Here is a 115,343-nt window from a genome sequence, read left to right as displayed (position 1 = left end):
TATAGGTCAGAGTCGCTCTGTTTCCTCATACAAACTAGTTACATTAAATACTATTGAAGAAAAGATACTCTCCTTACAGAATAGGAAAAAGAGCCTTGTAAAGAAAGTCATCAATTCTGATGATGAAGTCGTCTCCAAGTTAACTTGGGAAGAAGTATTGGAATTGTTACAAATATGATTTTATGAGCCCACATCGTAGCCTATTTAAAATTAAGAGCCTTTCTAACCGCTTATATAATAAGGCTCTAGGGCGATTTGATAAGGTTTTCAACTTCTTTTCTGGAAGTATTGGTATTGACTTAGGTACGGCAAACACCTTGGTATATGTTCGAGGTCGTGGTATCGTTCTTAGTGAGCCTTCAGTTGTGGCTGTTGATGCTCAAACTCATACAGTTCTTGCTGTTGGCCATAAGGCTAAAGCCATGTTAGGGAAGACTCCTAGAAAAATTATGGCTGTTCGTCCTATGAAAGATGGAGTGATTGCTGATTTCGAAATAGCTGAAGGAATGTTAAAAGCTTTAATAAAACGAGTAACCCCTTCTCGTAGTGTTTTTCGTCCTAGAATTTTGATTGCTGTACCCTCAGGAATCACTGGTGTTGAAAAACGAGCTGTTGAAGATTCTGCTTTGCATGCCGGTGCTCAGGAAGTGATTTTAATAGAAGAACCTATGGCTGCTGCTATCGGAGTAGATCTTCCTGTTCATGAACCTGCAGCAAGCATGATCATTGATATTGGTGGAGGAACTACAGAAATTGCTATTATCTCTTTGGGGGGAATTGTTGAGTCACGTTCGTTACGCATAGCAGGGGACGAGTTTGATGAGTGCATTATCAATTATATGCGTCGGACTTACAATCTTATGATTGGGCCAAGGACTGCTGAAGAAATTAAGATCACTATTGGTTCTGCATACTCTTTGGGTGATCAAGAGTTAGAAATGGAAGTCCGTGGTCGAGATCAGGTAGCTGGTTTACCTATTACTAAGCGAATAAACTCTGTTGAGATTCGAGAATGCCTTGCTGAACCAATTCAACAGATTATAGAATGTGTGCGGCTAACACTAGAAAAATGTCCTCCGGAACTTTCCGCAGATTTAGTTGAGCGAGGAATGATTTTAGCTGGAGGAGGAGCTCTAATCAAAGGGTTAGATAAAGCTCTTAGTAAAAACACCGGACTCTCTGTTATAACGGCTCCCCATCCTTTATTAGCCGTGTGTTTGGGAACTGGTAAAGCTTTAGAACATTTGGATCAATTTAAGAAACGCAAGGGAAATATGGTGTGATTTATGGTTTGGAGTACTGGCATGGAACATGAAGGATTGAAGGCTTGGGTCACAGAGATTGCTGCACTAACCTCTCCTAAAAATATTCGTGTGTGCGATGGTTCTAATGCTGAGTATGTAGAACTTTGCTCTATGATGAAAGACTCTGGAGTGATGATTCCTCTCAATTCTAAATCACATCCGAATTGTTTTTTGGTTCGCTCTTCTCCTGAAGATGTTGCTCGTGTTGAACAATTTACTTTTATTTGTACTCCAACTCAGGAAGAAGCGGGACCGACCAACAATTGGAGAGACCCTAAAGAGATGCGAGAGGAGATGCAAAAGCTTTTCCATGGTTGTATGAAGGGAAGGACTCTTTATGTAGTCCCTTTCTGCATGGGACCTCTAAACTCTTCTTTTTCTATTGTGGGTATAGAAATAACAGATTCCCCTTATGTTGTTTGTTCTATGAAGATCATGACTCGTATGGGGAAAGATGTTTTGAAATTTCTAGGGACTTCTGGAAAATTCTTGAAATGTTTGCATAGCGTTGGAAAGCCTCTAGCTCTTGGAGAGAAAGATGTTTCATGGCCATGTAATCCAAAATCTATGCGCATAGTTCATTTCCAAGATGATAGCAGTGTGATGTCTTTTGGTAGTGGGTATGGTGGAAATGCGTTACTTGGGAAAAAATGTGTAGCTTTGCGTTTGGCCTCCTTTATGGCAAGAAAACAAGGGTGGCTTGCTGAGCATATGTTGATTATTGGAGTAACCAATCCTCAAGGGATCAAAAAGTATTTTTCAGCTTCTTTTCCCAGTGCTTGTGGAAAAACAAATTTAGCAATGTTAATGCCTAAACTTCCTGGTTGGAAAGTTGAATGTTTAGGAGATGATATTGCTTGGATTCGTCCTGGAGAAGATGGAAGATTGTATGCCGTAAATCCTGAGTTTGGTTTTTTCGGGGTTGCTCCTGGAACTTCTGCGCGTACGAATCCCAATGCTTTAGAGGCGTGTAAAAAGAATTCAATATTTACTAATGTAGCTTTAACTAATGATGATGATGTTTGGTGGGAAGGTCTTTCAGAAACTCCTCCTTCGTCTTTAACTGATTGGCATGGAAATCCATGGAAGCCAGGAGGAGCTCCTGCTGCGCATCCAAATTCACGATTTACAGCTCCTTTAACTCAATGCCCTTCTTTAGACCCTAAATGGAATCATCCTCAAGGAGTTCCTTTAGATGCAGTCATTTTTGGAGGACGTCGTTCAGATACAATTCCTCTGGTTTACGAGGCTTTAAGTTGGCAACATGGTGTAACTATAGGAGCAGGAATGTCTTCAACGACAACTGCAGCTATGGTTGGAGAACAAGGAAAATTACGTCACGATCCTTTTGCTATGTTGCCGTTTTGTGGTTATAATATGGCAAATTACTTCCAACATTGGTTGTCTTTTGGGAAAAAAACGAATCTTAAACTTCCTAAAATTTTTGGAGTTAACTGGTTTCGCAAAGATTCTGATGGGAATTTTCTATGGCCAGGATTTAGCGAAAATTTAAGAGTTTTAGATTGGATTTTTCGTCGGACAAATGAGGAAGAGAATATCGCTCAGAAAACACCTATTGGATATTTACCATCTTCAAAAGCATTGAATGTTGATGGATTGAACCTTAATTCACAAGTTCTTCAGGAGTTGTTAACTGTGGATCAAAAAGGTTGGATTGCTGAAGTTCAAAACATTCGTAATTATTTTAAGATTTTTGGTTCGAGTTGCCCGCAAGAAATTCTTGATGAGCTTTCTCGTATAGAATCAGAATTAAAATAAATCAAAGTTGTTAGTTCTTTTTATCTTAGTTTAAGAAGATCATTATTTTTGTTTTTTGATAAAAATTTATTATTTAAAATTAGAAAATAATGATTTTTTTAAATAAATATAATGGCAATACAACCATATTATATCCACTTTACTCGTAATATTACTTCTGCTTTAGCTGGTGGTCAAATAGATACAACAGATTTAGTGGGAGCTGCTTTTCTGTTTCAAGAATTAGATGAAAAAATTTTCTCTCTTAAACGAACTCTAGGTTGGATAGAAGAGATAGAACCTAAACATCTTGCTCAGATTGATAGAAGAAATCCTGTTTATGATATTTCTGAAGCTTCTTTTCCTAAAGGCTCTCCAGAAAGCAAGATAGAAATATTAAAACCTAGTTATACAGATACAGAGCTTCAAGATATTGTTAATGATCCAAATTTAGCTACTGCGAAAGTTTTTATCGACGGTTTAGACCAATCTTTCTCCAATTGGTTGATGTTATCTGAAGCTGGAGGAGTATCAGATCCCAAAGAAGCTGAAATAGCTGTTGTTATAAAGTATAAAACCGAACTTAACTCATTAAAATCTGCTTTCAATGTAACTCCAACAGATGCTCAATATACACAGTTGTATGCAATTGCGGACAACTTTGTAAAAGAGATGGAAGCTTTGAAAGCTTCAGATGCTCCTTCCAAGAGTAAAATCGCTGTTTTTTGGCAAGATATGATGGTGGTGTACTCAGCTATGACTGCAGTTTCTTATCCAGTATCAGAATATCTTAATACACAAATATCAGAGCTATATTTGAATATTTCTACAGCAAAGAATATTCAAGAGCTTTTGAGACAGTTTGCTAGTATTTTAAAAGATTTTCTACTTCCACGATGGGATGATGGGAGTCTGACTAGTGAACGAATTAATGGAGCAGAATATAACGCTCGTCAATCAGGGATGATTCAGAGCTATTTGACTTTAGGTGGTGTACTTCGTATGCTTACAGCAAACCTGCCTCAAGGTCTTGAGGCTAGCTATTCTCCAGAGCTGAGCGATCAAATTTTTGGATTCTTTTCAGATTTAAATGGCATCCCGATTCGTCATGGTGGTGCAGTCTTTCCTGCACTACGATTAGATGCATTCATTGGTTTGCAATATATTTATCAAGCTTGTGCGACTCTTTATGGAGAATCCGCTTCGAACCCTACAGAAGCCGAATATAAAGCTGCTTTACGAAAAGAAAAAGAGTACTGGAGTATTCGAGGGAATGCTGGCTTTAATGTAACGAATGATACTTTTTTTGATGACTATACTAATAATCTCTTTTACGCGACTACAACGGATGGAGGAGCCTCTATTTTTGAAAGTTTTCGTCTTAATTTTTTCAATCCACGTTTTTTCCATTTTATTATGAATCTTCTTCCAGAAACACCTTTGATTATGTCGCGAGCTGCTTACCAACATGTTTTGAATTCCGCTAATGCAGCTATTTCAAGAATAGATGGGTTAATTACAAATTGGACTACAGAAATTACTACGAAACAAACGCAGAAAGCTACTATAGATTCTTCTCAATTAAAGTATTTTACATCAATGAATACTAATAAAGGAACCTTTGTCACAACGTCTCCTCTTCAAAGCACATATACATCGATAATGTTGGATAAGTTTCTTCCCGCTCAACAGCATATTTTGAGCTCTTTAGGTGCTCAAATGACCTTCTCAAATAAAACAGCGAAATATTTGAACCAGCTTATCCATTTTATTCCAAGTTTTCATAATGCGGAAACGTACTATTCTTTATCTTTATATTTGAATCAAATGAATTTACAAGAGATAAAAGATGCTGAGGGTAAAGCCATTGCTGTTTTAAATGATGAGAAGATTCGTTGTAGAACAGACATAAAGCGTTGTCAATTGGTACAGGCTGAAATTGATAAAATCATTACTTCTGTAAAATCTGATACTGATCTGACATCTTCGCAAATTAGAGAAGTAGTTGAGATGCTGACTACTTATAAATCACAATTTAATGATCTCATTCGTAACGTGTCACAAGTTCTTGTTTACTTAATGGGAATGACGATCACTACAGTCCCTGAACCTGAATCTACAGATAAAGCTTTTGACGTAATAGTTTATAATCAACCAGAACAAAGTTGGAAAAGACAGTTAGCTACTTTTGAAAGCTTTGTGATTGAAGGAGGTCAGAATGCGGTTATTCCTGGAGGGGAAAAGCAAATCTTACAGGCTTTAGAGTCAAGTCAACAAGATTATACGACTTTTAACCAGAATCAACAGTTAGCATTACAATTGGAAATGGCAGCTATGCAACAGGAATGGACTGTAGTAAGCACCGCTATGGCTCTGTTAAATCAAATGTTTGCAAAATTAGCACGAAGAATTAGATCTTAAATAGATAGGTAGGAAGAGAATTATATGATGAATTCTAAAGTACAACGATCAAAGTTTTGTTGCCACGCAGTTGTAGAGCAGTCTTCTAGCAAAGTTTTTCAAGAACCCTCAAAACAGCTCGTTATGGATTATATAGACGCGAGTCAGTTAACACACTACCTTCAAGTATTTAAAGAAATATTACAAGAAGCTCGCAATCTAGGTTTAGATCATGATTTCATGTCTTCTATGAATCGAAATTTTTTAGATTCAGGAGTAGAACTAGCAATTGTTCAAACTTTGATAAATGAACAAAGTAGTAAAGAAATTCGTAAACAGAATGATAAGGTTTTTCATAAAAATTTGCAAAAACATGCTTTACAAGCTTTAACAACAGCCTCAGAATTATCTCCTCAAGCAGACTCTATTGTAAATAAAATGCCTTTTCAATCTGCTTTTGCTTATATTCTTTTAGATAAATACATTCCCTCACAAGAATCAGCGTTGTATGCTTTAGGCCGAGAGCTTAATCTTGCAGGATATGCGCAAAATACTTTTAGCCCTCTTCTTGAAGTGATTAAGAATTTTAATTCTGCGCCTATCAACTATAATTTAGGATCTTATATTTCTCAAACAGATGGGACTTCGAACTTCAAGTATGGTTATGAATTGGTTATGTCCAGATACGAAGAAGAGAGAGCTCAGTTACGAAATGATATTAAGAGTGTAGAAAGCGCTAAGGATCTTTTAACTAAGATCATCAAAGGAGTGAAAACAAATTCAAGTTTAACAGATGCCCAGCAAACTCAACTTGTTAACATTACTAATTCTTACGTAACTTCTTTGAATACCATAGAAAATCAGTTAAAGAGTTTGATGTCTAACTTAAATTCACTAATTTTCTCTCGTGGTGCAGACGAGTATTCACCATCTTTTAGAGTTATGGGAGCAGATTTTTCTATCTCAGATTTGCAGGAAACTGAAAGAATTGTTGTTGATGGAGTTATCAATATATCTACAGCAGAAACTTCTGGAGGATTACTAAATTTCTTTAATACAGTGCTTGCTGATGTTCAGAACTACGGAGATTTAGCGCAAACCCAACAGCTTATGCTTGATCTTCAAATGAAAGCTATGCAGCAACAATGGAGCTTAATTTCTTCATCTTTAAGACTTATGGATGGAATTTATAGAACTCTTATTTCTGGATTTAAAGCTTAGAATTGTAGTCCTGAAGTGATATTAATAGCTCGTTGATATCCCCAACGGCTTTCAACGCTATAATAAAAATTATCAGAAATGCAACATGTTGCTCCACAATAGAAATTAATCCTATCAAAGTTTGTGATTTCACGAACTTTGAATTTGAAGTTCGTAAATTGTTTTTCAAGATTTGCGAAACTATCTATAGGAGCTTTACGGATAGAGTTTCCGATAGAGACCCCAATATAGGGAAGAATATAGTCATTGAGATATGTAGTAACACCAATATGTGCAGACCACTCTTTATAGCTAAGTTTTCCACTAGTTGAGTCGAAATAAATTTCTGGATTGGCTTTGTTATAAACAACAATATAGTTGATAGGACAAGTCGCATGACGATAAGTAGCTCCAGCCCCAACAAAAGAAACGCCATCTTTCCATAAGACTTTATCGAGAGTAAGATCCCAGGCAATACCGTAGTTTGATTGTACTTCAACTATACCATCTGTGACTTCTGATTCTGCATTGAGTGGAGAAGAGGTGTAATCACGATAAGCATTGATAGGAATACGATAATATTGTTTTATGCCCCCAACTCTTACTCCAAAACTCACATCAAGAAGGGGAACTGTTGCTGGAGAGTTTTCTTGCAGAGAGATACAAGCAAAAGCATAGTTTGCATTTGTTATAGAATCCATCACATCGAAATCATAATTTTTCGTTGTAGCTGTAATCGTTGGATTTGTCCCTACTCCGCTTGTTGTAACAGAGGTTATTACGGGAACATCCGTAATATGAGCACTTTCTGAATAGATGAAATCTCCACAAAAACCGATTTTTAAACTTCCTGCTAAAGCTGCAAATATATCGTAGCTATTGCTAATTTGGAAAGCTCGCCATCCTGTTTGTTCAGGATTAATACCTGGAAGTACAGGAGAAGCTGGATTTCCTGCAGCCATAGCAAAAAGAGAAGAGGAAAAAATTGTCCCTAGAAGCGTGAAGACGTAAAAAATCGCTAAACGGAGATGTTTTAGCAGCTTATTGTTCATGTAGTCGGAGGCCTTATTTGCTTTGGGTGATACAGCTTTATTTAACAGATGATAAAAAATTGTACAAATGAAAACTCTTTAAGACTACCTTCTGAGAGGTGAGCATCTTGATATTAGAGATACTCTTCTTTAGTATTTCTTTGTAACAGCATGGCAATGCCCGTTTGAATATCAAGATTCTCATAGAGAACGCGATATATTCCAGTAGTTATAGGCATTTCAATTTGATAGCGTTGGGCTATTTGGTGAGCAGAAAGTGCTGTATAGGCTCCCTCAACAACCATACCAATTTTTGTTTTAGCTTGTTCTAAAGTTAAACCTTCAGCAATGAGTTTCCCAAATTGTAAATTTCTACTAAATTCTGAAAAACATGTGACACACAAATCTCCGAGACCCGATAATCCATTTAAAGTTTCTGGGCGACAATCCATAATCATCGCAAGCTTACGCATTTCATGTAGACCACGAGTAACGAGACCAGCTTTAGCATTGTTTCCAAAATGGAATCCTTCTGAGATACCACATGCTATTGCTATAATATTTTTTAAAGCTCCACCAAGAGCTACACCCTTAATGTCTGTATTAGGATAAACACGAAATATTGGTGTTGCGAATGTATTTTGTATTTGCTTAAGAGTTTCTGAGTTATAGGCGCTAATGACTACAGAACAGGGACAATTTTTTAGGACTTCTTTTGCTATAGATGGTCCACTAAGGTAACCTAAGAATTGTTTGGCAGAATTTCCAAGAACCTCAAGTATGATCTCGCTTAAAAGGAGACCTGTATTTTGTTCGATTCCTTTTGATGTAATGACAAAAGGAACAGACAATTTCGTAATTTGTTTGAGTTGTTCTGCGATAGGACGAATTCCCGAAGAAGAAACTCCTTCAACAATCATAGAAGCTCCATCTAAAGTTTCCTCTAGGTTTGTAGAGAAAGAAAGATTAGGAGAAATAGGGATTTCAGGGACGCGTGGATGTCGTTGATTCTGTTTGAGCTCTGCAATTAATTCAGAATTTCTAGACCATCCTGTGACACGATAACCCTTATTTGCAAGTAAAGATGCTAGGCAAAATCCCCAGATTCCCATACCTAGGTAGGCAACTTTTTGTGTCATGATGCCTCAAAAAATGGTTCCTCAAAAAAGGCTTTATTTTCCCAGTGTAAAGAAGTGGAAGTTAAAGGATAATAAAAATCTGCTTCTAGTTCAAAAGTTGTATTTGGAGAGAGCTTTTTTCCTGTAACTTTGTGGAATAGTTGGCGCTCTCGAGCAGAAAGAGCCTGTCTTACAGTTGCAGGGCTGTAGTTCCCTTCAAGGTTTTTAAGAGGGGCAAAACATTCTTGTCGAGGATAAACAAGAGTTTGACATTGCTCACTATAACAAAACAAATCAAAGATGAATTCTTCAAATTTCCAAGCATTTTTTTCTGTAGAAGAAGAAACTCCAAGTTGTTTTGCATACTTATGAGTTTTGTACAAGGGTAAGCGTTTGTAAGCAGCTCTTTGAATAAAGTCCATGGACAGACAGTAAAGACCGATATTGGCAAGGCAGTACTTAAGTTTTCCATTAGGATTTGTTGAGAAACGATCGTGTTTGGGAATTTCAGAATATTCTATGACACAAGTTTTTCCTGAATCGGACGCTTCTACAAGAATGCCAACATCTTCAATAGCGGTTTGTCTTAAAGCTGCTTTTATGGTGACCTCATTACTTTCCATAGCATGAAAACCACAAAGTTCGACATCGAAAGGTAGAGCTAGAGGATTATCTATAGGAATTACGCTTACCATTTCTATACCCATTTTCTTCCATTTTTCCCAAATGCCTGAGGAATAAAGGAGGGTTGCTAAACAGCCATTTCCATTAGGGCCTAAAGCAAGAGAATCAACATCTTCAAGGAATAAATTTCCAGATAGACTGAGTAGAGGCCAGAGAGGTTGACAAAAAAAATCGACTTGATTTGGATCTAAAGAAAAATAATTATTGGATTCAAAATAAGAGCGTGTTTGCCTGTTATTGAGAGGCGAAGTCATGAGAGCTAAAGGAAGAGGCTGTCTTGCAAGTTTACTCGCTGCATAAACTTTTTCAGCGACGAGTTGAAACAGAGGCTTTTTTTTAATAGGAGAAACAGGAAAAAGTCCTTTGGGACCGTCACACTTTAACCTTGATCCTTGACCTCCAGCAAGAACTACACAAGCCACTTTTTTTTCTCTTAAAAGAGAAGTCCCTTTGAGAGATCTGTCGGGATCTTCCCCAGAAGATGCAAAAGAAGTTATAGGACGAAAATCTTTAAGGATAGGAGTTGGAGATGAAAGAAGAGCTTGTTGTTGGTGAAAGAGTTGTATATCAAGAGAGAAAAGTTGAGAATAGAGACGTTGTTGTTGTTTAGACGTTAGTGTCGACCAAAATTCTAAGAGATGCTCTTGCTCTATAGCTCGAAGTCTCTCTGCTAACGAAGGCATATTTATAGCAGATGGAGAATATACAGAATCGATCATTATGAATTGCCTTGAGTTCCTATCTCTTGATTTTAGAATACTTATTATTTTTGATCTTTTCGATGATTTTTCTACGATTTATTAAATCTGAGAGTTGAGCAGAATCCTTTAATAAGAATTGTAGAGACTCACTGTGTTGTTTATAAAGAGAAGTTTGTAATGTTTTCAAGAGTTCCAAGAGATAGTCGTAATCCACAACACTAGATCTAGAGAAGAAAAAATCTTGACGTTTTTCTGCAAGAAGAGAAATACGCTCTGTTGTTATTTTCAGATCTTGAGATAAAGATTCTACCTTTTTTTTTTGTTCATGAACCCTATGCAAAGTACGGTATATTCGTTCTTTGAAAATTAAGGATAGGTTTTCAAGTTTTCGTGTCATTCCTGTACTAAAGTTTCTAGCTCTTTTAATGTATCTTCAAAATTATGATAGTTTGATAAGGGTTGGGTTAGAAATGCTTGGATATTAGGAAGAAGTTTTATTGCATCATCAAGATTTCTGTCTTGTCCTGGAGAATAGGCCCCAAGTTGGATAATATCTAAAGCTTCATTGTATATCTTGAGTAAAGATCGGAGTTTTTCTGCAGCAGCATAATGGTGAGGAAGTGAAAGAGATTGTGCAGATCGTGATAAGCTCGATAAAATATCTATAGGAGGGGAGGCTAAAGCTTTTCCTTGATTTGAGAGGAAGAAATGCCCATCTAGAAGAGATTTTAAATAATCTGTAAAGATATCGGGGTGTTTAGGATAGTGTAATATAGCATAAAGCGAGGTGATAGAGCCAATATCATTATTTCCGGAGCGTTCTGTAAATTCAGCAACATGATGAAATACTGAAGCAGCATAGTGGTGGTTTGCTAAGGTTTCTCCTCGTGCTAGAGCTACTTCTTGAAGTGCAGCTATCCAACGTGATAGAGAATCCATAATAAATAGAACATCATGACCTTGCTCTCGAAAAAATTCTGCAATAGTCATGGCTGCTCGTCCCGCGATAACTTTTGTTGGGGCAGTTTCGTGTGCTGAGGCGACAATAATAACAGCTTTGTGATTTCTTAGAGCTTCCTTATGTCGTTCTATATATTCGCGAACCTCTCTACCGCGTTCTCCAATTAAAGCAATAATGTTCACTGTGGATTGTGAACCCCGAGCTATAGCTGAAAGTAAAGAAGATTTCCCACTTCCTGGTTCTGAAAAAACTCCTATACGCTGACCTTTTCCAAGAGTTAAAAAAGCATCAATGACTTTAATTCCTGTAGGGAAAATATTGCAGACAGGTTTTCGGGTCATTGGAGATGGGGGAGGAGAAATTAGAGGTTTTCTATGAGTTTTTGGTAGTTCTGATTGATTGTCTATAGGATTTCCAAAAGCATCTAAAACGCGTCCAAGAAGATGATCTGAGAGATGAAGAGAAGGGGGACGACGAAGAGGAAGAACTTCTGTTCCTACAGAAACTCCATACATAGGAGATAGTGACATTAATAATGTCGTTTGATTATGGAATCCTATAACTTCTGCAAGTAGATTTGGAGATTTTGTAGAAGATATTTGACACAGCTCTCCTAGGCATGCTGAAAGACCTTGAGCTTCTAAGAGATTCCCAGATATTCGAGACAATAATCCACAGGAACGATAGGGTTGCCAATGGTGAATTTGTGATTTTTCCTTATCCAGGTAAGTCATGTCATTAAAACAGAAAGCAAATGATCGAGTTCTTCTCCGATATCTTGACGTAAGATTCCTTCGGGAATTTCTATTTTGTAACAAGCTCTTTTACATGTCGTATCAGGAAGAAACTCTGCATGTTTAATAAGAGGAATTTCATGAGTAGACATCCATGTATGAAGGTTTTGAAGATCTTCTGGATGAAGGAAGATTTTTAAAGAAGATAATGATCTTAAAGAAGAAAGACGTTTTACTGCAGCAGAAAGTAAGAGAGAGAGCTCTTGAGGATTTTCTAATTTCTTAGAGAGAAATTTTTCACAGGTAAGTAGGGCTAATTCTAAGAGATCAGGTTTTAATTTTTGAGTGACTTTCTCGACTTCTGCAAGCATATGTATAGAAAGTTTTCTAAAGAGTTGTACTAAGGAAAGTAATTCTTGAGAAGCCTTATTATCATTAAGAGGAACTTCCAAATCTGGTTGAAAAGGATCTGAGGCAGTAATGTTGTTAGAACAAGAACCAGGGGTTTGTGGTGTAGTCACAGGGTATACCTAATTCTAGAGTTTATATTTCAGTACCTGATGATGTATGTCTTCAGGCAGTTTGTTTAAGAGTTCCTCCGCTTTTTTGGGATCCAAGTATGAAAGGATCAAAGCAATTTTTTGTGGAGGTTCTTTTTGAATAATCTCTATCAGTTTTGTTATATTTATGCCTCGTTTTATTTTTCTTGGTTTTGATTCTATGCGTTCATAGGCGTGCCAGGCGAGGTAAAGACTTGCAAGGGCTACAATGCCTAGGCTAGAAAGTAAGATCATTCCTGTGATGAAGTATTTAGATATATCTCTTGAATTTTTTGTTTTATGAGCAAAAGGAATCTGTTTTGTCATTACAGTATAGTTATTGCTGTAATATTGATGGAGATAGTGTGATGCATGGCCCCAAACTCTTGCTGCATTTTCTTTGGAAAGGCAAGACAAATAAGTTTCATTTACATCTAACTGTAAAATGGGTTTGTCTTTGGTTGGAATACAGGAAAGAGCAAAATGTTCCTTGGGGAAAAGTTTGGAAAGATAGTTTTCTAAAGAAGAAAATAATAGAAAGTTAATGTTTATGGATTCTGGAGTATAGAAATTACCAAAGTTATCAGAAAGTGTTATGTTTTTTTTATCCAAACCAGGAAGACTACTACATAAATAGTCGGTAATAGAAAACAGTAATGTAGGAGTCAGAGGTTGATCCTTTTGTAGAGTAAGAATTACAGATAATCGTAAAGGAGTCTCAATCTCTGTTTCCGATGGTAAAGCAAAAGCAACTTTTGCAGATGCTATAGGATGAAATGTGATTAAATCTTTTTCTAGCTGTTCTTTTTTTGCTAGAGCTTCGCAAAATTTGAAGTTTCCTGCTTGTGAAATTTTTAACCAACTTCCAGAAGATTTTTCTATTTTAGGAGTAGATATTGCAGGAGTTTGAGAGGTTTTCCCAAAAAATAGAATACAACTGAGAACTCCTATACAAAGTAGAAGTCCTAAGGGGGGAATCCCTAGAGCAGAAACTTTTTTTCGTAATAGTTGGAAAAGCACAATTGTCCTAATAAAGAGTATAAAAATATCACTATAAAGCCATTTTATTACTCTCTATCAAAAAATGAGAATTATTGACAATTATTCTACAACGAAAGTCAATCAGAATCATGGAGATGTTGAGAGAAAGATAGTGACTCCTCTTGAACTTTGATTTGTAGCTCAGCATAGACATAGGCACGTAAGAGTTGGCCTATAGAATTTAATGTAGTTCCTATAGATGAAGGACATCCTGAACAATTTCCAGCGTAAGCAATGGTTACAACGTTCTCTTCTAGGGTTTCTATCGTAACAGCTCCACCATCTAATGCTACGTAAGGACTAATTTTTTCATCAGTTGTTGTTCTTAAAATCTGTAGTTTTTTTTCTATATCCAGGGCTTCCCAAGCCTCCTTCCCATAAGGAGTGGCATCTTCCATTCCTGGGAAAGCAGGAGTTTCTCCTAGAAAAGAAGGACCATCTTCTAGAGGAATCTCAAGACATTGCTCTATAGCAATATCCAAGGCATCTATAATGAAGTGATATAGGGGTAAACTATCTTCTGGAAGAGCTGGTTTTTCAGGATGCGAACGAAGTTCTCCATCAATATCATCGATACTAATTTTATAAGCTTGTGCGTAGCTTTTCCCTATAACAAGATTGCAAGTGACTTCTGCTAGGGGAATAAGGTAGGGATTCCCAAAATATTGAAATTTTGCATCAAGAACTTTTCCATTTCCTTTATCAATCAGCCAGTAAAAAATAACGCAGTTTCCCATAAGTCTATGACCTTGCTTACCAATTGCAAGATGGGCGTCTTTTGCCTCAGCATCTTCTTCTGAAAATTTACCAGAACAATATGGTTTTAATAATTTTTTCATCACTTTTGTAGAAAATGTCGCCCAGGAAGCTATAGGTTGAAAAGGAATAGTCATATTGAGTGTGCTATTAAAGGATTTAAAAATTGAATTCCGTCGTGTATGGCTTTGGTGAGAATGTCAAACTGTTCTCCTTTGTTTCTCTCTGTTAAAGAAAAATGAAGAGCTCCGTGACAAAGGAAAGGAGTTACACCACAGTTTTGTAGGACTTGAGACAAGGGTTGAAAGCGTTCATAACCTAGTCCAGGATAAATTCCCTGTTGATGTAAAAAGAAAGTTAGGCTTTCTGCAGGGATATCGGGAAGTGCTACAACGAGAATATTTGGTAAGAGATTCTTTATTTGAGAAAATAGAATTTGGATAGAAGGACACGTTTTTTGTAAGTTTGTTATGAGCTTGTTTCGTAGATTGATTGTGTTCAAAGAAAATAAAGGAAGAGCTGATGCTCGTTCTTTACACGCTGTTTGCATTGCTGCTACAGATGCAAGATTCAAAACTCCAGATGGAGAAGAGGGAAACCATGGAGAGAAAATATTCTCTAAGGATTTCTGGAGAAACATACCTCCTATATGACCTATGCCTCCTAATGCCATTGAAGAAAATGTGATAATATCAGATTCAAAGATTTCTGAAGGGAGGGAAGCTCTCCCTAGTATATCAGAAATATCAACATGAAGAAGAACCTTGCGTTCCTTACAGATTTTAAGAATTTTTTCGAGAGGTTGAATCACTCCTGTCAATCCATGTGCTGCTGACATAGAAAATAAAAGAGTTCGTGGTGTGAGGGCTTCTACAAGTTGTTCTTCAGAGATTCGTCCTTCTGATGTTGTTGTTACCCAATCATAAGTTGCTCCCAAACCATGACGTCGACATAAAGCATCAATAAAAATTTGTTGATCGTGGGAAGGAAGGATCAAATGATTTCTTCCTTGAAAGAAATTTTGATTTTCTAATAGTGCAGCAACAATAATCTTAACAATGTGTGGGTAATGAGGAACAAAGTGAAAAATTTCAGGAAGTTTTGCCCCTATAGATTTTCGAATGGATTCTTCAGCCTCTTTTAAGAATTTTACAGCAGAAGTTGGCACTAAAGAAAAAGGGTCCGCGTAAATAGAATAATTTTCTATGACCTCATGAGATGGAGGAATTGCTAATTGATTGTTTAACCAAACGGTTCGAGGAGTTTTTCGAATTTGAGGTTTTTCCATAAATATACTATAGGCTTTCCAGTTGGAATCTCTAAAGATAATACTTCTTCCTCACTTAACTTTTCTATATCCATAATCAAAGATCGTAGAGAATTTCCATGTGCAGAGATAAAAACATTTTTAGAATTTTTTAATTGAGAAAGAATAGTCTCTTGAAAATATGGTAGGACTCGTTGTTTTGTATCGTATAAGCTCTCTCCATGTGGGGGAGCGACTCTGTAACTGCGTCTCCAAAGTTTCACTTGTTTTTCTCCGAATTCCGCAGCAGTTTCTTCTTTATTTTTCCCTTGAAGTTCGCCATACATTCTTTCATTAAGTGCAGAAGAAGAGTATAAGGGTACCATTATTGCTTCTTCAGATTTATTATAAATGGTTCCTAAGCGACGTTGTTCTGAATTTTCATGAATAATATAAGGAACTTTTTTTGATTTATGTTGCGACATGGCAAGTAATGCTGTCATCAAACTACGAACTAGTGAAGATGTGTAGATGCAATCTATTGGAAGATCTTGAATAGCCTTTCCTGCAGCAAATGCTTCTTCTATTCCTTGTTGGCTTAGAGGGATATCTACCCAGCCCGTAAACAGATTTTTTGCATTCCAGACAGATTGACCGTGACGTAGTAAAATCAATAGAGTCATATGATCCTATATATAAGATTCAAGTTCAGAGGCCAAGCATAGGAAGAAAAAAACTTTTGTCTAGCAGAAATTTTTGTAAAAAAGTTTTTTCAAGCAAAGAACTCTAGACCTCTATTTCTCCTCTCAGGCACAATAGTTGCTTTCCATAGAGATTTTTATGACAAAGATTCGCCTTAATAAATTTTTAGCCGCTGCTGGAATTGCTTCTCGAAGAAAATGTGACGAAATCATTTTTTCCGGAGAAGTAACAGTGAATGGGCGTATTGCTCAAGGTCCTTTTGTGCTTGTCGATGATCAATATGATAGAGTTCAGGTGAGAGGCCAAAATGTAAATAGCACTAAAAAAGTCTATTTTATGGTTCATAAGCCTCTGGGATTTTTATGCTCTTCAGAAAGAAAGTTCCCAGGGACGAAGCTTGTTATTGATATGTTCTCACATCTTCCTTACCGTGTGTTTACTGTCGGTCGTTTGGACAAAGAAACTTCTGGTTTGATCCTCGTTACTAATGATGGAGATTTCGCAAATAAAATAATTCACCCATCTTTCGGAATTACTAAGGAGTATTTATTAAAAGTAAATCGCGATGTGATAGAAAAAGATCTCGACGCTCTTATGCAAGGGACTGTAATTGATGGGAAACATATTCGCCCTGTTGTTGTATCTAAAATTCGTAGAGGAACAATAAAAATTGTTGTAAACGAGGGTAAAAAACATGAAATACGTCTTTTTGCAGAAGCCGCAGGCCTTCATATTTTAGAGCTTAAGCGAATTCGTATCGGTAGTTTGGTTTTAGGCGGTTTGCCTTATGGAGAATATCGCGAACTTACTGATGCAGAAATACTCACCTACCTTACTCTTTAATTGTTTTTTATAATAAACCTACATATAGATCGCCTATGGGATACATGATTTGTGTTGTTATTGGGGGAATCTTATGTGGAGCTCTTTTAGGAGCCTATCTCCAGTTATACTATGCCGTATTCAATGTTTCTTTAGCATGGGAAACCCTTGTGAAACATGCTATTGCTAAACGTCAGGCTTTAATTTCTTTAGCTCAACTCTTAAAGAAAAAGCATTCCTTATTGGAGCAGGAAGTAGCATTTCTTTCAGAACATCAAAACATGTCGTGGCGAGTATTCCTTCGTAATGGCTATACTATTCTTTTTGCTTTTCGAGAAATGGAAGAATCTTTACCTCAAGCTATGTCGGAGTTATTTGAATTTTTAGAGTCTTGTGAGGATCAAGACGAGGCTCTTTTATTGATCGAAGATTTCTGGGCTAGCGATAATTTATTCGCATTTGAAACGGCAGCCTATGAACAGGCTGTGGATAAATATTTAAAACAACGTCAACAAGCTTCTTTATGGTTCGCCCAAAGTCTTTTTAGATTTCTAGATATTCCAGAAATTCGTTTTGGTCGCTAAAACTTTAGCGATATCCTTTTCCAAAATTCTTATAAAATGTGTGGTAAGACATTCTAAAGAATGCTCTAAGACAACCGGATAACCGAGTAATATTTGTAAAGAAGTCGCAGGTTGTCCGACGTTTTGTAAATCTTCTTTTAGAGTGTTTGCATTGATCCCTATACCTAAAGCAATCCCAAGCATCCCTTGTGAAGGGAGTGTTTCACAAAGTACGCCACACAGTTTTTCTCCTTGTACAAGAACATCGTTAGGCCATTTTATTGTTGCATGTGGAATCTGGAGTTCTTGTGTTAACATAAGAACTGCTTTTGTCCCTAATCGGAATAATTGAGAGAGGTCTATGTCCATTTCTGTAATAAAGAAACAGTATGTTACTATGATATCTCTATTAGAACTTTTCCAATCTCTACCAAATTTCCCTTTTCCCGCTGTTTGGTTTTGCGTAGTTACTACTGTTAATGCTTTGGGATCCCAGAGATGCATTAATTTTTTTGCTTCTGCATTGGTAGAAGGAGTTTTTGCTACTTCGTAATAAATAATTTTCATATTCTAAAAGTAAATATTTTTCGAAAAATGATATTATGAAAAACTATAAATATTTTAACTACATCAATTTATGGATTTTTATCATCATCATTTTATTAATGACATTAAGTTTAATAGTCATTTCTTCAATGGACTCCTTAACAATATGGGAAGCTCCTTCTAAAAGCTTATTCACAACAAAAAGTCTAACTCAGATTAAGCATTTTGTTTTGGGATGGATAGTCTTTTTTATCTGTATGTATTTAGATTATCACAAACTCAGACAATGGGCTTGGCTGCTTTATCTTGTAATGATCATGAGTCTGATAGGACTGTTTTTTGTTCCTGCAGTACAGAATGTTCATAGATGGTATCGAATCCCTTTAATTCATTTGAGTGTGCAACCTTCAGAATATGGAAAATTGATTGTTGTAATTATGTTAAGTTATACTTTAGATGCTAGAAAAGCCACGATAGCATCAAAAACTACAGCATTACTTGCCTGTCTTATTGTTGCGATTCCTTTTTTTTTAATTTTTAAAGAACCTGATTTAGGGACAGCTTTAGTTTTATGTCCTGTAGCATTAACTATCTTATACTTAGGGAATGTCTACCCTCCTCTCGTACGTTTTTTTTCTATTTTAGCGGGGATTAGTATTATTTGCTCGTTGCTGATTTTTTCTGGGATCGTTTCTCATGAAAAAATACGGCCTTATGCTCTTAAAATCTTCAAAGAATATCAATATGAGCGTCTGAGCCCTTCAAATCACCACCAAAGGGCATCGCTAATTTCTATAGGCCTTGGTGGATTGAAGGGACGCGGTTGGAAATCTGGAGAATTCGCTGGGAGAGGATGGCTTCCTTATAGCTATACCGATTCTGTTTTTCCTGCTTTAGGGGAAGAATTTGGCTTTATTGGGTTGATTATTGTGCTTTTACTTTTCTATTTTCTAATTTGTTTTGGTTGTCGAACTGTTGCTGTTGCTATTGATGATTTTGGAAAGTTATTAGCAGGAGGTATCACTGTATATCTTTCTATGCATGTGTTGATCAACATTAGCATGATGTGTGGGTTACTTCCTATTACAGGAGTCCCTTTGGTTTTAATTTCTTATGGGGGATCATCAGTAATTTCAACAATGGCTTCTTTAGGGATATTACAAAGTATTTATAGCCGCCGCTTTGAAAGATATTAGTACCATTATTTTAGTAATCTTAATGCATTCACACCAACGATTATAGTACTTCCTTCATGGAGAATCACTGCTAACCAAAGAGGAATAACTCCAAGTGATGCAGGCCAGGATACTAGTAAAATAACAGCAAGAGCTAACCCAAGATTTTGTGAGACGATTTTCCTTGTTTGTTTGGCTTTTTGTAAAATCCATGGTAAAGAAGTTAGAGCATCATGTAAGAGAACTACATCAGCAGCTTCTATAGCCGTAGCACTCCCTGCTTCTCCCATAGCAATGCCTACGGTTGCTTGAGCTAATGCTGGAGCATCATTGATTCCGTCTCCAACCATAAGAATATGACGCTTTTTAGCTAATTCCCGAACTTTTTCAAGTTTATCGTCAGGAGAAAGATCTGCAAAAACTTCTGAAACGCCAACAAGTTGAGCTATGTTTTCTGCACTAATTTTATGATCTCCAGTTAGCATACTTACGGGATATCCTAGAATTTTTAGTTCTTGAATAATTTCAGCCGCATAAGGGCGAGGTTCATCTTTAAAATAAAATAATGCACAAGAAGATCCTAAATAAGCCAGAGAGCATATTTCTCCCCGTAATTTTGCATCGTAGATACGTTGTTGTAACTCTTCAATATAAGTTGCAGAAATAAATTTTAAAGCTGTTTCTGTTTTCCCAACAAATGCTTCTTGATCTTTAAAAAATCCACGAACTCCTTCTCCAGGAATCGTAAGATAACGGTCTGCAACTTGAGAAGTGAATCCTTGAGTTATTAAATATTCTACGATTGCTAGAGCTATGGGATGAGAGGAAGATTGTTCTAAAGCTAAAATAGAAGGAAAGAATGTAGGGGTTTTTAAACCAAAAAAATCACAGCCTATACAAGTAAGCTTCCCTGTTGTCAGTGTCCCAGTTTTATCCATAACTATGGAGTTACATGAAGCTAAACGATCTAGAACCACTCCCCCTTTAAGAAGAATTCCATGTTTTGCGCAAGCATTTATAGAGCTTAAGTATGCTATTGGAATCGCAATAATTAAAGCACAAGGAGACGCTGCTATAAGAAACGCTAAAGCTCGGTAAAAAGCACTATTAGGTCCTAGAAAAGGAATCGAGGTAAATAACGGAATTAAAATAGCTATGGCACTCGCAATCCCAAAAATTGTAATCGCGTAAATAGAAGAATATTTATCTAAACGTTGTTGTAAATCTGGTTTAGAATTTTGGGCTTGGATGACAAGGTTAATAATATGAGTGATAGTAGAATCTGCCCCTGTACGTAAAACTTTAAGATCAAAACTCCCTTCCATATTATATGCTCCAGCAGGAACTATAGAATCTTTTTGACAAGATTTAGGAACTTTTTCTCCCGTTAAATGCATCAAGTTTATAGATGATGAACCATGGATAATTTTCCCATCTAATGGAACAATTTCTCCACTTTTTATACGAATGGTATCACCGACTTGAATTTTATTGACGGGCATTTGTTGGAGATTTCCATCACTTAAAACAACCCAACCCATTGTTGGTGCTAATTGTTTTAAAGAAGATATCGAACTTTTGGCTTTCCCCGAAACCATCTGACCTAATGCTTCAGAAATAGCAAACAGAACGAGAAGCAAAGCTCCCTCTAAAGTCCCTCCAATGAAAATGGAGCCGAAGGCTGCAGAGGTCATTAAAATATCAATATTAATGGTCTTATTACTAATATTTTCTAAAGATTTAATTAATGCTGGGGTCCCAGCAAAAAAGAAAGTCAAAATTGTAAAGAGATGGGAAACATTGTTAGCGCTAAACCAATAACAAAATAGTGCTATAAGGTAGGTTGCTAAGGATAAATATGACGATTTAAGAGTAAGATTGTGGCTAAGTTTTCGGTGTTTTTCGGAAAGCATCGGACTTGTATCTTCTGACATTCCAGACTCAAAGAAGTTGGTTAGAATCTTTGCTGAAAATGGCGTAGAAAATATTCGGGAAAACACAAGCTACCCTATTTATAAAAATTTTATTAAAGAACAGACGATACTTACTGCTGTTAGGAAGATTCCTGCACTCCAAACAGTCTCTATAATAGCACTGTTCTCTAAAATCTTTGCCTTAACTATCGAAAGAATAATTATCATTACAACAGAAAAAAATCCTGCTAAGGAATAACTAGCACATAACACAAATGGAATAAAAATAAGAAGCCCTGCAAGGCCTCCTAGCATCCGCATCCATCCTTGTTTCAAAGGATGGGGGAAATCTTCTTTACGAATGTGAAGTTCTTCACGAATCATAGTATCTAGTAATAAGGTTGAGTCAGAACTAATGTAATCTACCATTTCATCAAGAAGAGAGCCTTTAAACCCTTGATCTGCAAATAAAACCCGTAACTCTTCTTTTTCTTGATCTAAGTTTTGCTCAATTTCTTTTTTTTCTTGAAACATAGAACGATGAGAGAGCTCCATGTATGACCAAGCACGTTTTGCTTTTGCTGCTCCCTGATAAAAAACCCAACCCAACCCTAGAGAAATTAGCAGCTTGGCTTGAAAGCTATGAGCTAGAGATGTAAGAAAAAAAAGAGTGCGAATGAAGTAGAGGAATACTCCTGTAGCTAGGGCATCACTAGCTAAGTGATAGTAAAATCCCTTAGAAGTAGTATGAGGCTCTCCTTTGCACACTGCATGTTTATCTCTGATTACACGGACGTGTTCTTCTGGAGTTTGTGAACGAAAATGGTCATAAGAATTTGTATTCATAAGGAAACATCCTAGAAACTCTGTGTATTTTCTTTATATTGCCCAGATATTTGCATATTTGCAACTTCTCATCCTTAATGAGAGGGATTGAGTTGTTCTTGTCCTCCTAAATAAGGTCGTAGGACTTTAGGAATCTCTATAGATCCGTCTTTCTGTTGGTTATTTTCTAAAATAGCAACAAGCAAGCGAGGTGTTGCCAACCCAGAGCCGTTAAGGGTATGGACAAAATGAAGCTTCCCTTGAGCATTTTTATATCGGGTTCTGGATCTCCGTGACTGAAAATCTGTACATTGTGAAATGGATGAAACTTCATAAAAAGCTTGTTGACCCGGGAGCCAGACTTCGGCATCGATGGTTTTAGAAGCCGTGAAAGACATATCACCTGTAGAAAGAAGTGAAAGACGGTAAGGGAGCTCTAGTTCTGTCAAAATTTCTTCAACAATGCCAAGCATTTTTTTGTATGCGATTTCTTCTTGCTCTGGAGTAGTAAAGGCGAACATCTCTACTTTATGGAATTGGTGAACACGAACAAGGCCTCGTTCATGAGAGCCAGCAGCTCCAGCTTCTCTACGAAAACAAGGAGTACAGGCTGCATAGTATAAAGGAAGTTTTTGTTCATCTAAGATATCTTGAGTATGGAAGCCATTGAGAACAACTTCTGCAGTTGGGATCAAATACAGGTGTTGATCTCCATCTTCTACGCGATAATATTGACCATCAAATTTAGGAATTTGTCCAGATCCAAATAAGATTTCTTTTTTTACTAACAAAGGAGGTAACCAAAGATGAAAGCCATGCGATTGTTGTTTGTGTAACATATAAGAGAGCAGAGCCCATTCTAATAATACTCCAAAATTTTTATAAGCAGGCCACCCAGATCCTGTAGTTTTTGCAGAAGCTTTGAAATCTAAGATGTCTAATTTTTTATTGAGCTCTAAATGATGTTGAGGTTGAAAATCAAATTTCCTTGGTGTTCCAACATTCTTTATAACTTTGTTTCCTGTTTTGTCTGGAGAAATAGGGACATCGTCAGCGGGATAATTCGGGAGTTGCGCAAGAGAATCTTGAAGATGCGAATTTTTTTCTTGAAGGAGTTCTTCTAGAGCCTCCATTTCCTGAGTTATCAAGGAAACCTGTTTGATCAAATCTTGAGTGTCTAAATTTTGTGTTTTAAGTTTTCGAATTTCCTCTGATAAGGAGCGCCTTTGGGCTTGAAGAGCTTCCGATTGGGTTTTTAATTCGCGAACGCTTTTATCTAAGTCCAGGATGGGTTTTAAGGAGATATTAGAATCTTTTCTACGAAGTCGTTGCTCACAATTTTCGGGCTCCTTGCGTATAATTTTTATATCCAACATGCTTATCTCTGCGTTATCTGAATTTATGGAGAAGTATATGGAAGATTTTTCCGAGCAACAACAGTTTTTTATGCGTCGTGCTATAGAAATTGGTGAAAAAGGAAGAATTTCGGCTCCTCCAAATCCTTGGGTAGGTTGTGTTTTGGTTAAAGATAGGAAGATTATCGGAGAGGGCTATCATGTCTGCCCAGGATCTCCTCATGCAGAAGACATGGCCATTCGAGAAGCAATCACTAACGTCGAAGGTTCCCAAGTTTATGTTACTTTAGAACCTTGTTCTCATTATGGTACTAGGCCTCCTTGTGTTAACTTATTAATTAAACACAAGATTTCTGAAGTTTTCATTGCATTAGTAGATCCCGATTCTCGAGTTTCTGGAAAAGGGGTTGAAGCGCTAAAACGATCTGGGATACGTGTGCATATCGGTTTAGAAGAAAAAGCTGCAAAAGAATCTTTGAGACCCTACTTGCATCAACGTTCTTTACGATCTCCTTGGATTTTACTAAAAAGTGCTGCAAGCATAGATGGGCAGATCGCTGACAGTAATAACCAGTCTCAATGGATTACTTGTCAAAAAGCTCGCCAGGATGTAGGACTGTTGAGGGCTTCTTCACAAGCCGTGATTGTTGGATCTAGGACAGTGATAATCGATAACCCCCAGTTAACTGCACGATTTCCTTCTGGAGAAATGTATTCTCGTCAACCTTTACGAGTTGTTCTTGATAGCTCTGGGAGAATCCCTAAAAATTCCCAGATATTTCATCTGAAGGGAGATGTTCTTTATGTCACCACACAACGTTGTCCTTTGTCACAGATAAGAGATTTAGAAGCCTTAGGGGTTGAAGTCCTCATTGTAGATTCTTCTCATTTAGGAGTTAATTTGCATCAATTAATCCAACATCTTGCTAGTAAAAATATTCTTCAAGTTCTTGTTGAAGGCGGAGCAACTGTACATACAGAATTTTTAAGAGAGCGATTAGCACACGCTTTAGTTGTGTATTTTGGCCCTAAAATTCTTGGAAATCAAAAAAAACCTATCTTTGGGGATATTGGATGTTTACTCAGTTCTGCTCAGACGTTGGTTCCTATCAGCTCTGAAATTATTGGGGACTCTTTAAAAGTTTTTTGGGAAATAGCCCCTCTGAATTCTTAGGGATAAGAGATTGATGGGAAAGAGTTTTTGGAGTAGCATTCCTTAGAGAAATTAATTTATTAGAGAAGGATTCTCGTGATAGAGGAACAAAAAAATAAGCTTGAATTAGGTTTTGTTTCCATAGAGCAGGCTTTGAGAGATCTTCAAGAAGGGAAATTTGTCATTGTTGTTGACGAAGCTACAAGAGAGGATGAAGGAGACTTAATTCTTGCTGGAGAAAAAATTACTGTTGAAAAAATGACTTTTCTTCTTCAACACACGACCGGAGTCGTTTGTGCTGCTATGGAGCCTGAACGAGCAAAACGACTTAATCTTCCTCCAATGGTGAAAGAAAACCGTTGTCGGTTTCGTACGCCTTTTACAATTTCTGTAGATGCCGCTCATGGAATCACAACAGGTGTTTCTGCTGCAGATAGGACTAAAGTTGTTCAACTACTTACAGATCCAAATAGTAAGCCTGAAGATTTTGTAAGCCCAGGGCATTTTTTCCCTTTAATAAGTTCTCCCGGAGGCGTTCTAAAGCGCGCAGCACATACTGAATCTACGGTAGATCTTATGCGTTTAGCTGGTATGGAACTTTGTGGAGTTCTAGCCGAGTTGGTAAATGAAGATTATTCTATGATGCGACTCCCTCAAATTATGGATTTTGCGAAAAAATATAATATTTCTGTTATTTCTGTTGCTGATCTTGTTGCATATAGAATGCTTTCAGAAAGACTTATTAAAAGAATTTCTTCAGCACGTCTTCCTACGGTATACGGAGATTTTATAGTTCACGTATATGAATCTTTGTTAGATGGTATACAACATTTAGCTTTAGTAAGAGGCGAGGTTGCTGGAGAAGAAAATATATTAGTAAGAGTGCATTCCGAGTGCATAACAGGAGATATTCTTCATTCAACACGCTGTGATTGTGGTGAACAGCTCAATGCTGCTATGGAATATATTGCAGAGCAAGAACAAGGTGTTATAGTTTACTTGCGAGGACAAGAAGGACGAGGAATCGGCTTAGGTCATAAAGTTCAAGCATATGCTTTACAAGATAGTGGTTACGATACTGTAGATGCGAATTTGGAAATGGGTTTCCCTGTAGACTCTAGAGAATATGGAATAGGAGCTCAAATTCTTGTAGATCTTGGATTGACAAAGATAAAATTGATAACCCATAATCCTAAAAAATATTTTGGTCTTCAAGGTTTCGGTTTGCGAATCGTTGAAAGGATAGCTCTTCCTGTACAAATCTCTGAAGAGAATCAACAATATTTACAAACAAAAAAAGAACGTATGGGGCATTGGTTAGATCTTCCTTGTGCTCAATCGGTTAATTAACAACATTTTAGGGCTTATGAATACTCTCAGAGGACGTATATCAGCAGAGAATTTGCGTATCGCTATTGTAGGATCTTGTTATAACTTAGCTATTGCTGACGCTTTAGTTGCTGGGGCTCAAGAGACTTTTCTAAAGCATGGAGGAGATGAAGACTCCTTAATAACTATTAGAGTTCCTGGAGCTTTTGAAATACCGTGTGCTATAAAAAAACTTCTTTCCTCTGCTTCTAAGGATAAGCAGTTTGACGCTGTCGTCGCTTGTGGAGTGCTTATTCAAGGCACAACAACACACTATGATCATATTGCTAACCAGGTATCTTCAGGAATCGCAGCTCTAAATTTAGAATTTTGCTTGCCAATAACCTTTTCTGTAATTACTGCTCCGGATGTTGCTACAGCTTGGGAGCGTGCTGGTATTAAAGGTGTCCATTTAGGTGTTTCTGGAATGACAACTGCTATAGAAATGGCAACGTTGTTCGCTCAGATTTAAGCATGAAAAGCATTATATTGTAACGCTAACCGCCCCATTTAAATGGATTCGCACAGAAATATTTTCCGAAAATACATCCAATCCTCCGCAAGAACTCGCTGTTGAAGAAAAATCTAAAACAGTGTTTTCTGGAAGAAGATGTTTATGAAGCATTTCTTTTTGTTCTTTTAGACTTTTTGTTAGCAATGATAAGAAAGTAGAATACACTTGTTGTGATCGATTTTCTGGACTAGTTGTTGCGTTGTGATTTGCACTAAATAACCCTGAAATTAAACTTGGCAGACCATAAAAAGATCGAGGGATAAGTTCTCCTTGAATTGTATAAAAGCTGTTAACAAGGGTTTCAGATTCTTCCACCGATAGATTTCTAAAGCTCCAACTTAAAGTTGTAGTTTCTGTTGGAGAAAGGTTCATTAATGTTGCTAATCGTACTAAAGTCATCTCAGTTCTCGAGGTTCCTTCAAACCCTAGGCGGTTTGCTCGATACGTAAGATGGCGAGAAAAAGCCTCTTCTACAGTAGCATGCTGTTGTAACATTGAAAGAAGATGAGAAAAGCTATAGTAAAAATCTTGCGAGTAGCTACCGTCTCCACAAACATCTAAACAATATAAATACAAATCTAGTACAACTAAGGAACGATGGGTCTTCCCTATAGAGAGTAGCTGGGGACTGGGGGCATCTGTTAACTTGAATAGCGATTCATAACTTCCAAGAAATCTGAGAGAATGGAAAACATTTTTTTGTTCCGGAGTTAAACGTGCAAAAGACGGACAAAGCTCTGGAAAAGTTTGTAGTACGTGGAGAGCTTTAGTATAAAAAGTTCTCGAACAGCAATCAGTAAAATAAGGTTTAAAGATCGTTACAGCTTTAGCAGAACAACCCAAATGACGTAAAACTATGGCTGTTTCTAAAATTTTAAATGTATTATCGAACTGTTTAGGAGCCTTTAAAAAGGATTCTAATTGTTTGTGAATAGTTTGGTATTGTTTAAATGTCATCCTTCCTTCAGAAGGAAGCATTTGTATGAGTTGGGTATAGGATTGACGCGATCCTTGTGCTATTAAGTGAAGGTAGATAAGACTGCGCATGGTGACATCAAACGCAGAGACTTTTTTGTTAAATAACGAGTGAGAATAGCTGTCTTTAAAGAAAATAGTTTGAGATAGTGGGTTCCCCGATGATTCTGTAAGCCAAAGTAACTCAGGAAATTGTCTCAGTTTAAGCTCTATCCAAGGTTCTGAACCAATTTTAATTTTCCCCTGGCTAGAAACTTGTTGCCGAGGGGTTGCCGCAACAACATAAGAGGGCAGCACTATAGAAAGAGCTGAAAAAAGGAATAAACCTTTTATAAAAAATCGTAAGAACATGAGAGCCTCTCGTTATCTAGCTATTTTGTTAATATCTTTATTTTTTAAGAGCTTAACTAAAAAGCTAATTTTGATAACAAATGCCCAATAACAAATCAACTCGAGAAATTCAAGGGAATTCCTCAGGAAAGCTTCTACACCACTCTCTAGAAAATCATTTATGTAGAACTTTTAAAGGATGCTCCTGAAGCTTATTATATGGAGATATGTTATAATTAAAAAGCTAATCTTTAATTTATTTATACAATGAAAAGATCGATATACAAAGTAATTCTTGGAAGTCTTCTTTTAATGACTGGTTTAACAAGTTGTTGTTTGAACCCCTTTAAAACTCGCAGAAGCTTAAAAAACTCTGGGGACTTAAATCAAAAGTCTGTTAAACTAACAGAGAAACGAGATCTTCCTCCTGTTACAAGAAGTTCTCGTCGTTTGCGAAGACTTTTTTCTCGGCGTAGTTTGCCCAAAAAGGATAAACAAGAAGTGCCTGCAAATTTTAAAACTTATTCAGATCATATGTCAGATCAAGACAAAAAAGATATTTCTTTTGTCGTAAGTTCTGTTGCAGAAAAATCTTCGCTGTCACTTGCTTTCTCTCAAAATGAGATAAAAGACGCCTTGAATCGTATTCGAGAAGTCCATCCTCTTGCCCTAATGCAAGCTCTTGCTGAAAATCCTAAATTAGTTGAAGGAATTAAGAAAATGCAAGGCCGAGATTGGATCTGGACTATGTTCATAACTCAATTGAGCCAAGTTTTCTCACAAGCTGTTCATCAAGGTGTTATCTCCGAAGATGATATTGCCTCATTTTCCTCTACTTTAGGATTAGATACCGGGACCGTTACCTCCGTTGTACATGGGGAAAGGTGGCCCGAGCTTGTGGATTTGGTGATTTCACAACCTTCATAAGTTCAAGAATAAAAGGTCTCCTTTCCCCGAAAACGAGTTGAAAGGAGGTTTTTTTATCAGCATTCCTGCTGTGAATCTCCCCTAGAGAATATTAAAAACAGAGTTACAGGAAAAAATATAATGATACATCTTCTAGAGAAATTTAACGAGTTGTGTACATCGCTTTGTGTATTCCCCGCAATAGTATTTTTAGGCGGACTTTTAACTTGGAAATTACGTGGCCTACAATTTCGAGGATTGAAGTTGGGCTTCAGTTTAATGGTGAAAAATAAACAAAAGGAAACCTCTTCAGATGATGGGAAGGTTTCTCGTTATGAAGCTATGGCTGGAATCCTTGCTGGGAATTTTGGAACAGGAAATATTGCAGGAATGGCTGTCGCAGTTGCTGGTGGTGGTCCCGGAGCTCTTGTATGGATTTGGATTGCTGCCCTTTTAGGCTCCATTGTTCAGTATGCCGGATCCTATCTTGGAATCAAGTATCGACAATCAAAAAAAGGAAGTGTTGGAGAATTTATAGGCGGTCCGATCGCTTGTCTTGCTTTTGGTTTACGTAGTAAATCTTTAGCTATACTTTTTGGAGTATTCACTTTGATAACAGCTTTTTCTGGAGGAAATTTTGTCCAGATGAGTTGTATTGTCCCATTGTGCGCTGATGGTATACTAGGTCGAACTTTGATCGGAATTTTATTAGCTCTAATAGTGATCCCAGTCCTAGCTGGAGGAAGTAATCGTATCTTACGATTTTCTGCTAAAGTGATTCCATTTATAGCGGGCTTTTATGCTCTGTCCTGCTGCTTCATCTTAATACAGCATGCCTCTTTTGTCTTGCCCGCTATTAAATTAATTTGCTCGTCTGCATTTGGAGTAAAAGCAACTATTGCTGGTTTCGGAGGTTATACTCTAGCTCAGGTAATTTCTACGGGAATGAATCGCGCTATTATGGCTACAGATTGTGGTAGTGGCATGGTTTCAATTCTCCAAACAAATTCCCAAAGTAAAAATCCTGTTGTAGATGGTTTAGTAACGCTGCTCCCCCCCATTATCGTCATGGTTGTATGCTCTATAACAATGCTTGTTCTTTTGGTTTCCGGAGCATATAATTCAGGAATTCAAGGGACTTTAATGGTGATGCATGCTTTTAAAAGTAGCATGGGTTCTTTGGGTGGCATTATCGTAATTGTCGCTATGGCTTTATTCGGTTATACAACAATATTGACATGGTTTGCTTGCGCAGAAAAAAGTTTAGAATATATTCTCCCAGGAAAGAGCGCTAACTTATGGTTGAAGACTCTATACATAGGTATCATTCCTCTAGGTGGAATTATTGATAGGCGTTTTGTTTGGGCTCTTTCAGATACAGGTTTTTCTGGTATGGTAATTCTTAATAGCATCGCTCTTATCGCTTTATTTAAAGATGTGATATCGTCAAGACGTGATGTAGCTCTACTACAAAAAGAAAATCAAATTGTTTGTGATTCCGCTCATCATTTAAATATTTAATTATGGAGATTTTGTAGATGCAGTTATTGTCGTCAGCTTTTACTTTCGGACGTCCTATCCCAAAAAAATATACCTGTCAGGGATTAGATATTTCCCCACCTCTAACATTTGAAGGGGTTCCTTCGCAAGCTGTAAGCCTAGCGTTAATTGTTGAAGACCCTGATGTACCAAAAGAGATTCGTAGTGATGGATTGTGGGTTCATTGGGTTGTTTTTAATCTCTCTCCAACAATTGTTAATTTAGCAGAAGGTGCGGTTATTTATGCTATGCAGGGACTAAATACTTCTGGAAAAGCTATCTATCAAGGACCGTGTCCTCCAGATAGACAACACAGGTACTATTTCAATCTTTATGCTTTAGATGTTGTCTTACCTCAAGAGCAAGATGTAACGCGAGATCAGCTGCTAGAAGCGATGCAAAATCATATCATTGAACATGCAGAACTTATGGGAACCTATGAGCAAAGTTAAGATTAACCTTCAATAGGGATAAACTCTTTTCGTTTTTTTCTGTGTTTCCAATAAAGCGGGCCGTAGTGATAACAAATCTCTTCGCCCGTTCGAATAGGTTGTATAGAACGAATAATTACTCGAAAAATTCCTTCGTAGAACATCCCAATAGCTTCAGCATTCGGCTGATCGCTGTGGTTTATAAATCTGGTAAAACTTCCGGATTGTTCACTGTCTATTGTAAAATAGCGAAAGGTAAACAAAGGTAGAGGATAACGAAAGCAATAGTCATTTTCATCCATCCAAATGTTTTTACGCTGACGTAAAATTCCTGCATATTCCCCGAGATAAGTCCATGGAGCAATATCTTCTCGGGCAAAAACTCCGTAGCCTATGTAAGAATTAATCCAACATATCGCTACGGGAGGAATTGTCGGTTTGTGGATTTCTTGTTTATGTAATTTCCCCAACCATTTAGCTAAAGGTGAAATTAATCCGCGCTTTTCTGACTTATTACATAAATTTCGAATGCGATTTTCTACCTGCCAGTCTAAGAATTTTAAATTAGGCAAAAATGAAAAGTTTAATAGATGACTCGCTCTAGCTATCGAGTAGGGGTGATAGTCATTTCTATCTTCACTTAAAGAAAGATAAATTTTTTGTTGTGAGTTAAAACTTTTGTTCAAAGTTACACTCCAATAAGATTTTGCGTAAAATATACAGGATCTGAGATAGATTTTGGAGCCGCTATTACAGGAGATATCTTTATAAAAGACTCAATGGCTTTAGAAACTGTTGCAAAAGCTAAATTTGGTTCATTACAAGCACTAGAAAGATGTGCTAGATAAAGTTTCTTAATTTTTGGTGAAAGGATTTTTTGTAAAAGTTCTCCGCATTCTTGATTGGAAATATGACCAACTTTACTCAATACTCGTTTTTTATAAACATCAGGACGAGGTGATTGACGAACTAATTCTGGATCATGGTTAGATTCTATAAGTAAGTAATCACAATCACGTAGTTCATGAATAATGAGAGATGTTCCCCATCCAAGATCTGTGCAAAAACCAATTTTTTCTTCTTTATAGAAAAATGTAAATCCTACTGGGTCTATGGCATCGTGAGGCACATTGAATGTTTGTACTTTTAAATCATGAAAGTGAAATATTGTACCCGTTGAAAAAATTTTAAATATTAGTTTGACGTCTAATAGTTGGGAAAGAGCTCTTGCTGTTTCTAAATTGCAAATGATTGGAGTATTATACGCTTTTACAAAACTACGGATCCCTGCAATATGATCTGAATGTTCATGAGAAACGAAAATGGCTTGGATATCCTCAGGGTGTATACCCATAGAAAGTAAATCATGAGTGGCTTGTTGTTTACTGATTCCCAAGTCTATAAGAATTTTGCAGGATGCTGTGCCTAAATATGCACAGTTCCCTTTAGAGCCAGAGGCTAAAGGGAAGAAGCCTTCCATAACTACCCTTCTTGTGGAGGTTGTTGCATCAATACTTGGCGAGGCTTGGCTCCCTCAGAAGGCCCGATAATCCTTGCTTCTTCAAGTTGATCTATCAAACTCGCAGCTCGAGCATAACCTATTTTCAATTTCCTTTGTAAAAAAGTCGTAGACGCATTTCCCGTTTGTAAGATCAATGTTTTAGCTTGAGAAAACAGAGGATCTCTGTCCGAATCCTCAGCATCATTTAAAGCGTCATCAAAAACATTAAATGATGGAATAATATATTTTGTTGGAAAACGAGAGCATAAATTTTTGATGACTTTATTAATATCTTCATCACAAATATAAGCTCCTTGAGCTCGAGTTGCTCCAAAGGATGATGGAGAGACTAGAAGCATATCTCCATTCCCCATAAGATTTTCTGCTCCAGGTTCATCTATGATGATCTGACTATTCACTTTGTTTGCAACTTTAAATGCTATACGAGAAGGGAAGTTTGCTTTAATAAGTCCTGTAATGACTTCTCTAGAAGGTCTTTGTGTTGCTAGAATTAGGTGAATGCCTACAGCTCGAGCCATTTGTGCTAAGCGAATTATAGGGGTTTCTATATCTTGAGAAGAGGAAAGCAACAAATCAGAGAGTTCGTCTATAATCCCTACAAGAAATGGCATTTTTTCTGGAATATCTTTATCATAAGAAACTTCTATCGCTTCATTGCGAGATCGAGAGTTAAAAGCTTGGATATTTCTGAGTCCTAAATATCTTAAAATCTCATAGCGAGATTCCATTTCCTTTACTAGCCAAACTAGAGCATTGTAAACTTCCCGAGATTCTGTAATCACAGGAGCTAACATATGCGGTAATTGTGAATAACTTGTTAACTCTACTTTTTTGGGATCTACAATTACTAGTTTTATGTCCGTAGGAAGGGAGGTCATTATGATGGACATAACTATCGTATTAATACACACGGATTTGCCAGAGCCAGTCGTTCCAGCAATAATTAAATGTGGCATTGTTGCTAAATCTGCCCATAGATTATCTCCGTTTGCTTTTTTCCCAAGTAATAGAGGAATTTGTAGCTTTTGATTTTGCTTACGATAGTCTTCTAATAGATCTCGGAAATTAACAGTTTGTGGGAAAGGTGTTGGAATTTCTATTCCTACAGCAGCTTTCCCCGGAATTGGTGCTATGATGCGAACACTAGATGCTTGTAATTTTAGGGCTATATCATTTTCTAATGACTTAATTTTTTGTACCTTGACTCCAGTATGTGGAAAAACTTCAAAAGCTGCCAATGAAGGCCCTGAACAAATATTACCGATATCAACTTCTATACCAAAGCTTGTTAGCGTTTGTTTCAAGATTATTGCTTTCTTTTGTAATTCTGCCTGCAAAGATTCTGGTTGTACGGTTTGATTTTTACTCAATAGGGAATATTGAGGAAGCTCTATCTCTTGTTCTTCCTGATTTTTAGATTTTGAAATAGCAGCTTTTTGCGTAATAAATGTTTGTGGAAGAGGAGTAATTTTAGATTCTTTATATTCTACCGCAGGAGATTTAGAGGGTTTTGTGAATTTTGGTAATAAGCGCTTATAGGGATGCGGAGTAAGAAAATGCATGCCCTCTCCAAAAGATATCGATTGTTTTATAGTTGAGTCTTGAGAAAGAGAGACAGAAGTATCTGTAGAAGTTGGGATTTTAGATTGCGTTTTTGGAAGAGTTGTTTGGAAAAAATCTTTCTCAGGAATTTTTATAGATGGCTTAGGAAGATAGGTTTGTTTACTTGTGAGTTTTTTGAAAATTGCGAATAGTACGTGCCAGCATTTTGAACATTTTCTGATAAAAAAATGTTGAAGGGTTTTTTTTTTGATTAATGAAATTTCACCAAGCAAATAAAACAAAGAAAAGAGAAGAAGAAAAGAAAAAATAAGTGCTGTTCCAACAGAACCTATAAGATGTTTTAAGCAGATTGATTGTCCTGAATATAATAAATAAAAAGGAATACCTCCGAGATAAGCTACGGGAGCGTCATTCCCTAAGATGAATTTCGGAAGGCGAAAATCTAATGCTGAAGGGAGAGTTTCCACAGGAGATATCATAGATAATAACATCGCGACGCATATAGGTATAGAGAAGAAAGCTAATGCTTTTTTTCGTACTTGTGTTGGAGATGTCTTTTTTATGTGTAGTATTGATAACCATAAAAAATGTAAGGGAATAAAAAAAGACGCTGCTCCAAAACAATAAAAAAGGAATGCACTACAAGACCAACCTATTAAGCCAATCCAATTTTGTACACAGGGTTGGTCTCTATGAAAGCTCCATAAACTTAATCCTAGAAAGCATGCTATAGCTAAGTAAAGACAGATTTTAGCTGCTAAAGGAATAAAAGGCCGGGATGTGGATTTCTTTTGCTCTCTTACCATAGAGTTAACACAAGATTCTCAAGTAGAGGAGTTCTTTATCAAGTTCTTCGTTATATCAGGAAAAACAAAAGAAAAAAAGAAGATAAAAGGGCGAACGACGGGGCTTGAACCCGCGACCTTTGGAACCACAATCCAATGCTCTAACCAACTGAGCTACGTTCGCCAAAAAAAATAAGATACTATGTCGGAAGGATATTTATCCAATTAAATAAAAGAGATAAGCAGAAGAAATTAATAGTGAAATAGAAGACTTGTCGTCTAGCGAATCTTCAAACAGAAAACACAAATATCTCTAAAAATACGTTTTCTTGTGCTTAGAATTTGCCATAGGTCGTTTTTGTGAAAGTTGTTTTTAGAGATGAGAAGCGCGAAGAAAAGACTAAAAATAAAAAGATGGCGAAATATATTGCACAAAAAATGCTGGTTTTTATAGGATCTTAGCTTCTTCTTAATTGTAAGACACAACAAGAGGAAAACAATTCACACTTCGATGTGGGTGGACAATGAAAGTTTGATAGTAAAAAATCAAATTTTCTTCTTAACAATGCAAATGAGATAGAATGCAGGCCAGTATAAAATGCTTGTGAGGATTCATATAAAGAATCCGTTAATTTTTTTATTTTTATTTTTTCTGAGAATTTGATCTTGGTTCAGATTGAACGCTGGCGGCGTGGATGAGGCATGCAAGTCGAACGGAATAATAGCTTCGGTTATTATTTAGTGGCGGAAGGGTTAGTAATACATGGATAATTTGTTCTTAACTTGGGAATAACGACTGGAAACGGTCGCTAATACCGAATGTGGTATGTTTAGGCATCTAAATTATATTAAAGAAGGGGATCTTCGGACCTTTCGGTTGTGAGAAAGTCTATGGGATATCAGCTTGTTGGTGGGGTAATGGCCTACCAAGGCTACGACGTCTAGGCGGATTGAGAGATTGACCGCCAACACTGGGACTGAGACACTGCCCAGACTCCTACGGGAGGCTGCAGTCGAGAATCTTTCGCAATGGACGAAAGTCTGACGAAGCGACGCCGCGTGTGTGATGAAGGCTCTAGGGTTGTAAAGCACTTTCGCCTGGGAATAAGAGAAGTTGGCTAATATCCAACTAATTTGAACGTACCAGGTAAAGAAGCACCGGCTAACTCCGTGCCAGCAGCTGCGGTAATACGGAGGGTGCTAGCGTTAATCGGATTTATTGGGCGTAAAGGGCGTGTAGGCGGAAAGGAAAGTTAGATGTCAAATCTTGGGGCTCAACCCCAAGCCGGCATCTAATACTATCTTTCTAGAGGTTAGATGGAGAAAAGGGAATTCCACGTGTAGCGGTGAAATGCGTAGATATGTGGAAGAACACCAGTGGCGAAGGCGCTTTTCTAATTTATTCCTGACGCTAAGGCGCGAAAGCAAGGGGAGCAAACAGGATTAGATACCCTGGTAGTCCTTGCCGTAAACGATGCATACTTGATGTGGATGGTCTCAACCCCATCCGTGTCGTAGCTAACGCGTTAAGTATGCCGCCTGAGGAGTACACTCGCAAGGGTGAAACTCAAAAGAATTGACGGGGGCCCGCACAAGCAGTGGAGCATGTGGTTTAATTCGATGCAACGCGAAGGACCTTACCTGGACTTGACATGTATTTGATCGCGGCAGAAATGTCGTTTTCCGCAAGGACAAATACACAGGTGCTGCATGGCTGTCGTCAGCTCGTGCCGTGAGGTGTTGGGTTAAGTCCCGCAACGAGCGCAACCCTTATCGTTAGTTGCCAGCACTTTGGGTGGGAACTCTAACGAGACTGCCTGGGTTAACCAGGAGGAAGGCGAGGATGACGTCAAGTCAGCATGGCCCTTATGTCCAGGGCGACACACGTGCTACAATGGATAGTACAGAAGGTAGCAAGATCGTGAGATGGAGCAAATCCTTAAAGCTGTCCTCAGTTCGGATTGTAGTCTGCAACTCGACTACATGAAGTCGGAATTGCTAGTAATGGCGTGTCAGCCATAACGCCGTGAATACGTTCCCGGGCCTTGTACACACCGCCCGTCACATCATGGGAGTTGGTTTTACCTTAAGTCGTTGACTCAACCTTTTTTTAGGAGAGAGGCGCCCAAGGTGAGGCTGATGACTGGGATGAAGTCGTAACAAGGTAGCCCTACCGGAAGGTGGGGCTGGATCACCTCCTTTTAAGGACAAGGAAGGCTATCTTCGGATAGCTTGACTAGGTTGAGCAAGCATTTTTGCGCTGCATTCTATTTCTTTTGCATTGTTAAGATTTGGTTTTCAATACATTCAGTATTACGATCAAGTATGTTATGTAAATAATCATGGTAACAAGTATATTTTCACATATAATAATAGACGTTTAAGAATATCTGTCTTTGGTGAAGTTATCTTGCATGGATCAAAAATTTACAGACCAAGTTAATAAGAGCTATTGGTGGATGCCTTGGCATTGAGAGGCGATGAAGGATGCGTTTACCTGCATTAATCTTCGGCGAGCTGGTATAAAGCTATGACCCGGAGGTGTCCGAATGGGAAAACCTGATAGATTAATATTCTATCATTATATACTGAATACATAGGTATATAAAGCGATACCTACTGAACTGAAACATCTTAGTAAGTAGAGGAAAAGAAATCAAAGAGATTCCCTAAGTAGCGGCGAGCGAAAGGGGACAAGTCTAAACCACATTTTAATGTGGGGTTGTAGGGTCGATAACATGAGATCTTAAGTTTTAGTTGAATACTTCTGGAAAGTTGAACGATACAGGGTGATAGTCCCGTAAACAAAAAGACAAGAGACTCTATTCGATACCTGAGTAGGGCTAGACACGTGAAACCTAGTCTGAATCTGGGGAGACCACTCTCCAAGACTAAATACTAATCAATGACCTATAGTGAACCAGTACTGTGAAGGAAAGGTGAAAAGAACCCTTGTTAAGGGAGTGAAATAGAACCTGAAACCAGTAGCTTATAAGCGGTCGGAGACCTATAACTCTTCGGAGTCATGGTTGACGGCGTGCCTTTTGCATGATGAGCCAGGGAGTTAAGTTAAACGGCGAGGTTAAGGGATTTACATTCTGGAGCCGAAGCGAAAGCGAGTTTTAAAAGAGCGTTTAGTCGTTTGATTTAGACACGAAACCAAGTGATCTATTTATGACCAGGTTGAAGCATTGGTAAGACTTTGTGGAGGACCGAACCAGTACCTGTTGAAAAAGGTTTGGATGAGTTGTGAATAGGGGTGAAAGGCCAATCAAACTTGGAGATATCTTGTTCTTTCCGAAATAACTTTAGGGTTAGCCTCGAATATTAAGCTTTTGGGGGTAGAGCACTGAATTCTAGCGGGGGCCTACCGGCTTACCAAAGGAAATCAAACTCCGAATACCAAAAGCGAGTTCGGGAGATAGACAGCGGGGGCTAAGCTTCGTTGTCGAGAGGGGAACAGCCCAGACCGCCGATTAAGGTCCCTAATTTTATGCTAAGTGAGTAAGGAAGTGATGATTCTAAGACAGTTGGAATGTTGGCTTAGAGGCAGCAATCATTTAAAGAGTGCGTAACAGCTCACCAATCGAGAATCATCGCGCCAATAATATCCGGGGCTCAAGCATAAAACCGAAATCGCGGGTGTATATTATTTAATATACGCGGTAGGAAAGCGTAGTATTCAGCTGAGAAGGTATACCGAAAGGAGTGCTGGAGCGGATACTAGTGAAGATCCATGGCATAAGTAACGTTAAAGGAAGTGAAAATCTTCCTCGCCGTAAGCCCAAGGTTTCCAGGGTCAAGCTCGTCTTCCCTGGGTTAGTCGGCCCCTAAGTCGAGGCACAAATGCGTAGACGATGGAGCAACAGGTTAAATATTCCTGTACCACCTAAAACTTTAGCAATGGAATGACGGAGTAAGTTAAGCACGCGGACGATTGGAAATGTCCGTATCACAATGAGATTGGTTAGTAGGCAAATCCGCTAACACAAGGTCAGGTTGTGGTTAAGGGAAATCTTCGGAGGAACTGATAGTGTGGCGCGAGGCTTTCAAGAAATAATTTCTAGCTGTTGATGGTGACCGTACCAAAACCGACACAGGTGGGCGAGATGAGTATTCTAAGGCGCGCGAGATAACTTTCGTTAAGGAACTCGGCAAATTATCCCCGTAACTTCGGAATAAGGGGAGCCTTTTGAGGTGATTACCTTCGCGGTATGAGCTTTGAGAGGCCGCAGAGAAATGGCCCAGGCGACTGTTTAACAAAAACACAGCACTATGCAAACCTCTAAGGGGAAGTATATGGTGTGACGCCTGCCCAATGCCAAAAGGTTAAAGGAATATGTCAGCCGTAAGGCAAAGCATTGAACCCAAGCCCTGGTGAATGGCCGCCGTAACTATAACGGTGCTAAGGTAGCGAAATTCCTTGTCGGGTAAATTCCGACCTGCACGAATGGTGTAACGATCTGGGCACTGTCTCAACGAAAGACTCGGTGAAATTGTAGTAGCAGTGAAGATGCTGTTTACCCGCAAAAGGACGAAAAGACCCCGTGAACCTTTACTGTACTTTGGTATTGATTTTTGATTTGTTATGTGTAGCATAGCCAGGAGACTATGATCACTTTTCGTCAGGAAAGTGTGAGTCATCGTTGAAATACTGGTCTTAACAAATTGGGAATCTAACATTACTCCATGAATCTGGAGAATGGACATTGCCAGACGGGCAGTTTTACTGGGGCGGTATCCTCCTAAAAAGTAACGGAGGAGCCCAAAGCTTATTTCATCGTGGTTGGCAATCACGAGTAGAGCGTAAAGGTATAAAATAGGTTGACTGCAAGACCTACAAGTCAAGCAGAGACGAAAGTCGGGCTTAGTGATCCGGCGGTGGAAAGTGGAATCGCCGTCGCTTAACGGATAAAAGGTACTCCGGGGATAACAGGCTGATCGCCACCAAGAGTTCATATCGACGTGGCGGTTTGGCACCTCGATGTCGGCTCATCGCATCCTGGGGCTGGAGAAGGTCCCAAGGGTTTGGCTGTTCGCCAATTAAAGCGGTACGCGAGCTGGGTTCAAAACGTCGTGAGACAGTTTGGTCTCTATCCTTTGTGGGCGCAGGATACTTGAAAGGAGCTGTTCCTAGTACGAGAGGACCGGAATGGACGAACCTATGGTGTGTCGGTTGTTTTGCCAAAAGCATAGCCGAGTAGCTACGTTCGGAAAGGATAAGCATTGAAAGCATCTAAATGCCAAGCCTCCCTTAAGATAAAGTATCCCTATGAGACTCCATGTAGACTACGTGGTTGATAGGTTGGATGTGTACGCACAGTAATGTGTTTAGCTTACCAATACTAATAAGTCCATTGACTTGGTTTTTATCATATGAAAAGCTGAATAGGCTTTTCTGTTGAATTAGCCGATCTATGCAAGTATATTAATTAAAGACTTTTCTTAAGCGTCTATTAGTATACGTGAAAAAATACGTTACAAGATCTAGCTTGGTGATATTGGAAAAAGGGACACACCTGATACCATTCCGAACTCAGAAGTTAAGCCTTTTATCGCTGATGGTACTATACACAAGAGTATGGGAGAGTAAGTCGTTGCCAAGCTTTTTATTAGATATTTCCTTGGTCGTAGACTGAGTTTTTAGAAGAAGGAAAATAAAAAATATTTTCCTTTTTTTTTCTTTAGATAACTACTGTGTTTTCTCTTTAAAAGGTTTTTTCTTAAAGAGTAAATAAGTCGTTAGTCCGTTATCCCGTTATATGAAATCACTAATTTTTTTATTTTCTTATTTAATCAATATAAAAAATTAGAGAGTTATACCCTTTTAGCTACCAAAATCATCTAAAACGATAGAAGAGCGCTCTATTCCATAATTATCTAATAATTTAAGAATACTGCTATTGTGTAAAGGTGGACCACAAACATAGTACAAATAATCTTCAGGATTATCTAATTTATTAAGTTGCCCTAATTCAAAAGCTCGAAATAAGAAATTCGTTTTTGTGAGATCATCTTTATCCCAACCTGAAGCAATGTCTTCAGAACTTGGAGATGAAAGCACTAAATAGTAGTGAAAATTTGAATGAGTCTCAGCTAATTTTTCATATTCATCTTGATAAATATTCTCTTTCAAAGAACGAGCTCCATACCATAATGTCAGATCTCTTTTTGTATTCTTTTTTAATAAATCAAGAATATGACTTCTCCCAAATGAAGATCCTGCTCCACCAATAAGGAAAATTACAGGACGATCGTCTTCTTTCATGAAAGATTCACCGTAAGGGCCTGAAACAGTGATTTTATCTCCAGATTTCAAAGAGAAAATGAATGAAGAGCAAACCCCCCAAGGAATTTCTGGATCAGGTTTCCCATCAACAAGAGGTGGTGTCGCAATCCTTATGTTAAATTTAATAATGGGTAGTTCTGCAGGATATGATGCCAAAGAGTAGGCTTTATTAGCAGAACCAGAAACTAGCAGACTATTATCTATTGTCTTATTAAATAATTGAAAAGTTTCCCAATCGCTGTGATATTCTGGAGCCATGGTTTGTTTCCAATCAGAAGTGTTTGTCATGTAAGGAGGAACAGAAATTTGTAAATAGCCTCCGGGTTTATAAGGAATTGGTTTGTTTGGATCTATGGAAATAATAAGCTCTTTAATAAACGTAGCAACATTTTCATTAGATATGACAGTCCCTTCCCAAGAAGCAGCGTGTAAGCAGCGTTCTTCTATTTCTAAGTGCATGTCATGTTGCACTTTTGTCTGACAAGAAAGGCGCCAGCCTTGTTCTAATTGTTGCTTAGTAAATGTTGCTCGATCTGTCTCCAGGGGATTGTCTGCGTTTTTAATAATACGAACTTTACATTGCTTGCATGTCGCTTTCCCTCCACACGGAGATGGTATGGAAATTCCAGAATCTAAAAGAGTCACAAGTAGTGTTTTCCCGCTACTTACAGTCTTTGAAAGAGATTCATCATCATTGATTGTTAGCTTACAGGGATGAACTTTAATAAAAAGTTTTCGTGCTAAGAGAATAATTCCAGATAGAATCAGGCCAATAATACAGAAGACAAAACACGAGATAAAAATAAAATAAAGACTAGAAAGCCAAGTCATAACAATTAGAATTTCAGTTTTAGTGAAGAGTTCATAATATCAAATTATAACTAGGCTTATAAAAAAGCAATCCAGGTTTCTCTAGATTCACAGAGATGTTTTAAGTTTTTGTACCATCTGACTTCAAGATTTCAGAAATCGCAGCTTTAAGAACTTCAAGCTTTCCAGAAGCAATATTTAAGATAACAGTGTGCTCTCGTACTTCATCAATTACCCCTACAATTCCCATAGCGGTAACTTTATCTCCCTTCTCAAGCTCATTTTTGCGCTTTTCTGCAGCTTTACGTCGCTTTTGTTCCGGACGCCATAAGATGAAATAGAAAAATAAAATAGCAATACCAAGCATAACAGCTGGCTGTAAAAAAGTATTTTTTGTCCGAGCGACCTCTTCTTCAGCAAATGCTACTGACGAGCTCAGAAAAAATAAAAAACATGTGATGTAAGATAGCATGAAACCACCCTTAATTCGGTTAATTCAAAAGAAAGCGTACCATAATAGGAAGCGCTCATTCAATGCTTTTCCTAGAGGATATATTTATTATTTTTCTAATAAAAGAATGTTTTCTAAGTGCGGAGAATGCGGAAACTGGTCTATAGGTTGCATTTTTTTAATACGATAACCGGCTTTTACTAGGCAAGAGCTCTCTTCCAACTGTGTTTTAGGATTGCAGGATATATAGATAAGCCGAGGGGCTCCTATTCGTAAAATATATTTGAGCACCTTATTTTGTATTCCACAGCGAGGAGGGTCTATAATGATAATGTCTGGAGCTATCTCTGCATTCATTCTTTGACAAAAAGTTTTCACATCTTCAAGAAAAACTTCCATACAATCTTCTTTGTGATTTATTTGAATATTTTCTTTTGCGGACTTTATGGCTTCAGGAACAATTTCTACTCCTATGACTTTTTTTACATACGAAGAAAGCATAATTCCGATAGTTCCTACTCCACAATAGAGATCCAAAACTTGTTCCGATCCTTGTGGGTTGATCAACTCTCTAGTTATATCAATAATTCGTGCTGCTTGAAAATTTTGAGGTTGAAAAAAACTTTTTGGATAAATGTTGAAGGTTGCACAATCCTTGTTGCTTGGAAGAGTTAGTGTTTGCTGAATGTAAGGCCTTCCGTGAATAAGTGTCGAAAGATAACGTGTAGGACTACCTTTAATAGCATGTTTTTCTTCCCAAAAAATAGAAGTAATATCAAGAGAGGAATTTAGTAACATTTGTTTCCAATCATGTACAATCTCTGAATTTACAGAGTATCCTGAAGCTCCAGATGTTGTCAGGATGACCATGATTTCTTTTTTTGGGTAACCAAAGCGTACTGTTAGATTACATAGAGACCCTCGATTTTTAGGGGGAAAGTATGCTTGGAGATTCGGATACTTGTCCCACCAAAGTCGTGTGAGTTGAAGAATGTCCATTGTGTTTTCGTGAATTAACAAACATTCTGTAATTGGAACGCCTTGTTTAGGTTTGGTAGAACTAATGAAACCTAAACTTTTCTGATGATCCCGAGATTGAAAAAAGGAAAACTCCATTTTATTTCTTCCTCGTAAGATGGGATCACAAGGAATCACTGGACAAATCAGAGACTCTGAGCAAAGAGGTGAAAATAGTGTTTTAAGAAGTTGTTCTTTGGCTTTTAAAGAACTTGCATATGCCGTTTGCGGGGAAGAGCATCCTCCACAAAAATGAAGATGCCGACAATCTTTAATTACAGTCATGTAGTAATTTTTTTTGGCAAAATACTACATGAAATGAAGCGTTAAGTATAGAAAGAAATTGTGAGCTCTTAACAAAAAAAAGAGGATAATTGTAAGAAAGACTATCCTCTAAATAACTAAAAACAAAAGACTATTTTCTTAGAAAACGGGATTTAGCGACTTTCTTAACTTTTGGTTTTGGGCTTTTGGCTACTACTTTTTTAGGAGCAGCTTTTTTAGCTTTTACAGGTTTTGAAACTGGTTTTGCGACTTTTTTAAGTGTAGTTTTTTTAGTTTTTGCAGGTTTTGAAACTGGCTTACGTTTCATTAAACCAGATTTTTCTGCTTTAATAGATTCTTTGCGATAAAGTTTCGCAATTTTTTCTAATTTAATAGAATCTGTGCGAACTCTCTGTGCCGCAGCTTTATTCCCTTTTTCAGCTTTATCTAAGTCTTGTTGGATACTTTCCAACAAATCTCTCATTTTTTTTGCCGTATCTTTTAGCGCCATGAAAAGCGTCCTCTAGTTGCTGTTTTAAACTATTTTTACTTGTTTTATTTTTTAATTAGTTTGTTTGTTCAAATTCGTGCAACCTTTTTTTTAGAGTCTAATAAATTTAAGAAATTTTTTATTTTAAAAAATTCTATTATATTTCTTTGTTAGTCAATGTGTTAATGAATGAAAAAACTTTAAAAGTTTCTTTTTTCTTGAAAGCTTTTTTTTATAGTAAAAATCGTTTGTTAACGTGATTTTATACGTTGAAAAGTATTCAGAATAGAATATTTCATTTTTAATGAGATTAGGTTGTCCTATGATCGTTTTTAAAGTGCTTGATGAAATTGCAAAAATTGAGTTTCTTATTGTGAGAAGTTGTAGAACATGGTTATAAAGAGAGTGAAACTCTTTGAACGTTTTTTTTCTATATTGTGTGTATTTCTTGTCTTCGAAGGATCAGTATGCGCGGCTCCTCATTTTTCAGATAAACCTTTTGATATTTGTTGTGGCAATATTCACTCTGTTCTGAAATCTAATAAAGATTGTGATGCCTTATTTGAAGAATTTATAGATCATATTTTAAAAAATAGAATTGCTCTTACTGTTAGAGATTGGGAAACTATTGGTGCTTTGGTAAGGCTGTATGTACAGAAATGTATCAGAGAAAAGAAATGCCAACAAGGAGAGAATATTCTTCGTCAATTATTAACTTTACCCTTACCTAACGTAGTAAAAAATGATTTTCGAATTCTTTGGTATCGCTTAAATCCTAACGGAGTCCCCTTAAGAAATCTTGTTGAACAGTTTTCTTCCTTAAATTGTGAAGATTCTTTGCAAAATCGTCTTCTTAGAGAGCTTTATAAACTAACTCTCTATAGTAATTACGAGGATCGTAAACAAAGCATATTGTTGGCAAAAGAACAGGGTCTTTATAAAGAAGCACACGATCAAATCTTGGTCTTACTACAAGCTATAGAAAAAGGAGAATGTAGCCCTCATTTCGAAGTTTTAGATGTAGAAAAATGTTTTTTGCAAAAAAAATTATTGGCTTTACAAATTTTAGAAACAGAAATTTCTGAATTATGTGAATCTTTACTATCTTCTTACTACTTGGCAGAGATTGCTTATGCCGATGCTATTGAAAAATTAGTTCGTCGTATTGCTAAAGGAGAAGTTTCTCGATCTCAAGAGGTAGATGCTGTTCTTCTATCACATGCCTTATGTCGCCTTTCTACAGACCGTAAAGAAACTATTCAAGAGTTGGAAGTTCTTATTGATAGGGGGAAATATTTACAGTCCTCTTTGTTGTATTATGGATATTTCTCCTTACTTGAAATTTATCTGCAGGATAAGAATTTTTCTTCTATAGAACGTTTGCTAATTGCCGGAGAGCCTGTTTTCACTTCAGATCACTCGTATTTCCCTGAATATATGTATTTCTTAGGTGCCTATTCTTATGCTCATGGTGAATACACCAGAGCATTTGATATTTTTTCACAGATTATAGAGCCTGCAGCTCGTTTCGGAGTTACTCTAGCAAAAGTTTATGAATATTTAGGATGTATAGCTTTTTCTCAAAAAAAATATGAACTCTCTGAAGAGTTTTTCTTGCGATCTTATAAAGGTTGGAGTCGAGAGGATGCAGGTATAGGCCTTTTTCTTGCTTTTACTGTTCAAAATAAGAAAAACGCATGCGAAGAGCTATTGAAACAAGTAGAGTTTTCTTTTCATAATCTTCAATTATTAGAATCTTTATTTGCTCTAGTACTAGACTCACAAGAAAACTCTAAATCACTTTTTTATAAAGACTCAACGACAGAGTTGTCTTCTTTGCTTTCTGATGTCTATAGTCGTTGCATTTATAGTATGATAAAACACAAAAATATTGTTTCAAACAATCCTGTTTTAGAGCTCACTTATAATTATATAGATTCCACTGAAAAAGATTATTTCACAAGAATACAAAATATTTTCCAAGAATCTTCTGAGTTGAGTATTTTAGAGTTTTGGAAGCAAAAGTTAGATAAGAAGGACTCTATAGCTTTTAGCTTCCCAAATAAGCCTTCAGGAATTATTCCTCGACAAGAGGAGTACATAGCAGCTCTTTGTTATCGAGCTTTGTATGAAGAAGATCAAGATGCTGTGTCAGCTTTGCCTTCTTTTTTTTCTAAAGAATTTTCATCTATACAGTCTGCTATACGTCTTGTCTGGGCTTTAACAAGATTAAAGAAAACTCAAAAGCAAAATACGTTATATTGTTATGGTCTGACTTTGCGATCTTTGGGAGATCGCCTATACTTATTGGCATATGATCTTCAAGATTATTTGGATGGAAAGGAAGATGCTTTGACTCATTTATCTTCTTTCCCAGAGTTATTTCCAAAATCTTCATTATTGACTTTGGTTTATTATCTCTTGGGGAAAGGAGAAACTTCTTTATTTTTAAAAGCTGCATGGTTTGTTAAAGCTTTGGCAGAGTTTTCAGAAATATCCTTATTTGGAGAGCAGACTAAAGCGTGGACCTATATTTATTATGGTTTGAAGTTAGACCTTGCTGATACTTATTTTTTTTTAGGAGACATCGTTCGATCTGTAGAAACTTTGGAAGAGGTTAAAGAAGACTGGTATGTAAAAAACCATCCTCGCCTTCTTCTTTTAGGAGAGGATCCTTGTCGACAATTTATAGAACGACGTTGGTTAAAAGGTTTAGCTTGTGGTTATATGTTGCTCAATGAAAAAAGTCGGTTAGCTCATCATTTACTTCAACACATTGAGAATACTTTATTATTTTCGCGGTCTTTAAAGGAATCTCAAGAGGATGCAACGGCTATAATCACAGCTCTTTGCCCTGTATCACATACTAAAGTGTTGCAATAGTATTGTATGCTGAAGCTATACAGCGGTTTAATCCTGGCCCAGCAATATTTTGCCCTACAAATTTTAGTGTTTTTGGCAAAGAAGGTAAAATGCGCTGTCTAGCTTCTAAAAAACCTACACTGTGTTGAGGGACCCCATCTCGAGGAGAAAATAAAGAAAACGCATCAGGTTTTTGGGAAATCCCTAGGTATTTGGAGATAGCTGCTATAGAGCAAGCATAAGCTTCGGCTTCGTGCCAAAATCCCTCAAGAAGTAGAGATAAAGAGGTTTTTCCTAAAGCTTGTTGGGGAAAAATTTGAGAATTCCAAACGATTCCTAGGAGAGGAGGTTCTTCAGCAAACAGCATTCCGTAACCTTTAGGAAGAGAAAATTTTGAAGAATGCCAGCCTAAAGCTGTGCTAGAAAAATGCCAGGATAAAGTTCTTTCTTCAAGGATTTTTAAGTTAGAGATATTCGTTAATGAGGATAAGAGGTTGAGAGGACCTGTATAAATTGCAAGATCAGCGGAAAGTGTTTCTGAAGGAGTCATTATCTGAACATTTTCTGAAGAACTTATTATTTTAATCACAGGAGAAGAAAATTTCCATTCCGCAGGAATTTTTGCTTTTAATGTATCAATAAGAACCTTTAAGGAAGGTTGTAACGTTGCTAGAGTATGTTCTTTTTTTGTCCTCTTCTGACATGAAAATAGTTCTTTCAAATAGCTTCGTAGTAGTGATCCAGTTTCAGCTTCGCGTTTTGCTAAAGAGGGGAAAGCCATATATGTGGAAAGATTAGAGCTGCGTCCTGCTCGTATTGCAGTTACAACAGGATTGAGTATGTATTTCGTTAGATTTCTTGTACTGTGCCTTTCAAAGAAAGCTTCTATGGAGCTGTCATGTGGATAACAGGGAGCAAACAGATCTTTAATTAATGATGTGAGTAAGCCTTCTTGTATTAAAGATAAAAAAGATATTTTTCGTGTTTTTCCTTTGTAGTGAATATAGCGTTTTTTTGCAGCCTTATTATTAAAAATAAGAGCATCATTGAGTCCCAATTCTTTTATTAACTTTAAAGTAAACTCACCCTCACCTTGTGTAAGAAAACCTTTTGGACCCAAATCAAATGAAAATCCCTGTTTTTGTATCGTAAAAAGAAGACCTCCAGGAGAGGTTGCTTTATCAAGAATTATAAGTTGAGCATTAGGAAATTTTTTATGTAACCACCAAGCAGAAGCTAGGCCAGATATGCCAGATCCTATAATGATAACTTTATTCATATTGAAGCAGAGAATCGTGGCGTTGAAGATACTTTTTTAAGAAAATAATGATCAAAGGCTGTGGCAATGACTCTTACAAATAGTTCTCCTAGGGGGGTCACAGTGAGTAAGGAAGAACCATTATGAATGAGGCCAGTACCTTCCATACTTTGAAGTCTTCCTTGGCTTTCTAAAAAATAATGATCGAAATCGTAACCAAAATGATTAAAAAAGTCTTCTTTCTCAACCATAAAAGAACACATAAGTTTGTGAATCACCCATTTTCGAATGATATCATCTTCAGAAAGAATTTTACTTTTTTCTGTCGCTAAGGATCCTGAAAGAATTTTATTATGATATTCATCTAAATTTTTTGTATTTTGTAAATAAATTCCTCGGATGAAACTAGTTGAAGACATCCCAATGCCAATAAGATCCTCTTCTGGAGGTAAAGAATACCCCTGAAAATTCCGAATAAGGGATTTGTTTTTAAAAGCTAAAGTTAGAGGATCATTGGGAAGAGAGAAATGATCCATACCAATGGCTTGATACCCAGCTTTGATTAGGCTATGCCTAGATTGAGAATATATGATAAATTTCTCTTCCATCGAGGGCATATCAGAAGCTTTCATGGCTTTTTGGTGAGGTTTGATCCAAGGTACAGAAGCATAAGAAAATAGAGCCAATCTGTCTGGACGCATAACTAAGATATCTTGAATCGTTTGAGCAAAAGAGTGTCGAGTTTGTTTAGGTAATCCATAAATGAGATCGATATTAATACTTTTGAATCCTAAATCTCTAAATTTTTCATATGCTTGCTTGGATTCTTCATGGGATTGATATCTTTTTACAGCCTTTTGTACTTCTATTTGAGTATCTTGAACTCCGAGACTGATACGATTAAATCCTATTTTCTGAAAAAATTCAGCTTTATCTATATCTTTCCTTAAGGAACGAGGATCCATTTCTATAGCAATCTCTTCGGCATAGGAGAGATCAAAAAACTCATGAATTTTTTTAAAAAGTTTCTCAAACATTGCTTTTGAAAGACGACTAGGGGTTCCTCCTCCGAAATGAATATGAGAGACTATGTGTTTTCCCCCTAGATAATGAGAGATTAGCTCTATTTCTCTTATCAATGTATTGATGTAAGCTTCAACAACATCTTCTCTACGATTCAAAACTACAGTACAGCCACAATAAAGACACATCGACTGGCAAAAAGGAATATGAAAATACAATGAAAGAGGTTTAGGATTTTTTTTAATCCTTTCAAAAGCGAGCTTTGTCGGAGAGTCATCAGAATTTTCCCATTCTAAAGCTGTAGGATAACTTGTATATCTTGGTGCCGGTTGATGAAGTCCTTCTAGGAATTTAAAATCGATGTTGAACATGGGCAACGACAGCTTGAATATTTTCTAAAGGAGTCCCTGGAAGAATTCCATGGCCAGAATTGAAGACGTACTTCGAAAAGATTTTTGTGGAATCTAGGAATATGTCCAAATGTTTCAGAAGTTTTTCTATAGGTAAAAGAAAAAAGGCTGGGTCAAAATTCCCTTGAAGAGAAGGCCTATGAGAGGATCTTGTGTATATCTGAGAAAGGTTCACATGATAATCTGGGTGGAGGGTGTCTGCATTGGTCTCGTAAAGCTTGATAAAGTTTTCTTCAAAACAGCGGCAAAATAGGCTAACGGGAATGTTATGGGATTTGAGTTTAGCAATAAGAGCCTTATTTGGCTCTATAATGTAGCGCGAAAACAGAGAAGAAGGTAGACGAAGGCTTGCAGAATCAAAAAGTTGAACAGCAGAAGCTCCTGCTTGAATTTGAATTTCCAGATAGGTAGCTGTGCTGTTAGTAATTGTTGTTAGAATTTTCTGAAATTGTTTTGGATAACGATAAAGAAATGCCATCGTTTTTGACGAATCTTTGGATGCTCCTCCATCTAGAAGATAGCTTGCTAAAGTGAATGGAGATGCAGCAAAAGCAATTAGGGGAACAGAGAGTTTTGATGAGATTTTCGAAATAGCGTTAAGAAGATAGCTAAAGGTTTCCTTTGGATCCTGCGTAAAGGTTAAGAGATCCCTTGGGGAAAAATCAATTTGAGGCCCTGGGGCAAAATCATAGGAAATAGAAAAGCCATCCAAGATTGAAAGGATGTCAGCAAATAGAATTGCAGCATCAACATGTAGCAATTCTGGTCCTAAAAGTGTAGCTTCTGTAATGGCATCAGAATTATGGAAAAAAGTTTTTAGAGATTGAGAACCTTTAAGTTCATGATATTGGGGCATGTATCTTCCGACTTGGCGTAGAAACCATACCGGAGGATGTTTTGAAGCAGATGGTTGTAAAACATCAAAAAATGACATAAATCTCTTTATCAAAAATTTTTTAGAGGAAAGGCTTTTTCTATCGACTCGAAAACTTCTTTTACTAACAGCTCTGGAGTCGGGGATAGAGAGTAAGGTAAAGTCTTTTTAATTTGTTCTGTTTTACTGTGGCTTTGTTGAATGAGTAAAGAATTTTCTGTTCCTTTGATACTCACAATATTATGTTGTAAAGAAAAAAGACGTATTTGGGCAAGAGCAAGAAGCCACTTGATTTCTAGAGGCAGAGGGCCGAAGCGATCTAGAAGTTCTTGTTCTATGGCTTCTAAAGCTTCCTTGCTTTCTGTATTGCCTATTTTCTGATAGAACTCTATTCGCAAAGAGGCTGACTCTATATAAGACTCTGGAATTCTAGAATTATAAGGAAATTCTATTTTTACTGTGTCATGAAACAATAGAGGACTAGAAGGATTTTTTAAAGCCGCTATCGTTTTTTTAAGAAGCTTACAATATAAATTAAATCCTATAGCGCTTATATGCCCAGACTGATCTGTTCCTAAAATATTCCCAGCTCCACGAATTTCTAAATCATGAAGAGCTATTTTCATGCCTCCACCATATTCTTGTTTATTTAGTGCTGCTAAACGCTTCGCTGCTGGTCCTGACAATCTATCCAAATAGGGAACTAAAAAATAACAGTAAGCTTTTTTATTCCAACGTCCTACTCTGCCTTTCATTTGATACAAGTCTGCCATACCGAATTTGTCTGCATGATCTATTAAGATAGTGTTTGCATTAGGGATATCTATACCGTTTTCTATAATTGCTGTAGCAATGAGTATGTTTGTCTGTTGTGTTTTGAATTTATGAAAAATAGAGGCCAATTCGTCTGAAGTCATTTGTCCGTGAGCAACTCCTATACGAGCTTCAGGAATAAGATTTCGAATATTTTCTGCTAATCGAAAAAGGCTTTCAATTCGATTATGGATAACATAGGCTTGTCCTCCTCGAAGAAGCTCATGACGAAGAGCTGCCGAAAGAGTCTCATCATTATGTTCCATAAGAAATGTACTCACAGGAAGCCGATCCAAAGGAGGCATCGTGATAACAGAAAGATCCCTAGCTCCTGTTAAAGACATGTATAATGTTCTGGGAATTGGAGTGGCAGATACTGTTAAACAATCAATATTTGGATAACGCTCTTTTAAACTATCTTTTATTTTTACTCCAAAACGTTGCTCTTCATCGATAATTAGTAATCCTGGGTTATGAAATTCAAGACTTTTATTAATGAGTTTATGGGTTCCTATAAGAATATCAATTTTTCCTGTGGAAATATCTTGAAATATGATTTTTTGTTCTTTAGTCTGCGAAAAACGAGACAGAACAGCTATGTTTATAGGCAATCCTGTCATTCTGTGTTTAAAAGTTTCATAGTGTTGATTCGCAAGAATCGTTGTCGGAACCATAACAATGACTTGACGATGACCATCACAGACAGCCTTTACTGCAGCTCGCATTATAACTTCTGTTTTTCCAAATCCTGCATCTCCACAGATAAGTCTATCCATAAGCTTATCAGACATCATGTCTTCATAAATTTGATTGATAGCTTTTAATTGATCAGGAGTTTCTTCATAAGGAAATGTTGAGGCAAATTTCATCACAGCATCTCCGTGTGGAGGATGAACAAAAGCAGACACTGTATTGCGTTGTGCTTCAATTTGAAGGAGTTTTTCTGCGTAAGCTATTAAGGATTTTTCTGTAAGTTCTCGGGAACGTTTCCATTTGGACCCATTAAGATTGTGAAAATCGGGGGCTTTATCAGAAGCTCCAACATAACGAGAGATGAGATAGGCTTGATCTGAGGGAACATATAACCTCGCGTGATCGGCATATTCTATGACTAAATAATCTGTTTCAATATTGAGATGATTGGGTTTTTTTTCTACACCTATAAATTTCCCAATGCCGTTATGTAGATGAACTACAGTTTCTCCAGGTGTAGGAACATACACTTCTTCTGTTGTTATAGAAAAATAATTTCTCTGTTTTTGACGTCGTAATATTTTTGTTGAAGAGAACTCTGATAAGGAAATAATGGCAAGTCCTTCACTAACTAAAGCAAAGCTAGAATAAAAATTTCCTATTTTTTCATAGATTACAGTCTCAGTATTATTTAGTTGTTGAATCAAAGCTCGAGCTTCTGTTAGCGATTTTGTTTTTGAGCTATAGATTACCAATTTTAGAGAAGTATCTTTCCTCGAAAAACATTCTTGAAGACGTTGAAGAAAATTTTGTAAAGGATTTTTACTGTCTTCTAAGATCATATCGGGATAGATCAGAGAAAGAGGGAGTCTTCGAGCTTCAATTTGTCGATTGAAAGCGTGAACTTCAACAAAGTTATTTTGCTTTGTCTGCACATTGGGAAAGTATTTTTCTGCAAAATAAATTTTTTGAGTTTCGGAAACTCGTTTGAATAAATCTCCTATGGATAGAAATCTTTCGGGAAAAGATGCTAATGTTCCTGAAATTTCGGCAAAATCGTTTTCTAATACTTCAAGATCATCAAAAATGCATAGGGGAGGCTCTTTAAAATAATCAAGCAGCGTGTGAGAAAGTTTCTCTGTTCGTGTATCTTTATTTGCTGGAGAAATTGAAATTTTTGTAGTTTTTCCTGTAGATAACTGATCAGAAGGATTATAAGAACGTAGGGAAATAATCTTTTCTCCCCAAAATTCTATACGGAAGGGCTCTATCGCTGATAAAGGAAAAATATCGATAATTCCTCCTCGATAAGCAAATTCTCCTTTTTCTCTTGCTAAAGTTACATGAGTGTATCCCAAGTCTTTACATAGTTCTATAGCTGTCTCTGGATCCAAAACATCTCCAACACGAAATTCCAAATGATGTTCTGTTGTTTCTTTGGGTGAGAGTGTTTTTTCAAGAAGAGCTTTTAGTGTGGTAACACAAAATATAGGATCCTTCTGTGTTTGAATAGTGTAAAGAAGATGGTCTCGTTTCCCTACGGCGTCTATATTTACTAGCTTGGGAGATAAGTCTATTTCTGATGAAGGGAACTCTAAGGGAGGAGTATATAAAAATGTTGAGAGGTTTTCAAAAAGATCATCCAGACGTGCAGGAGTCGAAACCATAACAATAGATTTTTTATTGTCATGAAATAGCTTTGCTGCCAGAAAGGCAAGAGCTCCTTGATGGACATTTTCAATTAGATAGGGATCAGGATTTTGATATAACTCTCGGGTGAAGGAAAGTTTTAAGTTAATTGGGTCGAAATCCATTGCCATAGGGTTTTATTTAATTCTGCTGTTTCTGGAAGCGAGGATGCGCTACCTTGTGCTGATTCTTTCTTCCCTCCCCAACGTCCCCCACAAGGAGAAAGAATTGTTTTTAAAAGATCTTGCGCTTGCAAGCCTTGTTTGATTAAATCTTCAGAGATTCGAGATAAGACAATATATTTCCCATTTTTTTGTGTTATCCATAGAGAGATACACTTTTGAGGGATCCTTTGATGCAAGTAGTTGGCATATAGTTGTAAGCGATGACTCTCGTTCTCTGATAAATGATGTACGAAGTAAGAAATGTTGTTAGTATGTTGACAAAGACCCATGAGTTTGTCTAATTGCGAGTTAATGAGTTTTGTCTCTAGGTCAGAAATAAGCTTGTCCTGTTTTTTGCGGTATTCTAAAGTGTTTGTAAGCTTAGCTACAACTTGATCCTTGGGAGTTTGTAATATCAGAGCAATCTCATCCAAAAGTTTCCCTTCTTGGCGGCTTATGACTTCTGCTTCTTCTCCGGAAACAGCTTCTATTCTTCGAATTCCAGTTGCTACAGAGTGTTCTTTAACAATACGAAAATATCCAAGATCCCCAGTAGCATTAGCGTGAGTCCCTCCACAGAGTTCATGAGAGTTTCCTGCTGAGACGATGCGAACTGTATCGCCATATTTATCTCCAAAAAATTGTTTGATTTCTGAAGAACTCATAACATCCGAGTACAGGGATTCCCGTACCTGTACTGGGTGATTTTCTCGGATAGAATCGTTAACCAAGGACTCTATTGCGGTAAGGTCTTCGGGAGCAATTGTTTTTGGATGCGTGAAGTCTAGGCGTATTTTTGTATCATCGACATAAGATCCTGCTTGGCGAATATGGCTTCCAAGAACATGTTCTAGAGCTTGATGCAATAAGTGGCAGCCTGTGTGATTATTCGCTATTTTTTTTCTTCGAACACAATTTACTTGTGCAGTGACAGCAGAAGTTTGTTCAAGCTTACCCTGAGACATTATTCCATGATGGACTATAAGCCCTACTTTAGGTGTTGTTGTGTGAGAGACAACAAAAGATCCTTCTTCGGAAAAAATCTCCCCTGAATCTCCGATTTGACCTCCCTTTTCTGCATAAAAGGGAGAAGATTTTAAGATAAGCGCACCTTCTTCACCTTCTTTAAGAGACGAAACAACCCTATCTTTAGAAACAATAGCTTCGATGAATGTATCGCAAGAAAGATCTTCATACCCTATAAATTCCGAAGAAAGGTTTAAGGGCAGAAGATCATAAACTAGTTTTGTTATCTCTTGAGCTTTTACAGAGTTTTTTCTAGAACGTTCTTTAGCCTCGTGCTCTAGGTGGATGAAAGTGTCCATATCTATGCTAAAGTTATAATCTTTTGCCAATAAGGCTATTTCATCTATAGGAAGACCGTAGGTATCTTTTAATTTAAAAACATCTCTTCCGGAAATCTGAGAAGAAGATGATGATGCTTTTAAAACTTGTTGTAAGAGATTGCCTCCTCGATTAAGAGTCTTGAAGAAGTTTTCTTCTTCAGCAGAAACAACTTCTTGAATCTGTGTCAAAGAAAGTCTTAATTCGGGATAAGCATCTCCCATAGAATCTACTAAAGTCGGAACTACCTCTGCTAAAAATGGAGAATGAAATCCTAAACGACGGCCGTAGTTTACAGCTCTTCTTAAAATTTTTCTTAATACGTATCCACGCTCAGTATTTCCTGGTAACAAACCATCAGCAATGGCAAAGGATAAAGAGCGAACATGATCTGCTATTACACGAAATGCTGCTCCTAGTGAAGCGTTTTGATTATAAATTTGAGAGCTAAGTTGTTCTATTTTTGTTATGAGGGCTCGTAACACGTCTACTTCGAAAACCGTATTCGTTCCAGAGATAATAGAAATAAGTCTTTCTAATCCTGCACCAGTATCAACATGCTTGTTTGGTAAAGCTAATAAATCTCCTTCAACAGAGCGATTGAATTCCATGAAAACTAGATTCCAATACTCTAAAAAACGCTCTCCTTCTGTATCTTCAAAAGGATTCCTTGCAGATCCAAAACTAGGCCCTCGATCGAAAAGAAGTTCCGAACAATAACCACAGGGTCCTGTATCAGCCATGCTCCAGAAGTTGTCTTTGTCTGTTAATCGAAAAATACGTTCCGAAGGAAGATAACGTTCCCAAAGAGAAAAAGCCTCATCGTCTTTTTCATGAACAGTAGCATAGATTGATTCTGGAGGAAAATTAAAGATAGAAAGAGAAGCTTCCCAAGCGAAAGTAATTGCATCTGTTTTAAAATAGTCTCCAAAAGAAAAGTTCCCCAACATTTCAAAAAACGTAAGATGTCGGGATGTATGGCCAACATTTTCTAAATCATTATGTTTTCCTCCCGCACGAATACATTTTTGCGAGGTTGTTGCTCGGGTGTAATTAACTATTTCTTTGTTTAAAAAGACATTTTTAAATTGATTCATGCCTGCATTAGTAAAAAGAATCGAGGGATCCTGGTGAGGAAATACTGGGGAAGAGGGAACTATAGTGTGATGACGATTAGCATAAAAATTGAGAAATTTAGAACGAAGGAGATTGCTTAGCATAGGGAAAGATTGTGCATTATGAAGGTTTTTGGATGCTTGCATTATAAAAAAATGCTTTTTTTGTCTCTACTCCAGATCGGTTTAGATATAGAAAACAGCGAGACATGTCGCCTAGCCCTTCTTTCTATTAAGAGTTGCTTGCTTTTTGGTTGATGATACCATATGATCGCATATTTTTTAAGCAGGTTTTAAGACTAAGAGTATGATTGCTAAAGAACTAGACTTAGATCTTTTAGAAAAAATTGCAGGAGCCATTAAACAGCTTAGCATAGAAGCTATTCAAAAAGCTGCTTCTGGCCATCCAGGACTTCCCCTGGGGTGTGCAGAGTTGGCAGCATATTTATATAGTCATGTTCTCAAACATAACCCCAGAGACCCAAATTGGATAAATAGAGATCGTTTTGTTCTGTCTGCAGGACATGGATCGGCTATGTTATATGCCTGTTTGCATCTTGCTGGATTTAATGTCTCTTTAGAAGATATTCAAAATTTTCGTCAGTTATTTTCTAAAACCCCAGGTCATCCGGAATATGGAGAGACTGATGGAGTTGAAGCTACGACTGGACCGTTAGGTCAAGGTATTGGTAATGCTGTAGGAATGGCTCTAGCAGGTAAAATGCTCGCCGATAGATTTAATCGGCCGGAGTTTAAAATTTTTGATAGTAAGGTATACTGCCTTGCCGGAGACGGCTGCATAATGGAAGGCGTTAGCCACGAAGCATGTGGATTTGCTGGGTCTTTGTGTTTGAATAACCTTGTTGTTATCTATGATTATAACAGCATTATTTTAGATGGTAATTTGAGTGAAGTCAGTATTGAAGATACCCGAAAACGATTTGAAGCTTATGGTTGGGATATTAGAGAAATTGATGGGTACGACTTCTTTCAAATGAGGGAGGTATTCTCTGAGATAAAAAACTCTCAAGAACGACCTTTATTGATAATAGCTCACACTGTTATAGGTCATGGTTCTCCAAAGGAAGGAACTTCTTCTGCTCATGGCTCTCCTTTGGGAGTAGAAGGTGTTTTACAAACTAAACAGTTTTGGTGTCTTTCTGAAGAGAAATTTTATGTTTCTCCTACTGTTAGAAATTTCTTTTCACAAAAAATACAAGAGGATAAAAAACTTCAAGAGAAGTGGCAGGATGATTTTCGTGTCTGGTCTAAGCAGTTTCCTCAATTGCATGAAGACTTTCTCGCTCTCACGTCTCATAAATTATCAAATGATTTGGAAACTTTGTTACGTAGTGTAGATATGCCAGAGTCCAATGCTGGAAGAGCTGCATCTAACAAAATCATTCAACTTTTGTCTCAATATTTACCCTATTTGATTGGAGGATCTGCAGATCTTTCTAGTTCTGATGGAACTTTGATTCGTGATGCTGGTGTTATACATAGTCACGATTTCTCTGGAAGAAATATCAAGTATGGCATTCGAGAATTTGGTATGGGAGCTATTATGAATGGCTTAGCTTATCATCGAATTTTCCGGCCTTTTGGAGGCACCTTCTTAGTCTTCTCTGATTATATGCGTAATGCGATTCGTTTAGCAGCTCTTGCAAAATTACCAGTTATTTATCACTTTACTCATGACTCTATTTTCCTGGGCGAGGATGGACCGACACACCAACCTGTCGAGCAACTAATGTCTTTACGAGCAATTCCTGGTTTGCAGGTGATTCGTCCTGCGGATGCAAATGAAATCAAAGGAGCTTGGTTAGCAGCTTTGAGATATAATGGTCCAACAGTTTTGGTTTTATCTCGTCAATCTCTCCCCACACTGATGCATACCGATCTTCATTTTAGAGAGGGAGTTGGAAGAGGGGCGTATATTCTTATGAAAGAATCCGGAGTAAAACCGGATTATACTTTATTCGCTACTGGTTCGGAGGTTTCTTTAGCTTTAACTGTAGCAAAGGAATTAGAGTTTTTAGATAAAAGTGTTCGAGTTATTTCATTCCCTTGTTGGGAATTATTTGAAAAACAAGATGCTGATTATAAAGAAAAAATTCTTGGAGGAGATTTAGGGATACGTGTTTCTATAGAAGCTGGGTCAGCTTTAGGATGGTATAAGTACATTGGATCTTCTGGAATCTCCATAGCTATGGATCGCTTCGGATGTTCAGCTGCTCCAAGTGACGTCGCAGAGATTAACGGATTCACTACAGATTTGGTTTTGCAAAGGATTCTTTCTCAATAATCCTCATCAGAAGTCGCGGAATCTTTTGCCATGGTGTCGTCAGCCTCGCCAAGTTCCATATGAGGTAAGCCTTTGTTGTGGCAAGAACGGTTTCTCAATGTTTTCTCAAGCTTTGATATGATTTGAAGACCAGTTAAGATATGATCTTTTGTATAAGTCTTCAGAACGAAATTACTACTTTCCTTTGTCTTAATACCTTCTTTTCTTAAAGGTAAGTCTGAAATCAGTAATAAAGCTCCAATAGGAAGATTTCTGCGATAACCTGCAGCAAAAAGTGTTGCACATTCCATTTCTGCAGCTTGAACTTTTGCTTCGTAAAGCTTTTTCCTAAACTCTTTATTGAACTCCCAAAATCGGATATTTGTTGTATGGGTGATTCCAATATGAAAATTTGCTTTATTTTTCTCTAAGATTTCGGTGGATGTTCTTTGGACCATAAAGTTGGCTAAGGCTGGAACCTCTGGAGAAAAATAGGCGTCAGAGGTGCCTTCTCCTCGGATGCTTGCTATAGGAATAAAATAATCCCCAACTTGGTAGTGAGAGCGCAAACCTCCACACATACCAAGCATTAATGCTGCTTTTACGTCGGGAAGAAAAGAGCATAAATCCATAGTTAGAGCAGCTCCAGGAGATCCTAGTTTAAAATCTAAAATAGATGTGCTTACCTGAGGTGCATGAGCCGCGGAGAACATCGAGCCTTCATGAATGGGTACTTGATGAATCTCTGCAAAACTCTGAACGTAGTAAGAGAAGTTCGTCAGTAGTAAATAGGGACAAAACGATTGTATCTCAGAGCCAGAGTAGCGCTCAAGAGTTTCTCTAGCAATTAGAGCTTCACTAATAGTAATATTCTTCATAATTTCTCCCAAAGGAACTTTGAAAACACTTAAAAATCTTTTATATTATTTATATTAAATAAAGGATTAGAATTCTTAGGTCTCTATAAAAGTTTGTGAAGACATTCTTCTGGACAAAGGAGAAAAGCATAGATAACATAAATATGAAAAATTAAGGAATAAGAACCTTATGGTCCGTGTAAGTACTAGTGAATTTCGAGTAGGATTGAGAGTAGAAATTGATGGTCAACCCTATCTTATTTTACAAAATGAGTTTGTAAAACCTGGAAAGGGGCAGGCTTTTAATAGAATAAAAGTTAAAAATTTTTTAACAGGACGTGTCATCGAAAGGACGTTTAAATCTGGAGAGTCTATAGAAACTGCAGATGTTCGAGAAGTCAGTATGCGCCTTCTGTACACAGATCAGGAAGGAGCTACTTTTATGGACGATAAATCTTTTGATCAAGAAACTATTTTTTGGGACAAATTGGAAAATGTAAAAAATTGGTTATTAGAAGATATTATCTATACTTTGATTTTATATAACGGTGATGTTATTGCTGTAGAACCTCCAACTTTTATGGAGCTTTCTATTGCTGAAACCGCCCCTGGAGTTCGTGGAGACACCGCTTCAGGACGAGTCCTGAAGCCTGCAGTTACGAATACTGGAGCAAAAATTATGGTCCCAATCTTTATTGAAGAAGGGGAAATTGTTAAAGTTGATACTCGAAATGGTAGCTATGAATCGCGAGTTTCCAAATAATTCTTTAAAAGTTCTATTGTGAAAAAAAAACCACTAACTTAGATATTAAATATGGTAGAAAAAAAAACAAAAGAACTTTCAAAAGAAGCTCGTTGGCTAAAACAACTAAAAGATCGCGCGGTTATTCTTGAAGAAAAAAAGAAACGCCAAGCATGGGTAAATAAGCTTGTTGTTATGCCCGATTCTGTTCGAGATATAGATATTCAAAGTACTCCGGAAACACCTCAATTATTTCAAGATATAGCAGAAAAAATTTTAGAAGAAGGTATATAAAAACCTTCTCTTTTTGTTGTTTTGGAATTCTAGGATTGTAAAGATGTTTTGATAGATATCTTTAAAGGCTCTTCGTATTTTAAGAGATTTGTAAATACCGCTGTATAAGCCAAGTAACTTCTAGGATATAAATCTAGTATATGAAAACGTGCATTGCTAGGAAGAGATACCGATCCGCTATTAAGAATGAGGCTTGGTGAAAAACCTTTGTTGTTATACACCGCAGCTTGATGTTCGTGTCCATGAAGGTATAAATGTACATTGGGATAGTTTTTGAGCGCTCGTTGTAAAAGTTTATGATTAATAAGATCATGAGCTTTCTTTTTAGAGGGTAGTAAAGGGTAATGGTTTGCTATGATCACGTTTTCATTGGTAGGAAGAGTTCGCAAAAAATCTTCAAGATTAGAAATTTGTGTTTGTTGAATAGCTCCATTTGCTGCAAACCAGCCATTGAGACACGAGCAATCTAAAAGTACAAGCCACCAGTGTTTGGTGAGTCTATTAATGGAAAGTTTTTCCTTTTGTAGTTGAATATCTGGAAAGTAATGATAAAAGGTTTGCTCTCTTAAAGCTTTTTGTGTGTAAACATCGTGGTTTCCAGGAAGAACATAGATTCGAGCATATTTTGATAAGCGATCAACACAATAACGTGCCAACAGAAACTCTGCATCCAAAGCTGTTAAAGTTAAATCTCCTGTGAGGCAAACACTGTCGGCTTGGAGGTCATGTAAAAGATCTGGGAAACGTTTACAAATAGTAGATGCATGAAAATCTATAGGACTAAAAACTTGTCGGAGTAGTCCTTTTAATCGCTTATTAAAGCAGCTCAAAGGATTCCAAGGAAAAACTCGAAAATGAATATCAGAAATATGTACCAAACGAAAGGCTTCTTGAGATTTTGGTAGCATGAGGATTTCCTTTGAAGAATTACTAGTGCAATTTTATCAGATGAAGAAATTACTTTTCTTTAGAATCTAATGAGAAAATAGCATGCTCTTCTATTCAATAGTTTTAGAAGAGAGTATCATTAATGCTGTATCCATAGCACAAGATAATGCTGTTGAAATCGTAGCCAAGGAATCTAATACTCCTCCAGAAATTAAATCTTCAATTTCTTGAGAAAGAATATTGAAGCCCATGCTTACAGTTGCTAGTGTCTTTAATTTTTCTATAATTGCATTACTATCAAGATTGGCATTGAGAATCAATTGTTCTAAGGGAGCTTTGCAAGCTGCTTGTAAAATATATGTTGCTGCGCGTTCTTCTTCGGGAAAATCTTTAGGATTTCCTAAATCTAAAGATGCATATAATAAAGCTACTCCACCTCCAGGAATATAGCCGTGTTTTGTTGCTGAAGCTATAAGTGTAAGACCTAATCTATAAAGAGGTTCTGTATTTTCTTTGACTGAAAGAAGAGCTACAGAACATTGAAGTCGTTGCATCCTCTCTATTAATGTAGACTTAGCTTCTAACGAGGCTGTTGTGCGAATTTCTTCTTCAAGTTGTCGGACTTTTAATGTAAGAACCTCTGGAACGTGTTGTCCACCAATTAATGTCGTTTGAGTTTCTGAGATCTCTACAGACGAGCATGATCCAAGAATAGTTGTATTGAGATCCATATTTTGAGAATAAATATGAGTGCCTGTAAATAAAGCTATATCTTCTGCTAAAGTTTGTTTGTCTGTTGAGAGTCCAGGAATAGTAATGACGGAAACCTGCAGCAATCCTCGAAGTTTATTTACAATTAGAGTTGCTAGAACATCTTTATCTATATCTTCACAAAAAATAAGTAAATGTTTGTCTCTTTGAGAAATGTCTTGTAACAGAGGAAGAAGTATATGAATGTTAGTAATTTTTTGGTCCAAGATAAGAATTCTAGGAAATAAAATAGTTGTAGTGCGGGTTATAGGATCTGAAGCAAAATAAGCTGATGTAAAACCAAAATCTATTTTCAGACCTTGAGTTGTCTGCATTTCTAATTGATAATTTTTTGTAATGGATATTAAGCCTATAGTGCCTGTTATAGCAAAAGCTTCAGCAAGATCATCTGCGATAATAGGAGAACGAAGAGCTGTAAAGATTAAACATTGTACTTTTTTGGCATCTTTTATTGGCCAAGAGTATGTATTTAAAATTTCAAGAAGTTGAGAGATTTTTTTCTGAAGGGCTTGAGAAAGCTTGAGAGTAGAAAAACCTTCCCCTAAAGCTTTATAGCTTTCCTTTAAAATCGTGTGAAGAAGAATGAGTCCTGTTGTGGTTCCATCGAAATGCTTTTTATGAATTTTATTGGCCATTGCTTTAGCAAAACCTACACCAGCATTTTCGTAAGGATCTTCTAATTCTGTTTGAGAAAGAATAGAGTATCCTCGTTCTTCCAAAAAGGCTAAAGAGGACAGATTATGTCGAGGCCCATAAAACTTTCTAACAAGATCACAAGCTTTGTCTATACCAAGAAAAAGTTTTGGATTGGCATTATGATGTGATAGTTTTCCTTGATCGGACATGTGAATCCTCGGTAGAAATATATAAATTCACACTACCAAGTCGTATTTTAGTTCACAATATCTTAGGCTGGAAAGGTGGCACCCGGAATCGAACCGGGGATAGAGGCTTTGCAGGCCTCGGCCTTACCGCTTGGCTATGCCACCAGAAAACTACAAGATCTTTTAGTTTAAGCGAAATGAGATTTTATAGTAAGAGAGAATTCTCAATTTCACTATAGGGTGTATTATCTTTATTTATATTATTTCTTAGAGATAATTGAACTTGTCAGAAATTGTTGGAACTGAACGTTAGGAATAAATTATGAAATCTACATTGGTAGAGGACTGGGTTGCATTAATGTTACCGGAAGCTTCTTATTCAAAATCTATGGAAAAGATTTCTGGTGTAGCTATTGATTCTCGATTAGTACAGCCCGGAGATTTATTTTTTGCTCTTTCAGGCAATACTACAGATGGTCATTGTTTCCTTCGAAATGCTGCAAAAGCTGGAGCTGTAGCAGCTGTTGTTTCTAAAAAATATCGAGGAGAAAGTTTTGGCTTAGAATTAATACGTGTTGAAGATCCAAAATGTGCTTTAAAAGAAGCTGGACATAGTCAGTACAATTTGTTTCAAGGAAATGTTATTGGAATCGCCGGCTCTTTAGGGAAGACTACAACGAAAGAATTTTCCAAAATATTCTTATCCTCAACATATAAAGTTTTCTCTAGTCCAAAAAGCTATAATTCTCAATTAACAGTGCCACTGAGTTTATTAATGGCTGATGGAGATGAGGATTTTATTCTTTTAGAAATGGGAGTTTCTGAGCCAGGAAACATGCAAAATCTCCTTTCAATAGTTCAGCCTGATATAGTTGTCATGACTCATATCGCAGATCAACACACAAAGAACTTTCCTTCTGGAGTTCAAGGTATTTTGGAAGAAAAAAGTCTTATTTTAAACAATAGTCGTTTACAACTCCTTCCTAAAGATTCTCTTTGGTATGACCATCTTAGATCGAAATCTTCTCTAGCAGATATTTTTTCCTTTTCTTTTCATGATCAATCTGCAGATTTTTGTTACAAAGCTATAGATTCTCAGACAGTCACAATCCAAACTCCTGATGAAGATATCCATTTACCAATAGCTCTTTCCTATAAACCTGCTTATGTAAATTTGCTCATAGCAGTTTCCTTAGCATGGCTTCTGAAAGTTTCTATAGAGAATCTGATTTACTCTTTGCCATCTTTACAACTTCCTCCTATGCGTTTTGAACAAAGCATTAGAAATGGTATTCATATTATTAATGATGCTTATAATGCTTGCCCAGAAGCTATGCTCGCAGCTCTTGATGCTCTTCCTAATCCTAGTGAAGAAGGACGGATTATTTTAATTTTAGGACATATGTCAGAACTCGGAGCATATTCTGATGAAGGTCATGCTATTGTTGCAATGAAGGCTTTATCAAAAGCTAATATGATATTTTTTGTTGGAGAAAAATGGAGCTTAATTCAACACACTCTAAAAGATCAGCCTTGCCAAACGAGTTTTTACTCATCTGTTCACGATATAGAACCAATCTTAAAAAATATCGTTAAACAAGGAGATGTCGTTTTTCTTAAGGGATCACGTTGTTTAGCTTTAGAATCTCTTTTGGTTTGTTTTTAATTTTAGGTGTCATGTGATTTACCTAATATATACTTCTTTTAAAACTCCATCTCTTTTTAATTTGATTCTTGTCAGTGTTTTAGCGTTAGTTTTAACTATTTTGTTAGGTCTTCCGATTATTCAATGGTTACAACATTCAAATTTCTTAGATCAAATCCACAAGGAACACTGCAAAGAACTAGAAATTCTTCATAAAAATAAGGCTAGAGTTCCTACTGGAGGAGGAGTTCTTCTGTTTGTCGTATTTCTAATTTCTATATTTATTTGGTTCTCTTGGCATAGCTTGGTAACTTGGATAATTGTAATTTTAGCATTTTGTTGGTGTGCTCTAGGATGGTATGACGATAATATCAAAAACAAAAAAAGAAAGGGTCATGGTTTAAAAGCTAAACATAAATTTTTAGTACAAATGCTAATTGCTGTTGCTACTCTGGTAGTTCTTCCAAAAATTTATGGAAGTACTCAACCTTTGTTTTTATTGCGAATCCCTTTTGTATCCGAATCTATATATATGCATTCTGTGTTTGGAAAAATATTTTGCTTAGGACTTGCTCTTGTTGCAATTGTTGGGACTTGTAATGCTGTAAATCTTACGGATGGTTTGGATGGTCTTGCTGCAGGAACTTTTAGTTTTGCTGCTCTTGGCCTCCTTATTGTTGCTATGCACAGCCCCATGCTTCCGAAGATATCTCAAGAAATTGTTTATGCTCTTGCAATACTTGTGGGTATGAGTGTTGGCTTCCTATGGTATAATGGATTTCCTGCTCAAATTTTTATGGGAGATACAGGATCTTTATTGTTAGGAGGGATGTTGGGAAGCTTTGCTGTTATTCTCAGAGCTGAGTTATTTCTAATAATTATCGGAGGAGTTTTTGTTTTAGAAGCGGGCTCTGTGATCTTACAGATCGTACATTATAGATGGAGAAAAAAACGTATTTTTTTGTGCTCTCCTTTACATCACCATTATGAATACAAAGGTATTCCAGAATCTAAAATAGTTCTGCGGTTTTGGTTATTTGGGATTATATGTGCTGGTATAGGCGTTCTTTCTGTATTTTGGAGATAGTATGTCCCAGAGAGTTGTTATTTTAGGTGCTGGAATTTCTGGAAAAACTTTAGCAAAATACTTTTATGAACAAGGACATCATGTAATTATTGTAGATCGTTCTTCAGAAGCTTTAAAGTATGTAAAGCATGTCCACGTTAAACTTTTGGAAAAAGAAAACAATTTACCTAGCGATGTCGATAGTGTTATTCGTTCTCCAGGAGTCCTTCCTTCTCACCCTTGGGTTAGAGAAGCTAAATCTCGAAAAATCCCTGTAGAGACTGATATACAAATTGCATTAAAAAGTTCTGAGTTTCAAAAATATCCTTCTTTAGGAATTACGGGATCTAATGGAAAAACAACAACAACAACATTCCTAACACATCTTTTAAAGACTCTAGGAATTCCTGCATTGTCTATGGGGAATAATGGACAACCTATTTTAGAGCAAATGAAGTTACCTGGAATTCGTGTTGTAGAAGTTAGCTCTTTTCAATTGGTAGACCAAGAAGAAAAAATTCCAACATTATCTGCTGCTGCAATATTAAATTTTTGTCGAAATCATCTTGATTATCATGGAACTATGGAAGCATATTTCTCTGCAAAAACTTGTATTATGAAAAGCTTGAAAAAAGACCATTCTTTATGGGTTGGGGAGGGAATTTCTTTGGGAAAGCCTTATCAATTTTATTCTGAAGAAATTCAAGAAGTTTTAGATAAAGCAAGTGCATTAAAATCAATATATTTGCATGATAGAGATAATTATTGTGCAGCCTATGCTTTGGCTAAAGAGGTTTGTCACGTCCCTTTTGCAAGTTTTCTGCTGGCAATTCAGACATTTGAAAAGCCTCCCCATCGAATAGAATATCTTGGAAAAAAGCATGATGTGCGTTACTACAATGATAGTAAAGCTACAACAATAGATGCTGTAGAACGGGCTCTTATTGCTTTGGGCAAGAGAGTGATTATCATTTTAGGAGGCAGAAATAAAGGTGGAGATTTCTCTACTCTCTCTACTATCATTGCTCAAACAGCAAAATATGTTATAGCTATGGGAGAGTGCCGAGAGGAAATAGCACAAGCTTTAAAAGGGAATGTTCCTTTAACCTTGGCTACAAACTTAAAAGATGCAGTAAATATGGTTCAAGAAATTGCTGAAGCAGGAGATTCTGTATTGTTGTCCCCAGGGTGTGCAAGTTTCGATCAATTTCAAAGCTTTGAAGAACGTGGGGTTCTTTTTAAACAACTAATCGGAGAAATGGAGGCTTAGAATTCCTTATGAATCGTAGAGATATGGTAATCACTGCTGTTTTGATGAATGCTATGTTGCTCATAGTTTTGTTTATAACATCAAAACATAGCTCAGTTAAAAATTATGCAGAAAATTATCAAGAGTTTTCTACTAATAAAATAGTGCAAATTCATTCTCCAGAAGAAGTTGTTGAGAAACAGATAGTTCAAATTCCTGCAGTATCTGTTGTTCATCCTGTTGCAAAAGAAACTTTAGCCGCACAGTTTGTTGAGGAAAAACCTATTGTAGCTGTTCCTCAACCTAGTCCTGTAATAGAAACTTCAGAAACTACATCCTTGCAATCTAAGCCTATTCAAGAAAACCCTAAAGAAAATTATACAACAATTGTAGTGAAAAAAGGTGATTTTTTAGAACGTATAGCTCGTGCTAATCAAACTACAGTTGCAGCTCTAATGCAAATCAATGACCTTACTTCTACACAATTGAAAATAGGTCAAGTGATCAAAGTTCCTATAATAAATCGAACTGATAATACGAAAGAGTCTTCACAAATAACTAGTTCTGAAAATTATTATATTGTGCAAGAAGGTGATAGTCCTTGGACTATAGCTTTGCGCAATCATATTCGTTTGGAAGAGTTGCTCAGGCTTAATAATCTTGATGAGCAAAAAGCTAGACGTCTCAGACCCGGGGATCAATTACGTATACGCTAGACGTATCTTTTCTATGAAATGGTTTGTCATTTCTTGCCTGTTAGGTATCTTTTCTCTAGGGTTAATCATGGTTTTTGATACTTCTTCTGCAGAGGTCCTAGATCGTTCCTTGGCTTGTAGCACGCATAAAGCCTTAATTCGTCAAGTTACTTATCTTGTTCTTGGCTTGGGAGTATCTTTCGTTATCCATATAATTGGATGGAAAGATTTTCTCAAAATGAGCCCTGTTTTGCTAGTTATTGCAAGTATTGTCCTTGCTTGTATATTGATTCCTGGTGTTGGAATTTGTAGAAATGGTGCTAGACGCTGGATCGGTATAGGGCAGTTAGCTCTACAGCCCTCGGAATTCGTTAAGTACCTCATTCCTCTTGTCGCTATAGAATATCTTAGCTCCTATCAACAATATCGTAGGAATTTTCCACTTTTTCTTAAACTTATGGTATGTTTATTTATTCCAATATTACTTGTCGCCATAGAGCCTGATAATGGTTCCGCCGCTGTTATCGCCTTTTCTTTGATCCCAGTATTTATAATGACTTTTGTTCGCTGGTGGTATTGGCTTGTGCCTTTAATAGGGATTATTTGTATTGGTGGAACTCTTGCTTATAGAATGCCTTATGTTCGACATCGACTGAGCGTATATATTCATCCTGAATTAGATATAAAAGGTCGTGGCCACCAACCTTATCAAGCAAAAATAGCTGCAGGTTCTGGAAAGCTTTTCGGTAAAGGACCTGGAGCTGGATTACAAAAACTTACTTATTTGCCAGAGGCTCAAAATGATTACATAGCAGCAATTTATGCAGAAGAGTTTGGTTTCGTAGGTATACTACTTCTTATACTTCTTTACATGTGTGTTATTTTCGGGGGGTATGCCATTGCTATCCATACCACCTCTATAAAAGGAGCAGCCTTGGCTATTGTGATTACTGTTATCATTGGTATTCAGGCTTTTATTAATCTTGGAGTTGTCTCTGGACTCTTACCTAGTAAAGGAGTAAATCTTCCTTTTTTTAGCCAAGGAGGATCATCCCTAATTGCAAATATGTGTGGTATTACTTTGTTATTAAGGGTTCATGATGAAGAAAATACGTAAAATCGTTTTGGCCGTAGGAGGTTCTGGAGGTCATATTTTTCCAGCTTTATCCGCAAGAGATTCTTTTCTTCACGAAGGTGTTGATACTCTACTCCTAGGGAAAGGGCTGGATGGTCATCCAGCTTTGTATCAGCAATCCGTAAGTTATAAGGAAATTCCTTCAGGACTTCCTATTGTTGCAAACCCTATAACAATGATGCTTCAAGGCAAAGCTTTACTCTCAGGATATATGAAAGCGTGTAAGGAATTACATTCTTTTCACCCAGATTTAGTTATTGGTTTTGGAAGTTATCACTCTCTCCCTATTGTTTTAGCTGCGTTAAGAAAAAAAATTCCTTTATTTCTCCATGAGCAAAATCTCTCTCCAGGAAAGGTAAACAAGTTGTTTTCTCGTTTTGCTAAGGGTATTGGCGTAAATTTTTCTCCCGCTAAGCAAGGTTTTAAATGCCCATCTCAAGAAGTCTTTTTGCCTAAAAGAAGAGAAAAACTAGCATCTTTTAAAAAAGATGAGAAGATCTCTCCAAAAATTTGTATTGTTGGAGGATCTCAGGGAGCTAAAGTCTTGAACCAGGTAGTCCCCAAAGCTCTTTCTCAGCTTAGTTTTGAATTTCCTAATATGTTAGTTCATCATGTTGTTGGCCCTAAGGGAGACGTTTCGAGCGTAGAATTTGTGTATCGGCAAAACAATATAGCTTGTTGTGTTAAGCATTTTGAGACGCATATGTTGGATGAACTTTGTTCTTCAGATCTTGTGATCAGTCGTGCTGGAGCAACTATATTAGATGAGCTTTTATGGGCAAAAATTCCTGCTATTTTAATTCCCTATCCAGGGGCTTATGGCCATCAAAAAGTAAATGCAGAATTTTTTGTTCATACGGTTCATGGTGGAGATATGATCTTAGAATCAGATCTTAATGAGAAAATATTAATAAAAAAAATAAAATTAGCCCTAGATCCCCAAACTAATGAAGCTAGAAGACAATCTCTTCAAGATTATAAAAAATACCAATCTCAAAAATCTTTTTATCAATTTATTTGTGAGCATCTGTAGGTAATATATGAATACAACGCCTCATTATCATTTTATTGGAATAGGCGGTATAGGTATGAGTGCTCTAGCACATATATTGTTAGACCGAGGATTTTCAGTTTCTGGTAGTGATTTATCTCAAAATATCACTATAGAAAAACTTAAATCTAAAGGAGCAAAATGTTTTTTAGGTCATCATGAAAGCTATGTTCCAGAGAATAGTACGGTAATTTATAGTTCTGGAATCTCTCAAGATAATATAGAGTTATGCCGAGCAAAAGAGAAAGGTCTTCCTCTTCTTCATCGTTCTCAGTGCTTAGCTATGCTCATGGAAGGATATGTAAAAATTCTTATTTCAGGAAGTCATGGGAAAACAACAACATCATCATTGATAACAGCAATTTTTCAAGAAGCTAATTTAGACCCTTCATATGCTATTGGAGGCTTAAATTCTGACTCTTTAAATGGTTATTCTGGATCTTCTTCTATATTTATTGCAGAGGCTGATGAAAGTGATGGATCTTTAAAACATTATTGTCCTGACATTATTGTTTTAACTAACTTAGATAATGAACATCTCGTTAATTATGATGAAGACTCTGAGAAACTATTGCGAACTATACAAGATTTTTCAGAGAAAGTTCTCGATTTTCAAAAAGTGTTCTATTGTGGGGATAGCCCCACGCTTTTTGGAAAGATATCCGGAATTTCTTATGGATTTTCTTCAGAATGTCAACTACGAGTTCTTTGCTCTTCTCAAAAAGAATGGCAGTCCGTATTTTCTTTAGTTTTTCATGACATAGAATACAAGGACATAGTTTTAAATCTTCCTGGACAACACAACGTAGCTAATGCTGCGGCTGCTTGCGGTGTTGCTTTGACTTTTGGCATAGATATCGCAATCATCCGTAAAGCTTTAGAAAAATTCTCTGGAGTACAGCGACGTTTAGAAAGAAAGAATTTCTCTGATAGATTTTTATTTCTTGAAGATTACGCTCATCATCCTGTGGAGATTACTAGTACCTTGAGAGCTGTTCGAGATGCTGTTGGATTACGTCGAGTAATTGCTATTTGTCAACCTCATAGGTTTTCTCGGTTACAAGCATGCCTAAACCTTTTTCCTGAGGCTTTTAAGGATGCTGATGAAGTTATTTTAACAGATGTTTATAGTGCAGGAGAAGCCCCTTTAGATATTTCAATGTCTTTATTGAGTTATAAAATTTCTTTGGAGTCTCTTGTAAAATGTTCTTATATTCCTTTTGATCAGTTAGTAAATTGTTTGAAACAGAAAATAAGAGTTCATGATGTTTGTATCTCATTGGGAGCTGGAAATATCTATACTTTGGGGCACTCTTTAAAATTTTTTGAACCAAAAAAATTAGCTTTAGGCGTTATTTGTGGGGGGAAATCTTGCGAATATCAGATTTCTTTACTTTCTGCAAGTTATGTTACTCAAAGACTACCTTCAGAATATTACGAATGTACTTTTTTTGTAATAGATCGTGATGGTTTATGGAATATCGTTGATGATTTAGAAAAAAGTTTTTTAGAAGGTTTGGGAAGTCACGTATTCTCTTCAGAGATTGCCCAAGCTATAGCAAAAATTGATTGTTTTTTTCCAATTTTGCATGGACCTTTTGGAGAGGATGGTTCTATTCAGGGATTTTTCAAGACTATAGGAAAACCTTATGTAGGTTCTGATTTGCTTCCTGCAGCTATTTCTATGGATAAAATTATGACAAAGCGATTGGCTTCTGCTATAGGAATACCTGTTGTTCCTTACCAGGAAATATCTTTATTTTCTTGGAAGAGAAATGCTGATGGTTGTGTGCTTAGTATTCTAAAAGCTTTTACATTTCCCATGATTGTAAAGTCTTCTCATCTTGGTTCTAGCCTTGGAATTTTTCTTGTACATAATGAGGAAGAACTTCGAAAAAAAATATCAGAAGCTTTCCTTTATGATACAGATGTCTTTGTTGAAGAAAGTCGATTAGGATCTCGAGAGATCGAAGTCTCTTGTATAGGCCAATCTTATAGTTATTATATTGCTAAGCCAAATGAAAGATCAGGAACTCAAGGGTTTATCGGTTATCATGAAAAATATGGCTTAAATGGAATGACTAGTGCAAAAATCTCTTTTGATTTGAAGTTGTCCTCTGAATCAGAAACTCGAGTTAAAGAGCTTGCTGAACGTGTTTTTAAAGCTATACAAGGAAAAGGAAGTGCTCGTATTGATTTCTTTTTAGATGAAGAAGGAAATTTTTGGCTTTCCGAAATAAATCCCATTCCAGGAATGACTGCCTCGAGTTCTTTTTTAAAGGCATTTGTACAATCCAATTGGTCTATTGAAGATGTTTTGGATTATCTAATTATTGAGGGATTACATAGATTCGAAAGACAAGAGAGAGTATCTCGAGTAATAGAAACTTCCCCAGAATTAATAACAAATAGCTAAAAGTAATAATGTTACTTTTAGCTATTATGATTACAATAAAGTTGTGAAAAAATCTTAGTGATTATGACTGCAGGTACAACTGCATTGAACCTCTGACTGTTCTTCTTCTAACTCTGACAACGCTTCTTCTAAGTTTATCTCTTCATTACTACTACATGAGCTACTTAGTTCACATTGAGAATTATGATCTTCTTGTTGATCAAGAAAATCTACTTCGGATTCATCATAGTTATTTTCATGCATGGTTTTTTCCCCATTTTCTGGTTGGATTAAATCAATTTGAACTTTTTTTCTTAATCTTGAACATACACGCCTGAGAATAGTTCTTAAAGCATGTATAGTGTTACCTCTTCTTCCTATAATTTTCCCAATATCTTGAGGAGCCACGCGAATTTCTAATTTAATAGAATCGTTATCTTTATCTTCAATAGAAGTAATTTCAACAGCTTCAGGATCGGCAACTAAATTTTTAACAATATATGCTACAAACTCTTCCATAAAATCCAAATAAAAATGAGATGTAGAATTGGAAATACACAACGATTGTATTTTCTCAAGTTCCTAGAGGGAGTATAGTCTATTAGGTGAAAAAGTCAATGTTTATTCATGCCTAAAAGGCTTATTAGTACATTGATCTATGAGCCATTTTGTATAACCTGAATTTTCTTCTTCCAAAGGAATTAGAAGTATTTCCGGACACGTATAAGAACAAAATTCTTTAATTTTCATAGACACTTTGGAGATATGTGCACGAATAGTTTTGATTTGTATTTGATATTCTTCATGAGAGGTTAGTTTTCCTTCCCATAGATAGATGGAACATCCTTTTGGTAAAATGTGTACACAGGCTGCTATATGCTCTGTTATAAGAGCTGTCGCTAGTTCATGACCTTCTTTTTCAGAGGGAAATTGTGAAACAATAATAATCGGTGTCATAGCTTCTTTAAAAATAAAGTATTAGGAAATCTCAAATCATAAATGTAGTGACTATTTAAATCGATTAGAGAAGGATCGGTTCGAACAATTTTATATAGTTGTAAAGCAGATAAAAAAGCTTCTCCAGGAAGTCTTAAAATATCCCCAGAAGATAGAGAAACTACAATTTCACCAGGAAAATTATCGTAAGCTGTTAAATCTATAGTTTTTAAATTTGAGAAAGAAAGCTCTTCAATTAGCTCCATAATAAGAGCTGTTTTGATTTTTGGTAATTCAAGAGTAGCAAGGTCTTTTTCTGAGAAAAAAACTGAAGGAAGATTGAGAGGTGGGAAAAAAGGGGTACAAGGAAAGCAAGATCCCTTCAGATCAAAAAGCATGTTAGATTGATTTGCGACAAAAGCTACTGGAGTTTTTAAAGAATAGAAGATGGCAATACCTTTGTTGTCGGGAACTTTGTTTATGACAATAGAGGAAAAAATGCCTATCTCACGTAAAGTTTTTTCAGCATGTTTAACTGAAAAATGTTTTAAAAATGTTGGATCATTTGCAGAAAGCTCTAGAAGTTCTGAAAAGACAATTCCTGGTAGCTTGTGCAAACTTGCAGACTTTAAAAATAAATTCTTTATAGGAACATCACATATTTTAGATGTAAAAATATTTTCGGGAAAAAACAACCAGCAAAGTGTCGGAACGCAAATCAAACTACTTAAAGCAATGATGATAAAAGAAGAAAAAACAGAAAACTTAGGCCCTGGAGAAAAAATTTTTTTAAAAAAACTGTTAACCATGCGAGTACGTTGTTTTTTATCTTTATCGTAAATAATATGCCTAATATTTGCGAGATACTGTTGGGTAGGGAGGTACTCCTTATGGATTTGTCAATAAAGGAATATGGAGACATTGTAGTAGTTGTTCTTCGAGGAGTTTTCGATGCTGTTGCTGTACCGAAAATTGAGGATTTTTTAAAACTACAAATTTCTCAGAGTAGATGTAAAATTGTTTTAAATATGCAAGAAATAAATTATATAAGTAGTGCAGGAATTCGTCTTATATTGTCATTATTTAAGTTGTTACAAGGCTTAGATGGGCGGCTATGTATATGTTGTGTTCAAGATCAAGTCGCAGAAGTTCTTCGTATTGCTGGAGTAGATCAACTTTTGTCTTTATGCCATTCAGAACAGGAATGCTTCAGTAAGTTTTAGTTTTGGTATGTTATCTCCAGGTTCTCACTCCCTTACTGCTTCGCCACCAATAGGATACGACGTATGTCTTGAACTTCAAGAGCAGTTTGTGAAACTCTTTAAACGTACTGTGATTTTACTTGCTGGACCTACAGGGTCTGGGAAAACAGAAGTTTCTTTACAGCTTGCCTCCATGATTGATGGAGAGATTATTTCTGTAGATTCCAAACAAGTTTACCGAGGCATGGATATTGGTACTGCAAAAGTTTCTCGGGAAGCTCAAGGTGTTATTCCTCACTACTTAATAGATGTTTGTCATGTACAAGAGTTATTCAGCGTTGTTGATTTCTATTATGAGGCGGTGCAAGCTTGTCAAAACATTTTATCAAGAAATAAAGTGCCAATTCTTGTTGGGGGAACAGGTTTTTATTTCCACGCTTTTCTAACTGGTCCACCAACAGGGCCTTCTGGAGACGCTTATTTTCGCTGTATTTTAGAATCTCGTGTCAAGCAATTTGGGATATCTTCTCTTTATGAAGAGCTTTCATCGTTAGATCCTCAATATGCTCAAACTATCACAAAGCATGACAAAAATAAGATAATTCGTGGTTTGGAGATAATTCATCTTACAGGAAAGCGGGTAAGTGATCATTCGTGGAATACAGGAGGTTCTTTTTCTCCAGAATATCCCTGTAGGGCATGGTTTCTTTCTCCTCAAAAGGAACTTTTGAAGCAAAATCTTTCGATTCGTTGTGAGAAAATGTTACAAAATGGATTGATAGAAGAAGTTCGGAATTTATTAAATCAAGGCATAAGACAAAATCCCTCTGCCGCAAAAGCCATAGGCTATCGTGAATGGATAGATTTTATAGATCATGGGGAATCAGAAGAATTATATGAAGAGACAAAAAAAAAATTTATCTCTAATAGTTGGCGTTATACGAAAAAACAGCGAACTTGGTTTAAGCGTTATAGTATTTTTCGAGAGCTTCCAACAATAGGTTTGTCGGCTGTTGTCATTGCTCAAAAAATAGCCGAAGATTATCGACTTTATGGGTGAGTTGTTGTTTTTTTGATGTGTTGATAAAAAGAATCGCGTTCTACAGGAGTAAAACCCGCACTACGAATGAGTTGTTGTATCTCATCTTCTGTGCTCTGTAATGACCATCCTGTGCATCTGTGTACACTTTCATCTAAGATAGTTCCTCCAAAATCATCGGCTCCATAATGCAAAGCTCGCTTTCCAACTTCTTTCCCTTCTCCAAACCATGAAGCCGCTATATGATCAAAATTATCTAAAAAAATTCGAGAAACTGCCAATATTCGATAGTATAGTTCCTCCGTGTTTCTAAAAGAAATTTTTCGACCTAAAGCTGTATTTTGAGGCTTATAGCTCCAAGGAATAAAACTATAAAAACCAGATCGTTCATCTTGGGCGTTACGTAACGATTCCAAATGGGTAAGAATATCCTCAGGAGTCTCTATATGACCAAACATCATAGTGGCAGTTGTATGAAAACCTAATTTATGACTTAGCTTATGGAATCTAAGCCAACCTCCAGGCTCCATTTTTTTTGGAGAAATAATTTTTCTAACTCGTTCTGAAAGGATTTCTGCACCGCCCCCTGGAATAGTTCTTAAGCCAGCTTCCCATAATCGAGATAGAGCTTCTTCTTCAGAAATTTTGGAGACTTGAGCAGCATGATTTATCTCTACTGCAGAGAAGAAATGAGGATGTATGGAAGGGAATTCTTGAACGCTAATACGTACTAATGTTTCAAGATAATCTATGCCAATAGTTGGATGAACGCCCCCTTGTAACAATACAGTTCTAATTCCTAATTTTGTATAACGCTGTAATAATTGGCGAAAGTCGTCTAAAGTAAAAAGATACGCATCAGGAGAGCGTGGCTTTCTATAGAATGCACAGAACGTACAATCCATTTTACAAATATTTGTATAATTTGGATTGGCATCCAACACGTAAGTGATTTCATCCGCAGGATAACGCTGTTTTCTGAGATGATTTGCCAAAAGTTTAAGCTCTTCCAGCGGCATAGAAACTAGCATTTCAAGTCCTTCCTTAGAAGTTAGTCTAGTGGAGTTCATAAAACAATTGACGATAAAGGTTTAGAAAAGCACACTTTAGTTCCTACATATTTTCTTTTCAAGTTCTAGCCTAAGTTGTTTTATGGATACCACAGACAACAGCTTTATATCTTCCCAAACGGAATCGAGTTCTGTGACAGAGATTTGTGACAAAAGATGTTCTTTAGAAAGCAAAGAAGTCAGAGACGTTGATAATTCTTTTGCAATTTTTACTAATGAATTTGCAAAACTTTCTACCTTGGAAGAGCAAATGACTTTTAGTCTTAATCGGATGGAAATAGCTTTAAGTGAGTCTTCAGGAATTAATTTAAAGCTTTTTTGGGCTATACGTAAACATAGTTTACCTTTATTTCAACAAGAGCAAGATCTTTCGAAAAGAGCGAACGCATGGCGTCGGTATATAGAATTGACAAAAGAGGGTAGGCGCATCAAAGCTTTTCATGAAGAAGGCGATTCATTCGTTATAGATCAAATTGAACTGGCTATATCTTGTTTAGAAAAAGATATAAATTCTGTTTTACAGAATATTGATAGTGAAGAAATTGATCCAATTTTTTTGGAAACTTCAACTTTAGAAAAACACCATGAATTTTATAAAACTCAGCACGCCTCTTTATTGTGGTTAAGTAGCTTTTCTACAAAAATCATAGCTCTTCGAAAAGAACTAATGAATGTTGGAATGCGGATGAAGTTGAAAAGTGAATTTTTTCAACGCTTATCTGTTTTGGGCAATCATGTTTTCCCTTTGCGTAAAGAGCTTATAGAAAAAGTAAGTCAGGTTTTTTCGGAAGATGTCGACTCTTTTGTTGCGAGATATTTTTCTAAAGCTGATAAAAATGTTTTGAAGCGATCTGTTTTTTTTTTAAGAAGAGAGATAAAAAATTTACAGAGTGTTGCTAAAAAACTTTTTGTTACCTCTAATGTTTTTTCTGACACACGTTTAAAGCTTGGTCAGTGCTGGGATCAGTTAAAGGGTTTAGAAAAAGAGATTCGTCAAGAACAAGGAAAAATACGTCTTGCCTCTATAGAAAATACAAAAGAAGTACGGTCTCTTTTGGATGCTGCTTCTATGCAATTGGATGCAGAAGAAGATCTTACTAAGATCCAAAAGAATTTAGAAAGCATTGCTAAACGTATTCGTGCGTTAGACTTTGTTCATGAAGACGTTGTCACTTTAAAAAGTGAACTTCATATTTTATATGATCGTCTACATGCGAAGCAGGAAATTATTGAGAAAACTTGTCAAGAACGATTGATAAAAGATCGTCAAGTAAAGCAAAAAGCTATTGATTCCTTATCTTCTCGTATTGCTGAGTTCGTTCAAACTTGTGATGCTGGAAACATAACACCATCTTCTAAAGAGTCTTGGAAGGAGTTAAAAGAATCTCTTACTAAGATGACTTTTTTGTCTAATTTCGAAAAAATTTCTTTAGACAACCAATTAAATCAAGCTCTTCAAATTATTACTCGATTTTTTGAAAATCAGCTGTTATCTGATTCTAGAGCAAATATTGAAAATATGCGTCAGGTTTTATCTCAAAGGCAAATACGTCGTAAAGAGCTGAAAAATAAGTTAGAGCAAGATAAGAAACTATTAGGATCTTCAGGGCTCGATTTTAATCGCGCTATGCAATATAGTTCTCTTGTTGAAGAGGATAAGCGATCTTTAGAAGAGCTAGATCAAAGTATCTTAAGTTTAAAAAAGCAAATCCAGCAAATTTTATGACTAGACGTTGCATATATGCTTTTGATTTAGATAAAACTCTTCTTCGGGGGAATAGTAGTTGGAAGTTCTACCGTTACGCTTTGTTGCGTCAACTATTTCCCTATAAGAGTATTCCTGGTTGTATATTACGATTTTTGGGATTTAAGTTTTTTTTTGACCTGTCCTCCTTTTACACTCGAATAGTAAATCGTTTACTTTTGAATACCCCTCAGGAAAGTCTTTTTAGTTATGCTAGAGATTTTGTCGCAACTTTAAAAAATAATGATTTTTATGCTCCAACTATAGAGAGATTGGAAGAAGCTTTTAAGGATCCTTTTGGCCAAGTTGTTTTATTCTCTTCTTCTCCGGATTTCATCGTGGGTCCTATAGCAGAACGATTGGGAGTACATTTGTGGTATGCCTCATATTATCAAACTGAATCAGCTGAGCAAGTCGTATATAAAAAATGTTTGACTGGGGAGAAGAAAGCGCAAATCCTTAGTTATCTAAAAAAAATATGTCAAGCTCGAAGTCATACCTTTTCGGATCATATACTAGACCTGCCTTTCCTCCTATTAGGGGAAGAAAAAACCGTTGTGCGTCCTCGAGGTCGTTTAAAAAAAATAGCTAAAAAGTGTTATTGGAATATCATCTAAAGTAATTAAAAAAGCTCGACCTTATCTTAGAGAATCAGGTATTCTCGAGCAGACCTTTATGGAGTTGTTTTATATTAATTTATTGAAAACTATAGCTAAAGTTATAAATCAAAAAAAAGGTAATAACCTTATTGTCTTGGATGTAAGTAATATTTCAGATTTTACAAATTATTTTGTATTTGCTGAGGGAAATGTTTGCATTCATGTTAAAGCTTTAGCTAATGAAGTCATTCACGTTTTAAAAAAGCAAAATCTACTCCCTCATGTAGAGGGTATGAATCATGGTGACTGGATAGTTATAGATTATGGATATATCGTTATACATTTGTTCATCTCAGCAATTCGAGAACGATATCGTTTAGAAGAGCTTTGGAAAGATGGTTCCAATATTGCATTAAATTTCTGACTTCTTAATGGAGTGGAGAGCTATATATGAGTAGAAAACGTGTGGTTGTTACAGGCTTGGGTGTAGTGTCCTGTTTAGGCTACGAAGTAGACACCTTTTATGATAATTTGCTTGCAGGTATTAGTGGTGTTAAAACGATTTCTTCTTTTCCTTGCGAAAACTACGCCACGCGATTTGCTGGATGGGTCCCTGAGTTTAATCCAGAACCATACTTAGATAAAAAACAAGCTCGTCGTGTAGATCCTTTCATTACATATGCTATGGTTGCTGCAAAAAAAGCTATAGCAATGTCCCGTTGGGATAAAGATCATCTTCCAGCAGATCCGTTGCGTTGTGGTGCTATTATTGGCTCAGGAATGGGAGGATTGGCAACTCTCAATGAGGGAATGGAAAAAATTTTGATAGGAAAGAAAAAAGTCTCTCCTTTTTTTATTCCCTACATTATTACAAATATGGCCCCAGCCTTAATTGCTATGGATTTTGGTTTGATGGGACCGAACTTCTCAATATCTACTGCATGTGCAACCTCCAATTATTGTATTGATTCTGCTTACCAACATTTAGTTTCAGGTCGGGCCGATATGATAGTATGTGGTGGTACAGAAGCCGCTGTAAATCGCATTGGTTTAGAAGGTTTTATAGCAAATCGTGCTTTGTCAGAAAGAAATGATGCTCCAGAAAAAGCTTCTAGACCTTGGGATCGAGATCGTGATGGCTTCGTTATGGGCGAAGGTGCAGGTGTTCTTGTTTTAGAGACCTTAGATAATGCTTTGCGCCGTGATGCTCCAATTTTTGCTGAGATTTTGGGATGTTATACAACTTGTGATGCTTTTCATATCACAGCTCCTAGAGACGATGGTGAAGGAATAACAGCATGTGTGTTAGGTGCTTTGCTTGCTTCTGATATCCCTAAGGAGCGGGTTAATTATATTAATGCTCATGGAACCTCTACTCCTTTAGGAGATATTTCTGAAGTTTTAGCATTGAAAAAAGCTTTCGGTAGTCATGTTAAAAATCTTCGTATGAACTCTACAAAATCTTTAATAGGTCATTGCTTGGGGGCTGCTGGTGGTGTAGAAGCTATCGCAACCATACAGGCAATTCTCACAGGTAAAGTTCACCCAACAATTAATTTAGAAAATCCTATTACTGAAGTCGAGGATTTCGATGTAGTTGCAAATAAAGCTCAAGATTGGGATATTGACGTGGCTATGTCGAACTCTTTTGGTTTCGGTGGACATAATTCAACGATATTATTCTCGAGGTATATACCCTAATTATGATGAAGGCACAACATGAATACTCTTTTGGTATTATTCCAATAAAGTTTTTTGGAACTCCAGATAAAAGCACATTAAAAATTTGTTTTATTTGCCATACAAAAGGTAGGCATTGGGGATTCCCTAAAGGTCATCCTGAAGACAAAGAAGGACCCCAAGAAACTGCAGAAAGAGAGCTTGTCGAAGAAACTGGTTTAGGAGTTGTTAATTTTTTTCCAAAAATTCTGGTCGAACAATATTCTTTTACAGATGAAAATCAGATGCTTATTAGAAAAGAAGTTTCTTATTTCTTAGCAGAAGTCCGTGGGGATGTTCACGCAGATCCCTCAGAGACTTGTGAGCATCGTTGGATATCTTTTCAAGAGGGATTACGTTTAGTTAATTTCCCTGAATTGCGAGGATTGATAGTAGAAGCTGATAAGTTTGTTCACAACTATCTATTTTCTTCTTAAAAGAGGAGAGAAAAAATCTCTCCTTTATTAAGTATTATTTGATTGCTGTAGCCTCATTGTTAATATATGCTAGATAGTCTTCATGAGCTAAATGAATGACCTTTTGAGCTTCTTTTTTCCCATAGATTCCCACAATTTCTATTTTCGCAGCTTGTCCTTGCATGAGGTTTTCTGGAGTTGCTTTGTAAGTTAAAAAGTAGTGCTGAATCATATCTAAAACAGTACCAGGACAATCAGAAACATCATCTATTCCTGCAAAAACTAAATCATCTTCTAAAACTGCGATAATTTTATCGTCTGCTTCGCCAGAGTCAATAATGCGTAATCCTCCGATAGGACGTGCTTGTAATAGGATATTTCCATGAGTTATATTTTTCTCTGTAAGCACACAGACGTCTAAAGGATCTTTATCCCCTTGAATATTCTCTCTTAGAGTTTGCTCACCACTATATTTTCCTGAAGCTTCCCCACAGTATGTTTGCGGTAATAAACCGTAAAGACAAGGACAAAAATTAGAAAATTTTTGAGGTCTATCTACTTTTAAAAGTCCAGTAATTTTGTCTAATTCAAATTTTACAGAATCTTGAGGAGTAATCTCTATATAGCAACATAAAGATTCATAATCATTGTAAGTTAATGTAGGGCCATGCCAAGGATGGGCAACATTTGTGGGAAGTTTAGACATATAAGTCGCTCTTTTGATTTAAGAATTCTTATTCGAGTTTTTAAACCCTATAGATTATCATGAGTGCAATTTTATGAGAAGAACATGCCTACTATAATTGACTTTTAATTATTTTTATAGAATGCTTTGTTTTTATAAATACATTTCGAGTTATGAAGTATCCTCTAGTATTCAAAGATATAAAATTAGCCAATTATGAGCGTGTAATTGAAATTACATGTGATGATGTAGGACTGCACGCAATCATTGCTATCCACCAAACTATTGTAGGCCCTGCTTTAGGAGGAACTAGAGCATCTGTGTATGGTTCGTTTGATGAAGCTTTGACTGATGCTTTGCGCTTATCTAAAGGAATGTCTTATAAGAGTATAATTTGTGGAGCCGGTACCGGGGGAGGAAAGAGTGTTATCCTTCTTCCTCCGCATGCACCTCGATTATCCGAGGATATGCTTAGAGCTTTTGGACAGGCTGTAGATTCTTTGAAAGGGAAATATATTTGTGCTGAAGATCTTGGTGTTTCAGTACGTGACATTGCGATTGTAGCAGAGGAAACTCCTTATGTTTGTGGTCTTGACTCTATTAGTGGCAATCCCTCTATTTATACAGCGCACGGAGTGTTTTTATGTATGCAAGAAACTGCTCAGAAGTTATGGGGTTCTCCATCTCTAAGATATAAGAAAGTTGCAATTCAAGGAATCGGATCAGTAGGAAAACTGTTACTACATTCTCTATTCTTTGCGGGTGCTGAAATTTACGTTTCAGATATTGAAGAAGCAGCTGTTAATTATGCAGAGAAGCTTTATGGAGCTATCCCTATTTCAGAAAGTGATTTTGTTTCTTTCGAGTGTGATATCCTATCTCCATGTGCTCGAGGTAATGTTATTCGTAAAGATAATATTGCTAATTTACGGTGCAAGGCTATAGTCGGTGCAGCCAACAATATATTAGAAGATGCTTCTATAGGAGCTTCTCTTCATGAACGAGGTATTGTTTATGCTCCAGATTATTTAATAAATGCTGGAGGACTGCTAAATGTTGTTACAGCTTTAGAAGAGTCTTACAATCCTAAAAAAGTTCTATCTCGTGTAGAAAAACTTCCTTGTACTCTTAGAGAACTTTATGATCAAAGTGATATTTCTAATAGTGATACTGTAACTTTGTCAGACTTGTTTGTAGAAGAAAGGCTTGCTGCTCTCTCTTCCTCATGATGCTGAAGAAGCCGTCGAAAGTGAAGTATTAAGACGGCTGTGTAAGGCTTGTAAGGTTGTTTCATGAATTTCTTGGTTCCCTGAAGCGAGTATAATCGGGTGATTATCTAAGAAGAAGTCCTGACGACTATAATCTAGGGGAGCCCCTAACAAATCTGTAACTACTCCTCCGGCTTCTTCAACAAGAAATGCCCCGGGAGCATGATCCCAAGTTCTTGCTCTAGTAGAAATAAAGGGATAGCGAATGAAAAAATCTACAAAACCTTCTGCTACTAAAGCATATTTGTATTGACTTTCTACTCGATAAGGTCGGGGACGGCCAGGAAGATCTAAACCTAATAAGCGTGTTGCATGATGTTGTTGGTTACACGCTGCTAGAGACGCTTCACAATAACGATCAGTCCTTTTTTTCTTACAATAAATTGTTTTTCTCTCAGGAATTTCTGGCCCAAAAATAGATAAACCATAATTTTTTGCTGCAGAATAAATTTTAAAAGTCTGATTTGAAGTTGGACAGGCTAGGACTGATAGAACTGGAAAATTTTCATAAATTAGTGTCAAAGCTAAGGCAAAAAAACGTTTTCGAATAAAACCTGCAGTACCATCAATAGGGTCTGCAAGCCAAAATAGAGAAGATGCAGGTTGAGGTGTTGTAAAAGTATAAAGCAAGTCTGCTTCTGTTGCACAAGGATCTAATTTATGAACAAATTTTAAAATTTCAGGAATTTTTTTATAGTCTTTCTTAGGAAGAAGAACTTCTTCGCCAACAAAAGGTATATGAGGAAAAGCTTGATAAAGCTGTTTTTGAAGATAGTATTGAACACCATAATCTGCTGGAGTTACAAAAGAAAGATCCGATTTTTCCCAACAGAGAATTAAATGATTTTTTTTTTGGTAATTAATGAGTTGAGTGGCAATTTTTGTAACTATATTTTCCGCAACAGACTGGTAGTCTGGCAAATTAGACCACATGAGATTCCCTAGGTAACATAAGGATGCTACCAAATATTGAGATTATGTTAAACTTGTAGTGAGTGTCTCCTAAGGAAATTTCGGCGATGGTACGAAAAGTTTGGCGAGCTATTTATGAACGTTTGTACGAGTTTGTTATTGGCGTGATTTTAAAACTCCGCTACAAACTTCAAGTTGATGGTATAAGTTCTTTGAAGCTAGATGGTAAAAAAGGTAATTTGTTTTTATCCAATCATGTCGCAGAAATTGATCCGATCATATTAGAATACCTTCTTTGGCCTAAATGCTATCTTCGTCCTATTGCCGCAGATTATTTGTTTCATGATCCTGTAGTTCGGTGGTTTTTGAATTCTGTGCGGGCAATACCTATACCTTCGTTCATTCCTGGAAAATCTAAAAAAGAAACTCTAGAGCATATAAATAAACTCTATGATTATGTAGCCGCTGGTCTAGATCAGGGTGAGAGTTTTTTACTTTATCCTTCGGGAAGATTGTCAAGAAATGGTAAAGAAGAAATTGCTAATCAGCATTCTGCACATGTGTTATTGCATAGAGCTAAGGAGTACAATGTTTATTTAATAAGAGTGTCTGGTCTTTGGGGGAGCGCATTTTCTCGATATAAACAAAATTCAACACCGAAATTAGGGCGCGTTTGTAAGAAGTGTTTCTTTTTTCTGTTGCGACGGGCATTTTTTTTTATGCCTAAGAGGCTAGTGAAAGTTACTATAAGTCAATTTGATAGTCAAACTCTTAAGCAATTTCCTAAGAGACAGGATCTAAATAGTTTTCTCTCTACCTGGTTTAATCAAGAAGAAGAGATTCTTCCCGTAGAAGTGCCCTACACATAATGTGAGAATAGTTGGGTATGCAAAATTCATGGAATACACCTAATAAAAGTCGCGATTTACAACTTCGCTCTGAAAATTCTGTTTTAGAAAATTTTCTAATGTTGTGTTCGCAACTCACATCTCATACGGTTTGTTTTGATGAGTATCTTGGAACTCTTACTTATACAGAGATGCATCGAGCAGTTGTAGCTTTAGCTATTAAAATTTCCCAATACCCTGAGCTACATATAGGAATTATGATGCCCTCTTCTGTCGGGGCCTATATTGCTTATTTTGCGACTCTTTTAGCGAGAAAAATTCCTGTAATGATTAACTGGAGTCAAGGTTTAAGGGAAATTCGTATATGTGCAAACCTCGCTGAGGTTCAACGTGTTCTGACTTCTATTCGTTTGATCGAACATTTAAGCCAAGCACATGGTATTTTAGAATATCCTTTCGAGCTCATTTATATAGAAGAATTGAAAAAGCAATTTTCCTGGTGGGAGAAATGTCGCATAGGTGTGTATTCTAAATTTTCTCCATCTTGGTTGATGAAAGTTTTTGGTGTAAAAAAATCTCGAAAATATGATGTTGCAGTAATTTTATTTACATCAGGAGCTGAGCAATTCCCTAAAGGAGTTCCTCTTACGCATGAAAATCTCATAGAAAATCAAAAAGCATGTATAAAGTTTTTTGATCCTAATAAAAAAGACGTTATGTTATCTTTTTTGCCTCCTTTTCATGCTTATGGATTTAATTCATGTAGTCTATGTCCTTTGCTTACTGGGATCCCCATTGTTTTTGCTTCAAATCCTTTGAATCCCAAGAAATTAGTAGAACTCATAGAGTCTAAAAAAGTTTCTATTATTGGCGCTACTCCAATATTTTTTGATTATATTTTAAAAACAGCAAAAAAACAGGAATCTAATTTAAGCTCCCTAAGATTAGTTGTTATTGGTGGAGATTCTTTAAAAGACAGCCTTCGTGCAGAAGTAAAAACACAATACCCTCATATAGTTTTACATCAAGGCTATGGAGCTACTGAATGTTCTCCAGTGATTACAATTACAACACAAGCAAGCCCTAAAGTACAGGCATGCGTAGGTTCTCAAATAACGGGAATGGATGTTGTCATTGTTTCTAAAGATACCCATGTTCCTGTTTCCTCCGGAGAATCCGGCATGATTGTTGTTCGTGGTTCTTCTGTTTTCTCTGGTTATTTACAGAAAGATCCTTCTCAGGGGTTTATTTCTCTCGGAGGAGAACGTTGGTATGTTACAGGAGATCTTGGATATATAGGTGTTTCGGGAGATTTATTTCTTTTAGGAAGATTAAGTCGATTCGTGAAAATCGGCGGGGAAATGGTCAGCCTTGAAGCTTTGGAATGCATTTTACGTCAAGGCCTGCCCGGAGCTCTTAATCAAGAACAAGCAACAACTTTAACTGTCTGTGAGATTCCTGGAGACAAAGTAAAATTGTGTTTATTTACGACTTTTCCCACAAATATTCATGAAGTTAATGATGTTTTAAAAAATGCAGAAACTAGTAATATAGTGAAAGTTTCTTTCATACATCAAATTGAAACAATCCCCCTATTAGGTATAGGGAAACCCAGCTACGCATCTTTAAAGGCTTTAGCTATCTCATTATTTGGATAACTATTTGAATTTATAAAGCGTATTCAGAGATTCAATGAATACTTTGATTACAGAATGTATCGATTTTGTTTCTAACGATTTTTTAGGCTTCTCACGATCTACTCTATTAAACCAAGAAGTTTGTCGTCGTTACTACGAGATGTCCTATTCATTTTTAAATATGAGGATGGGAGCGGGAGGATCTCGATTGATGGTAGGAGCTTCTCCTCTTATGCAAAATTTAGAAAGCAAAATTGCAGCATATCATGGAGTGCAAGAAGCTTTCATTGTGAATAGTGGGTATATAGCAAACCTTGGATTTTGTTATCATGTCTCCCAAGATGACGATATCCTCCTTTGGGATGAATATGTGCATATGTCAGTAAAATATGGCTTGTGCGCAACAAAAGGGACTCAACAATCTTTTCGTCATAATGACTTGAATCACTTGGAAACTCTTCTTCAGCACTATCGAGAAAGTTCTTGTGGACGTATTTTCATTTTTATTTGTTCTGTATACTCTTTTGAAGGAACATTTGCACCTCTTGAAGAAATTCTAGGTTTAGCATTTAAGTATGATGCTAAGCTTATTGTTGACGAAGCTCATGCTGTAGGCTTGTTTGGGAAAGAAGGGAGAGGATTATGCAAGAACTTGGGATATGAAAATTTTTACGCTATATTAGTGACTTTCGGAAAGGCCTTGGGATGTATGGGTGCTGCGATTCTTTCTTCTAAGGAAGTAAAAGAAAATCTGATGTTTAATTCTCCTCCTTTACGATACTCAACTTGTTTATCTCCTAGTGTTTTAGTTGCTATCGATGTTGCTTATGATTTTTTGTCGTCAGAAGGAGAGAAATCTCGTCATCAACTTTTAGTTTTGCATCGGCATTTTCAGCAGAATTATCCAAAGTGTGCTTTAGGCTGTGTACAGCCTATATATGTAAATAAGTCACAATTTGATTCCGCTATTGTTGCTTTGCAAGATCATAATATTCAAGTAGGAATTCTAACTTTTAGAAGTGAAAACCCTTTCATTCGGGTGAATCTTCATTCATTTAATACTATAGAAGAAATAGACTTATTAATAAGTGTATTAGATCCTTATTTAGAAAAAAGTTGTTATAGGGTCAACGTCGACCATAAATTTCACTTTTGGAGAGAGCTTTGCTGAAATTAATACTTCCTGAAGCTTTTTATTTGCAGGTAGTATTTGTTTGCTCTTTATTAAAAATTGATAACGAAAGGTGTCTTTGATTTTAAAGTGTCCACATGGGGATATCTGCATTAAATGGGCTGTATCCTTTAGTTTCTCTTCAAGAAGAGAATGTACGCGCTTAGTTTCTTTCCATGTAAGCTTAGGACATTTTCCAACAAAAATACAGCGAATCAAGCGGATGAAAGGAGGATAATCACATAACTCCCTTCCTAAAATTTCCTGTTGGTAAAATGCTGAAAAATCTTGATTCATAGCACAGCGAATAATCTTGTTTTCCGGAAGAAAGGTCTGAATAAGAATTTCTCCAGGAAGGTAACTTCGACCAGATCTTCCAGCAACTTGAGTAATAAGTTGAAAGACTTGTTCAGATGCCCGAAAATCAGGAATATATAATCCAGAATCTCCGTTGAGAACTATAGCAAGAGTTACTGCAGGAAAATGCATCCCTTTAGCGATCATTTGTGTACCAATGAGAACATCCGCCTTTCCTGTAGCAAACTGCTTTAATAAAAATTCATGACTTCCTTTGAATTTTGTTGTGTCTGAGTCTATGCGTATAGTGCGGATTTGAGGAAATACTTGCTGTAATACTCTTTCTATTTTTTCTGTTCCGGAACCTCGGTATTGTAGTGTCATAGTTCCTCGACATTTTGGACAAGAATGAGGTAAATCTTTAGGAGAAGAATTACAAAGATGACAAAGAAGAACGTTCGCATATTTATGAAAAGTAAGAATCATGTCACAATGAGAACACTTTAAAGTATGCTTACATGACACACAGGAAACGTTAGTATGATAGCCTCGACGATTAAAAAATATTAAGGTTTGTTCTCCTAAAGCTAGACGTTGTTCAATTTTTTTTAAAGCTGCTCGAGAAAATAATACTTTAGTTTTAGTTTGTTCTTTCTCTAAATTCATATCTATAAGAGAAATTTTCGAAGGGTGTATTGCTATAGCTTTTGAAGATAGTGTTGAAAGCTTATATTTCCCTGATAAAGCATTGGTATAACTTTCTATGCTTGGTGTAGCACTCCCAAGAATGATGGTTGCATTAGACAATTTCCCTCTCATTACAGCCACATCTCTAGCATGATAACAAGGGGGAGTTTCGTTTTGTTTATAAGAAGAATCATGTTCTTCATCAACAATGATTAATCCAAGGTTTTGTACTGGACAGAAAAGGGCTGAACGAGGTCCTATGATGATCTGAATTATCCCTTCTGCAGCTTCTCTCCAAACTTTATTTTTTTCACTATCACTAAGTTTATGATGAAGAATGCCGACTTCTTTATTGAAAAGAGCTTTAAATAAAGTTTCTGTTTGTATTGTTAAGGCTATCTCAGGAACTAGCAAAATAGCACTTTTCCCTTGAGCTCGTGCTTCATAAATTGCTTGGATGTAAACTTCTGTTTTTCCACTTCCTGTTATACCAAACAGTAGGTGTGTACAAAATTGAGATTGAGATAATGATTTTTTTATTTTCTCTAGGGCTACTTGTTGTTCCGAATGAAGAGATTTCTTCTCAGGAAGAAAGAAAGAAAGATTCCTTTCTTGTATGGCTAATGTAGAAGCATCTACGACTTCTAGAGCTCCAATTTTTTCTAAGGAGTTTATGGGAGATTGAGATACTCCAGCTTGTTCCATCAAAGCCGATAATCCTAGAGGAGAAGAACTATTTAGTAATACCTTAAGTACAGCAGCTTGTGAAGGGTGAACCTTTTGTAGTTGTTGAATAAGTTCTCGAGATTTGGCTTTACTTTTCTTTAAAATGACCCGATATTGCTGTTTTGGTTGGATAATTGTAGAAGAAATTGCAGGAAGAAAGAGTCGTAAAGTTTTCCCTAAAGGAGCAAAATAATACTGACTCATCCAAAATAGTAACTCAAGAAGATCCTTAGGGATCTTAATTCCTGAATTAATAACTCCAAGAATAGGGAGCACGTGTTTACAACATGTTGTTGCTTTGATGTGATGTACTATACCAAATTTCTTTGCTCCACGAAGAGACACTATGACTCCCGTCCCTCTAGAGATAGATTCGAGGTTCTCCGGAATACCGTAGTCAAGCATTTTGTTAATGTTAGAATTTACTATGACTTCTGCGTATAGGCGAAAGGTTGACGGTTCAGTATAGCCCATAGATCTCGCTTTAGCTGTGCGTCCTTCTCATACTGTACACAAGAATAAAGAGGAATAAAGGTACAGTCATTTTGTGTGAGGGATTCATGATATTGTGCGCTAGAAATTTTATAGCGGATCACGTTTAAAGGGGCTAGGCCTAAAACAAGACTTTTATTATTAGAAAAAATGTTTGTACGAGAATGTACAAGTGTTAGACGTGTTGGGAAAAGCTGTTGAGTAAGAATTTTAGTTAGTCGATTAAAAAATAAAATCTCTTCGTCATTATCTTCATCTGCAAATATCGTGCATGGAGGAATTAAAGAATGTTTAAGTCGTATGCTTTCTAGTGATGGGTATTTTTCTTTTAAGATTTGTTCTCTAGACATATCAGGGTGAAAAGGCACTCGCTCCCATAGCGAAGTCTTAGATTTTTTAGCCGGCGGTACAGATACACAAGAAGCTTCTTTTGTAACGGAAGAATTCTTTTCTAAAGGTTCTAGAAATGTTCGTGAAGACTTTTTAGTTGATTGCTGAGATAGTGTTGGAGCTAAATTTGATAAATTTAAGGGAAGTAATTGTGCAAGTGTTGGATTAAAATGTTCAAAATAACGTTCAATAATGTGTTGAAGAGTGGAAAGAAGAATCGATGAAGGGGTCATGTATTTTTCTAATTTATGATCTGCAAAGCTTATACTCACTATAGATCTGTTAGATTTTTTTCTTCTATGAACATTATCAGGTTAGAAATTTCTATTATTTTTCAGATAAGATAAGTATAGAAATCTTCATGGGTTTTATTATAAATTTCTTAAGGATTATATATGAAACGTTGGTTACAAGGAAGTGCTATAGCACTTTGTTTATCAATAACTTTGTCTTGCTGTGCAGCACAAAAATACCCTCGTGCAACTGTGCTTACTAATGAAACGACCGCTTCAGCATCTCTTATTTGGGAGTCATACCTACAGGCAATGCAAAATTCTCAGAAAGATAACCGACCTGTATGTTTATTCTTTACAGGATCCGATTGGTGTATCTGGTGTATAAAGATGCAACAGCAAATCTTAACTACTCCTGATTTTATATCTTTTGCTAAAGATCATTTGCATATGGTGGAACTTGATTTTCCTCAGAATCCTTCTCAGAAAAATTTGGATCCACAGCGATATGAATTGAAATCTCAATACGACGTTAAAGGCTTTCCTCAGCTGGTGTTTATTGATGAACAGGGAAAAGAGCTTGCTAGAATGGGTTTTGAATTTGGCGGCGGGGCTGCTTATGTAAATAAAATAAAAGCTTCTTTGAGTACTCGTTCTTAAAAACTTTTATTTCTAGGTTTAGATAAGTTCTCCATTCTATGTCTTTTTATTAAAGAAATCGTTCCTCTTTTTTTTTATTTCTGAGAAAATGTTTCTAAATTTTTAATCATTCTTTCTAGGTAGAAGGAAACCATGTCTACAAAAGCAGAATGCGAACGCGAAGATTTCCTGTATAGAAGTGGTAAGCTTCATGAAATCAGAGCTTTGGGGGTAGAACCCTATCCTTATGAATATTCTAATTGTTCTCGAGTAGAAACAATTTTAAAAACTTTTTCAGAAAAGATTTTAGGAGACAGTGAAGCTGCAACAAATAAGCTTACTCCTAAAGTAAAAATTGCTGGACGGTTAGTTCTTTTTCGCTCTATGGGGAAAAATGCTTTCGGGCAAATCTTGGATTATAATCAAAAAATTCAAGTGATGTTTAACCGAGATTTCACACATATATTTGGACTCTCTTCAGATGCTGAAATTTCTTCTATGAAGTTTATAGAAAAAAAACTTGATCTTGGAGATATTTTAGGTATCGAGGGTTTCTTGTTTTTCACCCATTCCGGAGAACTCACAGTTCTTGTTGAAACCGTGACTTTATTGTGTAAATCCTTGATTTCTTTGCCAGATAAACACGCTGGGTTGTGTGATAAAGAAGTTCGATATCGTAAGCGCTGGCTTGATTTAATTTGTTCTCAGACTGTTAGCAACACTTTTCTAAAAAGAAGTCGGATTATCAAGCTTATTCGTGAGTATATGGATGCTCATGAGTTTTTGGAAGTTGAAACTCCGATTTTGCAAAATATTTATGGCGGGGCTGAAGCTCGTCCGTTTGTTACAGAATTAGAAGCTTTGCATTCTGAAATGTTCTTAAGGATTTCTTTAGAAATAGCATTAAAGAAGATCCTCGTAGGAGGAACTCCTCGGGTTTATGAGATCGGTAAAGTCTTTCGAAATGAAGGTATAGATAGAACCCATAATCCAGAGTTTACCATGATAGAAGCTTATGCCGCTTATATGGATTATCATGGAATTATGGATTTTGTTGAAAATCTTGTTGAACATGTTGTCCGTTGTTTAAACAATGGAAGCTCCGTAATTACCTATTCTCATTGGAGAGAAGGCCCTCAGGAAGTCGATTTTAAAGCTCCTTGGATTCGTATGACTATGAAGGAGAGTATAAAAACATATGGGGGTATTGATGTAGATCTTCATGGAGATCACGAGCTTAGGGAGTTGTTGAAAACAAAAACAACCCTATCAGAAGAATCTTTTATCAAGGCTAATCGGGGAATGCTAGTTGCTCTACTGTTTGACGAACTTGTATCCGAAAATTTAGTAGCCCCTCATCATATTACAGATCATCCTGTAGAAACGACTCCTTTGTGTAAGTCATTGCGTTCTGGAGAATCTACTTATGTTGAGCGTTTTGAAAGTTTTTGCCTCGGGAAAGAACTTTGCAATGCATACTCTGAACTTAATGACCCTATTCAGCAAAGAAAGCTGTTAGAAGAACAATTAACAAGAAAAGAATTACTTCCTGATAGTGAGTGCCATCCTATTGATGAGGAATTTTTAGAAGCTTTATGTCAAGGGATGCCACCCGCGGGAGGTTTTGGAATAGGAATAGATCGTTTAGTAATGATTTTAACAGATTCTGCATCCATTCGTGATGTCTTATATTTCCCTGTGATGCGACGTTTAGCTAAAGACGAAGATTTTAAAGAGGCTTTAACTTAGGTCCTGTTTTGTTGTCTTCGACAACAAAACCTAATCCTAATATCTCGTTGCGCAAAGAATCAGCAAGAGCCCATTCTTTAGCTTTGCGAGCCTCTTCTCGTTTCGAAACAAGTTCCCATACAGCACTAGGAATTTCAGTTGTTGAGGATAGAGGAAGAATCCCCAGCACTTGATCCAAATGTTTTAAAAGGTTTAGAACGTAAGAAGCATCTGCTTCGGAAAAAGTTCCTTTGTCTATAAGACTGTTGATTTCATGAACAAAATCAAAAAGAGAAGCTAACCCTACAGCTATATTTAGATCATTAGCTAGAGAATTAACGAAATTATTGAAAAGTTTTTCTGAAAATACTTTAGTCTTATTTAAAGGAGTATCTCCTTTGGCATAGGGTTCATTAAGTCGATGGATGAAATCCCGAAGTCTTTTTAGCGCTTGGCGGAAAGACAGTAAAGCCTCTTCAGTAAAATTCATCTGCATGCGGTAATGGCTTTGTAAAAGCATGTAGCGTATTTCTTTTCCAGAGAAGCCTTTGTTTATGAGATCTCGAAAGGTTAAAAAATTTCCTAAGCTTTTAGACATTTTCTTTCCATCAACTAAAAGATGTTCTGAATGTAGCCAGTAACGGGAAAAAGGTTTCCCTGAAAGCAATTCAGATTGTGCTATTTCGTTTTCATGGTGTGGGAAAATATTGTCAACACCACCAGCATGGATGTCTATAGATTCTCCTAGAATTTCCATTGCCATAACAGAACATTCCAAATGCCATCCTGGGCGTCCTTTTCCAAAAGGACTTTGCCAGTAAATTTCTCCATCCCTTTCTGGGGAATAAGCTTTCCATAAGACAAAGTCACTGAGGTCTTCCTTGTCATACTCATCAGAATTTAAAGAGGCTCGAGTACAGCACTGTAGATTGCTCAAGTCAAGATGAGAGAGTTTCCCGTAATCAGAGAAATGATTTATGGAAAAATAAACAGATTGATCATGACCGATATACGCGATGCCTTTTTCTAGTAGATTTTCAATAGCTTTTATCATTTGTGGAATGTAGTGTGTAGCATGAGGATAGAAATCTGCTTTGACAATATCGAGTGCTTCTAGATCTTTGAAGAAGGCTTGAATATAAGGCTCAGTATACTCTTGAAGAGAAACCCCTTGTTTGCGAGCTCCTGTAAGCGTCTTATCATCAACATCTGTAATGTTCATAACATGTATTACAGAGTATCCAAAAAATATTAAAGTCCTCTTTAGAAGGTCTTCAAAAATATAGGTTCTAAAATTTCCTATATGCGCAAAATCATAAACTGTAGGACCACAAGTGTAGAGTCTTACAGGATCGTGTAAAGGGGAAAAAATTTCTTTCTGTCGAGAGATTGTATTGTAAAGGCGTAAAGAACTTTTGAAAGAAGGAGCATAGAACACCGAGTAACTCCAGAATACATTTTAAATAAAATTACAGAAAGATTAGAAGCTGTTTGTAATAATCTCGAGAAGAATATTTCTCGTCATGCTATCACAACGTGGCTTGTGAATCTATGGTTTTCTACATGATTTATTTTCTTCAAAAGAAGATAGAATCACATGAATCTTTTTAGAGGTTATCATATTTAGCCGAGAACAACATTTTAGTAGTGTTTTTTTATTTCGTTTTAATAAAAAAAAGACTATACAACAAGAATTGCCAGGACAACGCCCTTTAAGCTTATCTGGCTAAGCCTAGGTGAGACACGGTTACGTTGTTGGCGTTAGGAGAAAGAGAGGTGGTCTGTGATCCTATTACGAAATATAAAGAGATGCTCTTTGAGACAGCTGAAAATTTTGGCGACTCTTTTATTAAGTTTGAGTGCTCCTACTCTTAGTGCTGCAATTCAAAGCGATTCCCAAAAACTTATTTGGTATACGAACTATCGTGAAGCTTTACAAAAAAGTCGTGAATCAACCCTTCCGATGATGATTTTTTTCTCAGGATCTGATTGGAATGGCCCTTGTATGAGGATTCGTAAAGAAGTTTTAAATTCCTCAGATTTTGCAAAAAAAGTTTATGGAAAATTCATTTGTTTAGAAGTAGATTATCCTAAACATTCTCCTCAAAATGAAAGCATCTATCAGCAAAATCTTGTTTTAAAAACGCTATTTAAAATTAACGAACTCCCTTGTTTAGTTTTACTTTCTCATGACGAACAAGAAATTTATAAGATTGGCTCTTTTGGGAATGAAACTGGTGCGAATTTAGGAGAAAGTCTTTGTCATATTGTAGAAAGTGACTCCCTCTTAAAAAGTGCTTTTCCTGTAATGGCAACTCTTTCTATGGCTGAGCTACAACGTTACTATCGCCTCGCAGAGGAATTGTCTAGAAAAGATTTTCTTTTACAAGCTTTAGAGCTTGGTGTACGTAATGATGACTATTTTTTTCTCTCTGAGAAATTTCGTCTTCTTGTTGAAAATGGGAAAATGGATTCCGAAGAATGCCAGAAAATAAAGAAACGTCTACTGAGCAAAGATAGCAAAAACGAAAAGCAAACGCATTTTACTGTTGCCCTTATAGAGTTTCAAGAATTAGCAAAACGCTCCAGAGAAGGAGTTCGTCAAGAAGCCAGTCAAGTGATTGCACCTCTGGAGTCCTATCTTTCTCTCTTTGGTCACCAAGATAAAGAGAGTGTTTGGCGTATCGAAATGATGATAGCTCAATTTTACTTAGAGTCAGATCAATGGAAAAATGCTTTACAACATGCTGAAGTAGCTTTTGAAACTGCTCCTAAGGAAGTGCGTTCACACATTTCTCGTTCTTTGGAGTACATTCGGCATCAGTCATAAGCTTGTTTTTTTTCAGTTTATCAAAACTTTCTGGAATGCACTTTATAAAATCTTGATAAAGATTTGAAAATAACGGCTGACGTTTATGAGCTTTTGGAAAGACTACAATTTGACAATTTGGGAGCTGATGGCGTACTTGCCTAAAAACTTCTCGAACGATTCTTTTAAAATAATTTCTTTTGTGGGCTTTCCCAAATTTTTTTGAAACCGTAATTCCCAATTTACAGCTACTAGGATACCTCAAGGGAAGAACATAGAAAACCACTTGAGATCCTTGACAACATGAACCTGAACGAGTGATATAAAAAAACTGTTTTCTCTTAAGTACGCGAGCTTGTTTGGGTAAGGTTAAGCGGTGCACAAAATATTGATATTATAAATCGATTAGAGTGTGTCTACCGTGTCGTCGACGACGATTTAGTAATTTTCTTCCGTTTTTTGTAGCCATACGAGCGCGAAAACCTATAGAATTGCGGCGCTTTCTTTTGCTAGGTTGATAAGTCCGTTTCACAATGCCTTCCTATGATTTTTGAGCTTCGACTTCTCTTCGTAGAAACCAGAAGGGAACTCGGCAAAATTTTAAAAGATCGAATGAAAAAGATCAAGAAGACATAAAATTCTCACCTGTTTTAGAAGAAAAATTCTGTGCATATAGTCTAATATTGCAAAAAAGCCTCTAAGAGATTAAATTTATGACTTCCGGAAAGATCTTTATTTAAAAAGTTTGTTTCCAGATTGAGAAATAAAAAGGTTTTCATGAAAGTTAGTTCATCTATAAAAGCAGATCCTTCAAAGGGAGATAAGCTAGTCCGTCGTAAGGGACGTCTTTATGTCATTAATAAAAAAGACCCCAATCGTAAACAGCGTCAGGCTGGCCCCGCTCGCAAGAAATAATTTAAATTTTAGGTAAGAAGCTGTATGGCAAAAAAATCATCAGTTGCTAGAGAAGCTAAGCGTCGACGATTAGTAGAAGCAAATTTTCATAAAAGAAGTGAGCTACGCAAAATTGTCAAAAGCCTAGTTGTTAGTGAAGAAGAGAAAGAAGCTGCTCGTATTTCCTTAAACAAAATGAAGAGAGATTCTTCTCCTTCTCGTTTGCATAATAGATGCATGTTGACAGGTCGTCCTCGAAGTTACTTAAGGAAATTTGCAATCTCAAGAATTTGTTTTAGACAAATGGCTTCTATGGGTGAAATTCCTGGAGTTATTAAGGCTAGCTGGTAAAAATACTTAGAACTAAGTTTTTCTTAGGAAAATAAGCGTTGTAGATTTATAAAAGAATCTCTAACGCTTCTCTTAATTCAGTTACGTTCTTTACCCTCTCCCAATTCGCCATTCCCTTTTTCCATACCCAAATTTCTTCAGGAGATATATTTTCCTGGGCATGACGTTCTTTGTCTCTGAGAAAGATAAGCAAATTTTCCAGAGAGAGAGGTCCGATATTTTGCTTGTCTTTACTCAGGTAAAACCACTTTTCTGTGTCTATAGGAGCCTGTGTTAAATCTGAAGAATCTGAAGATTTTTTCTCTAGGGTTTCAGAGTTTTGTATTTCCTCTAAGATATTGAGATTTCCTCCTGTTGTCGGTGTTTTATGATTTTGTGAATTATTTTTTGATAAATTTGGAAGAATAAGTAAAAGTACTATTCCAATGATACCAAAAAGCATTCCAGCAAAAAACCATCCAATAGGATTGCGATTTTTTTTAATTGCTATGTATGCAGAAAGGCAGCCTAGAACTAAATAAAATAAGAAAAATGAAATAGGAAGTATTGAAGGTAGCATATTAACCGTTGTGTCATTAGACTATCGCTAGCGCTCATTATTTCTATGAGATGCATTTCTTGCCATAGAAATAGGGTGAAAAGGAGAGAGAAGTATGGATAAACAAAATTTAAAATTAGATGTTAAGGAAATAGAGTTTCCTGAGACAGTGTTTAGCCGTGATATAGAAACTCGAGTTATTCAGGTAATAATCTTACATTGTTTAGCTAAAATCAATGGGGTTTCTCTTTTAGGAGGAAATTTAATCGACACTTTGTTTGGTCGAGACATTGAGAGAATGAAGGGTATTTACGTAGAGCAAGACTCCAAAAATCATTTGGTAAAAGTTCGCGTAGAGGTGAATGTTGATTATGGTGTTTCTATCCCAGAAAAAACAGAGGAAATCCAAGGGTGCATAGTCTCTGAAATTTCTGAATATACAGGTCTTCATGTTGCTGCTGTACATGTGATTATCAAAGGCCTTACCCAACCTAAAGATCGTACTGAAGAAGATGTTGAAGGAATGTTTGTTAATGAGCTTCCCCCTCCTGAAGATTTCATTGTAGAACCCAAAGAAATGGAGTAATTTTTAAAGTTCTTGTATATCAGCTTTCTTAATAAGAAGTTGTTGAATATCCTTTCTCGTTAGCCCAGGAATAGCTTCTAGCTCTTCCTGGGAGGCTTTCATAATGTTTTTCCAGCTTTTGAATTTTTTCAGGAGTGTGTTTTGCTTTACCTTTCCAATCCCAGGAATTTTTTCTACGAAAAAAAAATCTTTATTTCGTTTTTGTCTATGTTTGCCGATAGCAAAACGATGAGCTTCATCTCTTAGTGCTTGGAAAAATTGTAACAACTTTGATGATGATGCTAGTTGAAGGCCTTTAGGGAAAGCTTCAGAAAAGATTTTATCTTTGGTTAAAGATCTACTGTGATTACTGGCTTCTTTTGCTAAAGCTATAACTTCAATACCTGTAAGATTAAATGTTTCTAGTAATTTCTTGGCTAATACGTAATGAGCTCGTCCTCCATCAATTAAAATCATATCAGGAAGAACTGTCGTTAAAGATTTAAACCTTCGCAATAAAACTTCTTCTAAAGCTCCTAAATCATTTTTTGCAGCATTTGGTGAAATAGAAAATGTCCGGTAGTGTTGTGAAGCTAAACGGTCATTCTCAAAAACAATATAAACTCCAATCGCGTGTGCTCCATGTAGATGTGCATTGTCATAGCACTCAATTCGATAAGGGTAATTTTGAATATATAAGATATTTTTTATGTCTTCATAAGGTAATTTTAATTGCTTGGAAATAGTTTTAGCATATTCTTCAGCGTTGTGTTGTGCTAAGACTATGAGTTCTTTACGATAGCCTGTTTTCGGAGCTCGTAAACGAAGAGAGAAATTTTTACTAAGTAAGGAAGAAAGCTCAGGGGACAGAGAAATAGGAGTTAAAACCTCTCGAGGTAATTCGGTCTGGTTTTCATAAAATTGTAAAATAAAAGAAGAAAGAAAATTTTGATCTTCTTGAGCATTTTCGAAAAATGAATAGTGACGAGTGCCTAGAAGCTTCCCTGAACGAATAGTAAGGACTGTAAGTATGGTATCTCTTTGATGTCTATAGAAACCCAAAGCATCGATATCTTGATAATAAAATTTCTCAACATGCTGCTTTGTCATGGCTTGTTTGATGAGTGTGAGTGTTCGATAATAAATTGCTGCTTGTTCAAATTTTAGTTGTTTAGAAGCTTCCTGTATTGCTTTTTCTAACTTAGAAATTACTTCATCTATTTTCCCTTTAAGAAATAAAATAGCTTTCTCTAGAGTTGCTTGATACTCTTCTGGAGAACAAAAGCCAACACAGGGGGCTAAGCAGCGTTTCATTTCATAAAGAACACAAGGTCGCTTTCTTAAAGCGAATTCTTTGTCGGAGCATGTTCTGAGAGGAAAATAAAGGCCTAAAACCTCTAAGAGAGCACGACATGCCTCGCTATTAACGTAAGGTCCGAAAACTAGTTGTTTTTTGGTAGAATTTATGGCCTTGCTTCGAATGGCTTCTATTTTTGGCCATGAATGCGACAACGATATAGCTAAGCAGAAAAAAGTTTTATCGTCTTTTAATAAAACATTGTATTTGGGACTGTGCTTTTTTATTAGATTATTTTCGAGAAGTAATGCCTCCGTTTCGTTAGAAACTGTGATAGTTTCTATAGAAATAGTTTTCTGCATTAAGAAAGGAACGCGTTCTCTAACATCCCTTTGCTTATGAAAATACATCGTTATACGATTTCTTAGATTTTTTGCTTTGCCAACATAGAGAACTTTTCCTTCAGCATCTTTCATGAGATATACTCCAGGAGTCGTCGGGATAAGTTTTGGCGAAAAATCTTCAATACGCATGACTAGAACAACATAAGCTGTTGATTCTTTTCTTGAGTTAGACGAGTTGCTGAGTCAGGACCTTCAAGTTGTCGTAAAATTTGTTGAGCTCTCGATACTACACATAAGGGAAACCCAGCAAGTCTTGCAACATGAATTCCAAAGCTTTTTTGTGAACAGCCTTTGAGAATTTCATATAGAAAAATCGGTTGACCAGAATTTTCTTTAACTCCAGCGTGGTAATTTTCTACGTGAGGACTTCGATCTTCTAAGCTAGTAAGCTCTTTATAATGTGTTGCAAAAAGAGTCTTTGCTTTTCTTCCTTCAGTAAAGAGTAAGTATTCTACAACTGCCTGAGCAATTGCTAGACCATCATAAGTACTTGTGCCTCGTCCTATTTCATCTAGGATGACGAGAGAGTGATTTGTAGCATTATGTAAAATATTCGCAGTTTCTGCCATTTCTACCATGAAGGTAGACATTCCTTTGGAAAGGTTATCTCCAGCTCCTATCCTAGTAAAAATCTTATCGATAATTCCGATATGAGCAGCTTTTGCTGGGATAAAAGAACCCATTTGAGCCATGATAACTAAAAGAGCAATCTGTCGAATATAAGTAGATTTTCCCGCCATATTTGGGCCTGTAAGAAGAATCATATGGGTTCGTAATCCATGCATTTCTATGTCATTAGGTATAAACCTCCCCGTGTCTAACAGTGTTTGCGCTACAGGATGACATCCTCGACAAATAGATAAAATGTCGCTGTTATCTACAAGAGGTCGGCAATATCCATAAATGTCAGCAAGCTCTGCAAGAGATAAGATGTAATCTATGTCTGCAAGGGCTTGAGATAGAGAAGAAAGAGTTTCTCGTTGCTGTAAAATCTGAAAACATAAGTCCTTGAATAACTGTGTTTCTATAGCTTGCATTTTGTCAGAAATATTAAACATGTCATCTTGGAATTGTTGTAATTCTTCTGTTGTGAAGCGCTCTGCATGTAAACGCGACTGACGACGAATAAAATTTGAAGGTAATTTTGGCGCTAATTCACTATTGATTTCTATGTAATATCCTAAAGCATAAGAAAAGCATACTTTTAATTTTTTGATTCCTGTTTGTTTGCGAATTTGTTCTTGATATTGTAATAACCATTCTTGAGAATGTTCTTGTGTATGATGTAAACGTTTTAATTCTGTATGAAAATCTCGAGAAAAGATGTTGCCCTCTGATAATCTTAAAGGTAAATCTTCATTTAATGATTGAGTGAGAAGTGTTACTAATGAAGAAAATTCAGCAGTTGGAAAAAACTTATCTTTAAAAAAATCTGGTAAAGAGAATGTTGCTAATAGAGAAAAAATAAAAGAACTTGCTTTTAAAGAATCTCTAAGTGAACCAATATCTTTTGGTCCAGCTAATCCTGTTGTAATTTTTGTCATTAAGCGTTCGATATCGCGAACTTGGCTTAAGTGTATTTTTATAGCTTTTCTTAGATTTGTTTCTTTCAGGAGAAAGTCAACAGCATCTTGACGTAGAAGAATATCTTTAAGGTTGTAGAAAGGACTTACTAAGATTTGGTATAGAAGCCTTCCTCCCATAGGAGTGCATGTTCTGTCCATAACATGGAGAAGAGAGCTCTTCCCCATAGGATCATTTAAAGGACAGAGCAATTCTAAATTTGCTTGTGATGTTGTATCTATCAACAGTCTTTGTTGTTTTCCATAAGATTTAGGGATATCGATGTGCTTTATTGGTAAAAGAAGCTTGTCTTGAATATAGGAAAGCAATCCTCCTGCAGCATTAACCGAGGGAAGATACCCTTTAAGACCAAATCCATCTAAAGAAGCTACTCGAAAATGTGTTATCAATTTTTGAGTGGCAAATTGGTGTTCAAAAGCCCAATCAGCATAAACAGATAAAGTAAGTTTAAGATGTTGTTGAAGTTGTTGTATGACTGTAGATTGTTTTTTATAAAATTTTTCGTAGCTTAAGACTTCTTTTGGAGCTAAACGGCAAATTTCATCTATTAATTCTTTAGGGTTATCATATTCTCCAAGAAAAAAAGAGCCTATGGATAAATCTAAACAGGCAAAACCAAAAAGAGAGCCTATACGATTAATGGCAAGAATATAGTTATTTGTTTTTTCTTGAAGTAGAGAAGAAGATAACAAAGTCCCTGGAGTGATGAACCTTTGGATATCTCGAGATAAAGGCTTCGATTTTCCTTTGACTTCTTTGCTTTTAGGGTCTTCAAGTTGTTCTGCAATAGCAACTTTGAAACCTTTATTCACTAAACGATCAATATAGCTGTCTATAGTTGTTACAGGAATGCCGCTCATGGGAATTCCTTGTCGTTGAGTTAGGGTGAGGCCAAGATATTGAGAAAGAAGAACAGCATCATCATAAAAAGCTTCATAAAAATCTCCCATACGAAATAGTAGAATAGATTCTCCTGCTTTATCTTTGCATTGATTCCACTGTTCCATCATGGGAGTAGGTTTTTTTGTCGTCATGATTCATTCGGAAATTTTATTTTTATGTTAGACAAGGATCTTTTTAATGGCTTTAATTGTAATATCGAAAACTTCTTTTTTGTGGATCCTCTTGGCTCTTTGACTTTTATGGGGGGATAATTTTTTTGATTTTTTACAGAAGTTACTTCGATTTCTCTCTGAGAGTTTACTATATTTGTTCTTCTGGATCAAGCAAGGACTAAAGGAACTAAAAGAGCTTCTTTTACCAAAAGTTATCACGGCGTTTCCTTTCTTTAAAACCTTGGTGTATGGCATAACCAAAGAATCCACAGAGCTAATATTATGTATACAGATCAAAGTTTAGACAACCTAAGACATAGTATAGATATTGTTGATGTTCTCTCTGACCATATACATTTAAAACGTAGCGGAGCGACATATAAAGCTTGCTGCCCTTTTCATACAGAAAAAACTCCTTCATTTATAATAAACCCTGCGGGAGCTTACTACCATTGCTTTGGATGTGGTGCTCATGGAGATGCTATTGCTTTTCTCATGCAATATTTTGGATATTCATTTACTGAGGCTGTTTTAGTCTTAGCCAAGAAATTTCATGTAGAACTTGATATTGTATCTAAAGAATCAGGAGTTTCTGCCTCTATAGGAGTTAAGGAGGAACTTCGTAATATAAATTATGAGGCAGAAAAATTTTTTCGTTATTGTCTATTTCATCTTCCTGAAGGCATCAAGGCGATGCAGTATTTATATCAGCGAGGATTTTCTCCAGATACTATAGATCGTTTTTGTTTAGGTTATGCTCCCGAACAATCCGTTTTTCTTTTAGGAATGCAAGATAAAAAATTTACCCAAAAACAATTGAAAGAAGCTGGTTTTTTTGGAGGTAAGTGGTTTTTGTTTTCTAAAAGAATAATTTTTCCTATACACGATGCTCTGGGATATACCTTGGGTTTTTCATCTCGAAAATTTTTAGAAAATGTTCAAGGAAGTAAATACGTTAATACTCCAGAGACGATTCTTTTTAAGAAGTCTCGAATTCTTTACGGTTTAAATTTCTCCCGTCGGCGAATCTCAAAAGAAAAGAGGGTGATATTAGTTGAAGGGCAAGTAGATTGCTTGCAAATGATTGATTCGGGATTCAACTGTACTTTGGCAGTCCAAGGTACAGCATTTACAGAAGATCATGTTAAAGAACTTTCTAAACTTGGAGTTTTAAAAGTTTTTTTACTTTTCGATAACGATGATGCAGGAAACAAAGCAGCTCTTCGTATCGGGGATATGTGTCAAGCTGCTGGTATGGCTGTCTTTGTTTGTCATTTCCCTGAAGGTGAAGATCCCGATATATTTTTAATGCGGAGAGGAAGTTGCGCTCTTATTGATTTGCTTGAACAGAGTGAAAGCTACCTTGCCTTCCTGATTAGTGAAAAAATTAAAACTCATCCTAACTTTTCTCCCCAAGAAAAAGCTCTTATTGTAGAAGATGTTGTGCGACAGGTTAAGCGTTGGGGAAATCCAATTCTTGTGTATGAGCATATGAAGCAGTTAGCTTCTTTAATGATGATTCCTGAGGAAATGGTCTTTGCTTTAGTTCAAGCTAAAACAAAGGTTCCCATTTCCACCATTACTGCAAAACAAAAGGTTCCTAGGATTCATACAGATATTATTATAGAAACAGACGTATTGCGCTGTATGCTTTTTAGTAAAACTTCAGAGCTTTTTATTCTTCATACGGCAAAAAGTTACCTTTCTTCTGAGGATTTTAAGCATTCTGAATGCCGAAAGCTCTTTTCCTTTCTCATTGATTACTACGAGTCTCATCGAAAGAATGCCCCTTTGGAAGAAGCCATAGCAAAGCTTTCTGATTCTATGATTATAAATCTATTAACAAAACGACGACTAAATACAGAAATTTTAAGTACAGTATTTGTTCAGGCTTTAAGGAAACTTGCAGATAGACAATGGAGAGAGAGAAATCTTGCTCTAGTAAGGCAAAAACAGGAGTTAGGAGAGAAACTTTCTGTTCTAAAAGATTACGTACAGATTTATAAAGATAGAACCACAATTGATATTATTTACCCTGATCCCGAGGAAGAGTTTTCTTCGCAGTAGAATCAAGTGTTAGAAAAACTATCAGTTCTTAAATTTAAATAGCCTTCTATAGAGGGTTTTTTAATATTGTAATTATATTAAGTTTATTATATAATACTATTTTCTTTATTCTTTAATAGAAGAATTTTTATGAAGTTTTTAAAAATTTTGTTGCCATTAACAGTTTGGATACTTTGTGTGTCAGCTCGTTCACAAGTATCTCTAGTAACCGAGGCTATTGGCGTATCAGCTTTAAGAACCTTCGCTTTATCTGAAAAAGTGCACTCTGCTGTTGAGGCTTTGGGCTATGGTTTTGGAGCTCCATCTTTGGTCAACGAATGGCAGGCACAGCAGTGGCTCGATTTGGAGCAATTGATTTCTCGTAGTGAAGTAATTTAAAATAAAGAATTTTTCTTTGTTAGAAATATTTCTTTACCTTGTTTTTTAAAAGTTATATGCGATCTTTTTTATACTTTGTTCTTTGTTGTTCTTTTTTCTCTTTGTTTGGAGAACAAAATAATCGTGATTTTGAAAATCGGATTCAGGTAGTTTGGCCTTCACAATTGCCGCATGTAGAGGGCTCTGGAGTATTTTGCCGGTACCAACCGGCTTTTGATGATGCACAAAAAAATAATAAACTAGGAATCCTTGTTTTTTTCTCAAAAGAAAGCTCTTCAAAGCTAGACTTTCTTACACAAAATTCTTTTTCTCTTCCTTCTTACCTAGAACCTTTGTTTAATGTAGTCATTTTAATGCCGGGGATAATTAGTCCTGCAGACTTCCCTTTAAAAATGGACCCCATGATTCTTTATATGGCAGAATTTTCTACAGAGTTTCCTAGCATTTTAGATTATGATTCTCCTTGTTTATGCTGTATCTTGTTAGATGATACAGGAACTGTCAAAAGTCTCGATATCCTTGAGATGTAATTAGTCTTATTCGTTTATGTTATCTGATACTTAAAAAACGAGAGTATCTTTTAAAACCCCGCTTGAGTTATCTTCTTGGAGTGTTTTTTTCGTGGGGAGTTGTCATATGCGTATTGTGTTGGCTATTTTTTCTTTGTTATTGATGTTACCAATTATTGCTGTTGGGAAGTTAGGTGGCGACGAGGAGTCTGACAAGCAGATGAGAGTTATCTCGAATTTACAGATAAATTCAGAGATCTTTCGTTCTTATCCAGAAGGTTTAAAAGGAGCTCTTGATTCAGATCGTGATATTGTTTTTGTTGTAATGAGCTGTTGTTACAGTGATGCCGGATACCATTTTTTGGTAGAGCTAGCCGAATCTTTAAGCAATTCTATGCTCGGAGATATAGCTACTGTTGTGCTTTTATGTCCTTCAGAGACGAGTGAGCATTATCTTGATACTTATCAAAACGATCTAATGGCAAAAAATGTAAAGGAATTCAGAGATGAATTCTCAAAAGAAGTTTTTCCCGAAGCTTGTTTGATAACTATTGAAGTTATGGAAGATGGTTCAGGACATATCGTAGACATTGCTTCATTGATGGGCGAAAACTTTTTTTCCTCGCATACATAAAAGATTTGCTGAAATTTACTTTAGAGATTTTTTAAGAAAAGATCATATCTGTATAGGGATCTTTTTTACTTTCTTATATAAAAGAATTTTTTTAAAAAAGGAGTGCGCAAAAACCTTATCTCCGATAGCCTCTCTTCGTTGTTTTAGATAAGGATGAGTTGTATATGCGTACTTTATTTTGTTTATTTGCTGCAGTGAGTTTATTTTCTCCATATATAAGTGCTGAAGATAAGCAGGAAGACTTGTTAACGAATGATGAAGTTTCTGTTGATGAAGTTTTTGTTGAAGAGACCCGTTTTTTTACAAACTATAGAGAAGGAAAGAAAGTTGTAGAAGAAGAAGGAAAAAATCTAATCTTAGTATTTTATTCCGATACCCATGAACCAAGATACGATAACTTTTCTGAGTATGATTTTTCGAAAGAAATTTGTTGCATGATAGGATCTGCAGAATACGTCATTTTTAACAAAGGTCCCGAAGATCCGAACGTAAAAGAGTTTCTTGAGTTTTTCACTGGTTTTATCTTCCCTATAGGGGGGCCTAGCATGACGACTATTCTTATAAATTACGACGGAGAAGGCGATTTTATTTTAGAAAGTCATCTTTTAAAAGACATAAAACATCATTATTAAAAAGGTCCACAAGCGCCTTTTTAAGATTTTTATAGACTTTACATGTACAAGGCTTCCCAATTATACCAAGAAAACTTCTCTAATGCTGTTAGTAATAGAGAAACTCTTAAGTTACGCAAAGCTTCATTATTGCTGGCAATGTGTACTTCATTCAAAAACTTTTGAATAGATTGGGAGAGTTCTCCAAGAGAAAGAAAGTGTTCTATAAGTTCTTCAGGTGAGGCTTGATCTGTAATTTTTGGAAAAAGATCCAAAACTTTTTTAAAGTTTTTATCAGATTGCTCTCCTAATGAAGGACTTTTTTCCGTCACACAGAGTCTTATAGAGGCTAGTATCTTTTTTAAACGATTATGTGCTGTTATAATGTTTGTCAAAGTCTCTGGTTTTTCTTCTTTTAATTGATGAATGGCTGTTGCTGTATGAATAATAGCAACGGGATTTCTAGTAGAGGTTTCTGAAATGACCATAGAAATCTCATTCTTACTAAATCCTAAAGAAGTTAGAAATGTTTTTAACCTTCCCCAAATCAATGAAATAACTTGTTCTACAACAAGATGTTTTTCCCAAAATATAGAAGTTTTTGGAGAAAAATTATCTACTAGACTATGTAACAAAGTCTCTAGATTAATGGAGATTTTAGAAGCTGATAATAATGTGAGAATTTCTAAAGATTGACGGCGTAAAGCATAAGGGTCATGCGAAGATGTTGGTTTTAAATCCAGAATAAAACAGGATAGTAAATTATCGAGGCGATCTAAAAGAGAAAGTAAGGTACCTGTAGGGGAAATTGTTTGACCTAAGGTAATATGTCTTAAGTGTTCACCAACAGCTATCGCCGCTGCAATAGGCAATTTTGCATGCTTTAGGTAATATTCTCCCATGATTCCTTGAAGTTCTGGAAATTCGAAAACGACAGAGGAAACCAAATCTATTTTACAATACTTGATAGCTATATCTAAGTCTTCAGAATTTCCAAGAGATAATAGGGAATATGCTACTTTTTTATGAGCTTTCAAACGTTCTACTTTATCATATAAAGAACCTAAAGCTTCAAAATAAGTCACAGACTTAAGTTTCTCTATAAAATCTTCTAAAGGAGTGTGTAAATCCTGGTCAAAAAGGAAAGCTCCATCAGTAAGACGCGGGGTTAAAGCTTTCTCATTGCCCTCTATAAGAGTATTGTTAGGCGAGTTGTCAGAAACAAAAACAAAGAAATTTGTTATGGATCCTGAACTTTCTTGAGTTGGAAAATACTTCTGATGATTCACCATCTCTGCAATAAGGAGTTCTTTAGGTAGAGAACAAAAGCTTATTGAAAACTGCCCACAAGTAACAAATGGGTGCTCTGTAAGGAAAACAGTTTCTTCGATAAGGCGAGAATTTGCTATTGGAGATACTGTAGCAGAGCTGTGAGCTTTTAATCCTTTTTCTATAATAGCTAAGCGTTCTTGTTGTGAGACAATAACACAAGCGTTTCTTAATGTGTCCAAATATGCTGCAGGAGATGGTATGGGAATATTCCTAGGGTCGAGTTGTCGGTGCCCCCAAGTGTTCCGAGATGCCAAAATGGTTCCCACCTTTATAGGTAAGACGTGTTCCCCGTAAAGAGCTACTAACCAACGAATAGGTCGCGCATATTCTATCCTACTCGTGTCCCAAATCATTTTTTTTGGAAATTTCATTGCCTGAATTAGCTTTGGCAACTCTTCAGAGAGAATATGAGTAGTTTCTAGACAGATTTCGGGAGTTAAGAAAAATAAGTATTCTACTTGATTTATTAGACGAACAGCAAAACATGAGTGTAGAGAAAGCTCTTCGCGACTGGAAATCAAAATATTCTGAGCAGAGAAAAATTGCTGTCCCTGCTGAGAGAGTTCCCCAGTTACTTCAAATAGAGATGCTATTGGAGGGCCTTTTTTTTCTGTTGCTTTCTGAATAGAAGTCGGCGCAAGCTTATAGATAATCAAAGCCAGCCTTCTTGGAGATCCAAATACTTCTAATTTTTCATAACTAATTTTGTATGTAGAAAGAAGCTTTTTAGCTAAAGATTCTAGTTGTTGAATGCCCACAGAAACAAATGTTGCAGGAAGTTCTTCAGAACCGATTTCAAATAGGAAGTCTTGTTCAGAAGTTAGCTTCGGTAAAGATTCTAAAGATATCGTCTTCTTCGAAGTAGAAGACGTTTTTAGTAGAGGATAATTTAAAGATGCTCGCCATTCCACATAACGATCTGCAACAGCGCGAGCTAGTTGGCGAATGCGAGCAATATAACGGGTGCGTTCGGTCACTGAAATAACCCCACGAGCATCAAGAATATTAAAAGCGTGCGATGCTTTTATAACAAAGTCATATGCAGGAACAGGAAGACCTTTATCCAAAGTCGCAAATGCTTCTTCAGAAAAGTCTTCAAAATGTTTTAACCACATTTGTACATTTGCTGTATCAAAGTTATACTGACTCCAAGCTTTCTCAGACTCATTGATGATCTGGCCGTAAGAGAGATCTTCGTTCCATAAGATGTCATAGACGGAGTTTTTCTTTTGTAGGTACATTGCTACCCTTTCAATCCCATAAGTAACTTCGCCACTGATCGTATCAAGAAGTTTGCTGCCAATAGCTTGAAAGTAGGTAAGTTGGGTTATCTCCATCCCATTTAACCAAACTTCCCAACCTAAGCCCCAAGCTCCTATTGTCGGGTTCTCCCAGTCATCATGAACAAAGCGAATATCATGATCACAAAGCTCCAAACCAATAGCGCGAAGAGACTCTGTATAGAGAGTCAAAAAATTATCGGGAACAGGCTTAAGAATGACTTGAAGTTGATGATAGTTCTGTAATCGGTTAGGATGTATTCCATAACGGCCATCTTGAGGTCGCCTGGATGGTTCTACATAAGCTGCTTTATAAGGTTCGGGCCCTAATGCTCGAAGAAATGTTGCAGGATTGAAGGTTCCTGCTCCGACTTCAAGATCGTAACCTTGATGCACAACACAGCCCTGTTCACTCCAGAATTGCAATATCGTTGCAATCATAGATTGTAAAGTAAGGGGATGGGAGGACATGCTGAAGCTCCGGAATTCTAAGACTTTTCAATAACTCATAGCCCAAATTCTTAGTATCTATGAGGTTTCTTTACTACGAAGGAAGTATCACAATATCATATGGGAAGAAAAACTAATAGTACTTAGAGAAAAGAGTGAAATGAAACTTTGTTAATTGTGAATTTCATTACTTCGAGAAATTCCATGCTTGCGATGTAATAGTAATCCATTTAACGTTATCTTTATAGACATTTGTAAGATGTTTTGGAATGATTCTAAATGTTAGAGGTAGAAGGTGGGTCTGCCTAATTATTTAACTTTTTCCCGGCTATTCATTACACCCATTTTTATGGTTCTGTATTTAAAGGGACAGTGGTTTGGGGTATCTTCTACAGTTCTTCCCTACGTCTTGTTATTTCTACTGGTAGTTTCTGAACTAACAGATGCTATTGATGGTTATATTGCAAGAAAATTATCACAAGTTACTGATCTAGGAAAACTTTTAGATCCCATGGCTGATGGAATTTATAGAACTTCTTTGTATCTCACCTTCACTCAGCCCCCAGTAAACCTTCCTTTATTGCTAGTGTTTATTTTTTTAGCTCGAGATTCTGTGATTAGTACCTTACGCACTGTATGTGCTTTTCGAGGCGTTGTTATCGCTGCTAGGGCTAGTGGTAAAATAAAAGCTGTTCTTCAAGCTATTAGCTTTTTCTTAATTATCTTTGCCATGATTTTACGCTCTTTAGGAGCCCTGTCTGATAACGGTTTGGAGCTATTTGCTTCTATTGTTGGCTCAATTGTTGCTATCTATTCTGTCGGCTCGGGAGTAGAGTACTTTTGGGTAAATAAAAATTTTCTATTACAAAGGCTTAAAACAAAGTCTTCCGATTATGATAATAGTGAATGATAAATATCTTCATAACGTTGTCTCATAGTGTCCAATCCCGAAGAACTTTGCATTCCTTTCTCTATTAGGCTAAACCATATTTCTGGTTCGCAACGATATGTTTTAATAGCTTGGCTTAGTGTTGCTCGAAATTCATCAAAATTATCTGTTCGCGAAAATACAAAGCCATTTATTCCAGAAAATACAGTATCGGCAAGGCCTCCCGTTTTACGAACTAAAGGAATTGTTCCGTAGCGCATGGCTATGAGTTGAGTTAGGCCACAGGGTTCTGTATAGGAAGGTATACAAATCATATCGGCTGCGGCATATGTAAGACAAGCGAGGGGATGATTGTAATCTAAAATTATTCTGATGTTTAGAGAATTTGTTAGAGACTTTTGTAAATTAGAAAATTGATACAAAAATTCTTTATTATAACAAGAACCTATAAAAACTAGAGTATAAGCATTTTCCATTGCGTGTAAAATTGCCTCTTTCATGAACTCAGGACCTTTTTGTTCAACAATTCGAGAAATTATACACATGAGAGGGGAGTAATCTGATTCTAATCCTAGTTTTTGATATAAAACAGATTTATTCTCTTTCTTCTTTAAAACTAAAAGCTCAGGCTCTTCTAGTAAATTTTTGTTATAGTTTGCAGCAAGATGAGGGTCTGTCTCAGGATTCCAAATGTTTTCATCGATACCGTTTAAAATTCCTGATAATATATGGCTTTGTTTCTCTAAGGCATCGTGGATTTCATTATCAGAATAATCGCTCATTATTTCTTGAGCATATGTAGGAGAGACTGTCGTAATATAATCTGAACAATAAAGCCCCCCCTTCATCATGACAGATGTTTGTGGATCTCTACATAGACTATAATTACTTAAGTGAAAATCGTCTATTCTTGTCTCAGAAAGCAGCTGGGTGTTACAGTAGCCTCGATAACAGAAATTATGAATAGTAAAAATAATTTTAGGATAATAAGGACTTTGTGGATGCTTTAAAAGACCAGGAAGAAGTCCTAGATGCCAATCATGAAAATGTACGATATCAACAGGCTCTATTTCGTGAATGTAGGCTGCAGAGGCTGCAGAAAAAGCTGTAAAACGAAAAGTATCATTTTCTGAATAAACCGTCGGCGTTGAGAAGATTTCTATTTGTGAGTCTAGCCTAATAACAGAAAGCTTAAGTTTTTCATACTGATAGGTAACGCTAGAAGCGTGTTGTTGTCCTAGAAAATCATAGGAAAAAGATCTTCTAGTAAGAATGGGAAAATCAATGTCTTCAAAAATTAAAGGATAACTTGGAATAAGTACTTCAACTTCATTATGCTCAGCTAAAGATAAGGTTAAACTGGCAACGGTATCCCCCAATCCCCCAGTCTTGATTATAGGAGCAAATTCTATAGCCGCATGTAGGATTCTCATGATTACTCTCTATAAATTCACATTATTTCAAATACCAAGCGAAGAACTAAAAGCTCAAGGCTAAAAAAGAATGATTTTTGAGATTTTCTTATTTCCAAAAACAGTTGATTCGATAAACTAGAGCTTCTTATTGGGGTGTGGCCAAGCGGTAAGGCAGCGGTTTTTGGTACCGCGTATCGGAGGTTCGAATCCTTCCACCCCAGAACCTCTTTAATTTCCTCAGCACTATTTTCTTCCCCATTTATGTCGTCCAGCATCTTTGAACAAAGATATCAGGAGATGATTGTTGATTTTCCAGGGAAAATATTGACTTTTTCCAAGGTAGAGCTATAATTTTGCATCGAAATCTGTCAGATACACCTCGAAGAGGTCGCAGTCTTTAGTCCCTAAGTTTTAAAATTTGGACGCTCAGGATTCGTACGGAGCGGAAGGCTCTTTTAGCTCAATTTTATGGAGAAAGCAAACTATGGAGCTCGTAGTTACAAGTCGAGAGACTGGTAAAAAATCATTTCTTAAGAAAATTCGTCAGCAAGGGGGAATCCCCGCAGTAATCTACTCTTCAGGAAAGAGTCTTGCCAATGTTACTGTTGATGCACTTATTTTTAACAAATTTTTATCTAATCTAGAAAGTGGTGCGCTCTCTTCTACAATTTTTTCTTTGACATATGAAGGTCGTGTAATAAAGGCTTTAGTTAAAGATATTCAATATCAAGTGACAACTTATAATGTAAGCCATTTGGACTTTGAAGAGCTCGTAGAAGATCGTTCTGTGAAATTAAACATCCCTATTCGGTGTACTAATACTGTGGATTGCATTGGTGTAAAGCTAGGAGGATCCTTAAGACAAGTAATCCGTTCCATTCGAGTTGTATGTAAGCCTAAAGACATTATCCCATGTCTAGAGCTTGATGTACAGTCTTTGGGATTGTCTCAAACTCGAAAACTGTCCGACGTGGTAATACCCAAAGGCATCAAACCAATAACTTCTCTTAAAGAAGTTGTGGTAACAGTTTCTAGAAGATAAGCTCTATGGTTGTTAAGCTTATTGTTGCTATAGGAAACCCAGGGAAGGCATACGCATTTTCTCGTCATAATATAGGTTTTTTATTGGCAGATAAATTAGTTGAAGAGTTGAGAGGATCGCCATTTAAGCCTTCCTCTAAGAACTTTTCTTCAATAGCTAAGGTTGAAACTCCTTCCGATTGTTTGGTGTTTATAAAACCTGAAACTTTTGTTAACCTAAGTGGAAAGGCTGTGTTATCTGCTAAAAGTTTTTTTAACGTAGATTCAGAACACCTTTTGGTTCTAGCTGATGATGTAAATCATTCTTTTGGAAAAGCCCGACTGCGCTATCAGGCTGGTAGTGGAGGACATAAAGGAATCAAAAGTATTGTAGCGAGTTTAGGATCTAATAATTTTTGGCAGTTAAGACTTGGAATCGGGAGACCTCTTAATGACTCTTCTGGTTTATCAGATTTCGTACTTGGACACTTTTCTGCTGAAGAAAAAGAGCAGCTGGGTGTTTTTTTTGCTGAAGCTAGCACTCTCTTTACACAATGGTGTTTGGAACCTCGAGCTGCTTAAAGCTTAATGGAAATAATTTTAGTGGACTGAGATATCCTCAGGATAATAAACTGTTCCACTTGTCTGTGTTTAGGAGTTTTTAATGGGAAGAAAGACAATGCAACTTTACGAAGGCGCCTATGTATTTAGCGTGACTCTCAGCGAAGAGGCTAGACGTAAGGCTCTGGATAAAGTTATTTCAGGTATAACTAATTATAATGGTGAAATTAATAAAATCCACGACCAAGGACGTAAGAAATTAGCGTATACTATTCGCGGGGCTAGAGAAGGCTATTATTATTTTATTTATTTTACTGTCTCACCTGAAGCTATTGCTGAGTTGTGGAAAGAGTATCATCTAAATGAAGATCTTCTCCGCTTCATAACCCTCAAAACTGACTCTATAAAAGAGGTTTTAGAATTTGCCTCTCTACCTGAATAACATATTAAGGAGATAATATGAATAGACCTGTTCATTCGAATGAACAAAGAAGGAAACGTTTCCAAAAGAAATGTCCTTTTGTTTCCGCAGGTTGGAAAGCTATAGATTATAAAGATGTTGAAACTTTAAGAAAATTTATTACCGAAAGAGGTAAAATTTTACCTAGAAGAATCACAGGTGTTTCTTCTCGTTTTCAAGGTATCCTTGCCCAGGCAATTAAGAGAGCACGTCACTTAGGGTTACTGCCTTTTGTTGGTGAAGATTAATTTTAGAGGAAGAAGGAACAAAAATAATGAAACAACAGCTACTTTTACTCGAAGACGTTGAAGGATTAGGCCGAAGCGGGGATCTTATAACAGCTCGCCCAGGCTATGTTCGTAACTTTCTTCTCCCTCAACAAAAAGCTATTATTGCTGGAGCCGGAACCTTACGTCTGCAAGCTAAACTTAAAGAGCAGCGTCTACTTCAAGCTGCTGCAGATAAGACCGAATCCGAACAGCTTGCAGAGGCTCTTAAAACTATTGTTTTGGAATTTCAGGTTCGTGTAGATCCTGATAATAATATGTATGGTTCTGTAACCATTGCCGATATCATTTCTGCTGCTGCAGAAAAAAATATAATTCTTTCTCGAAAAAATTTTCCCCATGCTCATTATTCAATCAAGAATCTTGGGAAAAAGAATATCCCACTTAAGTTAAAAGAGGCTGTTTCAGCTACTCTTGTAGTCAATGTTAGTTCTGATAGTGAAAGTGTTGTTGTTCTTGGGAAAACAAATACTTCTTCAGAAGAATAGGAATGAGGTAGAAAATCTTTCTACCTCATTTAAGTGCGAGTAGCATGTCAAGCCTCAGGCATTTTTTTTCCCCAGCAAAATTAAATCTTTTTTTAAAAATTTTAAAAAAACGTTCCGACGGTTTTCATGAATTGGTCACGTTATATCAAGCCATAGATTTTGGAGATCGTCTTTCCCTAAAAAACAGCTTTGAAGATAGCCTTTCTTGCAATATTAGAGAACTTGAGTCCCCAAATAATCTTGTTTGGAAAAGTCTGGAAATCTTTAGACAGAAAACTCATATTGTACAACCTGTAAAATGGTTCCTGCAGAAACAAATTCCTATAGGAGCTGGTCTTGGAGGGGGAAGCAGTAATGCCGCAACAGCCCTTTATGCTTTAAATCAGTATTTTCAAACAGGATTATCTTTAGAAACCTTACAGATTCTTTCTGAAGAAATCGGTAGTGATGTTCCATTTTTTTTCTCTTCAGGAACCGCTTTAGGAAGTTCACTAGGAGAAAAGCTTTTTCCTTATAATAAACTTCTTCCAGAAGTCTCATATGTTCTTTATTTTTCTTCTCCAGGAGTTCTGACTAAAGATGCATATCTGCATCTTCAGTCATCTGATTTTAGTGAAAATAAAGATCTTTGTGATTTTCTTTGGAAAGGAAATGATTTAGAAAAACCTGTTTTTCGGCTTCGTCCAGATCTTCTCGAGAAAAAAAAATGTTTACAAAAGTTATGGAATCCCTTTCAAGGTAAAGTCTTAATGTCAGGATCTGGAGCAACCTTATTTGTTCACTATCCCAAGAAACTCGAACAAGACTTTCAAACTAGAAAAAAAATCCTCGCTCTTATAAGACAATCTCAAGGACTTTCTGTTCGTAGCCTTAATAAACAGGATCTTTGGTATAAAGAAGACCCTCTAGTTGCTAGCATGAGGAGTTAAAGAATTTTCCATTACAGCAATAATTTTATTTGCTTCAACAGAAAGAGCACTTTCTGCCTGACAAATTTCGTAAGAGTATTCTTTTGAAATTTTACATTTTAAAAGAGCTAAAGCTCCAATAGAATTTATTGAAATTTTTTGAATTTTTTTTGTGATCTCAATAGAGTCGTTGGCTT

At 36.4% G+C, this 115,343-nt stretch carries 99 protein-coding genes, 3 tRNA genes, 3 rRNA genes and 2 pseudogenes (1 of these 107 running past the window's edge); 58 read left to right on the top strand and 49 right to left on the bottom strand.

Going from position 1 to position 115,343, the window contains the following annotated elements:
• The 5 genes from JMS40_RS00890 to JMS40_RS00870 all read left to right on the top strand — a co-directional run.
• A protein-coding gene (locus JMS40_RS00890; protein ID WP_201456396.1) for a DEAD/DEAH box helicase crosses the window boundary here: on the top strand, positions 1-178 show its final stretch. The gene continues 3,326 nt to the left of window position 1, outside the view; 178 of the gene's 3,504 nt are visible here — the last part of the coding sequence; the start codon falls outside the window, past its left edge; the stop codon is at positions 176-178.
• 4 nt (positions 179-182) lie between these two features.
• Positions 183-1,283: a rod shape-determining protein gene (locus tag JMS40_RS00885; RefSeq protein WP_201456395.1), complete on the top strand. Its 1,101-nt coding sequence runs from the start codon at positions 183-185 to the stop codon at positions 1,281-1,283.
• 3 nt (positions 1,284-1,286) lie between these two features.
• Positions 1,287-3,083, top strand: coding sequence for a phosphoenolpyruvate carboxykinase (GTP) (locus JMS40_RS00880; protein WP_201456394.1), 1,797 nt, complete (start codon positions 1,287-1,289; stop codon positions 3,081-3,083).
• Between the two features lie 111 nt (positions 3,084-3,194).
• Positions 3,195-5,483 (top strand): CT620/CT621 family type III secretion system effector, encoded by a 2,289-nt coding sequence (locus tag JMS40_RS00875; protein WP_201456393.1) that lies wholly within the window; start codon positions 3,195-3,197, stop codon positions 5,481-5,483.
• 24 nt (positions 5,484-5,507) lie between these two features.
• Positions 5,508-6,683, top strand: a complete 1,176-nt coding sequence (locus tag JMS40_RS00870; RefSeq protein ID WP_201456392.1) for a CT620/CT621 family type III secretion system effector — start codon at positions 5,508-5,510, stop codon at positions 6,681-6,683.
• On the opposite strand, the gene JMS40_RS00865 is transcribed toward JMS40_RS00870, so the two are convergent.
• The 10 genes from JMS40_RS00865 to JMS40_RS00820 form a co-directional block, all read right to left on the bottom strand.
• A complete protein-coding gene (locus tag JMS40_RS00865) occupies positions 6,680-7,714 on the bottom strand; it encodes a hypothetical protein (protein ID WP_201456391.1) in 1,035 nt (344 codons plus the stop codon). The two genes, JMS40_RS00870 and JMS40_RS00865, sit on opposite strands and share 4 nt — an antisense overlap.
• A 113-nt stretch (positions 7,715-7,827) precedes the next feature.
• Positions 7,828-8,832 (bottom strand): NAD(P)H-dependent glycerol-3-phosphate dehydrogenase, encoded by a 1,005-nt coding sequence (locus JMS40_RS00860; protein ID WP_201456390.1) that lies wholly within the window; start codon positions 8,830-8,832, stop codon positions 7,828-7,830.
• Complete coding sequence (locus JMS40_RS00855) at positions 8,829-10,214, bottom strand: UTP--glucose-1-phosphate uridylyltransferase (protein ID WP_201456389.1); 1,386 nt, start codon at positions 10,212-10,214, stop codon at positions 8,829-8,831. Before JMS40_RS00855 ends, JMS40_RS00860 begins: the two co-directional genes overlap by 4 nt.
• Before the next feature lie 19 nt (positions 10,215-10,233).
• A complete protein-coding gene (locus tag JMS40_RS00850; RefSeq protein ID WP_236558920.1) occupies positions 10,234-10,593 on the bottom strand; it encodes a hypothetical protein in 360 nt (119 codons plus the stop codon).
• Positions 10,590-11,891 carry a FliI/YscN family ATPase gene (locus tag JMS40_RS00845; protein WP_201456388.1) on the bottom strand — a complete coding sequence of 434 codons (1,302 nt, stop codon included), beginning with the start codon at positions 11,889-11,891 and terminating at the stop codon, positions 10,590-10,592. The genes JMS40_RS00850 and JMS40_RS00845 overlap by 4 nt, the downstream gene beginning before the upstream one ends.
• Complete coding sequence (locus JMS40_RS00840) at positions 11,888-12,373, bottom strand: flagellar biosynthesis protein (protein ID WP_236558925.1); 486 nt, start codon at positions 12,371-12,373, stop codon at positions 11,888-11,890. The genes JMS40_RS00845 and JMS40_RS00840 overlap by 4 nt, the downstream gene beginning before the upstream one ends.
• 54 nt (positions 12,374-12,427) lie before the next feature.
• The gene (locus tag JMS40_RS00835) at positions 12,428-13,450 is read right to left on the bottom strand and encodes a type III secretion system protein (protein ID WP_201456386.1); all 1,023 of its coding nucleotides are present in this window, start codon (positions 13,448-13,450) and stop codon (positions 12,428-12,430) included.
• Positions 13,451-13,548: 98 nt separating this feature from the next.
• A complete protein-coding gene (locus JMS40_RS00830) occupies positions 13,549-14,364 on the bottom strand; it encodes a NifU family protein (protein WP_201456385.1) in 816 nt (271 codons plus the stop codon).
• Positions 14,361-15,515 (bottom strand): aminotransferase class V-fold PLP-dependent enzyme, encoded by a 1,155-nt coding sequence (locus tag JMS40_RS00825; protein WP_201456384.1) that lies wholly within the window; start codon positions 15,513-15,515, stop codon positions 14,361-14,363. The genes JMS40_RS00830 and JMS40_RS00825 overlap by 4 nt, the downstream gene beginning before the upstream one ends.
• Positions 15,470-16,156 (bottom strand): 2,3-bisphosphoglycerate-dependent phosphoglycerate mutase, encoded by a 687-nt coding sequence (locus JMS40_RS00820; protein ID WP_201456383.1) that lies wholly within the window; start codon positions 16,154-16,156, stop codon positions 15,470-15,472. Before JMS40_RS00820 ends, JMS40_RS00825 begins: the two co-directional genes overlap by 46 nt.
• A 157-nt stretch (positions 16,157-16,313) precedes the next feature.
• Here JMS40_RS00820 and JMS40_RS00815 point away from each other — a divergent pair, with 157 nt between their 5' ends.
• Positions 16,314-17,018: a pseudouridine synthase gene (locus tag JMS40_RS00815; protein WP_201456382.1), complete on the top strand. Its 705-nt coding sequence runs from the start codon at positions 16,314-16,316 to the stop codon at positions 17,016-17,018.
• Positions 17,019-17,053: 35 nt separating this feature from the next.
• Positions 17,054-17,581 carry a hypothetical protein gene (locus JMS40_RS00810; RefSeq protein ID WP_201456381.1) on the top strand — a complete coding sequence of 176 codons (528 nt, stop codon included), beginning with the start codon at positions 17,054-17,056 and terminating at the stop codon, positions 17,579-17,581.
• On the opposite strand, the gene JMS40_RS00805 is transcribed toward JMS40_RS00810, so the two are convergent.
• Positions 17,549-18,127 (bottom strand): biotin--[acetyl-CoA-carboxylase] ligase, encoded by a 579-nt coding sequence (locus JMS40_RS00805; protein ID WP_201456380.1) that lies wholly within the window; start codon positions 18,125-18,127, stop codon positions 17,549-17,551. The two genes, JMS40_RS00810 and JMS40_RS00805, sit on opposite strands and share 33 nt — an antisense overlap.
• Positions 18,128-18,162: 35 nt before the next feature.
• On the opposite strand from JMS40_RS00805, the gene JMS40_RS00800 reads away from it, so the two are divergent.
• Positions 18,163-19,302 (top strand): FtsW/RodA/SpoVE family cell cycle protein, encoded by a 1,140-nt coding sequence (locus tag JMS40_RS00800; RefSeq protein ID WP_201456379.1) that lies wholly within the window; start codon positions 18,163-18,165, stop codon positions 19,300-19,302.
• Positions 19,303-19,307: 5 nt separating this feature from the next.
• Here the strand turns inward: JMS40_RS00800 and JMS40_RS00795 are convergent, their stop codons facing one another.
• From JMS40_RS00795 to serS, 3 genes are all read right to left on the bottom strand, one after another.
• Complete coding sequence (locus JMS40_RS00795) at positions 19,308-21,281, bottom strand: cation-translocating P-type ATPase (RefSeq protein ID WP_201456378.1); 1,974 nt, start codon at positions 21,279-21,281, stop codon at positions 19,308-19,310.
• A gap of 12 nt (positions 21,282-21,293) precedes the next feature.
• Positions 21,294-22,040, bottom strand: a complete 747-nt coding sequence (locus JMS40_RS00790) for a VIT1/CCC1 transporter family protein (RefSeq protein ID WP_201456377.1) — start codon at positions 22,038-22,040, stop codon at positions 21,294-21,296.
• Between the two features lie 74 nt (positions 22,041-22,114).
• Entirely contained in the window at positions 22,115-23,395 is a 1,281-nt protein-coding gene (gene serS, locus JMS40_RS00785) for a serine--tRNA ligase (RefSeq protein ID WP_201456376.1), read from the bottom strand.
• A gap of 37 nt (positions 23,396-23,432) precedes the next feature.
• On the opposite strand from serS, the gene ribD reads away from it, so the two are divergent.
• The 3 genes from ribD (at position 23,433) to ribH (ending at position 26,367) form a co-directional block, all read left to right on the top strand.
• Positions 23,433-24,548: a bifunctional diaminohydroxyphosphoribosylaminopyrimidine deaminase/5-amino-6-(5-phosphoribosylamino)uracil reductase RibD gene (gene ribD, locus JMS40_RS00780; protein ID WP_201456482.1), complete on the top strand. Its 1,116-nt coding sequence runs from the start codon at positions 23,433-23,435 to the stop codon at positions 24,546-24,548.
• A 75-nt stretch (positions 24,549-24,623) separates the two neighbouring features.
• Entirely contained in the window at positions 24,624-25,877 is a 1,254-nt protein-coding gene (locus JMS40_RS00775; protein WP_201456375.1) for a bifunctional 3,4-dihydroxy-2-butanone-4-phosphate synthase/GTP cyclohydrolase II, read from the top strand.
• Positions 25,878-25,893: 16 nt separating this feature from the next.
• Positions 25,894-26,367: a 6,7-dimethyl-8-ribityllumazine synthase gene (gene ribH / locus JMS40_RS00770; protein WP_201456374.1), complete on the top strand. Its 474-nt coding sequence runs from the start codon at positions 25,894-25,896 to the stop codon at positions 26,365-26,367.
• Positions 26,368-26,379: 12 nt separating this feature from the next.
• Here ribH and JMS40_RS00765 read toward each other — a convergent pair whose 3' ends face one another.
• Complete coding sequence (locus tag JMS40_RS00765) at positions 26,380-27,735, bottom strand: hypothetical protein (protein WP_236558919.1); 1,356 nt, start codon at positions 27,733-27,735, stop codon at positions 26,380-26,382.
• 246 nt (positions 27,736-27,981) lie between these two features.
• Here JMS40_RS00765 and JMS40_RS00760 point away from each other — a divergent pair, with 246 nt between their 5' ends.
• From JMS40_RS00760 to JMS40_RS00750, 3 genes are all read left to right on the top strand, one after another.
• A complete protein-coding gene (locus JMS40_RS00760) occupies positions 27,982-28,641 on the top strand; it encodes a hypothetical protein (protein ID WP_201456373.1) in 660 nt (219 codons plus the stop codon).
• Between the two features lie 120 nt (positions 28,642-28,761).
• Positions 28,762-30,141: a sodium:alanine symporter family protein gene (locus JMS40_RS00755; RefSeq protein WP_201456372.1), complete on the top strand. Its 1,380-nt coding sequence runs from the start codon at positions 28,762-28,764 to the stop codon at positions 30,139-30,141.
• Between the two features lie 17 nt (positions 30,142-30,158).
• A complete protein-coding gene (locus JMS40_RS00750) occupies positions 30,159-30,611 on the top strand; it encodes a YbhB/YbcL family Raf kinase inhibitor-like protein (RefSeq protein WP_201456371.1) in 453 nt (150 codons plus the stop codon).
• 2 nt (positions 30,612-30,613) lie between these two features.
• On the opposite strand, the gene JMS40_RS00745 is transcribed toward JMS40_RS00750, so the two are convergent.
• The 4 genes from JMS40_RS00745 to JMS40_RS00730 all read right to left on the bottom strand — a co-directional run bounded on the left by JMS40_RS00745 (position 30,614) and on the right by JMS40_RS00730 (position 34,644).
• Positions 30,614-31,276, bottom strand: a complete 663-nt coding sequence (locus JMS40_RS00745) for an SET domain-containing protein (RefSeq protein WP_370545309.1) — start codon at positions 31,274-31,276, stop codon at positions 30,614-30,616.
• 2 nt (positions 31,277-31,278) lie between these two features.
• The gene (locus JMS40_RS00740) at positions 31,279-32,070 is read right to left on the bottom strand and encodes an MBL fold metallo-hydrolase (protein ID WP_201456370.1); all 792 of its coding nucleotides are present in this window, start codon (positions 32,068-32,070) and stop codon (positions 31,279-31,281) included.
• 2 nt (positions 32,071-32,072) lie between these two features.
• Positions 32,073-34,481 (bottom strand): DNA translocase FtsK, encoded by a 2,409-nt coding sequence (locus JMS40_RS00735; RefSeq protein WP_201456369.1) that lies wholly within the window; start codon positions 34,479-34,481, stop codon positions 32,073-32,075.
• Positions 34,482-34,570: 89 nt separating this feature from the next.
• Positions 34,571-34,644 (bottom strand) — tRNA-His (locus JMS40_RS00730).
• A gap of 464 nt (positions 34,645-35,108) precedes the next feature.
• Here JMS40_RS00730 and JMS40_RS00725 point away from each other — a divergent pair.
• The 3 genes from JMS40_RS00725 to rrf all read left to right on the top strand — a co-directional run bounded on the left by JMS40_RS00725 (position 35,109) and on the right by rrf (position 40,066).
• Positions 35,109-36,662 (top strand): 16S ribosomal RNA (locus JMS40_RS00725).
• Between the two features lie 230 nt (positions 36,663-36,892).
• A 23S ribosomal RNA gene (locus JMS40_RS00720) occupies positions 36,893-39,830 on the top strand.
• A 121-nt stretch (positions 39,831-39,951) separates the two neighbouring features.
• Positions 39,952-40,066: ribosomal RNA gene (rrf, locus tag JMS40_RS00715) — 5S ribosomal RNA — on the top strand.
• The 16S, 23S and 5S rRNA genes sit together here, the layout of an rRNA operon.
• Before the next feature lie 221 nt (positions 40,067-40,287).
• Here the strand turns inward: rrf and nqrF are convergent.
• The 4 genes from nqrF to JMS40_RS00695 form a co-directional block, all read right to left on the bottom strand.
• Positions 40,288-41,580 carry an NADH:ubiquinone reductase (Na(+)-transporting) subunit F gene (gene nqrF, locus JMS40_RS00710; protein WP_201456368.1) on the bottom strand — a complete coding sequence of 431 codons (1,293 nt, stop codon included), beginning with the start codon at positions 41,578-41,580 and terminating at the stop codon, positions 40,288-40,290.
• A 100-nt stretch (positions 41,581-41,680) separates the two neighbouring features.
• Complete coding sequence (yajC, locus tag JMS40_RS00705) at positions 41,681-42,031, bottom strand: preprotein translocase subunit YajC (RefSeq protein ID WP_201456367.1); 351 nt, start codon at positions 42,029-42,031, stop codon at positions 41,681-41,683.
• An 87-nt stretch (positions 42,032-42,118) separates the two neighbouring features.
• The gene (gene rlmD / locus JMS40_RS00700) at positions 42,119-43,312 is read right to left on the bottom strand and encodes a 23S rRNA (uracil(1939)-C(5))-methyltransferase RlmD (RefSeq protein WP_201456366.1); all 1,194 of its coding nucleotides are present in this window, start codon (positions 43,310-43,312) and stop codon (positions 42,119-42,121) included.
• A gap of 130 nt (positions 43,313-43,442) precedes the next feature.
• Entirely contained in the window at positions 43,443-43,802 is a 360-nt protein-coding gene (locus JMS40_RS00695; RefSeq protein ID WP_201456365.1) for a histone, read from the bottom strand.
• A 369-nt stretch (positions 43,803-44,171) separates the two neighbouring features.
• On the opposite strand from JMS40_RS00695, the gene JMS40_RS00690 reads away from it, so the two are divergent.
• On the top strand, positions 44,172-46,664 hold the full coding sequence (locus tag JMS40_RS00690) for a tol-pal system YbgF family protein (protein ID WP_201456364.1): 2,493 nt from the start codon (positions 44,172-44,174) through the stop codon (positions 46,662-46,664).
• Here the strand turns inward: JMS40_RS00690 and JMS40_RS00685 are convergent.
• The 5 genes and pseudogenes from JMS40_RS00685 to alaS all read right to left on the bottom strand — a co-directional run bounded on the left by JMS40_RS00685 (position 46,648) and on the right by alaS (position 56,131).
• Complete coding sequence (locus tag JMS40_RS00685; protein WP_201456363.1) at positions 46,648-47,922, bottom strand: protoporphyrinogen oxidase; 1,275 nt, start codon at positions 47,920-47,922, stop codon at positions 46,648-46,650. The genes JMS40_RS00690 and JMS40_RS00685 overlap by 17 nt on opposite strands.
• Complete coding sequence (gene hemN, locus JMS40_RS00680) at positions 47,919-49,286, bottom strand: oxygen-independent coproporphyrinogen III oxidase (protein WP_236558923.1); 1,368 nt, start codon at positions 49,284-49,286, stop codon at positions 47,919-47,921. Before hemN ends, JMS40_RS00685 begins: the two co-directional genes overlap by 4 nt.
• Positions 49,268-50,268 (bottom strand): annotated as a pseudogene (gene hemE / locus JMS40_RS00675) (uroporphyrinogen decarboxylase). The gene hemN and the pseudogene hemE overlap by 19 nt, the downstream one beginning before the upstream one ends.
• Positions 50,269-50,279: 11 nt before the next feature.
• Complete coding sequence (gene mfd, locus JMS40_RS00670; RefSeq protein ID WP_370545320.1) at positions 50,280-53,528, bottom strand: transcription-repair coupling factor; 3,249 nt, start codon at positions 53,526-53,528, stop codon at positions 50,280-50,282.
• Entirely contained in the window at positions 53,504-56,131 is a 2,628-nt protein-coding gene (alaS, locus tag JMS40_RS00665; RefSeq protein WP_201456479.1) for an alanine--tRNA ligase, read from the bottom strand. Before alaS ends, mfd begins: the two co-directional genes overlap by 25 nt.
• A 202-nt stretch (positions 56,132-56,333) precedes the next feature.
• Between alaS and tkt the strand changes: the two genes are divergently transcribed.
• Positions 56,334-58,331: a transketolase gene (gene tkt / locus JMS40_RS00660; protein ID WP_201456359.1), complete on the top strand. Its 1,998-nt coding sequence runs from the start codon at positions 56,334-56,336 to the stop codon at positions 58,329-58,331.
• Here tkt and JMS40_RS00655 read toward each other — a convergent pair.
• On the bottom strand, positions 58,325-59,188 hold the full coding sequence (locus tag JMS40_RS00655) for an AMP nucleosidase (protein WP_201456358.1): 864 nt from the start codon (positions 59,186-59,188) through the stop codon (positions 58,325-58,327). The two genes, tkt and JMS40_RS00655, sit on opposite strands and share 7 nt — an antisense overlap.
• 169 nt (positions 59,189-59,357) lie before the next feature.
• On the opposite strand from JMS40_RS00655, the gene efp reads away from it, so the two are divergent.
• Both efp and JMS40_RS00645 read left to right on the top strand, forming a co-directional pair.
• The gene (efp, locus tag JMS40_RS00650; RefSeq protein ID WP_201456357.1) at positions 59,358-59,930 is read left to right on the top strand and encodes an elongation factor P; all 573 of its coding nucleotides are present in this window, start codon (positions 59,358-59,360) and stop codon (positions 59,928-59,930) included.
• A 51-nt stretch (positions 59,931-59,981) separates the two neighbouring features.
• Positions 59,982-60,203: a hypothetical protein gene (locus tag JMS40_RS00645; protein WP_201456356.1), complete on the top strand. Its 222-nt coding sequence runs from the start codon at positions 59,982-59,984 to the stop codon at positions 60,201-60,203.
• A 29-nt stretch (positions 60,204-60,232) separates the two neighbouring features.
• Here the strand turns inward: JMS40_RS00645 and JMS40_RS00640 are convergent, their stop codons facing one another.
• The 3 genes from JMS40_RS00640 to JMS40_RS00630 all read right to left on the bottom strand — a co-directional run bounded on the left by JMS40_RS00640 (position 60,233) and on the right by JMS40_RS00630 (position 62,851).
• Positions 60,233-61,111: a metallophosphoesterase gene (locus tag JMS40_RS00640; RefSeq protein ID WP_201456355.1), complete on the bottom strand. Its 879-nt coding sequence runs from the start codon at positions 61,109-61,111 to the stop codon at positions 60,233-60,235.
• Between the two features lie 90 nt (positions 61,112-61,201).
• Positions 61,202-62,707 (bottom strand): variant chaperonin GroEL3, encoded by a 1,506-nt coding sequence (gene groEL3 / locus JMS40_RS00635; RefSeq protein WP_201456354.1) that lies wholly within the window; start codon positions 62,705-62,707, stop codon positions 61,202-61,204.
• A 73-nt stretch (positions 62,708-62,780) separates the two neighbouring features.
• A tRNA-Cys gene (locus JMS40_RS00630) sits at positions 62,781-62,851 on the bottom strand.
• 157 nt (positions 62,852-63,008) lie between these two features.
• Between JMS40_RS00630 and murF the strand changes: the two genes are divergently transcribed.
• The 7 genes and pseudogenes from murF to JMS40_RS00595 all read left to right on the top strand — a co-directional run bounded on the left by murF (position 63,009) and on the right by JMS40_RS00595 (position 71,943).
• Positions 63,009-64,352 carry a UDP-N-acetylmuramoyl-tripeptide--D-alanyl-D-alanine ligase gene (gene murF / locus JMS40_RS00625; protein WP_201456353.1) on the top strand — a complete coding sequence of 448 codons (1,344 nt, stop codon included), beginning with the start codon at positions 63,009-63,011 and terminating at the stop codon, positions 64,350-64,352.
• Positions 64,353-64,365: 13 nt separating this feature from the next.
• Positions 64,366-65,418, top strand: coding sequence for a phospho-N-acetylmuramoyl-pentapeptide-transferase (mraY, locus tag JMS40_RS00620; protein ID WP_236558918.1), 1,053 nt, complete (start codon positions 64,366-64,368; stop codon positions 65,416-65,418).
• A gap of 1 nt (position 65,419) precedes the next feature.
• The gene (murD, locus tag JMS40_RS00615) at positions 65,420-66,667 is read left to right on the top strand and encodes a UDP-N-acetylmuramoyl-L-alanine--D-glutamate ligase (RefSeq protein WP_201456352.1); all 1,248 of its coding nucleotides are present in this window, start codon (positions 65,420-65,422) and stop codon (positions 66,665-66,667) included.
• A gap of 8 nt (positions 66,668-66,675) precedes the next feature.
• Positions 66,676-67,362, top strand: coding sequence for a LysM peptidoglycan-binding domain-containing protein (locus tag JMS40_RS00610; RefSeq protein ID WP_201456351.1), 687 nt, complete (start codon positions 66,676-66,678; stop codon positions 67,360-67,362).
• A gap of 13 nt (positions 67,363-67,375) precedes the next feature.
• Positions 67,376-68,542: pseudogene (gene ftsW, locus JMS40_RS00605) on the top strand (putative lipid II flippase FtsW).
• Entirely contained in the window at positions 68,466-69,509 is a 1,044-nt protein-coding gene (gene murG, locus JMS40_RS00600; RefSeq protein WP_370545319.1) for an undecaprenyldiphospho-muramoylpentapeptide beta-N-acetylglucosaminyltransferase, read from the top strand. Before ftsW ends, murG begins: the two are co-directional and overlap by 77 nt.
• Before the next feature lie 7 nt (positions 69,510-69,516).
• Entirely contained in the window at positions 69,517-71,943 is a 2,427-nt protein-coding gene (locus tag JMS40_RS00595) for a bifunctional UDP-N-acetylmuramate--L-alanine ligase/D-alanine--D-alanine ligase (RefSeq protein WP_201456350.1), read from the top strand.
• 54 nt (positions 71,944-71,997) lie between these two features.
• Here JMS40_RS00595 and JMS40_RS00590 read toward each other — a convergent pair whose 3' ends face one another.
• From JMS40_RS00590 to JMS40_RS00580, 3 genes are all read right to left on the bottom strand, one after another.
• Positions 71,998-72,441, bottom strand: a complete 444-nt coding sequence (locus JMS40_RS00590; protein WP_201456349.1) for a KH domain-containing protein — start codon at positions 72,439-72,441, stop codon at positions 71,998-72,000.
• 102 nt (positions 72,442-72,543) lie between these two features.
• Positions 72,544-72,879, bottom strand: a complete 336-nt coding sequence (gene cutA, locus JMS40_RS00585; protein WP_201456348.1) for a divalent-cation tolerance protein CutA — start codon at positions 72,877-72,879, stop codon at positions 72,544-72,546.
• Positions 72,876-73,667 carry a hypothetical protein gene (locus tag JMS40_RS00580; RefSeq protein ID WP_201456347.1) on the bottom strand — a complete coding sequence of 264 codons (792 nt, stop codon included), beginning with the start codon at positions 73,665-73,667 and terminating at the stop codon, positions 72,876-72,878. The genes cutA and JMS40_RS00580 overlap by 4 nt, the downstream gene beginning before the upstream one ends.
• Before the next feature lie 81 nt (positions 73,668-73,748).
• On the opposite strand from JMS40_RS00580, the gene JMS40_RS00575 reads away from it, so the two are divergent.
• Both JMS40_RS00575 and miaA read left to right on the top strand, forming a co-directional pair.
• Positions 73,749-74,081 (top strand): STAS domain-containing protein, encoded by a 333-nt coding sequence (locus JMS40_RS00575; protein WP_201456346.1) that lies wholly within the window; start codon positions 73,749-73,751, stop codon positions 74,079-74,081.
• A 7-nt stretch (positions 74,082-74,088) separates the two neighbouring features.
• Positions 74,089-75,120, top strand: a complete 1,032-nt coding sequence (miaA, locus tag JMS40_RS00570; RefSeq protein ID WP_201456345.1) for a tRNA (adenosine(37)-N6)-dimethylallyltransferase MiaA — start codon at positions 74,089-74,091, stop codon at positions 75,118-75,120.
• On the opposite strand, the gene mqnC is transcribed toward miaA, so the two are convergent.
• The gene (mqnC, locus tag JMS40_RS00565) at positions 75,111-76,169 is read right to left on the bottom strand and encodes a cyclic dehypoxanthinyl futalosine synthase (RefSeq protein ID WP_201456344.1); all 1,059 of its coding nucleotides are present in this window, start codon (positions 76,167-76,169) and stop codon (positions 75,111-75,113) included. The genes miaA and mqnC overlap by 10 nt on opposite strands.
• A gap of 82 nt (positions 76,170-76,251) precedes the next feature.
• Between mqnC and JMS40_RS00560 the strand changes: the two genes are divergently transcribed.
• The 5 genes from JMS40_RS00560 to JMS40_RS00540 are packed head-to-tail and all read left to right on the top strand — an operon-like array spanning position 76,252 to position 80,668.
• Positions 76,252-77,895, top strand: coding sequence for a hypothetical protein (locus tag JMS40_RS00560; protein WP_201456343.1), 1,644 nt, complete (start codon positions 76,252-76,254; stop codon positions 77,893-77,895).
• Positions 77,892-78,530 (top strand): haloacid dehalogenase-like hydrolase, encoded by a 639-nt coding sequence (locus tag JMS40_RS00555; protein WP_201456342.1) that lies wholly within the window; start codon positions 77,892-77,894, stop codon positions 78,528-78,530. The genes JMS40_RS00560 and JMS40_RS00555 overlap by 4 nt, the downstream gene beginning before the upstream one ends.
• 58 nt (positions 78,531-78,588) lie before the next feature.
• Positions 78,589-78,936, top strand: coding sequence for a ribosome silencing factor (gene rsfS, locus JMS40_RS00550; protein WP_201456341.1), 348 nt, complete (start codon positions 78,589-78,591; stop codon positions 78,934-78,936).
• Between the two features lie 26 nt (positions 78,937-78,962).
• Positions 78,963-80,213: a beta-ketoacyl-ACP synthase II gene (fabF, locus tag JMS40_RS00545; RefSeq protein ID WP_201456340.1), complete on the top strand. Its 1,251-nt coding sequence runs from the start codon at positions 78,963-78,965 to the stop codon at positions 80,211-80,213.
• A gap of 2 nt (positions 80,214-80,215) precedes the next feature.
• Positions 80,216-80,668, top strand: coding sequence for a bis(5'-nucleosyl)-tetraphosphatase (locus tag JMS40_RS00540; protein ID WP_201456339.1), 453 nt, complete (start codon positions 80,216-80,218; stop codon positions 80,666-80,668).
• A gap of 34 nt (positions 80,669-80,702) precedes the next feature.
• Here the strand turns inward: JMS40_RS00540 and JMS40_RS00535 are convergent, their stop codons facing one another.
• Positions 80,703-81,353, bottom strand: coding sequence for an inorganic pyrophosphatase (locus tag JMS40_RS00535; protein ID WP_201456338.1), 651 nt, complete (start codon positions 81,351-81,353; stop codon positions 80,703-80,705).
• Positions 81,354-81,505: 152 nt separating this feature from the next.
• On the opposite strand from JMS40_RS00535, the gene JMS40_RS00530 reads away from it, so the two are divergent.
• Positions 81,506-82,561, top strand: a complete 1,056-nt coding sequence (locus JMS40_RS00530; RefSeq protein ID WP_201456337.1) for a Glu/Leu/Phe/Val dehydrogenase — start codon at positions 81,506-81,508, stop codon at positions 82,559-82,561.
• Here JMS40_RS00530 and JMS40_RS00525 read toward each other — a convergent pair.
• Positions 82,556-83,533, bottom strand: coding sequence for an inositol monophosphatase family protein (locus JMS40_RS00525; protein ID WP_201456336.1), 978 nt, complete (start codon positions 83,531-83,533; stop codon positions 82,556-82,558). The two genes, JMS40_RS00530 and JMS40_RS00525, sit on opposite strands and share 6 nt — an antisense overlap.
• Before the next feature lie 86 nt (positions 83,534-83,619).
• Between JMS40_RS00525 and JMS40_RS00520 the strand changes: the two genes are divergently transcribed.
• The 3 genes from JMS40_RS00520 to JMS40_RS00510 are packed head-to-tail and all read left to right on the top strand — an operon-like array spanning position 83,620 to position 87,168.
• Complete coding sequence (locus JMS40_RS00520; protein WP_201456335.1) at positions 83,620-84,381, top strand: lysophospholipid acyltransferase family protein; 762 nt, start codon at positions 83,620-83,622, stop codon at positions 84,379-84,381.
• A 17-nt stretch (positions 84,382-84,398) separates the two neighbouring features.
• On the top strand, positions 84,399-86,018 hold the full coding sequence (locus tag JMS40_RS00515) for an AMP-binding protein (protein WP_201456334.1): 1,620 nt from the start codon (positions 84,399-84,401) through the stop codon (positions 86,016-86,018).
• 34 nt (positions 86,019-86,052) lie between these two features.
• Entirely contained in the window at positions 86,053-87,168 is a 1,116-nt protein-coding gene (locus tag JMS40_RS00510) for an aminotransferase class I/II-fold pyridoxal phosphate-dependent enzyme (RefSeq protein ID WP_201456333.1), read from the top strand.
• Here JMS40_RS00510 and priA read toward each other — a convergent pair.
• Together priA and JMS40_RS00500 are read right to left on the bottom strand one after the other, a co-directional pair.
• Positions 87,103-89,352 carry a primosomal protein N' gene (gene priA, locus JMS40_RS00505; RefSeq protein WP_201456332.1) on the bottom strand — a complete coding sequence of 750 codons (2,250 nt, stop codon included), beginning with the start codon at positions 89,350-89,352 and terminating at the stop codon, positions 87,103-87,105. The genes JMS40_RS00510 and priA overlap by 66 nt on opposite strands.
• Positions 89,304-89,993, bottom strand: coding sequence for a hypothetical protein (locus JMS40_RS00500; protein WP_201456331.1), 690 nt, complete (start codon positions 89,991-89,993; stop codon positions 89,304-89,306). The genes priA and JMS40_RS00500 overlap by 49 nt, the downstream gene beginning before the upstream one ends.
• Positions 89,994-90,155: 162 nt before the next feature.
• Here JMS40_RS00500 and dsbH point away from each other — a divergent pair, with 162 nt between their 5' ends.
• Positions 90,156-90,653 carry a disulfide reductase DsbH gene (gene dsbH, locus JMS40_RS00495; RefSeq protein ID WP_201456330.1) on the top strand — a complete coding sequence of 166 codons (498 nt, stop codon included), beginning with the start codon at positions 90,156-90,158 and terminating at the stop codon, positions 90,651-90,653.
• A gap of 132 nt (positions 90,654-90,785) precedes the next feature.
• Complete coding sequence (lysS, locus tag JMS40_RS00490) at positions 90,786-92,381, top strand: lysine--tRNA ligase (RefSeq protein ID WP_201456329.1); 1,596 nt, start codon at positions 90,786-90,788, stop codon at positions 92,379-92,381.
• On the opposite strand, the gene cysS is transcribed toward lysS, so the two are convergent.
• A complete protein-coding gene (gene cysS / locus JMS40_RS00485; protein ID WP_201456328.1) occupies positions 92,362-93,798 on the bottom strand; it encodes a cysteine--tRNA ligase in 1,437 nt (478 codons plus the stop codon). The genes lysS and cysS overlap by 20 nt on opposite strands.
• 345 nt (positions 93,799-94,143) lie before the next feature.
• Here cysS and JMS40_RS00480 point away from each other — a divergent pair, with 345 nt between their 5' ends.
• Positions 94,144-95,190: a thioredoxin family protein gene (locus JMS40_RS00480; RefSeq protein WP_201456327.1), complete on the top strand. Its 1,047-nt coding sequence runs from the start codon at positions 94,144-94,146 to the stop codon at positions 95,188-95,190.
• Here the strand turns inward: JMS40_RS00480 and rnpA are convergent.
• Positions 95,132-95,551, bottom strand: a complete 420-nt coding sequence (gene rnpA, locus JMS40_RS00475; protein WP_201456326.1) for a ribonuclease P protein component — start codon at positions 95,549-95,551, stop codon at positions 95,132-95,134. The genes JMS40_RS00480 and rnpA overlap by 59 nt on opposite strands.
• 12 nt (positions 95,552-95,563) lie before the next feature.
• Complete coding sequence (gene rpmH, locus JMS40_RS00470; RefSeq protein ID WP_201456325.1) at positions 95,564-95,701, bottom strand: 50S ribosomal protein L34; 138 nt, start codon at positions 95,699-95,701, stop codon at positions 95,564-95,566.
• 245 nt (positions 95,702-95,946) lie between these two features.
• Between rpmH and rpmJ the strand changes: the two genes are divergently transcribed.
• Both rpmJ and rpsN read left to right on the top strand, forming a co-directional pair.
• Entirely contained in the window at positions 95,947-96,084 is a 138-nt protein-coding gene (gene rpmJ / locus JMS40_RS00465) for a 50S ribosomal protein L36 (protein WP_011006789.1), read from the top strand.
• 24 nt (positions 96,085-96,108) lie between these two features.
• Positions 96,109-96,414 carry a 30S ribosomal protein S14 gene (gene rpsN / locus JMS40_RS00460; protein WP_201456324.1) on the top strand — a complete coding sequence of 102 codons (306 nt, stop codon included), beginning with the start codon at positions 96,109-96,111 and terminating at the stop codon, positions 96,412-96,414.
• Between the two features lie 46 nt (positions 96,415-96,460).
• On the opposite strand, the gene JMS40_RS00455 is transcribed toward rpsN, so the two are convergent.
• On the bottom strand, positions 96,461-96,973 hold the full coding sequence (locus JMS40_RS00455; protein WP_201456323.1) for a DUF4339 domain-containing protein: 513 nt from the start codon (positions 96,971-96,973) through the stop codon (positions 96,461-96,463).
• Between the two features lie 94 nt (positions 96,974-97,067).
• Between JMS40_RS00455 and JMS40_RS00450 the strand changes: the two genes are divergently transcribed.
• Complete coding sequence (locus JMS40_RS00450; RefSeq protein WP_201456322.1) at positions 97,068-97,538, top strand: Asp23/Gls24 family envelope stress response protein; 471 nt, start codon at positions 97,068-97,070, stop codon at positions 97,536-97,538.
• A 3-nt stretch (positions 97,539-97,541) separates the two neighbouring features.
• On the opposite strand, the gene uvrC is transcribed toward JMS40_RS00450, so the two are convergent.
• Both uvrC and mutS read right to left on the bottom strand, forming a co-directional pair.
• Complete coding sequence (gene uvrC / locus JMS40_RS00445; RefSeq protein ID WP_201456321.1) at positions 97,542-99,347, bottom strand: excinuclease ABC subunit UvrC; 1,806 nt, start codon at positions 99,345-99,347, stop codon at positions 97,542-97,544.
• A gap of 2 nt (positions 99,348-99,349) precedes the next feature.
• On the bottom strand, positions 99,350-101,836 hold the full coding sequence (gene mutS / locus JMS40_RS00440) for a DNA mismatch repair protein MutS (protein WP_201456320.1): 2,487 nt from the start codon (positions 101,834-101,836) through the stop codon (positions 99,350-99,352).
• Positions 101,837-102,139: 303 nt separating this feature from the next.
• Between mutS and dnaG the strand changes: the two genes are divergently transcribed.
• From dnaG to JMS40_RS00415, 5 genes are all read left to right on the top strand, one after another.
• Positions 102,140-103,924, top strand: coding sequence for a DNA primase (gene dnaG, locus JMS40_RS00435; protein ID WP_201456319.1), 1,785 nt, complete (start codon positions 102,140-102,142; stop codon positions 103,922-103,924).
• A 129-nt stretch (positions 103,925-104,053) separates the two neighbouring features.
• The gene (locus JMS40_RS00430) at positions 104,054-104,302 is read left to right on the top strand and encodes a hypothetical protein (RefSeq protein ID WP_201456318.1); all 249 of its coding nucleotides are present in this window, start codon (positions 104,054-104,056) and stop codon (positions 104,300-104,302) included.
• Between the two features lie 56 nt (positions 104,303-104,358).
• On the top strand, positions 104,359-104,832 hold the full coding sequence (locus tag JMS40_RS00425; protein WP_201456317.1) for a hypothetical protein: 474 nt from the start codon (positions 104,359-104,361) through the stop codon (positions 104,830-104,832).
• Positions 104,833-104,938: 106 nt separating this feature from the next.
• Positions 104,939-105,445, top strand: coding sequence for a hypothetical protein (locus tag JMS40_RS00420; protein WP_201456316.1), 507 nt, complete (start codon positions 104,939-104,941; stop codon positions 105,443-105,445).
• Between the two features lie 164 nt (positions 105,446-105,609).
• Entirely contained in the window at positions 105,610-106,077 is a 468-nt protein-coding gene (locus JMS40_RS00415; RefSeq protein WP_201456315.1) for a hypothetical protein, read from the top strand.
• Between the two features lie 38 nt (positions 106,078-106,115).
• On the opposite strand, the gene JMS40_RS00410 is transcribed toward JMS40_RS00415, so the two are convergent.
• Complete coding sequence (locus JMS40_RS00410; protein WP_201456314.1) at positions 106,116-109,139, bottom strand: glycine--tRNA ligase; 3,024 nt, start codon at positions 109,137-109,139, stop codon at positions 106,116-106,118.
• Positions 109,140-109,413: 274 nt separating this feature from the next.
• On the opposite strand from JMS40_RS00410, the gene pgsA reads away from it, so the two are divergent.
• Positions 109,414-110,028: a CDP-diacylglycerol--glycerol-3-phosphate 3-phosphatidyltransferase gene (gene pgsA, locus JMS40_RS00405; RefSeq protein WP_201456313.1), complete on the top strand. Its 615-nt coding sequence runs from the start codon at positions 109,414-109,416 to the stop codon at positions 110,026-110,028.
• Here pgsA and glgA read toward each other — a convergent pair.
• On the bottom strand, positions 110,010-111,440 hold the full coding sequence (gene glgA, locus JMS40_RS00400; protein ID WP_201456312.1) for a glycogen synthase GlgA: 1,431 nt from the start codon (positions 111,438-111,440) through the stop codon (positions 110,010-110,012). The genes pgsA and glgA overlap by 19 nt on opposite strands.
• Positions 111,441-111,571: 131 nt before the next feature.
• Here glgA and JMS40_RS00395 point away from each other — a divergent pair.
• From JMS40_RS00395 to ispE, 7 genes are all read left to right on the top strand, one after another.
• A tRNA-Gln gene (locus JMS40_RS00395) sits at positions 111,572-111,643 on the top strand.
• A 263-nt stretch (positions 111,644-111,906) separates the two neighbouring features.
• Positions 111,907-112,464: a 50S ribosomal protein L25/general stress protein Ctc gene (locus JMS40_RS00390; RefSeq protein WP_201456311.1), complete on the top strand. Its 558-nt coding sequence runs from the start codon at positions 111,907-111,909 to the stop codon at positions 112,462-112,464.
• Positions 112,465-112,469: 5 nt separating this feature from the next.
• Entirely contained in the window at positions 112,470-113,024 is a 555-nt protein-coding gene (gene pth / locus JMS40_RS00385) for an aminoacyl-tRNA hydrolase (protein ID WP_201456310.1), read from the top strand.
• Between the two features lie 82 nt (positions 113,025-113,106).
• Positions 113,107-113,445, top strand: a complete 339-nt coding sequence (gene rpsF / locus JMS40_RS00380; RefSeq protein ID WP_201456309.1) for a 30S ribosomal protein S6 — start codon at positions 113,107-113,109, stop codon at positions 113,443-113,445.
• Between the two features lie 17 nt (positions 113,446-113,462).
• Positions 113,463-113,711 carry a 30S ribosomal protein S18 gene (gene rpsR, locus JMS40_RS00375; protein ID WP_201456308.1) on the top strand — a complete coding sequence of 83 codons (249 nt, stop codon included), beginning with the start codon at positions 113,463-113,465 and terminating at the stop codon, positions 113,709-113,711.
• Positions 113,712-113,737: 26 nt separating this feature from the next.
• Positions 113,738-114,238 (top strand): 50S ribosomal protein L9, encoded by a 501-nt coding sequence (gene rplI, locus JMS40_RS00370; RefSeq protein WP_201456307.1) that lies wholly within the window; start codon positions 113,738-113,740, stop codon positions 114,236-114,238.
• 44 nt (positions 114,239-114,282) lie between these two features.
• Positions 114,283-115,167, top strand: coding sequence for a 4-(cytidine 5'-diphospho)-2-C-methyl-D-erythritol kinase (gene ispE / locus JMS40_RS00365; protein ID WP_201456306.1), 885 nt, complete (start codon positions 114,283-114,285; stop codon positions 115,165-115,167).
• On the opposite strand, the gene rbp7 is transcribed toward ispE, so the two are convergent.
• The coding region (gene rbp7, locus JMS40_RS00360; RefSeq protein WP_201456305.1) for a reticulate body protein Rbp-7 at positions 115,144-115,343 on the bottom strand (200 nt) is incomplete at its 5' end. The two genes, ispE and rbp7, sit on opposite strands and share 24 nt — an antisense overlap.

Source organism: Chlamydia sp. 17-3921, assembly GCF_902705545.1.
Lineage (GTDB): Bacteria > Chlamydiota > Chlamydiia > Chlamydiales > Chlamydiaceae > Chlamydia.
This window is presented reverse-complemented; position numbering and strand designations above follow the sequence as displayed.

Excerpts from the sequence above, each read along its gene's own strand:
- rpsN (WP_201456324.1), top strand. The coding sequence starts at position 96,109 with ATGGCAAAAAAATCATCAGTTGCTAGAGAAGCTAAGCGTCGACGATTA.
- alaS (WP_201456479.1), bottom strand. The coding sequence starts at position 56,131 with ATGCTAAGCAATCTCCTTCGTTCTAAATTTCTCAATTTTTATGCTAAT.
- rpsR (WP_201456308.1), top strand. The coding sequence starts at position 113,463 with ATGAATAGACCTGTTCATTCGAATGAACAAAGAAGGAAACGTTTCCAA.
- mutS (WP_201456320.1), bottom strand. The coding sequence starts at position 101,836 with ATGACGACAAAAAAACCTACTCCCATGATGGAACAGTGGAATCAATGC.
- JMS40_RS00655 (WP_201456358.1), bottom strand. The coding sequence starts at position 59,188 with ATGAAGAATATTACTATTAGTGAAGCTCTAATTGCTAGAGAAACTCTT.
- JMS40_RS00455 (WP_201456323.1), bottom strand. The coding sequence starts at position 96,973 with ATGCTACCTTCAATACTTCCTATTTCATTTTTCTTATTTTATTTAGTT.
- rsfS (WP_201456341.1), top strand. The coding sequence starts at position 78,589 with ATGGAGTTGTTTTATATTAATTTATTGAAAACTATAGCTAAAGTTATA.
- JMS40_RS00830 (WP_201456385.1), bottom strand. The coding sequence starts at position 14,364 with ATGACTATTCCTTTTCAACCTATAGCTTCCTGGGCGACATTTTCTACA.
- JMS40_RS00740 (WP_201456370.1), bottom strand. The coding sequence starts at position 32,070 with ATGGAAGGCTTCTTCCCTTTAGCCTCTGGCTCTAAAGGGAACTGTGCA.
- efp (WP_201456357.1), top strand. The coding sequence starts at position 59,358 with ATGGTCCGTGTAAGTACTAGTGAATTTCGAGTAGGATTGAGAGTAGAA.
- ribD (WP_201456482.1), top strand. The coding sequence starts at position 23,433 with ATGGAAGATTTTTCCGAGCAACAACAGTTTTTTATGCGTCGTGCTATA.
- JMS40_RS00535 (WP_201456338.1), bottom strand. The coding sequence starts at position 81,353 with ATGTCTAAACTTCCCACAAATGTTGCCCATCCTTGGCATGGCCCTACA.
- JMS40_RS00420 (WP_201456316.1), top strand. The coding sequence starts at position 104,939 with ATGCGTATTGTGTTGGCTATTTTTTCTTTGTTATTGATGTTACCAATT.
- lysS (WP_201456329.1), top strand. The coding sequence starts at position 90,786 with ATGTCTACAAAAGCAGAATGCGAACGCGAAGATTTCCTGTATAGAAGT.
- JMS40_RS00760 (WP_201456373.1), top strand. The coding sequence starts at position 27,982 with ATGAAAAGATCGATATACAAAGTAATTCTTGGAAGTCTTCTTTTAATG.
- mqnC (WP_201456344.1), bottom strand. The coding sequence starts at position 76,169 with ATGAACTCCACTAGACTAACTTCTAAGGAAGGACTTGAAATGCTAGTT.
- pth (WP_201456310.1), top strand. The coding sequence starts at position 112,470 with ATGGTTGTTAAGCTTATTGTTGCTATAGGAAACCCAGGGAAGGCATAC.
- JMS40_RS00450 (WP_201456322.1), top strand. The coding sequence starts at position 97,068 with ATGGATAAACAAAATTTAAAATTAGATGTTAAGGAAATAGAGTTTCCT.
- JMS40_RS00860 (WP_201456390.1), bottom strand. The coding sequence starts at position 8,832 with ATGACACAAAAAGTTGCCTACCTAGGTATGGGAATCTGGGGATTTTGC.
- murD (WP_201456352.1), top strand. The coding sequence starts at position 65,420 with ATGTCCCAGAGAGTTGTTATTTTAGGTGCTGGAATTTCTGGAAAAACT.
- JMS40_RS00810 (WP_201456381.1), top strand. The coding sequence starts at position 17,054 with ATGGGATACATGATTTGTGTTGTTATTGGGGGAATCTTATGTGGAGCT.
- JMS40_RS00790 (WP_201456377.1), bottom strand. The coding sequence starts at position 22,040 with ATGAATACAAATTCTTATGACCATTTTCGTTCACAAACTCCAGAAGAA.
- JMS40_RS00520 (WP_201456335.1), top strand. The coding sequence starts at position 83,620 with ATGGTACGAAAAGTTTGGCGAGCTATTTATGAACGTTTGTACGAGTTT.
- JMS40_RS00685 (WP_201456363.1), bottom strand. The coding sequence starts at position 47,922 with ATGAATAAAGTTATCATTATAGGATCTGGCATATCTGGCCTAGCTTCT.
- JMS40_RS00865 (WP_201456391.1), bottom strand. The coding sequence starts at position 7,714 with ATGAACAATAAGCTGCTAAAACATCTCCGTTTAGCGATTTTTTACGTC.
- JMS40_RS00555 (WP_201456342.1), top strand. The coding sequence starts at position 77,892 with ATGACTAGACGTTGCATATATGCTTTTGATTTAGATAAAACTCTTCTT.
- JMS40_RS00735 (WP_201456369.1), bottom strand. The coding sequence starts at position 34,481 with ATGGTAAGAGAGCAAAAGAAATCCACATCCCGGCCTTTTATTCCTTTA.
- JMS40_RS00885 (WP_201456395.1), top strand. The coding sequence starts at position 183 with ATGAGCCCACATCGTAGCCTATTTAAAATTAAGAGCCTTTCTAACCGC.
- JMS40_RS00425 (WP_201456317.1), top strand. The coding sequence starts at position 104,359 with ATGCGATCTTTTTTATACTTTGTTCTTTGTTGTTCTTTTTTCTCTTTG.
- uvrC (WP_201456321.1), bottom strand. The coding sequence starts at position 99,347 with ATGCGTATTGAAGATTTTTCGCCAAAACTTATCCCGACGACTCCTGGA.
- rpsF (WP_201456309.1), top strand. The coding sequence starts at position 113,107 with ATGGGAAGAAAGACAATGCAACTTTACGAAGGCGCCTATGTATTTAGC.
- rpmJ (WP_011006789.1), top strand. The coding sequence starts at position 95,947 with ATGAAAGTTAGTTCATCTATAAAAGCAGATCCTTCAAAGGGAGATAAG.
- cutA (WP_201456348.1), bottom strand. The coding sequence starts at position 72,879 with ATGACACCGATTATTATTGTTTCACAATTTCCCTCTGAAAAAGAAGGT.
- JMS40_RS00815 (WP_201456382.1), top strand. The coding sequence starts at position 16,314 with ATGACAAAGATTCGCCTTAATAAATTTTTAGCCGCTGCTGGAATTGCT.
- fabF (WP_201456340.1), top strand. The coding sequence starts at position 78,963 with ATGAGTAGAAAACGTGTGGTTGTTACAGGCTTGGGTGTAGTGTCCTGT.
- JMS40_RS00800 (WP_201456379.1), top strand. The coding sequence starts at position 18,163 with ATGAAAAACTATAAATATTTTAACTACATCAATTTATGGATTTTTATC.
- JMS40_RS00765 (WP_236558919.1), bottom strand. The coding sequence starts at position 27,735 with ATGTTCTTACGATTTTTTATAAAAGGTTTATTCCTTTTTTCAGCTCTT.
- JMS40_RS00540 (WP_201456339.1), top strand. The coding sequence starts at position 80,216 with ATGATGAAGGCACAACATGAATACTCTTTTGGTATTATTCCAATAAAG.
- JMS40_RS00595 (WP_201456350.1), top strand. The coding sequence starts at position 69,517 with ATGAATACAACGCCTCATTATCATTTTATTGGAATAGGCGGTATAGGT.
- JMS40_RS00645 (WP_201456356.1), top strand. The coding sequence starts at position 59,982 with ATGGTAGAAAAAAAAACAAAAGAACTTTCAAAAGAAGCTCGTTGGCTA.
- JMS40_RS00755 (WP_201456372.1), top strand. The coding sequence starts at position 28,762 with ATGATACATCTTCTAGAGAAATTTAACGAGTTGTGTACATCGCTTTGT.
- JMS40_RS00410 (WP_201456314.1), bottom strand. The coding sequence starts at position 109,139 with ATGTCCTCCCATCCCCTTACTTTACAATCTATGATTGCAACGATATTG.
- JMS40_RS00575 (WP_201456346.1), top strand. The coding sequence starts at position 73,749 with ATGGATTTGTCAATAAAGGAATATGGAGACATTGTAGTAGTTGTTCTT.
- JMS40_RS00430 (WP_201456318.1), top strand. The coding sequence starts at position 104,054 with ATGAAGTTTTTAAAAATTTTGTTGCCATTAACAGTTTGGATACTTTGT.
- serS (WP_201456376.1), bottom strand. The coding sequence starts at position 23,395 with ATGTTGGATATAAAAATTATACGCAAGGAGCCCGAAAATTGTGAGCAA.
- tkt (WP_201456359.1), top strand. The coding sequence starts at position 56,334 with ATGATTGCTAAAGAACTAGACTTAGATCTTTTAGAAAAAATTGCAGGA.
- JMS40_RS00415 (WP_201456315.1), top strand. The coding sequence starts at position 105,610 with ATGCGTACTTTATTTTGTTTATTTGCTGCAGTGAGTTTATTTTCTCCA.
- JMS40_RS00805 (WP_201456380.1), bottom strand. The coding sequence starts at position 18,127 with ATGAAAATTATTTATTACGAAGTAGCAAAAACTCCTTCTACCAATGCA.
- rplI (WP_201456307.1), top strand. The coding sequence starts at position 113,738 with ATGAAACAACAGCTACTTTTACTCGAAGACGTTGAAGGATTAGGCCGA.
- JMS40_RS00870 (WP_201456392.1), top strand. The coding sequence starts at position 5,508 with ATGATGAATTCTAAAGTACAACGATCAAAGTTTTGTTGCCACGCAGTT.
- JMS40_RS00390 (WP_201456311.1), top strand. The coding sequence starts at position 111,907 with ATGGAGCTCGTAGTTACAAGTCGAGAGACTGGTAAAAAATCATTTCTT.
- mfd (WP_370545320.1), bottom strand. The coding sequence starts at position 53,528 with ATGGATTTCGACCCAATTAACTTAAAACTTTCCTTCACCCGAGAGTTA.
- JMS40_RS00525 (WP_201456336.1), bottom strand. The coding sequence starts at position 83,533 with ATGTGGTCTAATTTGCCAGACTACCAGTCTGTTGCGGAAAATATAGTT.
- JMS40_RS00875 (WP_201456393.1), top strand. The coding sequence starts at position 3,195 with ATGGCAATACAACCATATTATATCCACTTTACTCGTAATATTACTTCT.
- JMS40_RS00820 (WP_201456383.1), bottom strand. The coding sequence starts at position 16,156 with ATGACTCTATTGATTTTACTACGTCACGGTCAATCTGTCTGGAATGCA.
- JMS40_RS00580 (WP_201456347.1), bottom strand. The coding sequence starts at position 73,667 with ATGGTTAACAGTTTTTTTAAAAAAATTTTTTCTCCAGGGCCTAAGTTT.
- JMS40_RS00695 (WP_201456365.1), bottom strand. The coding sequence starts at position 43,802 with ATGGCGCTAAAAGATACGGCAAAAAAAATGAGAGATTTGTTGGAAAGT.
- JMS40_RS00560 (WP_201456343.1), top strand. The coding sequence starts at position 76,252 with ATGGATACCACAGACAACAGCTTTATATCTTCCCAAACGGAATCGAGT.
- glgA (WP_201456312.1), bottom strand. The coding sequence starts at position 111,440 with ATGAGAATCCTACATGCGGCTATAGAATTTGCTCCTATAATCAAGACT.
- miaA (WP_201456345.1), top strand. The coding sequence starts at position 74,089 with ATGTTATCTCCAGGTTCTCACTCCCTTACTGCTTCGCCACCAATAGGA.
- ribH (WP_201456374.1), top strand. The coding sequence starts at position 25,894 with ATGAATACTCTCAGAGGACGTATATCAGCAGAGAATTTGCGTATCGCT.
- JMS40_RS00515 (WP_201456334.1), top strand. The coding sequence starts at position 84,399 with ATGCAAAATTCATGGAATACACCTAATAAAAGTCGCGATTTACAACTT.
- JMS40_RS00750 (WP_201456371.1), top strand. The coding sequence starts at position 30,159 with ATGCAGTTATTGTCGTCAGCTTTTACTTTCGGACGTCCTATCCCAAAA.
- JMS40_RS00855 (WP_201456389.1), bottom strand. The coding sequence starts at position 10,214 with ATGATCGATTCTGTATATTCTCCATCTGCTATAAATATGCCTTCGTTA.
- JMS40_RS00850 (WP_236558920.1), bottom strand. The coding sequence starts at position 10,593 with ATGACACGAAAACTTGAAAACCTATCCTTAATTTTCAAAGAACGAATA.
- JMS40_RS00845 (WP_201456388.1), bottom strand. The coding sequence starts at position 11,891 with ATGACTTACCTGGATAAGGAAAAATCACAAATTCACCATTGGCAACCC.
- nqrF (WP_201456368.1), bottom strand. The coding sequence starts at position 41,580 with ATGACTTGGCTTTCTAGTCTTTATTTTATTTTTATCTCGTGTTTTGTC.
- rlmD (WP_201456366.1), bottom strand. The coding sequence starts at position 43,312 with ATGACTGTAATTAAAGATTGTCGGCATCTTCATTTTTGTGGAGGATGC.
- groEL3 (WP_201456354.1), bottom strand. The coding sequence starts at position 62,707 with ATGTCCGATCAAGGAAAACTATCACATCATAATGCCAATCCAAAACTT.
- JMS40_RS00500 (WP_201456331.1), bottom strand. The coding sequence starts at position 89,993 with ATGACCCCTTCATCGATTCTTCTTTCCACTCTTCAACACATTATTGAA.
- JMS40_RS00880 (WP_201456394.1), top strand. The coding sequence starts at position 1,287 with ATGGTTTGGAGTACTGGCATGGAACATGAAGGATTGAAGGCTTGGGTC.
- JMS40_RS00590 (WP_201456349.1), bottom strand. The coding sequence starts at position 72,441 with ATGGAAGAGTTTGTAGCATATATTGTTAAAAATTTAGTTGCCGATCCT.
- JMS40_RS00530 (WP_201456337.1), top strand. The coding sequence starts at position 81,506 with ATGAAGTATCCTCTAGTATTCAAAGATATAAAATTAGCCAATTATGAG.
- murF (WP_201456353.1), top strand. The coding sequence starts at position 63,009 with ATGAAATCTACATTGGTAGAGGACTGGGTTGCATTAATGTTACCGGAA.
- JMS40_RS00610 (WP_201456351.1), top strand. The coding sequence starts at position 66,676 with ATGAATCGTAGAGATATGGTAATCACTGCTGTTTTGATGAATGCTATG.
- JMS40_RS00690 (WP_201456364.1), top strand. The coding sequence starts at position 44,172 with ATGGTTATAAAGAGAGTGAAACTCTTTGAACGTTTTTTTTCTATATTG.
- JMS40_RS00825 (WP_201456384.1), bottom strand. The coding sequence starts at position 15,515 with ATGGAAAAACCTCAAATTCGAAAAACTCCTCGAACCGTTTGGTTAAAC.
- dnaG (WP_201456319.1), top strand. The coding sequence starts at position 102,140 with ATGTATACAGATCAAAGTTTAGACAACCTAAGACATAGTATAGATATT.
- yajC (WP_201456367.1), bottom strand. The coding sequence starts at position 42,031 with ATGCTATCTTACATCACATGTTTTTTATTTTTTCTGAGCTCGTCAGTA.
- JMS40_RS00640 (WP_201456355.1), bottom strand. The coding sequence starts at position 61,111 with ATGCTACCAAAATCTCAAGAAGCCTTTCGTTTGGTACATATTTCTGAT.
- ispE (WP_201456306.1), top strand. The coding sequence starts at position 114,283 with ATGTCAAGCCTCAGGCATTTTTTTTCCCCAGCAAAATTAAATCTTTTT.
- priA (WP_201456332.1), bottom strand. The coding sequence starts at position 89,352 with ATGGGCTATACTGAACCGTCAACCTTTCGCCTATACGCAGAAGTCATA.
- dsbH (WP_201456330.1), top strand. The coding sequence starts at position 90,156 with ATGAAACGTTGGTTACAAGGAAGTGCTATAGCACTTTGTTTATCAATA.
- JMS40_RS00510 (WP_201456333.1), top strand. The coding sequence starts at position 86,053 with ATGAATACTTTGATTACAGAATGTATCGATTTTGTTTCTAACGATTTT.